This is a genomic window from Xanthomonas sp. DAR 80977 (assembly GCF_041240605.1).
Taxonomy (GTDB): Bacteria; Pseudomonadota; Gammaproteobacteria; order Xanthomonadales; family Xanthomonadaceae; genus Xanthomonas_A; species Xanthomonas_A bundabergensis.
The window spans coordinates 3,020,795-3,136,137 of record NZ_CP162487.1 but is presented as its reverse complement, the minus strand read 5'-3'; the positions used below and the strand labels follow the sequence as shown (position 1 = coordinate 3,136,137).

Below are 115,343 nucleotides of genomic sequence, written 5' to 3'. Positions count from 1 at the left end.
CCTGGTCTACCGCGGATTGAACATCGGCGCGGCCAAGCCCGACGCCGCGCAGCTGGCGCGGGTGCCGCACCATCTGCTGGACCTGCGCGATCCGTGGCAACCCTATTCGGCCGCCGAGTTCGCGGTGGACGCGCGCGCCGCGCTGGATGCGATCGTCGCCCGCGGCCGCCTGCCGATCCTGGCCGGCGGCACCGGGCTGTATTTCCAGGCGCTGCTGGAAGGCCTGGCGCCGATGCCGCCGGCCGATCCGCAGCTGCGCGCGGCGCTGGCCGCGCGCGCACAGGCCGAAGGCTGGGCGGCGCTGCACGCGCAGCTGCAGCGGGTCGATCCGCTGGCCGCGCGGCGGATCCGGCCCGGCGATGCGCAGCGCATCCAGCGCGCGCTGGAGGTGTTCGAGCTCAGCGGCCGCCCGATCAGCGCCTGGCAGGCGCAGCCCGCGCCGCCGCGGCTGCCGCTGCGGGTGCTCAAGCTGGTGCTGGCGCCGGCCGCGCGTGCCCTGCTGCACCGTCGCATCGAACTGCGCTTCGACGCGATGCTGGCGCAGGGCTTCCTCGACGAGGTGCGGGCGCTGCGCGCGCTGCCGGCGCTGCGCCAGGTGGCGCAGCCGCTGGAGCTGCCGGCGGTGCGCGCGGTCGGCTACCGCCAGGCCTGGGAACACCTGGACGGCGCCAGCGATGCGGCCACGTTCCGCGAGCGCGCCATCGCCGCCACCCGCCAGCTGGCCAAGCGCCAGCTGACCTGGCTGCGCGGGGAGCTGGACGCGCGCTGGTTCGACCCCGAATGCGACGGCGCACGCCTGGATGTGGCAGTGGCGGACTTTCTTGGCTGATTTGGCTACACGCCGCGCTGTGCTAGTGCCCGCGGTTGTGTAACATCGACGGTCCGGGCCACGGCAGGGGAGCTGCAGTGCCGTCCCGGGCACATAAAAACAATAAACGGGAGTGAAGCATGTCCAAGGGGCAATCCTTACAGGATCCTTTCCTGAACGCGCTGCGTCGCGAACGGGTGCCGGTGTCGGTGTACCTGGTCAACGGCATCAAGCTGCAGGGTACCATCGAGTCCTTCGACCAATTCGTGGTGCTGTTGCGCAACACCGTGAGCCAGATGGTCTACAAACACGCCATTTCCACCGTGGTGCCCGCGCGCAACGTGCGCGTCGGACCGGGCGGTGGCTATGTGCAGCAGAACGAGGGTGGTAGTGCGGGCGATGACGAAGCCGAGTAGGACGCTGTTGAAGACCGGAGCCGCGGGTGTTTGATCGTTCCCGCCGCGGCGAGCATGCACTGCTGATCCAGCCCTATGCCGGGGGACCGTTGGAGGACGACGTGCTGGAGGAGTTCGCCGACCTGGCGCGCTCCGCCGGCGCCAGCATCGCCGCCACGCTGACCGCGCGCATCGACAAGCCGAGTCCGTCGACGCTGATCGGCAGCGGCAAGCTGGAAGAGGTCAAGGCCGCGGCGGACGCCAGCGGCGCCGACCTGATCCTGGTCAACCATGCGCTCAGCCCGGGCCAGGAGCGCAACCTGGAGAAGTACCTGGAGCGGCGGGTGATCGACCGCACCGGGCTGATCCTGGACATCTTCGCGCAACGCGCGCGCAGCCACGAAGGCAAGCTGCAGGTCGAGCTGGCGCAGCTGCGGCACATGGCCACGCGGCTGGTGCGCGGCTGGACCCACCTGGAGCGCCAGCGCGGCGGTTCGATCGGCCTGCGCGGCCCCGGCGAAACCCAGCTGGAAACCGACCGCCGGCTGCTGCAGAAGCGGGTCGAGCAGCTGCAGAAGCGGCTGGAGAAGGTCGAGGTGCAGCACACCCAGATGCGCCGCGCGCGGGTGCGCAGCGAACTGCCGCGGATCGCGGTGGTCGGCTACACCAATGCCGGCAAGTCGACCCTGTTCAACGCGCTGACCGGTGCCGAGGCCTACGCCGCCGACCAGCTGTTCGCGACGCTGGATCCGACCGTGCGCCGCATCGCGCTGCCCGGCGGCAATGCGATGCTGGCCGACACCGTCGGCTTCGTGCGCAACCTGCCGCACGAACTGGTCGCCGCGTTCCGCTCGACCCTGTCCGAGGCGCGCGAGGCCGATTTCCTGCTGCACGTGGTCGATGCCGCCGACCCGTTGCGCGAGGAGCGCATCGCCCAGGTCGACGAGGTGCTGCACGCGGTCGGCGCCGGCGATCTGCCGCAGCTGCTGGTGTTCAACAAGATCGACCGCATCGAGGGCGCCGAGGTGCGCCACGATGCGCAGGACGGCGTGCCCGACGAGGCGCGCCGCGAGCGGGTCTGGATCTCGGCACGCGACGAACGCGGCCTTGACCTGCTGCAGGGCGTGATCGGCCAGCGCCTGGGGCTGCAGCACGTGCAGGGCAGCCTGCGCCTGCCGCCCAGCGCCGGCCGGCTGCGCTCGCAGCTGCACCAGTTGCAGGTGATCCGCGGCGAGCAGGCCGACGAGGACGGCTGGCTGCTGCAGGTGGACATCCCGATCACCGAGGCCGAACGCCTGGCCGCCAGCGCCGACGGCGCGCCGATCCGCGCGCTGCTGCCGCCGCGCGAGGAAGAGGAGTGGCAACGGCGCTAGCCGCCGCGTGCGGATGACGCTGTCGCCGACGTCGCCGGGATGCATCTTCGACTCAGGCGCTCGCAGCTTGCGCAGGTTCTGTAGGAGCGGCTTCAGCCGCGACCGGCACTGACGGTACGCCCCGTCGCGGCCGAAGCCACTCCTGCACGGCGCCCTCTGCATTGGCGAGCCGCTGTTCCTCTCCCGTGCATGACCGCGATAGCGATGGCGCAGGCATGCCGGCGCGCCTGCGCCTGACGTACCAGCGCCAGCCACCGACGCCACGATCGCCGAAGCCACGCATCGCGTCGCACCGCGCAAGCGCGACAGCCGTGGCGAATTGGGCTACAAAGCGCATTGGTTTCCCGAGCAGCGCCATGAACGTCCCCACCGATCCGCAACTCCTGCAGCTCGCCACTGCGCTCAGCGATCAGCTGCGCACCGCGCGCGAGCGCCTGGTCACCGCCGAGAGCTGCAGCGGCGGCTGGATCGCCAAGGCGATGACGGATATCTCCGGCTCCTCGGACTGGTTCGACTGCGGCATGGTCGCGTACAGCTACGAGGCCAAGCAGGCGCTGCTCGGCGTGCGTCCGCAGACCCTGGAGCACCACGGCGCGGTCAGCCGCGAGACGGTGATCGAGATGGTGTCCGGCGCCTTGGTCAATTCCGGCGCCAGCATCGCGGTGGCGGTGACCGGCATCGCCGGCCCCGGCGGCGGCTCCGCCGACAAGCCGGTCGGCACCGTGTGGGTGGGCTGGAAGCGGCGCGGCGGCTACGCCAGCGCGCAGTTGTTCCACTTCGACGGCGACCGCGACGCGGTGCGCCGGCAGACCGTCGCCGCGGCGTTGCACGGACTCGGCGCGCTGCTGTGAACGCCGGCGGACTCTAGGTGGCGACCGCGATGTGGGAGGCGCTGAGCACCGTTCGCGACCTGGGGCGATTGCAGGAAATCGCCTCGGTGCTGATCCGCTACGGCTTCGGCGACGTGGTCCGCCGCATCGGCATGGCCGACGTGCTGGAGCGCGCCGGGCGCCTGCTGCACTGGCACAACGCCGAGGAGATGCTGCGCATGTCGGCGCCGCAGCGGGTGCGGCGCGCGCTGCAGGATCTCGGCCCGACCTTCGTCAAGCTCGGCCAGGTGCTGGCCACGCGCGTGGACCTGCTGCCGCCGGACTGGATCGAGGAACTCAGCGAACTGCAGAACGCGGCGCCGGCGCTGCCCTACGAACAGATCCTGCCGCAACTGCTGGAGGCGCTGGGCGAGGCGCCATCGGCGATCTTCGCCCGGGTCGAGGAAATGCCGCTGGCCGCCGCCTCGCTGGCGCAGACCCACCGCGCCTGGCTGCACGACGGCACCGCGGTGGTGATGAAGGTGCGCCGCCCCGGCATCCGCGACGTGATCGAGGCCGACCTGCGGCTGCTGGCACGGCTGGCGGAGATCGTCGAGGCGCGCGCCGCCGACCTCAAGCGCTACCACCCGGCCGAGGTGGTGCACCAGTTCACCGTGTCGCTGCGGCGCGAACTGGATTTCGCCGGCGAATGCCGCAACGCCGAGCGCATCGCCGCCAATTTCCAGGGCCACGACGAGATCGTGATCCCGCGCGTGCACTGGCAGTGGACCTGCGAGACCCTCAACGTGCAGGACTTCGTCGACGGCATCGGCGGGCGCGATCTGGCCGGTGTGGATGCCGCCGGCCTGGACCGGCGCCAGCTGGCCCGCGTCGGCGCCGACATCGTGCTGAAGATGGTGCTCGAGGACGGCTGCTTCCACGCCGATCCGCACCCCGGCAACATCTTCTACCTGCCCGGCGAGCGCATCGCGGTGATCGATTTCGGCATGGTCGGGCGCATCTCCGAGCAGCGCCGCTACCAGGTCGTGCAATTGCTGCACGGGCTGGTCACGCAGGAGGCCGAGGCGGTCGCCGACGTGCTGCTGGAATGGACCGACGGCGATGCCGAGATCGACGAGGCGCGGCTGCAGCTGGAGATCGCCGGCTTCGTCGACCAGTACCGCGGCGTGCCGCTGAAGGAGCTGCGCGTCGGCGCGATGCTCGGCGACGTCACCGCGATCCTGCGCCAGCATGCGCTGGCGCTGCCGGCCGACCTGGCGCTGATGATCAAGACCTTCCTGACCCTGGAAGGGGTAGGGCGCCAGCTCGACCCGGACTTCGACATGGCCGGCGCCGCGGCGCCGTACCTGGAGCGGGTGATGCTGCAGCGCTTCGCCCCGCGCGCGATGGCCAAGCGCGGCCGCCGTACCGTGCTCGGCGCGCTGGAGCTGCTGGGCGACCTGCCGCGCGACACCCGCCGGCTGCTGCAGGCGGCGCGGCGCGGCCGCCTGCAGCTCAATGTCGAGACCACCTCGCTGAAGGGCTTCGGCGACCAGGTCAACCGCGCCGCCAACCGGCTGACCATGGGCATCGTCACCGCGGCGCTGATCATCGGCTCCTCGATCGTCATGAACAGCGTCGGCGGCGTCTCCAGCCGCTGGCTGCTGGCGATCGGCGTGGGCGGCTTCATCGGCGCGGCGCTGTCGGGGGTGTGGATCCTGATCTCGATCTGGCGCAGCGGCCGCTGAACGGAGCGGCGCGGCGCCGGCGGAGGAAGGCTGGGGCCGCGGACCACGCGACAGTTGCCCATTTCCGTTTTTAGTAGTATTACTACTAACCATGGAACTGACCGAAACCCAGCAAGCGATCCTCGACCTGATCGCCCAGCGTATCGAGCACGACGGCGCGCCGCCCTCGCAGACCGAGATCGCCCGCGCCTTCGGCTTCAAGGGCGTGCGCGCCGCGCAATACCACCTGGAAGCCCTGGAGCAGGCCGGCGCGATCCGCCGCGTGCCCGGCCAGGCGCGTGGCATCCGGCTGGTGAGCGGCGCCGCCGCACCGGCGCCGGCGCCGCAGGTCGACAGCGCCGACATCCTGCGCCTGCCGGTGCTGGGGCGGGTCGCCGCCGGCCTGCCGATCGGCGCGGACATCGGTTCGGACGATTTCGTGGTGCTGGACCGGGTGTTCTTCTCGCCGGCGCCGGACTACCTGCTGAAGGTGCAGGGCGACTCGATGCGCGACGAAGGCATCTTCGACGGCGACCTGATCGGCGTGCACCGCACCCGCGACGCCCGTTCCGGGCAGATCGTGGTGGCGCGGATCGACGAGGAGATCACGGTCAAGCTGCTGAAGATCGGCAAGGACCGCATTCGCCTGCTGCCGCGCAACCCCGACTACGCGCCGATCGAGGTCCTGCCCGATCAGGACTTCGCCATCGAAGGCCTGTACTGCGGGCTGCTGCGGCCCAATCGTTGAACGCCTTGCGCGAGCAAGGGATGCACTACACCGCCAGCCGGATTTTTCCGACCTGGCACATCGCCATTCGCCGCTGTCGTACACGGGCTCGGACGGATTATTTTTTCTTCGCCGCACACCGTCTCAGCCTGTGCGATACCTGGCCGCTAAATTGAACCTACCCCGCAAATCACCCTCACCTCCGAAGGACACCAAAATGGACGAGAACAAGAAGCGCGCGCTCGCCGCTGCCCTGAGCCAGATCGAGAAGCAGTTCGGCAAGGGCTCGGTGATGCGGATGGGCGATCGCATCATCGAAGCCGTCGAGGTGATTCCGACCGGCTCGCTGATGCTGGACATCGCGCTGGGCATCGGCGGCCTGCCGAAGGGCCGCGTGGTCGAGATCTATGGCCCGGAATCCTCGGGCAAGACCACCCTGACCCTGCAGGCCATCGCCGAGTGCCAGAAGAAGGGCGGCACCGCGGCGTTCATCGATGCCGAGCACGCGCTGGACCCGATCTATGCCGGCAAGCTCGGCGTCAACGTCGACGAACTGCTGCTGTCGCAGCCGGATACCGGCGAGCAGGCGCTGGAAATCGCCGACATGCTGGTGCGCTCGGGTTCGGTCGACATCGTGGTGGTCGACTCGGTCGCCGCGCTGACCCCGAAGGCCGAAATCGAAGGCGAGATGGGCGACCAGCTGCCGGGCCTGCAGGCCCGCCTGATGAGCCAGGCGCTGCGCAAGCTGACCGGCAACATCAAGCGCTCCAACACGCTGGTGGTGTTCATCAACCAGCTGCGCATGAAGATCGGCGTGATGATGCCGGGCCAGAGCCCGGAAGTGACCACCGGCGGCAACGCGTTGAAGTTCTATGCCTCGGTGCGCCTGGACATCCGCCGCATCGGCGCGATCAAGAAGGGCGACGAGATCATCGGCAACCAGACCAAGATCAAGGTGGTCAAGAACAAGCTGGCGCCGCCGTTCAAGCAGGTCATCACCGAGATCCTTTACGGCGAAGGCATCAGCCGCGAAGGCGAGCTGATCGACATGGGCGTGGAAGCCAAGCTGGTCGAGAAAGCCGGTGCCTGGTACAGCTACGGCAGCGAGCGCATCGGCCAGGGCAAGGACAATTCGCGCCAGTACCTGCGCGACAACCCGCAGGTGGCGGCGAAGCTGGAAAGCGAGCTGCGCGAGAAGTTCCAGCCCACGGAAATCGCGCCGAGCGCGGCCGAAGCCGAGGACGCCGACGCAGACGCCGAGGCGTGATGGTCTTCTGCCGGGGGAGCGGTGGAGTCAGTGCCGCTCGTCTCCCTCGGCAGTCTTGAGCAAGCCAGGAGGGCAGGTGCCAAGGACGGCACATTGATGATCGTGGCGGTGAGCCTGCATGGGTGACGACGAACAAGCACAGCAACCGCGCCGGCGCCGCCGGCAGCCGGAGCAGACGCCGCTGCAGAAGGCCTTGGGCCTGCTGGTGCGCCGCGAGCATTCACGCAAGGAACTGACCCGCAAATTGCGGGTACGCGGCGTGGAACCGGATGATGCCGCCGCCGCGGTGGAGCGCCTGGCGGGCGAGGGCTGGCAGGACGACGGTCGCTTCGCCGAACTGCTGGTGCGCAGCCGCGCCAATACCGGCTACGGACCCTTGCACATCCGCGCCGAACTGGGCACCCACGGCCTGGACAGCGAGGCCATCGCCACCGCGATGGCCGCATTCGAGGGCGATTGGACCGAAAACGCCCGCGATCTGGTGCGGCGGCGCTTCGGCGCGGCCGGCCCGGTGGACCTGCCACAGCGGCGCAAGGCCGCCGATCTGCTGGCGCGGCGCGGGTTCGACGGCGACAGCATCCGCGCGGCCACGCGTTACGAGCCGGAGGACTGAGCGGGCCGGGCCTGCTAACCTTGGCGGATTGTCTTGTCCGGTTTCCGCACGCCCTCATCTTGAGGGGGTACGCCCGGAAATCCGTCCGCTCGTCTATAGCCAGCCCATGAACGCACCCGCCAAATTCTCCACCTCCCAGATCCGCAGCGACTTCCTCGAGTTCTTCAACGGGAAGGGCCATACCATCGTTCCGTCGGCGCCGCTGGTGCCGGGCAACGATCCGACGCTGCTGTTCACCAATTCCGGCATGGTGCAGTTCAAGGACGTGTTCCTGGGTGCCGAGAAGCGCAGCTACGTGCGTGCGGCCGACGTGCAGCGCTGCCTGCGCGCCGGCGGCAAGCACAACGACCTGGATTCGGTCGGCTATACCGCCCGCCATCACACCTTCTTCGAGATGCTGGGGAACTGGTCGTTCGGCGACTACTTCAAGAAAGAGGCGATCGCCTGGGCCTGGGAACTGTTGACCCAGGTCTGGAAGCTGCCTGCGGAGCGCCTGCTGGTCACCGTCTACCACACCGACGAGCAGGCCTACGAACTGTGGCGCGACATGATCGGGGTGCCGCCGGAGCGGATCGTGCGCATCGGCGACAACAAGGGCGCGCCGTACGCCTCGGACAACTTCTGGCAGATGGCCGACACCGGTCCCTGCGGCCCGTGCACCGAGATCTTCTACGACCACGGCGCACATATCGCCGGCGGCCCCCCGGGCTCGCCGGACGAGGACGGCGACCGCTTCATCGAGATCTGGAACCTGGTGTTCATGCAGTTCGACCGGCAGCCCGACGGCACCCTGGTGCCATTGCCGGCGCCGTGCGTGGATACCGGCATGGGCCTGGAGCGCCTGGCCGCGATCCTGCAGCACGTGCACAGCAACTACGAGATCGACCTGTTCCAGACCCTGATCCGCCACGCCTCCGAGCTGACCGGCATGGCCGACCTGGAGAACAAGTCGCTGCGCGTGATCGCCGACCATATCCGCGCCTGCGCGTTCCTGATCGTCGACGGCGTGCTGCCGTCCAACGAAGGCCGCGGCTACGTGCTGCGCCGGATCATCCGCCGCGCCCTGCGCCATGGCTGGATGCTCGGCGTGCGCCAGCCGTTCTTCCACAAGATGGCGGCCACCCTGTCCGGGCTGATGGGCGAGGCCTATCCGGAACTGCCGGCCGCGCTGTCCACCGTGCAACGCGCGTTGCAGGCCGAAGAGGAGCGCTTTGCCGAGACCCTCGACGCCGGCATGAAGATCTTCGACGAGATCGCCGGCCGCGCCAGCGGCACGATCCCCGGCGCCGACGCGTTCCGCCTGTACGACACCTATGGCTTCCCGGTGGATCTCACCGCGGACATCGCCCGCGAGCGCGGCATGGACGTGGACATGGCCGGCTTCGAAAGCGCGATGGAGCGCCAGCGCGAGACCGCGCGCGCGGCCGGCAAGTTCGGTGGCGGCACCACGTTGCCGGCCGACCTGGTGGCGCAGCTCGTTCCCACGGTGTTCCTCGGCTACGACGCGCTGCAGGCCGATGGCCTGAAGGTGGTCGCGCTGTTGCGCGACGGACGCCCGGTCGAGTCGATCGAGACCGGCGATGCGGCGATCGTGCTGCTCGATCGCACGCCGTTCTACGCCGAATCCGGCGGCCAGGTCGGCGACCTGGGCCAGCTGGGCGCGGACGGCGTGCTGTTCGAGGTCGAGGAGACGCAGAAGTTCGCCGGCCAGTTCCACGGCCATGTCGGCCGCCTGCGCAGCGGCCGCCTGCAGGTCGGCGCCACGCTGTCGGCGCAGGTCGACAGCGCCCGCCGCGGCGCCACCATCCTCAACCATTCCGCCACGCACCTGCTGCATGCCGCGCTGCGCGAGGTGCTCGGCACCCATGTGCAGCAGAAGGGCTCGCTGGTCGCGCCGGACCGGCTGCGCTTCGACTTCTCGCACTTCCAGCCGCTGAGCGCCGAAGAGCTTGCCGTGGTCGAGCGCAAGGTCAACGCGCAGGTGCGCGCCAACCATGCGGTCGAAGTGCACCACATGGGCATGCAGGAAGCGCTGGATTTCGGCGCGATGGCGCTGTTCGGCGAGAAATACGGCGAACGCGTGCGCGTGCTGAAGATGGGCGACTATTCCACCGAACTGTGCGGCGGCACGCATGTGTCGCGTACCGGCGATATCGGCCTGTTCAAGATCACCAGCGAGGGCGGCGTGTCCGCCGGCGTGCGCCGCATCGAGGCGGTGACCGGGCAGGGCGCCCTGGACCATGTGGCGGCCGAAGAGGCCAAGCTGCGCGAGGCGGCCGAGCTGGTCGGCGGCAGCGCCAGCGACGTGGTCGACAAGATCCGCCAGCTGGGCGACAAGCACAAGCGCCTGGAACGCGAACTGGAGGCGCTGAAGGCCAAGCTGGCCTCCGGCGCCACCGCCGACCTGGCCGCCGCGGCGGTCGAGGTGGCCGGGGTGAAGGTACTCGCGGTGCGCCTGGAAGGCTTCGACGCCAAGGCCTTGCGCGAGGCGATGGACCGCCTGAAGCAGCAGTTGGGCGACAGCGTGATCGTGCTGGCCGGGGCCAGCGAGGGCAAGGCGGCCCTGGTCGCCGGGGTGAACGGAAGCCCAACGGGCCGGGTCAAGGCCGGGGAACTGTTGAGCCATATCGCCGGTCAGATCTCGGGCAAGGGCGGCGGCCGCCCGGACCTCGCCCAGGGTGGTGGCGAGGACGGGCCCGCCCTTGCCCTTGCGCTTGAAGGCGTGTCTGCCTGGGTCAAGCAACATCTCCCCTGAACACGAAGTCGCACCGCCTTGCTGGCAGGGCGCGGCTTCCCTTAACATCGATCTTCTTTTCCCTTTCGTTATGGGGCGCCCCGTGCCGGGACGCCGTACCGGTGGGAATCACCGGTTCCCTGGAGAATTTTAAAAATGTTGATCCTGACTCGCCGGGTAGGCGAAACCTTGATGATCGGCGATTCGGTCACCGTGACGGTGCTTGGGGTCAAGGGCAATCAAGTGCGCATCGGCATCACCGCACCCAAGGACGTCGCGGTGCACCGCGAAGAAATCTACCAGCGCATCCAGCGCGGCGACGAGCCCACCTCGCACGGTGGCGGTCACGGCGACCAATCTTCCGATTGATGCGCGGAAAGGGTTTACCTGAGACCCTACAAACCGGTATCCTTCGCGCCCGGTCGCGGAATATCCGCAGCGTCTAGATCCGGAGTGATGCCCGAGCGGCTGAAGGGGCTCCCCTGCTAAGGGAGTATAGGGTCAAAAGCTCTATCGAGGGTTCGAATCCCTCTCACTCCGCCAGTGTCAAGGAAACGCCCGCAAATCAACGATTTGCGGGCGTTTTTCTTTTTCACCACCTTGGACACTCGCTTGGACACTTCCATGCGAGTAGCGCACTACCTCACGCGCGGCGAGACCGGCCGCTACTACGTTCGTTTGCGCATTCCTGCGGATCTGCAGGCGCGCTTCGGGCGCAAGGTCGTCAAGCGCAGCACCGGCACGACGTGCGATCGCGCGGCGCTTGGCTACGCGTTGCTGATGCAGCAGCGCTATGCTCGAGCCTTCGCAGCCATCAGGAACGGCAGCATGGGATCGGAGCTGGATGAGCTCTTGAGGAGCCTGGAGGGCACGTCGTCCCTGGAGCTGATCCTCAAGGACGTGAAGCTGCCGGGCGGGGCCTCGTTCGGGCAGGTGGAGATCAACGACCAGAACGACTTGTCGTTGTTCCAGAAGCTGGCGGAGCAGCACGCGGTGCCCGTGCCGTCGTCTACACCGTTCCCGCCGCGCAGGGTCGTCAAGCCCATCGGTGAGGCTCGCCCTGTCGGCCTGACCCTCGCAGATGCGCGCGACAAGTATCTGGTCAGCATCCAGGGCAAGAACACCGCCAAGACCATCGTTCAGAAAACCCGGGCCCTGAAGGACCTGGAAGCCTTCGTGGCGAGCCAGCGCAAGGGCAAAGGCAAGCAGTCGGTGATGTTGAAGGAACTGACGCGGACCGACTTCTCAGAGTGGTTCCTGCACGAGACCGCGCAGAAGCGGGTCATCACCTACATCACCAACCGTTTCTCGGCCTGCGCGGATTTCATCAAGTGGGCGCAGACGGCCGGGCACTACCCGCAGGGCGACAACCCGGCTTCCGGGCACGCCTCCGTGCCCAAGCAGCTGAAGAAGCAGCGGGCGAAGAGCCATGGCTCGCAGGCCTTCACCCCGGATCAGGTCAAGCGCATCTTCGACCCGGAGAACTTCAAGCAGCTGAAGGGCGACGCGGCGCGGTGGCTCCCGCTCATCCTGCTCTACACCGGCGCGCGCTCCAATGAGGTGGCTAGGCTGGAACTGGAGGACTGCCGAGAGGAAGACGGCATCCCCATCTTCCACTTCACCTGGATGGGCGAGGACAAGAGCCTCAAGACCGATGCCAGCGATCGGAAGACACCCGTGCACCCGGACCTCATCAAGCTGGGCTTGTGGGAGCGCGTGGAGCGGCTCAAGGCCGCTGGCGAGACCAAGCTCTTCCCCGAGCTCAGCTTCGACGCCAAGAACGGCCCAGCTGGTCGCACCCAACACGCCTTCTCACGCTACCTGGTGAAGCTGGGCATCAAGGCGCGCGGTGGCGGCAGGGTGGGGCACCACAGCTTTCGGGACACCGTCATCGGCGCGCTGAAGGCGGCTGGGGTCCACCGGGAGATGCGGGAGGAATACACCGGGCATGAGCTGTCGGACCGGCAGGAGCATGCCCATGCGTATGAGACGGAGTTCAGTCCAAGGATGCTGGCCAAGGCTTGTCATCCGGCGCTGGTGTGGGTGGTGGACTGTAATTCTCTCGGGGATCGTTAAACTCAGGGTTGACTTATTGTAGCGAAGCACGAGATTTGGCTCCCGACGGCCCCGTAAGTTGCTTGGAGTTATGGTTGCGCCGCCACTGCTCTTCCCATGCAAATTTTTCGACCAACGCTTCGCGGGTCCGTGTAGATGAAGGCTAAGGCGGGCGGAGCGTAGTCGCACTGCGGTAGTCGGCCGCCTTCCATTTGCGAATCAATTCAGCAGCAGCAGCGGAGGGAAGGAGGGATCCCTAGTAGTTGTGCACCTCGGCAGTAGTTGGGAGAGCCGTGCGCCGGCCAAGGTTAATTCGCCGTTGGTCGGAATGCTGCGCGCAGCTTATAGCAGGCCGGGTTAAGTGTAGCTACCTTATCTCTGTGCCACGGTGGCACCATCAGGGGAATGCCATGAAAGGAATTAAGGCTATTGTTGCCGCGATTGCGCTCGGTCTTTTATCCGGTTGCACGCTCTTTAATACCAAGAACGGGCCAGTGGATGTGGGAAGAAATGCAGCCAGCGTGCCGATGGTTATTGCTTCTTTGCAACGGGCACTCGACGCGTCCGGCAATCATTCGGCATTTGATTCTGGGGAAGCTTACAAGTTCGCGGACGCCAAGTGCGCCGAGGAGACGAAGCGAGCTCAAGTGGATTATGACCTCAAATGCCCGCAACTTGTCAAAGAGGCTCGCCATGAGTGCAACAATGCTAGCGGACCAGCGGCGGTCGAGCTTTGCAGGGATTTCCTAACACGAGCGCATGCCCAGTGCGATGCTGGCGCGAGCACGCCGAAGATCTGCGCAGAGGTCAAGAGAATCGGGCCGCTTAGAATTAGGTCTGCCACATTTAGGTTTGCAGCGACCACGGTTCGGACTGCCGGTGCTGGAGCATCATTAAAGCTACTTTCAGCGAAGTATGCCAGGGTATATGAACGCGCAAGCTCTTACGAAATTGTCATGGTGCCTATGCCTGCGGCTGCGGATGTGGACCATGCTATTCCATACACAAGCGGTGACGATGGTCTATACCTTCAGCTGTCCAATGCTCTCACTGCCGTCCTTGACGCAGCAGTCCTTCCACAGGAGGCGGCAGCGGCGAGGGTGGCAGCGGCGGCCGAGGACGAGGGAATGAGCGCGGTTGCTCGGGCAGTTAAACAAGCGGCGGATAGGGCGGCCAAGATAAGTGGGCTGACTCCGGCCGTGATGCGAGTAACGGGGCCTAAAGGCGCTACGCCGGGTTTAATGGCCGATTTTCAGCCAAGCAAGAACCTTGCGCCTGCTCTGATGCTGAACAGCGCTAGATTCACCCTTGATTTGAACTACAGCACGGACTGGTCGGGTGAATTCACTTGGACATTATCGGCATTAAAGGTGGCGGATGGGACCGCTGGGGCGAGCTCAACGAACACCATAGGTAACACCTTGACGATTGAGTTCGAGCGTTAGTTTCGCTGGCAATTGGCGGCAGCTTGCCATCCAGTGTTGGGGTGGGCTGTTGGCAAAAAACTGCTCGACACTTCTGGAGTATCAGCGCCGGGTGAGAGGGTGCCTTCTATTCATCTTGGATGAAAAGGCAAGAGAATCAATGGAATGCCTGAAACGACACTGGGCCCTTAGGGCCCAGTGGTGGATTGGAGATGTCAGGCTGGACCTGCTTCTCTGTGACAGTAGTCGCAAAGAAAGGCCTGCCGGTCAGCTTTTGACGATGTCTCTCATGGCTGCTCACTCCATTGGTATGTAACAAAAGCGTTTCATGGCTAGTAGCAAATGTCAAGCCCTGGTGTGAAGACCAAAGCCTAAGCTTCATGCTGCCTGCTAAACGCGCGGCACCCAATCTATCAGAAACCCCTGCCCCGGGAAGAGTGCTCCATCTAATTCCCAGTGATAGATTCCCCCTTCTTCGTCGATCTGTTTGACTATCTCAGGGCGTGGGTGCAGGGTCATCGCACGAACAGAGAAGCTGCGATCTCTGTCATAGACCTGAACGGACATCTTATCAGTAGGAAGCATGCTGCAAATAGCCTCTTTGCCTGTTCTTGGGCTGATGCGAATGAACTCCACTACGCAGTCAATAATATCTTCAGGTTCGACGAGATGATCAAGTTTAATGCTCCACCACTGGTGCATCTCCGTTTTGTCTTGTTTTATGGCGTTTAATTCATCTCCGATTAATTCGGTGGTCCCTGCTTTGAATTTAGTTACTTTGTGTTCATCGCCTAATGATTTCATTACGTCAAAACCAACTGCCATTGGGTATGTTATGGCTGTTGAATTCATGTTTTTGATTTTGTATGAGTGCCTAAATACTATTTTTGCGTTGTTCGCGTCGTAGGGCTCCAGGCGTAAAACGTAAATGCTGTCCATTCTCAAGAAGTTGCTTCTAAGCATCTGCTCCTCGATGGCTTTAAAGAAATTGCTTGGTATATTTCTTTCGTATACAGTCTGAAATATTTTTTCATTGATTGCCTTTATTTGTGCTTCTCGTTGATCGGAGTGCGCAGAGTTGATTGTCTCGATGAGATCCCGTTTTTCTTTTTCGTGCCGTTTTCTGTTGAAGGCTTCAATCGAGAAGTTAATGATGACCGCCACCATGGCTGCGAGTCCGACTTCTTTCATGAATATGGCAACGACTTTGATTCCTGTTTCGGATATGGAGAAAATGTTGAAAATTGATAAAGGCTTATTGGTTGCTGCTAGTAATGCGTAGCACAGTAGAAAAATTGCCCCAGATGCCGCAATTACGCTATTGGTTGCCTTTGGGTTTTGGAGAGCTTTGGATAGTAGGGTGTCATCTGCTTGTTTTGTCATTGCTGGCGTCCATCTGTTTTGTATAATTTATTTGTGGATGTGTTTGATATGGTAAGTTGTTGAGCGCTATCTCCAGGAGGTTTGTCGCTTTGTTCGATGAACTAGTAAAATTTATTGCGTAAAGGTGGCTGCGTCGACCATGGACCTTGCGAGAGAAGCTTTTGTCTTTATCTTCGACCGTCACATCATCGGCGGCTTTTTTGGTGAAAGCTGCAGCTCTTAATCCATCTGTCTATTTTTGTAGACATCGCCCTTCCACAAAGCTGCGCCGTTAAGCACTTCTGTCTTGCCCTGGCATCGGCCTAGGTCATTGCGCCGTCGAAGCAAATGCGAAAGGTCTCCGTGGTCGAGGCCGTCTGGCTGCTCCAGACTCCGATTTCCACGACTCAGCAGAAAAGAGGGGCTTCTTGCTCAGCAGAATTCAGCGCCGCCCTGGTTTCCTAGCTGGCCCTGCGTTTGAATAGGCTAGGCCGCTTCCCGGCTCGGCTGTTAGGCGTATAGATGGGGAGCGATGCCGCTGACTTATGTGCTGTCCTGCCGTCGACGTTAGGCTTGATAGCAATCATCAAGGCGCCTTATCGGTCAAGACTTCCGAGCTCACGGAAGAAGTTGGACTCCTGTTTCGGCGCCCCATAGGGTTTGGGTGCTGAACCACTAGACGGCCGTCAGCGTGCCTATGGAGGGCTGATGGCCAACTCCTTTAAACTCTTGGCCTCCGGGATAAGACCCATGTTCCTAACAGGCGATGCGCTGAATGAGTAAGAAAACCCTGGAGTCGATCACCTCTGCCAAGGCCAAGATCGAAGAGGAACTCCGCAAGCTTGAAGAGCAGGAGCAGGCTCTTCGCCAAGAACAGGCCGCCGCCGCTGTCGCGGAAATAACGAGCCTGCTGAGCCAATACAGCGACTACTTCACCCCGAAGCAGAAGGCCGAGCTGGCGGTGGCCATTGGCGCCAGCAGCCCAGGCCGTGGCCGCAAGGCTGCTCCGACCCAGGCCAAGAAGGAAGTCGCCCCCAAGTATTGGTTGCCTCATACCCACGAGACCTGGAGCGGCCGGGGTCGTCCCCCGCGCGCCTTCACGGCATGGGAGGGCACCGCTGCCTACAAGCAGTGGAAGGCCAGTCACCCGGACGAGAAGTTTCCGAAGTATCCGGGCTGATCAGCAACGTGGATATGGGGTGTCCGATGGATTGGGATCCTCGGACCGCCCCTGAACTCGTCAGCGTGGGCAAGGCAACGCCGAGTAGGTCGATGCAGGGCCGCTTGGCGCTTGGTCGTCAGGCGGGGATCTCACAGGCTAAAAAATCCTACGCCTGTCTCAGAATTTGCAACAAAGACCGTTAAGATTGGCGCCGCCAAGGAGCTGGATGCTGCGGCTGCCGGCACCACAACTCAATCGAAGCTCAAGGATGACGCTATGTCGAACCCCCACGTTCGCCTCTGCCGCCGTATCGGCGTGGCCTGCCTGTTGCTGCTTGCCGGCGTGCTGGTTTCGCCGCTGACCTATGCGGCGCCACAGACGCAATACGGCCCGCCTTATACATCTGATTCCACCAGCGGTTCGCAGTCGTTTCCGACCGTAAGCGCTGCAATCCAGTTCATCATCGATGGCGCCATGCGGCTGTGCGATTCGGGGCCCAACGGATGTGTCGATCCACCTGTATTCACCGCGTCTTATAGCGACGGCTATACCGCTGCAAAGGTGTATCGCAACGGGTATTGGTGGGGCAATGTCTACGCCAACGACAAAATTTCAGGCCAGGGTCAACCGGTCAAGAACACCGGCAGCTGCAACACCATGTGCACTGGTGGGCTGGGTCAGGCCGGCGACAACACCGGCCCGCATGGCAGCAGTGGCAATGCCGCGCTGAAGCAAGGCGGTGCGCATCGGGGAAGTGCCTTTGAAGGCGATCCGATCAACACCGCTACCGGCAACATGTTCCGCCAGGACACCGACTACGACTCGCCGACTTGGCTGACCCTGCGCCGCTTCTACAACAGCAAGACCTTCGTGACCGCTGTGACGCTGGGTAACCAGTGGCGTCACTCTTTCGAGCGCAGGCTAGACCTGATGATCTCAGGTGTAGCAAACGGTGGAAGCCGGATCGATGTCCAGCGTCCCGATGGTGGTGTAGAGCGGTTTCGTCCCAGCAACGGCGTGTGGGCGCCCGACCCGGACATTGCCGACACGTTGACCGAGCGCCGCGACGGCGCTGGTGTGTTGCTCGGTTACTCCCTGGTAGTTGCCGCCACCCAACAGACGGAGATCTACGACGCCGCGGGATTGTTGCGCTCGGTCTTCGATCGCATGGGCCAAACGGTCTTGACGCTGACTTACAGCGATCCGCCGGTGGTGTCCGGCACCAAGACCCCGCCCAACCTGCTGCAGCAAGTCACCGACGCCGGCGGCCGCTCGCTGGGCTTCGCCTACGACAGCAACAATCGTCTGAGCACGGTCACCTTGCCCGATGGCGGCACGCTGACCTACGGCTATGACAGCACCGGCAACCTGACCTCCGTGCAGTATCCGGACGGCAAGACGCGCCAATACGTATATAACGAGCCGTCGCTCACCTCGAATGCGAACCTGCCGACCGCGCTGACCGGCGTCGTCGACGAGAAGGGCGTGCGCTTCGAAAGCACCGGCTATGCCAGCAATGGCAAAGCGATTTCCTCCAGCTTCGCCGGCAATGTCGATACGACGCAGGTGGCGTATTCCGCATCCACCTCCAACTGGGGCATTCCGGCGACGGTGACGTCCCCACTGGGAACCCAGGTCTACCTGAGCTATACCGATAGTGGTTACGGTGCTTTAAGGCCAACCGGCGCTGGCACGGCGTGCGGCGAACAATGCAACCAGCCGTGGAAGTCGCTGACCTACGATGCCAGCGGCTACCCGGCGTCGGTGACCGACTTCAAGGGCACGGTCACCAAGACGACCTATGCGGCGGGCGGCCTGCTGACCCAGCAGATCGATGCATCCGGCACCGCGCAGCAACGCACGACCAACACCACCTGGAACGCCAGTCTGCGCGTGCCGCTGACCCGCATCGTGCTCGACGCCGCTGGCGCCACGGCCGCCAAGTCGGCCGGGGCCTACAACGCACGCGGCCAGCAAACGGCGCGTTGCCAGGTGGATCCAGCCGTGTCCGCGGCCATGAGCTACAGCTGCGGCAGCGCGGCCAAGGCGCCGGCCGGCGTGCGCCAGTGGCTCACCAGTTACTGCGATACCGTCGATGGCACGCAGTGCCCGCAGATCGGCCTGGTGCTGAGCCAGGACGGCCCGCGCACCGACGTGGCCGATACCACCACCTACCGCTACTACCTGACCGCCGACGAATCCGGCTGCGCCAATGCCGGCGGCGCCTGCCATCGCGCCGGGGACCTGTATCAAGTGGTCGATGCGCTGGGCCGCGCCACCACCTATGTGGCCTACGACCGCAACGGCCGCCCGACGCGCACCCAGGACGCCAATGGCCTGATCCGCGACCTCGCCTACACCCCGCGCGGCTGGGCGGCATCGAGCACGTTGCGCGCGAATGCCGACGGCACGCCGTCGGACCAGGACCAGGCCACGCTCGTCGCCTACGATGCGGTCGGCAACGTCAGCAAGGTCACCGATCCGGACGGCACGGTCGTCACCTACGGCTACGACGCCGCGCACCGCCTGACCGACGTCACCGATGGCGCCGGCAACAGCATCCACTACACGCTGGACGCCTCCGGCAACCGGGCCAAGGAAGACACCAAGGACGCGTCCGGCACGCTCAAGCACACGCTGTCGCGGATCTACAACAAGCTCGGCCAGCTGGCGACCCAGGCCACCGCCGAGGCCGATCCCACCGACTTCAGCTACGACCTCAACGGCAACGTGCAGTTGGTCACCGACGCACTCAAGCGGAAGACGCAGACCGACTACGACCCGCTGGACCGGGTCAAGCAGACCCAGCAGGATGTCGGCGGCATCGCTGCGAAGACCCAGTTCGACTACGACGCGCTGGACCGCACCACCAAGGTTACGGACCCCAAGGGCCTGGCAACGAGCTACCAATACAACGGGTTTGGCGACGTGCTGAAACTGACCAGCCCCGACACCGGCGTGACCAGCTACACCTACAACAGCGCCGGTAACCTCGCGACCCAGACCGACGCGCGCGGCACCAAGACCAACTACGTCTTCGACGTGCTCGGCCGCCTGGCCAAGGCGACCTACGCCGACAAGGCGCTGATCGCGACCTACACCTACGATGCCAGCCAGAACGTGTGCGCGGCCGGGGAAACATTTGCGCTGGGGCGCTTGAGCAAGCTGCAGGACGGCAGTGGCACGACCCAGTATTGCTATGACCGGTTCGGACGCGTCGTGCGCAAGGTGCAGACCACCAACGGCAAGGCGTTCGCGCTGCGCTACGCCTACACCAAGGGCGGCCGCCTGAGCCGGGTGACGTATCCGGACGGCGCGGTAGTGGACTACGTGCGCAACGCGCTGGGGCAGGCGACGGAAGTGGGCGTCACGGTCGCAGGCGGCACCAGGCAGAAGCTACTCGGCGGCGCCACCTATTACCCGTTCGGCCCCAGCGCCGGCTGGTCCTACGGCAACGGCCGGCCGCTGCAGCGCGTGCTCGACCAGGACTACCGCCCGCTGGCGATCCAGGACAGCCGCAGCGACGGCCTCAACATCGGCTTCGCCTTCGACCCGGTCGGCAACCTCACAGCGCTGACTGCGCCGGGCAATACAGCGCCCGTGGTCAGCCTGGGCTACGACACCCTCAGCCGCCTGACCGCCTTCAAGGATGGTCCGACCGGCACGGTGATCGACGGCTACAGCTACGACGCCACCGGCAACCGGCTCAGCGCCCAAGTCAACGGCAGCACCCAGACCTACGGCTACCCGACCGACAGCCATCGCCTGGCGAGCGTGGCCGGCGCCGCGCGCAGCTACGACGCCGCGGGCAACACCACGGCCATCGACGGCACGGCACGCGAGTTCGCCTACGACGCGACCGGACGCCTGAGCCAGGCCAAGCGCAGCGGCACGCTGGCGATGGAGTATCGCTACAACGACCGCGGCGAACAGGTGCGCCGCTTCCTCGGCACGACCAACACCTACACGCTCTACGACGAAGCCGGCCACTGGCTGGGCGACTACGACAGCAACGGCAAGGCGCTCCAGCAAGCCATCTGGCTCGACGACCTGCCGGTGGGCGTGCTGGTCGGCACTGCCTTGAACTATGTGCAGCCTGACCATCTGGGTGCGCCGCGGACGGTCATCGACCCGGTGCGCGATGTGGCGATCTGGACCTGGGACATCAAGGGCGAGGCCTTCGGCAACACGCCCCCCGACCAGGATGCGGATCGCGATGGGACGGCGTTCGTGTTCGGGATGCGCTTCCCAGGGCAGCGCTACGATAGTGCGACGGGGCTCAATCAGAACTATTTCCGGGACTACGATACGGGCAGTGGGCGATATGGGCAGAGTGATCCATTGGGCCTGGGTGGTGGCATTAGCACGTATGCTTATGTCAATCTGAATCCTATCTATTCGGCAGATTTTTACGGACTGGAAGCACCAGGCTGGTGGTCTTTTCCCCCAGGTGAGCAGAGAGATAGGTGGCGTGAATCCCAGGAGCATGGGTATAAGGGTGATTTTAACTTACAGGCCGGCTTGGGAATTTCTTACGGTAATTTCGCAGTGGGAGGCGGTGGTGAAGGGGGATTTGTCGTCGATACGACTGGAAAAATGTGTTTGTATGTGAAAGGCTGCGGGACTTCTCCAGTGGCAGGTGGTTTCATTGGCGGCCTAGGTGGTACTGCGGGGGTTTCCTGTGGTACTGGTGGTTTATCAGAAGGCAGAAGTAAGTCAATGCAGCTGCAAGTGGGGGCGATGGAGGGTGCGGGAGCTAAAGGGTCCGTTGAGATGGCGCGTGATGGAAGCGTCTCGGCTGGGATTAACGCCGGCATAGGATCTCAGGTTTCCGGCGGACTTCAACAATGTGAGACAAGGATACTATGGTGCACAAAATAGACTGGAGAAGAATAAGGTCTGATAAAAATCTTATATCAGGTTTTTTAATATTCATCTTTGCGTATATTAGTCTTTTGCTTTGTTGGGCTGTAGAGTATTTTGCGGGATTTAGGGTCTACAGGCCGGTCATTGGTTTATTGTGCATCATCGCTTTTGTCGATGTTGCAGCACTTGCGTCATATTTGTTTGGGAATTATGTTGTAAAGAAGGATTGAGGCTTTATTTAATCCGTGTCCTTCTATAGGCATGGTCTCTGCGGGGTTTTCTGACGCCGTAACGGGCGCTCAACTGATCGTGTGTCCGAATTCCTCGTGTCAACCTGTCTCCGTCGTCAGGCCACTTCACCCACCATGGCTGGGGGACGGGGGCCAGAACCTCCACTCAAGCGCCGACGACCAAAGGCCTCGCATGCGAGGCCTTTGCTTTTTGTGCCTAAGGGCTCCTTGGCTAGGCAGGGATCTGTGTCAAAGCCAGTAGCCGACCTGCGGGGCGCCGTTCACTAGGGTGAGCGCTGCTGACGTAGAGTCATCGGCCGTAGGATTGGAAGGAAACGTCACGCCGCCAAACACGACGTTGGACTGCTTGCAGGCGAGGAAGAAGGGGTAGTAACGAGAATAGTCCATGGTGGCACCGTCGACGCCCGTGTGGCTGCCGACTTCCCCGCCGAGCACGTAGAAAGTTGGTGCACCCGAAATGTCAGCGCTCATTTCGTCCAAGAATTCCTCGCCCAGCAGGAAGGCATTGTCGCGATGTGCTCCATTCGCGTAGACGCCATTCCCATCGGCGTTCTGGCCCGTGGCGAATACGATAAGGCACGGCCCGGCGCCAACGCTCCCGAACACCGTCGCCGCCTCCAGCTCAATGCCTACCACCTCTTGGTCTTGCTCGAACTCGTCAGTGAACGCCACCTCACCGCGTTGAAGGATTGGATTGGCGCCGCTGATGATCCGCTTGATGGCGTTGTCCGCGGTGGTTTCCAGTGCCTGTCTAACTGCCAATGGCACGTCATCCAATGCGATGATGTCCTCGCCCTCCATGAAGTTGTCATCGATCGGATTGTAGGAGTAGCCCGTGTCCTGGTCGGTCCACAAGCCCTCATCGTCGTCGTATTGCCACATCGCTGCATTCCTCGAAGTTGTTGTTTGTTTAAAGCCAGCTCCCGAAGCGATTGGAGCGGCATCAGTCCTGGCGCGGGCCAGCCTTTCTGAAAACGCCATCGCGTCCCTCGCGTGAAAGCACTACAGGAAGGGGCAGGAATCCTTCACTCAGACGTCGACAACCAGGGGCCTCGAATGCGAGGCCTTTTGCTTTTTGCGTCTAGGGGAAGCTGGAAATGCCGTAACAAGGGCCGCCGTCCGGCACACATTTGTCTATCTTCGTAGACGTTTTGAGCGGCCATGGGGCTTGCGCTTGCGCACCCATCTGGCCAGCAGTAGCGTTTTGGCGACGCTTTCTCGTCAAGGAATGAACGATGAAAACCCTCTCCGGCGCATTGCTTGGATTGGCCGGGCTGGCAGCTGGCCTCTCTCCGGTCGCCAAGGCAGCAGACCAGGTGATGAACCCAGCCGACGTTATCGAGGGCATGGGGGAGCGCGTGCCGCCTGGCAAGAAAAACGTCAGCCTGTCGCCACTCTTCAAGGCTTACACCTTCGAGAAGGCCGGCCTCAAGTTCGTTCAAATCAACTCGCTGCAGGACGACGTCATCACGGTCATCGTCGTGACCCCGGGCGCCGAATCCCGCCTGCCAATTGGCTCGGCTGCGGCCCAGCCGCTACTCGTGCTCAAGGATGATCCGGCCAGCTGAGTTGGCGTCCTGAGGGCGCTATCCAGTGGGGTCGCCTACCTAGAGGCCCAGGCTTGCCTCTAGGTTGCTGCCTGGCCGCGGCAAGCCTGCCAAAAGAAAGCCCCAGGTGACCTGGGGCTTTGGAGGGAGTGTGTTGCGCCGGCGCGTGATCAGCTCAGGTCGCAGTTGCTCGGCAGCGCCCACGTCGAGCTCGGCAGCATGTTCTTCACCGTAGCCGATGCCGTGATGCCGACATTGCTGGCGCCGATGAGCTCTTCCAGATCGGCGATCGAGACGATGTAGTCGTCCAGGCTGCCCAAGCCGGTTTCGTTCGGGATGATCCAGCTGATGGCCTTCTCAGCACCGGTGCTCGGGTCAGTGGTGATGATCGTTTTCCAAAAGTATTCCGGTGTCCGGATGCCGTGGCTGGATAGGAAATAGTCGTTCGACGTGTCGCCGAAGACCACGCCGCCGTAGACCTTCACCGGCTTGATGTCGCGGTAGCACTCGGCCACGTTCTCGGCCTGCACCCAGATCCCCTGATTGAAGCCAGACACCTGCGGCACGATGTTGGACATCAGGTTGGCGCGAACGATGTAGGTCGCGTTGTAGTCCATGTGGTTGGACGTGACCAGGTGGCCGCGGTCGTAACCCGAGCGCACGCTGGCGTAGGACTTGGTGGAGGTCTGGCCGCCGCAGCCGCTGGGCAGTGTGGTGTCGAGGTTGAAGTCAGAAGGGCGAGCCGCGGAGCCGGTGTCCGCGTTGAGCGAGTATTCGTAGCGCGTGGCCGTGTGGGCGGTGCAGTCGTAGGTCAGGGTGTAGCCACCCTTGTTGAGGGTGACGACCTGGGCCTGGGCAGCAGCGCTGAACGTGGTGAGCAGGAATACGGCAAGGAAGATCCGGAATCGCATAGCGGCACATCTCCATGTGTTTTTTGGGGACGCACGAACCCCGCGGGCACGGAACGAGGCCGTTGCCTGTTGAAGGACGCGCGAGTTGACGGAGGTGAAGCAGACAGCGAGAGCTGGCTCGGTTGGCCAGTGTGGTGGGGGATACAGCCACCGCGCCCCTTTGCCACTGAGTGGCACGCGGTGATCACAGGTATCTAACAGAGCGCCGCCGGGGTCAACCGCGGATTGGCCAAGTTGTGACCAAGCTCCATGTGCTGGCGATTGTTAGGTAAATGCGTCGAGGTCGTAACATCCGTGAAGCAAACGCTTCTGCCTGACCAGCTTCTGCAGTTGCCACGGTCCTGTCGCTATCACAGCGGCATGCGAGGACGACAGCCGGCGAGAATTTCTACTTGGTCGTTAGCGAAGCTTCGCATCCAGGTATTGAAAAATCGTGCGTGCAGAATTGATGACCAGGCACGCCTCATCGCGCTCAAGCAGCTCATCGTTCGCGTGAGCCAAGCTTGCGTTGTTTCGAGCTGGATTGAGGCAATCCATGACATTGCTCAGGGACGTGAGCACTTTGGTCATGGTGTCGGGCTGTGGGCCAAGATCACTGAGGCGAGGGTGTTGTTGCCGCAACAACTTGAATAGATTTGTGATCGTTGCGCCGAGCGGAATCTCGATGCCCTGGGCTCTACAGACTGCTTTGAGGTAAGCGTGCATCGCGGTGTGCACGCGGTCTACCGCATGCGTTGGGCCACTCGTGCCGATCAATGTTGTCGCATCGGTCAAGGCGCGCTGCAACAGCTCGCTACTGATTTGCGGGCTGACGGCCTCTACCGATAGGCCGTCGGCGCAGCGCTTTGCCAGCGCGAGAAGCTTTTGATAAGCGGAGGTGGTCCGCTGGTGTTCGGTTCCCGGAGGATATTTTCTTGCTATCCCGCGCAAGATCGCTGCTTGTGTGAGCGCAGGTGCCGCCGTCAAGACCGCGATGAAGCGCTCGCGAGTCGTATTGCCAGGGAAAGCCTCTGGGTCAAGGTCCACGTCGCAGTAAGCGCTGTAGAACTCTTTGTGGGTCCGGTAGGTGAAATCGCCAAGGTAGCCGCCTTCCACGCCGATGTAGCTGGACACGACCCAGTAAATTTCGGTGCTCCGAAGCTCGCCCATATGCCCCCGCTGGCAGCTTGCCCCGGTATGGATTGCACGAGGCGTTGCGCGCATTATAGGGGTGGGCCGTTCGGGGCGGCGCACTTCGACCGCTGCATTTGGTTGGCACCTCCGCCCCTTTCCACAGAAGGGATTGCGATGGATCAGGTGTCAGTGCAAAGCACGGAAGAGACTTCCTCCCTTCGGGGAGGCGGAACGCTGAAGGACAAGATCGAGAGGGCCAGGCTTGAGCTCTTGGATTTGTCTACGCGCAATCGGCTTCTTCATACGCCGCGTAGCGGCCGTGCTCGCACCATTGAGGTCGTAAACGAACTCGCCAAGGCCATGTATCAAACCTTGGTCGTGGACGGCAAGCGCTTCACCTTCATTCCAGGCAAGCAAGACCCTTCCCTGCAAGGGCAAGATGAAGACTTGGATCTGAGCGATCTGCCATCTGAGTCTATTACCTATCTTGAAGAGGAGCTCGAAGACCCCACACTGGTTGAGCAGCCTGACTTTGAGTTGGACGAAGAAGGGCGCGTCCTGAGTCACTGGGATGCCAACCTGTCGACCAGGCTGACCTCGTCAGGGTTGCAGAAGCGCTTGCTGGATCTCTACACAGATTCCAGAACCCTACAAGAAGAGCAGGGCGTCAATGTTCTCTACCTTGCAGTTGGCTATCTAAAGTGGCGTGCTACGTCTACGCCGCAGACTGATCGCTATGCGCCATTGGTTCTAATCCCTGTCCAGCTCGAACGCAGCACGGCGGGTGAGAAGTTCCACCTGAAGTGGTCCGGGGATGACATCCAGGCGAACCTCTCTCTTCAGTTATTCTTGCAGCGCGAGTTTGGCTTGCGTCTGCCGAACATTGAGGAATTCGAAACCCTAGATATCGATGCGTATATCGGTTCTGTGAAGGAGATGGCGGAAGGACGCATCGGATGGGATGTCTGCCCCAATGATGCTGTTCTCGGCTTGTTCTCCTTCGCCAAGTTCATGATGTATCGCGACCTGGATCCGGCGGTGTGGGAGAGCTCTGGCGGCATGCAGGCGATTGCGTCTCTTCGTGGCGTGGTGACCGATGGGTTCCCCGGCGCAGAAATCACTAGCGAAGACGCAAACGTCGATGAAATCATCTCTATCGAGAAGATGCTTCACGTTGTCGACTGTGACTCGTCACAGGCACTTGTTGTCCATGACGTTCTGCAGGGCAACAGCATCCTGGTGCAAGGGCCACCGGGAACGGGCAAGTCTCAGACGATCGCAAACATCATCTCTGCCGCCATTGCTGAGAAGAAGAAGGTGCTCTTCGTTGCGGAGAAGATGGCCGCGTTGGAAGTCGTGAAGCGCCGCTTGGATCATGTCGGTGTCGGCGTGGCGTGCCTGGAACTGCACAGCAACAAAGCCAATAAGCGAACATTGCTGGAAGAGCTCCGTCAAACGCTCAGCCTTGGCGATCCCAAGCGGGAGAACACCAAACCCATCATTGAGCAGCTCACCGAGCGGCGTGACGCGCTTAACGCTCATGCTCATCGCATGCACTTGCCACTCCTTCCATCCGAGCTGACACCGTATCAAGTGTTTGGCCATCTGGTCGGACTGCGCCGGCAAGGGTTGACGACTCAGCGCTTTGTTTTAGACGGACCTTTGGAGTGGGCTCCGCACGACAAGGAGGTGAGGGACCTTGTGCTTCAGGAGTTGGTGCAGCGCATTGGAGAGATTGGCGTGCCGGCCGAGCATGCGTGGAGTGGGGTAGGGAATGATGCGCTGCTCCCCAATGAGCGGGATCGCTTGATTGAGCTGGTCGCTGCCTTGGCCGTTCGCTTGGAGCAATGGCGGGACGCTGCGAGCAGCCTCCACCAAGCGCTTGACCTGCCGTCGCCGGAACGCTTCGATGATGTCCGTAGCGCCGTGAGCCGGGCGCGTGCGCTGGTGGAGGCGCCTCGCATTGGCGCCAGCGCCTTGACTTCAGCGATTTGGGAAGAACCCGAGCGTATTGCCGCTCAGTGTGACGCATTGGAAGCCGCACAGCGTTCTCTTGCGGAGGCCATATCGTTGTCTGAGAAGCAGGCGCTGGATGTTGTTTGGGGTCCAACCCAGGAACGCTTGCAAGGCCTGTTGCCCTCATTCGTTCTTGGGCAGGAAGTAGCAGTCCTCGCAGCGATCAAAACCAAGCTGGAAGGCATCACGCCAGACCTGGGCCGTTTGAGTCAGCTCCTGTCTGAAAAGGAGCCGCTCACGTTGGATCTCGCGATGCGGCTGGTGGCCATCGCTGAGCGAGCAACCAGTGTCCCGGAACTCGATCGAGACGCGCTGGTGGCACACATATGGGATCGAGGCGTCGACGTTGTTGAAGAAACCGTCGTGGCCGTTGAGACCGTGCAACAGGCCAAGACCACGTTGGCCTCCACATTCCGTGAGTCGGCCTGGGGCAAAGACAGCGCTGAACTCGAAACAGCGCGAGGCCACTTGGCGACACGTGGTTCCAGCATCTTTCGGTTCTTCAGCGGCGATTGGCGGCGCTCGAATCAGTTGATTCGCTCCTTGCTTTCGTCACCCAAGCTTCCAGCCGAGGAAATGCTCGGCTCGTTGGACGTGCTTTTGGATGCTAAGTCGGCTCAGCGGAAGATTGCAGAGCGCGACGCACAAGGGCTGGAAGCTTTCGGCACCAACTGGCAGCGGGAGCGATCCGAGGCTTCTTTCCTGAGGGGAGTGGTCGCCTGGATGCGCACCCTGCGACCACTGGGGAGCGGCGTCCGAGAACGCTTGGCGGACATCGGGGATAAGGTGCTCGCCACCGAAATTGCCAGGCGCGTTAAGCCGATGCTGGAGGAAATCTCTCGGGAACTGTCGCCCATACACGAACAATTTCTGACAGCCAACCGGGACCCCTGGGCTGGGGAGGTCGTGGTCAAGCGCGTGCCTTTGACCTTGTTGGTAGAGAAAACGACGCTATGGCAGGACGCATATTCGCAGTCGCTCCTGCTCCAGGGTTCCTCTGAGATGACCGTTGAACGGGCGCTTTCAACCATCGATCGCATCCAAGAGGCTCAGGTTGCTCGTGCAGCTTTCGAGGCTATCGCCAATGAGGGCCAGGAAGCGTTTGGACTGCTTTGGCAGGGGCTGGCTTCCAAAGTGGGGGATCTGCGTGGGATTGCGGGCTGGATGCTGGCCAATACCGAGTTGCGCGCCTTGGCTGCAAGAACTGCCGAGCCGGAGGCGTTGCTTCGCGCGGGTGAAGCGTCCATCGAATCGGGAAGCCGCCTGTCGAGCGATCTCTTGGATCTTCTCGTCAGCCTTCAATTCGAGGGAAGTGCCGATGTCAGCCGGGATCCAAATCAGGCACCCCTCTCGGCTTTGGCAACCCAGCTTGCACGCTGGCGGGCGGACCCAGAAGGGCTACGGGCCTGGGGTGCCTATCTTGCGATTGCGAACGATGCTCGGAAGAAGGGGCTGGGCTCTATTGTCGATGAGCTCAGTCAGGGCGCCATGGATCCCAGCGACGCAAAGGGCACATTTGAGCTCGCCTACTACGAGGCTGTTCTTCAAGCCATGGTGCAACGAGACCGGTCGCTTGCAAACTTCGACGGCCAGCGACAATCCCAGGTAGTCGCTAACTTTGCGCAGCTGGACCTCGATCGCATGAACCTGGCCCGCTGGCAGGTGGTTAAGACCCATCACTCACAGATTCCACGCCAAGGGGGCGCCACTGGTCCAACGGCGGTGTTGATGGGCGAGATGGCCAGGAAAAAGGGCCACAAGCCCATTCGCCAACTTATGCAGCAGTGTGCGCCGGCAATTCAGGCGCTCAAGCCCGTCTTCATGATGAGCCCACTCTCCGTTGCTCAGTTCTTGCCTCCGGGAGCCTTGGATTTCGACATGTTGGTGATCGATGAGGCGAGTCAGGTCCAGCCGATCGATGCGCTCGGTGCGATTGCTCGCGCTAAGCAGCTCGTCATCGTGGGAGACGAGCGACAGCTGCCGCCAACCCGCTTCTTTGCGAAGGCCATGGGGGATGGAGCGGACACAGACAAAGACGAAGACGGTGCGCAGGCAGCGGACGTCGAGAGCATTCTCGGCCTTTGTAGGGCACGAGGGCTTCCAGAACGCATGTTGCGTTGGCACTACCGTAGTCGCCACCAATCTCTGATCGCGGTGTCGAACAGCCAGTTCTACAACAATCGTCTGTTCATTGTGCCGAGCCCTTACAACAGCGAGGCGGGTGTGGGGCTGCGCTTCCACCATCTCTCGGAAGCTGTCTACGACCGTGGCTTTACGCGCACCAATCCGAAGGAGGCCAAAGCGGTGGCTCAGGCGGCGTTGTTGCACGCTCAGACGACGCCTCAGTTGTCGCTCGGCATCGCGACTTTCTCGACACAGCAACGCCGAGCCATCTTCGACGAGCTAGAGGTTCTGCGCAGGCAGCATCCTGAGACGGAAGGGTTCTTTGCTGGTCATCCCTCCGAGCCGTTCTTCGTCAAGAGTCTTGAGAACATCCAGGGCGACGAACGCGATGTCATCTTCATCTCCATCGGCTATGGCCGTGACAGCCTCGGCCAGGTCACCATGAACTTTGGCCCAGTCAGCAAGGATGGCGGCGAGCGGCGTTTGAACGTGCTCATCAGCCGAGCGAAGTCCCGTTGTGAGGTGTTTTCATCCATCTCTGACGAGGACATCGACCCGGAGCGTGGCAAAGGGAAGGGCACGTTGGCTTTGAAGCTCTTCCTCCACTACGCCCGCACAGGTCGCTTACACACCGCCGTGGAAGCACGTGATGTGAAGCACAGCGTGTTCGAACAGGAAGTGGCTGCAGCACTGAGGTCTCGAGGGTATGACCTGCATACGGATGTAGGCATCGCAGGCTTCTTCGTTGACATCGCTGTGTCTGATTCTCAGCGCCCAGGCCGCTACGTCCTAGGTATCGAGTGCGACGGTCAGTCTTACCGGGATGCAAAGAGTGCGCGGGACCGCGACCGATTGAGGGAGAGCGTCCTTCGAGACAAGGGATGGCAGGTCTACCGGATCTGGAGTTCGGATTGGTTCCATCGGCCCGACGCAGAGCTGGAGAGGCTCATTGCCGCGATTGAGGCGGCCAAGGCGGAGCCTGATGCTTCCGACAAGGAGATTAGTCCTGTGCGTCGTGCTGTGCCCGTAGAGTTCGAGTCGGTGGAAAGAGGGGAGTTCGTAGAAATCGGGCTGGTTGGCGTGGAGTCGCTGCCTGCGGCTGATGCATACGTTGAGGCCGAATTTGCCGTCCCGAGCACCCAGTTTGAGCTGCACATGTGCCCGGCCGGAAAGATGGCGCAGTTGGTCACTCAGATTGTCGATGTAGAGGGGCCCATCCACAAAAGCGAGGTGGTGACTCGTCTACGCACGCTTTGGGGCTTGCAGCGTGCGGGGTCTCGTATCCAGCAAGCAGTTGATGAAGGCATCGCTTTGGCAGCGAGCCAAGGAACCGTCGGGCTTATCGATGGCGCCTTCCTGATTGTCCACGGCAGGGAGGTGAAGGTCCGCGATCGGAGCCAAGTATCTTCGCTGTCGTTGCGCCGTCCGGAGCTTTTGCCACCAGGCGAAGTGGATGTCGCCGTGGTCGGAATCGTCAGGGAGAACTTGGGCGCCAAGCCCGAAGAGCTGGTTCACTACGCGTCTCGCAAGCTCGGCTACAGGAGCACGAGTCCCCAGCTGCGGCGGCTCATTCTGGATCGGTGTGAGGCTCTGGTTGAAAAAGGGCTTCTCACACAGAAGCTCGATACGCTGTTCCTTCGCGAGTGAGCTCATTGCCCCACCTTGAGCGCTACCGTCGGCTAAGGGTGGGGCAGCGGGCGTGAGCCGTCGCTGCCCTTAGCCTAAGCTGTGCAGATGGGTCTTCAACTGGTCAGCTGCACCCACAGCACCAGCAACACCATCGGCAGCCCGCTCAGCAGAGAGAAAATCCAGAAGGCTCCCATCAACGCCAGCGGCGTCATGACCCACCACTGCCCAGCGGTGAACCCTTGGTCGCGCTGCCGAGCCGCGTAGGCGGCCTGCGGGTAACGACGCTCCGCTTTGCGCAGACCTCGCCGGGCCATCAGCGGCCCGACGATGAAGCCAAACGGCCCGAGCAGGAGCAGGGTCCACGAGAACCACCAGAAGAACCGGTTGTGGGGCGTCGTGACTTTCCTGGAGGCGACGCGTGGTGAGCCGTCCCCGCGGAACCCGCCCATAGCACCCGCCGGCGTGCCGGCCATCGGGTCAGGGTTGGTCGTCATTTCGCGTAGGCCCTCCAGGTGCCGTTGCTCTTGGCATAGCGCAAGTTCTTGCTCAGCGGGACAGGCACCTGCCGGCCCTCAATGTTGAGCACGGCCTGGCCGCGGGTATCGCAGCGGTAGCCGTCCGCGCCCTCCGCTTCCACGCAGCCGGTGAGTTCGAAGTTCTGGATGTCGGTGACCTGGCCGGCGCCACTCTGTTGAAGCAGCCTGACGAATGCTTCCTTGGCATCGTCGGCCGAAGGCTTGCCGCTGCAGCCGGTGAGGCCCAAGGCCATGGTCAACGCGACCAGGCCGATCCATGCTTTTTTCATGTCGTTCCTTTGCTGAGGGATGGGTAGGGTTGGCGGGGCGGGGGCCTTACTTGTCGCGGTTGCCGTCCGGCTTGAACCCCGCGATCCAGAGCCGGGTGTCCTTGAACGGCGTCAGCAGGCCGCTGGCGCCCGGGTGCAAGTCCGCGGTCTGGAGAAAGCCCGAGACCCAGGCAACGCGCAGGGCGACGTCGACGGCACGATCGGCGACGCCGGGCCGGCTCACGTTGACCACGAAGGGTTGGGCCGGCGGGGTGGGACCGGTGGACCGCTGCGCGCCCGTGTTGGGCTTGCTGGGCGGCACGTGAATGCCGTTGAGGGCGTCCCGGCCTTTCCAGATAGCCGACGTGTTGAGCTCGGCCGTCTCGCCCAGGTCGTCGGTCTCGGTCAGCGGGGCGTCGGCGCAGGCCCGGAAGGTCTCAAGGCTTGAAGCAGCGGGGCTGGTCCAGATACGCGCTTCCACCGTCCAGCAGGGCAGGGAAGCGCCCCACTCGGTGAAGGTCAACGCCACTCGGGGCCATTCCAGGCGGCCTGCCTGCGCGGCCTGGTGGTTGTCGCCCTTGAACAGCCCAGGCAGCTTCCCGGCGCCGCTGAGGGGCGCGTAGCTGGGACCACTGCCGCTACCGTCGTCCTGGGCGGTGGACTTGCCCGCCGCGTTCGGCTTCATGCCGACCATTTGCTTGCCGGCGTCCTTGAGGCTGCCGCCGAGCTGACGGAAGAAGCCAGGTTTCTGGTCTTGGGCGTCCTGTGCCTGGGCGGCGGTGGGAGCGACCAGCGTCAATGCCAGGAGCGCAGCGAACGCTCCTTGTCCTGCGTGCTTCATAGGAAAAGCCCCTGTAGACCGCCGGCCTGGCGGCATTTACGATAATCGCAGATGAGAAGCCCGCATCCAAGCGGCACACTGAGGGAATTCAGCTTTCGTGCAATCTTCTCGATGCCCAAACCCAAGACACCGGCCACGGTCTATGGCATGCGCCTGCGGAGTGCGCGGATGGCCATGGGCTGGACGCAGGCCGAGTTGGCCGAGCGCATTGGGATGGTCGACAACGTCTCTGGGGCGACGCGCATGAGCCGTTACGAGACGGGGCAGCACGATCCGGATCCAGCCACGGCGCAAGCCTTGGCGAAGGCATTGAACCTGCCTGTGGCCTACTTCCATGCCACCTCGGATGTTCTGGCAGACATCATTTTGCTGGTGTCGCGCTTGCCACTGGCGAAGCAAAAGGAGGCGTTGCAGCGTCTTAAGGAATTGACGGAGAAGCAAGGCGCGCAACGATGAAAAAGCTCGTTTGGCGTTTCCTCATTGCGGCTGCGTCAATGGGATCATTGATGTCCGGCTTCTTTTGGTTCTTGTCGGCTAGGATGCAGCGGCAGCTGATGGCGTCCGCGATGAGCGATCAAAAGTCCGTTCAAGATCTTCTGCTGCTCTCCGCGGACATGAACTACTGGGCCGCTCTTGGGGCGTTTTGCACGGGGATTGCTCTTGTTCTTTCAGCTCTATTCGAAGATTGAGGTCTGGTGGCAAATCTCCTTGACCGAGGTGCTGGCAGCCGCCGGCTTTAGCTTGTAATCCAATCCAGTGTTGCGTTATCGACATCGGGACACTGTCAAGGTTCAAGATGGCTTCCTCCCGCGCGAAATCTAGCGCGGATGCCACGCTTTTCAACGATCCATCTGGGTATCGTCTAAGACAGCTCGCCCCTATCGCTATCGACCGAAATCGTAGAGCAGTCGTGTTCGCTTACCTAAGGGGAAGCACTGGACTGGATGAGCACACCACGACGGCTTTGGCTCCTCGCGTCAGCGCGACATAGAGGTTCTGAGCGCTCATGGTCTCCGGCTCCAAGATGACGGCAACATCTGCCTCCAATCCCTTCAGCAGCAGCGTGCTTCCGACAGCCCGCTTGGCCATCGGAGAGCGAAGGTGACGGTTGCGTTCTCGGGCATGCAGTGCAGCAGCCGGGAACTCCCTTTCTCCCCGAATCGCAGATTCCATGGCCGATCGGCAGCAGTGAAGGATCTCCGGCCGGTAGACCCGAGTGTCAGGATGGTTGGCCAGAACGTTGATGAGCTGCAGGGCGCGCTCCAGCGTGCGGTCGGTTTCAAAGGAAAGTGCCGAGGCCTCAGGAATGGTGGGCGGATTCCTGGCCCGGCCGCTTTGCAGGATAGCTACTCGCGCAAGCAGGTTGGGCGCACCAACGCCAGTCATCATCTGGGCAGAGAACTCGGCGAGCTCCTGCAGCGCAGTCGCACTTTGGGGGTTGAAGCGTCGCGCAAACGCGACCAAATCCCGTAGGTCGACCGCTTCCACTGCCATGGCTCCGGGCGCCTGGCTGGTGAGTTGATGGCGCCCTCGCACGTTCATTGAGTCACCGATGATGAGCGCGGTCCCTTGGGTTCCCGGCGCGTTGGTCCTTGCTGCCATCATCCGCTGAACAGCCTCGTTGCCGGCGGTGAGCTGGATCCATGTCAGCTCTGGCGGGGCCGTGCGGAGATCAATGGTGCCGCCTGCCTCCAAGGCCGTGCGTGCGCCCAACAACCACCGTCCCAGCGGCTCCGTGCCGGCATTGCGCCAGCGCCAAGGGATTCCGAGTGCTCCGGAAGGCACGAAGAATGGCTGCACATCTGCGCGCCAATCCACCAGGCGATTGTTGCCAAATCCGAAGATGGCTTGCATGGGGTCGCCCAATACACACGTGGGCAACATCGACGCTAGGGCGCGGACCAAGGCGTGTTGGACGGTGTTGCAGTCCTGATACTCATCTACCCACAACCGGTCGTAGGTGGCGGTGACTGCCTGGAGCAGGTGGCCAGCGGTCAGGAGCGCGAGAGCGGCTTGCCGGATGGCCGGGTAGTCCGATGCAGCATTGTTCAGTTCAAGCAGGTTTGCTGGGTGGCCGCTGCGCGCAGGGAACTTACCGATGAGCCGCATGGCGAACCCGTCGATCGTTGACAGCCGGTAGGCCGCGCTAGGGATGTTCGCTTTCTTCAGGCGGGCGCGTAGGGCGGCCACTCCTGCATTGGTGTGGGTCAGGATCAGGACCGGCTTGCCTTCAGGCTTCCCCGCCAAGGAAGCGGTGATCAGCTCCGTCTTGCCGCATCCGGCAGGAGCGGTGATGGAGCCGCGCTGGATGGCCAGGAGGTCGATCTCAGGGAGCACGCATGAACCTCCATAACTGATCGATCACCGATTTGAACCCAGCTTCTGCATCTGCGTAGCCATGAGAAACGATATTCACGACAATGTCTTGGTAGGCTGTTAGCGATTTGAACCATCCGCTTCCGCGAATTCGTGAGGCTGCTCCCAGGAACTCTCGCGTTTCAGTTGAGTAGTTTGTTGCCGGTCTTTGCGCCTCAATGGCAGCCAGCGTCAATCGGCCGTTGGACCTGGTCTGGATGTGCTGATTCATCAGTTCTTCTCCGACCAACTCTTTAGCCTTGTTCAGGAGCGCATCAATGGACGTGTCGGGCAGATGGCGGAACAGCTCGTCTTCCAAGGCAAGCCCTGGTCGCCAGGTGACGAAATCTCCGAGATTTGAGGTGTAGTCCTCTGCCACTCCCGGCTTGGCGTCCTTGTCTGCGTCGATGAAGACCAAGACCCGGTAGCCCAGACCCATCAAGGCCGTTGCACGGGCAAAGGCATTGTCAGGGGAGCCACCTCCAGCATTGACGTAGGATCCCCCCAAGGCGAGGAACGATGTCCCGCCAGTCGCCACGGCCCACTGATCCAAGCCGCGGACAAAGCCCACTTCGCTGGCGCCTTCGCAAACGATGACCGACTTGGCCAGGAATGCCTCCGGATCCGTCCGCAGGGTGCTTTGGACCTCATCCGATGCTCCGGCTAACCAGACCCTGTGAAGCTCGGAATAGCGGCGAACAACGAAGAGTTGGTGACCCGACAACTCCCGCAGGGCAACTGGGGAGTGGGTTGTTAGGAACGCTTGGACTGGAGGGATGGTGTCCTTCGCTCCCAGCGAGTCCAGTAGCCGCATGAGACGGTGGGGCTCCAAGCCATATTCGACCTCGTCGACCAAAGCGATGGGGGCGGCTGTCGCGGCCGCGCGCTGCAGGCCAGCCACCAGCAAGCGTGAAGACCCGGTGCCCAGGGAGCGCAGGGGGACGCCCTGTTCGTCATGGAGAGCGATGGCGCCCTCGCTGATGGAAACGGCGTGGGCGTCCAGCAAGGCTTGGGGGGCTGCCCCGACTGACACGCCCAGACTTTGGGCGGTGATCTGCACGACACCCAGCGTTTTGGCCAGGTGCGGGGTGGCTTGGGTGCCAAAATTCGTGCGAGCTTCACGCCCAGCAGCGGCCAACTGCGCCCCCAACTCGGCCTTCTCTTCCGTCAATCGGTTCAGGACCGATCCCCGGCTCCACGACAGGTTGGAGGCCGCAAATTGCCCGATTCGTGCCGGAGCGATGGCGGCTCGCTCCTTCCAAGGCAAGCTTCGCTCGATGCCATCCCGGGTGGCGCGGTCGGAGAATAGGGTCCAAGTGGGCTCAAGGTCGGCGTTGACCAATAGCTGGAGCGTTAGGACGGTTTCCCAGCCGGCCTTTGGTTCGTCGTCAATCTTGCCCGTTGCTGGATCGAACCCGCGAAGGAAATCACCGTAGAGGTCGATGTCCATGAGCGAGGGCGGCAGTTCGCCTAACGTGATCTGTATGGAGAGGGGCACGGCAACGTTGAGGCCGTGGAAATCTGCGTCGCCGAAGGTCATCGAGCGCCGCGCCCCCAAGCAGAGATCGATGGCGTCCAGGACCGTGGACTTGCCGCTGTCCCCGGGGCCAATCAAGCAGTTGATGCCAGGAGAAGGAGCCCAGTCCAGCGATTGGATGGAGCGGAAGTTGCGGATGGCGATGTGGCGAATGCGAGGCATACCAGCTCCTTGGTGTGAGGTGTGATCAACAATCCGTGTAGGGCGTAGATTGATGCTGACCTCTGAACTCGCCCCTGAGGGCATGCTAGCTCTATACATCTCTGGAGGCCATCTACTTCAGGGTTGAAATTTCGCTCCCTTGCTTGGCAAACCCAGTGCACCTGCTAAGCATCTGTGGCGCGCCTGCGCAGTTTAATGGTTTCGTTTGATTCGAGCCCTTGTTTCTCCATGCTTGGCATAGCTCAACCAGGCTTGGCCAGATTCGCCTTTGACAATGCGGACTTTTTCTGAACCCGGAATAGTTTCCATTACATAGCCAGGCATTCTTATCTCGACTGGGATGTCTCCAATAACTTTCCCGGCCACTTCAAGAGCCCACTGTGTTTCGCAAAAGAATTCTCCCGATGCTTCCCTCCATCCGCGAGCTTCTTCGTTGATTGGAGATACTTCCATTGGACCAAGATTGACGGATTTCTGCTCTCCTCTTAGTAGCTCAAATACCAGGTCGATGTCTTGGAAGTCTTCTGGTGTGAAGATGTCTTCTTCCAATATATGAAATTCTGATTTTAGCGTCCTGGCGATCATGTGAAGCCGACTTAGACTTCTGATTCGCTGTAGCACTGGCAAAAGTCGCTCAACGGATTTTACGGCAGGTTTAAACTCTACTCGTCGACCATCGAGTTCCAATGCAAGGTGCAAGGAGTCTTCGTCTGCGACTTGCTCGGCCCAGCTGGCAAGTGGTGCAAGCTCATTAAATAAGCGCAACGGTTTACCTTTGGTAGAGGCTAACTTGATTCCAATGTTGAAGTTGGTCTTTAGCATGCCTCCTTCGGGAGTCAAACGAAGGAGCACATCGACAACGGAAGGGTTAAGCTCATTTGTAATGCCATATCCTTTAAGTCCGGAGAAGAGATGCACTGGCAATACCAACTCTTGGGCCAAAACTGAATACTCGGATCCTGGGCAGATGAAAATTAACCCTTGCTTGGATGGATTCTGCCTCATGGTCATCTTCCCTCCAGAAAGTGACAATGGTTGGATGAGGGTTGAAAGATTTTCTGGTGGTTTGATGTTGAAATCGCTCACGTCGAAGGAGCGGGGAAGGCCATATTCATAGGCCTCCCTTAAGCGCTCGATGTTCTCCGGATTTCTGATGGGCCGGAAAGAAAGATGAGCGGCGGGCTCTGGCTCTTCTATTTCTGTGCCTTGCTTTGCTTGCTGGATTGGAGATGATTTCTGTGCTGGGTGATCAATTTTCCTTGGATCTAGGTTGAACGGCCGGTCGCCTCGCTCTATGGAAAGAGGATCCTTCGTCTTAAGCAATGGCGTAACTACTGCTTGCAGGTATCGCTCGAAGCCTTCTCTGTCAGCCAATGTCTGCGCTGAGTTGAATGTAACTGTTCCCTTTCCGCTGCCCAGAAGAACATCTTGATGAGTAAGTGCCCAAGCTTGCGCGTGAACCCAATAGATTGTCCTGTTGGGGGCGACGCGTAAGATAAAAACAGGAAGGATATCTGCCGCATATTGGCGGAGTCTATTTTTTGCAACGAGTGCTTTTAGTTGTGCGCTGGAGACAATGGTTCCTTTCACCTGAACTAGAAATCGCACTCCTTGATAGGTGGCATAGTCAGGGGTGATGCAGAGGTCGTAACCGATGTCGATATGATCTTGGCCGACATTCCAGTCCCAAGAAGTAAACAAGTCTTCAGCGGCTAGCTCTGCACGCCGCCCCGTTTTTTGTGTCCGTGGAAAGTTCATGAGGTTCCTGCAACATTTCCCTGCCGGATTTTACCAAAATGATATTGCTCGGCAGCCTTGGCTGGGAGCTTCGGCAAGGCCTGTTGGAACGAGTGCATACCGATGCTTGGGTCGATCATGCTTGGCATGACAGGTTATCCATGAGAAGGCGATCCTATCCTCGCTGTTCCTGGACCCGCCTTCAAGCCGCGTAGGTTGGCGTGTTGTCGTTTAAGAGGGCTTTGCCGAACGCATCTGATCCGGGGGGCGGTTCTATGTGGCCCTCCGCCTACTCGCCGGACACTTGGACCTCGGTTTGGCCCTCAGGTGGGATTCTGGAACCCAGCTCAGGTCCCATGGTGACCAGCTCCTGACAGAGTGGGCGAACCTCATCTGGTGCGTAGGCACCGCATACGTGGCACATCCCAAAAGCGGCCATGGCTGACATGCGCGCTGCGTTGTCCAGCATGGTCAGGACAACGCTCGGATCGAAGTCGGCTTCCAAGGTCTGGCGGTGCCCATACATAGCCAGAGCGGCGCGGCCTCCATGGGTAAAAGAGTGATAGAGGTTCCACTCGTCCTGTGAGAATCGAGAGAAGAATTCGGTGCCCACAAACGGCGGTCGAGCGTCGATGACGGCGGCAACATCGGTCAGCTTGCCCCCTTGGAACTTGTCATTTTCAACAAGCTGCGAGGCTTGCTGGTCGGTCGCACACAGGGCAAACCACCACCCGCGTTGCAGGGTTTCATACATGGGGCGCACGAGAGCGAAGGCGCTCGGGATCAGATTTAAGTCCGGCTTTGAGGTCAAGGTGACGATAGAAAGGGCGTGCTGGAAAGAAAGCCCAAATTCCTGGTATCCGATGTGGTGCCGATCCGGTGCGTGCTCAGGTGGCATGGGGACCTGCTTTGCAATCTCCGCCACGCGAAGCTGAAGGGCTAGCACTTCCTCTGCGCGTTGTAGAATTTGTTCTTGAGGCATGGCAGCATCCTCCCAGAGCGCTGGAGGGAGAATAACCCAGCCGCCAAGATCGCAGCGGACGTTTCGCGGAGCAAGGTCCTGCAGGTGCCAGGCTTCGGCCCTGTGCTGGCAGACCTCAATCGCAGTCGTAGCGTTTAAAGTATGGGCGACAGTCAACCAAAAGAGGTTATGCAGTGAAGCCAACCAGCAATGCGGCCGGTAAAAAGCAGTCTCCCAAGCGGAAAATCTTTGTAGTGGATCGGACGCGCTATCTTCCTGATGGCTCTATTTGTCCGACTTCACCTTCTAAGCCATGGGCGGTTTTTGAGGACACGCAGCCCGTCACGCTTCTTGGTCAATACGTGGGGAGAGACGAAGCCTTTTCTCAAGCTCTGGTTTTCGAGAGCACACCGGCGCCACAGTAGGCTTAGATACCGCTTGAAGGGAAATGGCGTTCTTGGTCTTGCTGCTCAGTCGTCGAATGCCGTTTTAGGATTTCACGGTATCTATCGCCCGATAGCGGAACCCACGTGACATCTTGGTCCTTCCATAGGGGAGCGCTTGTCTGAAGACCGCGCCGCTCCATGTTCGCCTGCCAGAACTCAATGCAACGATTGGTCGCTTCGGTGGCCTGCTTTTCTGCTTCCTCAGGCGGAAGGCGTGATAGGCAGGCCAAGTAGGCGTTGTTCCAAAAATCTTCAATCTTCATGGCAGGGCTCGGAGTCGCTTTTGATTCGCTTTACTACCATCCACCCGGGGTTTGTCAATTGCCCCCAGCGGCCATAAGGCCAATGGCAGCACTCGCCTAGCCGGTCGTGCGCGCGGCGTTTTTGCCAAATTGGATCCTCTGATCGATGACGAAATTGAGCAACTCGTGATCAAAGAGGGGAAGGCCTCAGGTTGTATGGAAACTTCGTATCCCTAGGCCGTTGCACTCGGCAATGCGTCGCGATACGTTGGCCATTCCTAACAATTAGGGAGCGACAGTGATGAACATCCACGGATGGCTAGCAGCCCTGCTGACATGCGGCCTCGCCCTGAGCAGCCAAGCACACGCTGCTACGCCAAAGACGGTGAGCTACTACTCTGAGCACGGCGAAGAAAGGAAGGCCGTTCTGGCTCGTTGTCGCGACAACCCGGGCGAGCTTCGAGAGACACCGGATTGCGTCAACGCAGAAAGGGCGGATGCCAAAAAGGCCTTGGCTCGCCGTGGGCACTTGGACCTCAAGCCACTAACCGCTGAGGATCTTAAGAAGCCATGACGGTTGGGCGTTGCGTCTAAGCACCACGCCTACAAAATTACAGTAGGAACATGGATTCCCTGACGACCCCTGATGGCCGCTACCTCATTGTCCGTGGACGCCTCTGGCGCACCGCCAACCCAGCCTTGAGTGCCCAGGAACGCGATCGCCTGGTCCACGAGTTGATGGATGCGCGACGGGCCGTTAAGGCAGCGAAGGCGGCCTGCGCATCGGGAGATCTCGCCAAGGCGCGCCAAGCGGTGAATGCCGCCAAAGTTGGGCTTGGCGAACGAGGCCGGGTTTGGTGGACCGACGGCTCCAAAGACTTCAATCGACACTTGGTCCGCAACACTCCCTATGCGGAGTGGTTCGGCAATCACGCTGTTGAAGAAGACGATTGATTGGGAGTGCGACAAGGCAGGCGCACGGCACCGGGATAGCTTTATCCAGAGATTTTTTGAAGTGACCCATCCGATAGAGTGGGTGATAGTAATGCTTCACCATTGGGGAACAGTGGTTTGACTCTCGGGTGAGCACCTTGCGATGAGTCCAGCAGATCTCAGCTTTCTTGATGCGTTGCTCAAACGTTTGGCGCAGGGCTGGAAACGCGCCCTTTTTAATCCCGCGTGAGCGCACGTATCGCATGAACTTGCTTCTGAGCGACGCCGCGGTGTCACGTGCTGGTTCTTGCTGGATAGCAGGAAACAGCTGCTGTTCTTGCTTTTCACGGATGGATGCAACGTAGTCCAGAAAGCCAGCGTCTAGCAAGACTTGTGGCACGGGGATCGACCAGGCGCAACTGATCCGTCGACTCTGATGCCTGTAGGCATTGAGGTCTTGCGTGCGCTTGGCGGCGCGCCCCCAACCCACGATGCAAGTCACTCCGTGTTGCTCCACGAAGTCCTCGATCGAAAGGCGCAGCACCTCCGACGCTCGAAGTCCCATGTAGAGTCCGAGGAAGGGGGCCCAGAAAAGCAGCGGATCGGTTGCCCAGCGCTCGTAGCTTGAAGAGGCAAAGATCGTTGCAATCTCGCGGTCGGTAAACGTGCGGCCGCGGGGATGAGGGGTCTTAGGGCGGAAGTATAAGACAGCCAAATCGCTCGGCGAACGGGTTACCGCTTTGCCAGGTGGGCGTTGGCTGGGGCTAGGTGACAGGTCGGTGCTAGGAGTGCTGGTGATGCTCATGGTGGAACTCCGGAAAGGGTCGTGGGAATTGGAGAGGGACATGGGGCGCTGACGCTTGAGTCGGCTGTGGTGGTCGTTGGGTCTAGGCAAAGTCATGGATAGAACTTTTGCTTGTCCCGCAACCGTTCCTTGAACTGTCCCGCCTGATACTTCGGCAGCTCAACCGACGGCCGATACAGCTCCAATGCCCGGGCTTGCTTCACCCGGATCCGGTCCGGCCGCTTGTGTAGGTAGTAGTCCTGCAGGACCGGCACCTTCTTGCTCAGCGAATGTCCGGTGATGAGGGCGACCTCTTCCTGGGGCACGTCGCGGTGGTAGAGCTCGGTGGCGATCGTGTGGCGGAATGCATGGAAGCCGACTCCTTTCGGGAAGCCGAGATCCTTCAAGTAGCTGCTGAACTGGTTGAGTAGCCCCTGGCTGTAGCGCGCGTTCGTCTCCCCCGTCTTCTTGTTCACGCCGGCGGACAGGTTGGGAAATAGGCGGGGGTGGCCGCACGCCTTCATGTCTTCCAGGAAGTCGAGGAAGCCCGCATCCAGAACCGGTTGGGCCAGGGGAATGACCCGCACTGCGGAGTCGCCCTTGAGGCTCTGGCGGCTCCGCGTGCCAACCTTGCCGGCCAAGTCCTCGTCGATCGTCTTGCGGATGGAAATGCACCACATCCCGCGTTCTTGGATGATGTCCGCCACTTTGAGCTGGGCAACCTCGCCGACTCGGGCACCGGTGTAGAGCCCCAAGATCGGCCCCCACCAACGATGCGGCCATTTCTTGGCCCAGGGGATGAAGTTGCTTGGGTCGAAGATGCGCTGCAGTTCCTCGTCGCTGAAGAGGCGGTCGGGCTTGCTGGTGTCCTGGAGCAAGTCCTTCTTTATTTCGCGGAAGGGCTCCATCGGTGAGACGGGAATGGCCTTGGCTTTGACCAGCGTGCTGAAGAACGTGGCGAGGAAGCGGCGGTGCAGTTCCAGCGTCGCGGGCGCCGGTGGCTCGACCTTGATGGCTTGGCCGCGCACGATCAGGTCTTCGGCGGACAAGGACTTGAGCTCTGCGTCCGAAGCCGCGCCTGGGGGAGCCCAGCGGATGAGATCCCACAGGCGGTAGATGTGCTGGTGGTCGATGCGAGAAACCCGAATGTCGCCGCAGACGCGTTGCAGAAGGCCCAGCGTGCGGGCGGTGGCCTCGATGGTGCGCGGCCGCAGGTTGCGGCGGGTCATGTCGCGCAGGTAGTCAGCGATCTCTTCCGACAGCTGCCGGCCGGGCGTGGCTATGGGCAGAGGTTCTGGATATCGGGTGCCGTCCTTCCGGACTCGGATACGCTGCGTTTTCTCACAGGCGGCTTGGAGAAGCTCTTCCAGCCCGATGAGGGCCTCGCGTCCTCGAAGGCGCACGTTGTTGAACGTGACGCGGCCGACTCGGACGCTGCCAAACGTCAATTCGCCGAAGGGGTGGTCCTTGTATTTCTGTAGTTCATTGGTGAGGTCGTTTGCCATTGCTGTGCTTCCATCGGTAGATGGAAGCTTGATACGTCGGCCTCAAAATTCGTCAATCCAAAATCGGAGTTTTTCTGCGCCGCTAATCAACACCTCAGGCATTGCCGGATCGGGGTCAAATTAAGCCATGGCTGATGGCCCAACTTAACCTCATGAATTACTCTTGCTCGTATATGCGGCAAGGGTTTCAGACAGGCGAGGGTGGCTCTTCGTTGAGACTTTACTGTAGTGTTTAAAATTAATTGGTTAGCTAAAAAATAAAATAGGGCTGTTTTAAAATGAATGCCAGTTAAATGTTAGATAATATTTGTTAGTTTGATTTATTTTTTAAGCTAACTGGCTGTGCCGTGATGCACTTTTAGTTAGTTTTATTGTATTTTCTATTGGGCTTGCGATGACGCTATCCGTCATTCAATGACAGGGAAGGGAGTTGCGACGGTGGATCACTTCGAAGGCGTGGTGCTCGACTACCTCAGAGCGGACCGTGCGTTGTTCGTCAACAGCCAGTGCTGCATCCAGCTCAACGAGGGAGCCAATCCGGACACCAGCGGCCCGCATTGGTATTGCGACGCGGTGGCCGTGAGCTTCAAGGAACAGATGGCTTACCTGTGTGAGATCACCTATGCGGCCGGGGCATCGTCGCTCTTAGGCCGGCTGCGGTCTTGGGATGAGCATTGGGAAGGACTGAAGGTCGCCCTGGCGCGCGACAGTGGCGTGCCGGCAGCGTGGCCCCTCAGACCCTGGCTTTTCGTGCCGGAAGCACAAGCAGAGCGTCTGAAGGGCGGCCTCGCGTCGCTGCGCTCCCTGCCGAGTCCGCGAATCACCTTCCTTGAAGAAGTCGTGCCCTGGCGCTACCGGTCCTGGAACCGCGGTTCCTATGAGGATGCTCCAGGCCTATGAAGTCCAGTGGCATAGGCAGCTGACCCGCCATCTCCGTCGCCGGCTATGATTCCCGCATAGGGGAAGGAAGCCGATATGAGGATGATTCCAAACCGCCAGGCCCTGCTCGGCTGGGCTCTCTTGCTGCCAGCGTCAGCAGCCATGGCCTGCAGTTGCGTGATGTATGAAAGCTTGGACGACACTAAAGCCAGGGCCGCCGTGGCTGTCCAGGCGACCATGGTCTCCGTGCAAAGAAAGATCGCTCAGCACGGTGATGCGCCTTACTCGGAGCAAGAGGTGGTCCGTTGGCGTGTTGGGGAGTCCATGCGTGGCCCATTGGCCGCAGGCCAGGAATTCGAGACGCGGACAACGATTTCTCCGGCCGCCTATGGCGAGCAGGTGGTCGATGTCCAGCGAGCGCAAGCAACGCCTCCACCAAGAACGTGGTGGCTGTTCTTCCAGTGGATTCCCGAGAACGGAGCGCCTTGGTTTGTTGCCACGTGCTCAAGAAGCCAGCCCGTTGACGCAGTGGCCCCAGTGCCTGCGTCGTAGGATGACCTTGTTCTAGGTGAAGGGAAGGGCATCGCCTAACGGCCGCCCTGAAACTTGAAGCTGAAGCGAGCGGCGGATGCGGCGGTCACTCCAACGATGGGCACGGGGGTGGCGTCCACCAGCGTCAACGTGCCATCGGCAACTGGCACTGGGACTCCCAGCGAGAGGTCCACCTCCTTAGACCAGCTGCCACCGAGCACGGTCGCCCTGACGACCAGTCGGCCGGCCTGGATGCATTGAACGTCAGCTGGGCAACGGCTGTCTTCCATGACGCGGTCGGGACGCACCCTGGGGCCATCGACCGCGGCAATCTCTCCCAGCCGCACGGGGCCTTCGATGGGCTGGCTCGCGACCGGACCACCCGCCGCGCACCCGGCAAGCGATATGGCCATCATCGCTGCAAGTGGCTTCACTCTCATCCAAAAGGTCCGGACAGCTTTTCGTTGTTCGATTCGCATGGCTGGGGGCGGCTCCGAAGACGGCCTGAGTGTCCCACAGCTCTGCAATCCAAGGCTGAGACGCGCACCAGGGACTGCCGAACTTGAATGCTGTGGGCATGAGCACTCTCAGTGAGCGGACGCTCAAGACAGCAGCAAGCCAGCAGCCAGCAAAGCATGCCAGGACCATGGACAACGTTGCACGCACGCAGGACTCAAGTCCCCTTGGCTCTTCGATCGCCGGCATGGGAGTCGCACATCATTGCTCTCCACCAGCGCTGGGCCTCTTGAAGGGAATCCTAGCTTCGCTGTCCCGACCGCAAGGGCAGGCCTCCTCCACGTTGTTCCGGCCCTCCGCTGCGCGCCGCCAGCGGTGCTCACTCCCGGGTGCGGTCGAGCCTAACGCTTCGCCTGTCGGTTCCCACGAGGCGCACAACGCGCTGGTGGAGAAGAACCCGATGAAGCGCACCCAAGACCGGAAGGCCCAATACCAACTCCAGATGGACGAGGAGGGCATCTTGCTCGCAGCAGCCACCATCTTGGAGCAACGCCTCCAACGGCTGGGCCACATCCACAGCCCCGAGCAGGCAGGCAGCTACCTGGTCGCCCGCTGCGCCCACCTGCCTCACGAAGTCTTCGGCGTCGTCTTCCTCGACACCAAGCATCACATCTTGGCCACCGAGCATCTCTTCACCGGCACCGCCGACGCCTGCGAAGTCCACAACCGAGTCGTCGCACAGCGGGCTCTTGAGCTCAACGCCGTCGCCGTCATCCTCTTCCACAACCACCCTTCGGGTAATCCGGAGCCCAGCCAAGCCGACCGCCAAGTCACCGAGCACCTGAAGCAGGCGCTGGCGCTTCTCGACATCCGAGTCCTTGACCACCTGGTCATCGGCGGCCGGCAGCACGTCAGCCTGGCCAGCAGGGGGTGGGCATAGCCCACCCCTTCACCTACGCGGTCTGCTGAGGCTAGACTGCGAGAGTCAGGAGCACCACCTGAAGCAGGAGATGAGGGTGTTTTGCGCGGAACCTATTCAGTAGGATGAGGATGACAAACAGCCTGGTGTGGGGGCTGTGGCCACGGTTCTGCGCGATACGCGGGGCGGCGTAAATTCGGATAATCTGGTGAAATCAGCTATCTACTCAGCGGTGTAATCAAGGAGGATTGGATGGGTGTGCTGAACGTCTGTTGCTATCCAACAAAGCTGGCGCTTCATGCTGCCGATCATGCCTACATCGAGTGTGGAGGCGGGAGCTACGGTTGGGGATGTTGGGGAGGAAAAAGTGGCGGAACCACTGTTCGCTCCGCCCACGGCAGCACGAAACGCGCAGATGCAATAGGCGAGCCCGATGAGCGAGCAGGCGTCACTCACTACCTCATCAATGGGGTCTGCCACCAATCGGCTAACCGGATTCTCATGCCAGCACTTATCACTGCGAACGGAGTCCGCGGCCACCTTCTGTCGGTTTCTATCTTCGGCCTTTTCGGTCGCCCGTCAGCTGGGTTTGGCATGTTCAAAGCGCCTCTTTACACGCGAGCAGGGGTGTCTGGTGACTTAGATGTATGTCTATACCAAGGCATACAGACCTCCTCGCAGTCGCGAGCGTTTGCTGAGCGCAGTTTCATAGACGAAAGTGTCAGCCTGGCTCGAGAGATTTATCCCGAACTCGTGCTTGATACTGATTCCATTTTGAGCGTGAGTCAGCAGACAGCTGGGGAACCGTGGAGCAGCTCTGAAGCGGAGAGGGCTGCAAAATTCCAGATTGAAAGCTTCAAACTATTGGTTCGGCATCGTGCAATCGTCACTGGCAAGCGGTTTTCGCTTGCGCAATACCATGAGATGATGAAAATTCGGGAGCAGTTCGAGCTATCGCGGGAGGCAATTGAGCGAGAGTTCGTCGAAAGGGGACAGAGCGGCTGGTATGGGTTTGTTAGGAATTTTGATGAATTGACGCGAGAGTTCCAGGCAAGTCTTTCCACGATCTTGCCGGGTCAGGACTATGAGGCTCTACTTGACATTTCTTCCGATCACCGCATGGTGCTATCCGACCCAGATATCGTTGAAAGCATCTATGGACCAGCGTCAAGGCCAAGAGGACCCGGAAGCAGATCGCCCTGAATACGGGCGGCGATTGAGCCGCCAGGAATACGACCTGCGAGCGATATCGCTTCATGAAGCGCAGGCGCCGATTCCTGCGCGGGCTGACCGTGAAAAATTGAGGCGTGCTGAACTTGACTTGGCGGTTGACCACACGTTAGGAGTGGGCTTCCCTCAAGACCAGAGAGAGGTGCTGTGGAGAACTCAGCAGAAGTTGGATAGAAGTAACCTCGTTCGCCTAATTATTGGGTTGCTCGCGAACCCATTGGCGCCATCTCGATACCTGGTTAAAGCACAGGTAAGGGAGTTCTCGAAGGTTCTTGACCGACGGAGCGTCTGCGCTTTCCTCGGACTCAGTGAGAAGGACTACGAAAAGCTGATCTGACGCAAGAACATCTTTTAGGTGTGGGCCGCCGCTTGGCTGCGTGGTTTAGCACATGCCGAAGAGCTTGGGTAAGGACTAGATGGTGGCCGACGCTGTGCTGGAGAGCTCTCTCGCTGCTTGAACACTCTGCCGAAGCTAGACTGCCAAGGCAGATGCACTTTAAAGGAGCAAGAAATGAGAGCGTTTAACGTGCGCGGGATTGTTTGGGAGACCAACGGCAAGCGTCCTGGATTGCCGGCTGAAGCCGCGGTCGAATGCGAGAGCGAAGGGCACATTGCTGACGCGCTCAGCGATGCATACGGCTGGCTAGTGAGCACCTTCGTTGTCGTAGAGGAGACCGACGGCGACCACACCAGGAACGCAAGTCTGGTTTGAAGGATTTTCGACTTGGTCGGCGTCCCTTTGCCACTTCCGCTAGAGTGTCGGGCCCTGTTTGAACTGGCGCTCGCCACCCGAGCGAGCGCTTAGAGGAAGTCGTTGTTGATGGTGTTGAAGGGTCTGGTGGTTCTGCTGTTGGCTTTTTCTTCGGTTCCAGGCGTGGCCGCAGAGCTTGTCGGCCGCGCGACCGTCACGGACGGGGACACGCTCACCGTGGCCAAGCAGCGTATCCGTCTGTGGGGCATCGATGCTCCGGAAAGCGCCCAGCAGTGCATCACCAAAGACGGACGTGCTTGGCCCTGTGGCCGGCGGTCCGCCGCCGCGCTGGACGGCTATGTGTTGGACAAGACCGTTCGTTGCCAGCCCAAGGACACGGACCGCTATGGCCGGGTGGTCGCGGAGTGCTTCGTCCAGGGGCAATCCGTCAACCGATGGATGGTGCGCTCCGGTTGGGCGGTCGCGTATCGCCAATACGCGATGGCGTTCATCGCAGACGAAGCCGATGCGCGCCAGCAGCGGCGCAACCTCTGGCAAGGGCCTTTCCAGATGCCCGCAGACTACCGCCGCAGCAAGCGTGAGCAGACGGCGCGCCAAGAGCCAGTAGGCACGCAGCCAGTGCCAGGTGGATGCCGCATCAAGGGCAACATTTCCCGTCAGGGAAAGAAGATCTACCACGTGCCCGGGCAACGGGACTACGAGCGCACGAGCATCGACCTGAGCCGCGGCGAGCACATGTTCTGCAGCCCTGCGGATGCCCTGCGCGCGGGGTGGCAGCCGGCGAGGCGCTGACTTTGCACGCCGCGGTAGAGCGAGCCGCGAAGGGTTGGACATGATGTCTTTTTGTCTGCCCCAGCCGGCGATCGGGGCGGTAGACTCTGCCCGATTGAGCTGGAGACCATACCCAGGTGGACGGGACGCAACGCATGGATACAACGATGACCAATCAGCCCAAGCCGGGTGCCTTCTACATGTTCGTATCGGACATGGAGAGCAACAGGCAGCCCTGCGGGGTGAGGTTCGATAACCTCCGCCAGCTGCTATCGCCACCCCGATTGATCTTGCGTCCAGAAGAGGGGGGCTTTCCTTCAATGCTCGAACAACCGCAAATGACCTATGACCCTAGCGCAGGCCCCGAACCTCGTGATCTGGAGCCGGGGTTCGGCGGTTATTGGTTGGTGTCCGAGCGACTCCATGACGTCATGTGCTCGGTTGATCCCAGCGCATGCGCGTTCATCGAGGTGGATTACCGCTTGGCCGATGACATCAAGGGTCCGCGGCGCTTCCTGTGCGACGTGGTTCGAGAGTTGGATGCCTTGGACGAAGAGTCATCGCGGCTGAAGGTCAAGGTCGATGACGATTATGTGCGTGGGAAGTTCTATTCCCTGGGTGGGGGAGCCAGCCTTGCCTTCCGGCATGAGGTGTTGGGGGAGTCGCACGTGTTCCGGGTGCCATTCAACCCGTCCGTGTTCTGCGATCGGGAGTTCAAGGACGCAGTTCACGCTGCCGGGATACCTGACGACGCAGAAGTCAGCGGCATCTCCTTCATCGACGCATCGGATATCTGATTCCACCAGGCGACAAGGAAGGATCCTAGACCATGCCGGGCAAGCCCCTCTTTCAACCGCACCACGCCATCGAGCAGCAAGCGTTTACGCGTGACCCTCTATTGCAAGCGCTGGTGGACTCCGATCGGTTCAGTAAGGACGCGGCCACCAACCTGATCAATTTGCCCAACGACAAGGCACTTGCTCAAGCCATTGGGGTCACGCCGCACACGGGCCGCCCCATCAAGGAATATGGCCTCGGTTTGAAGGATGCCCTCGAGGACTTGGCTGCCACGAAGGACGGCCAGGCGGCGTTGAGGGCAGATCCGGACGCCTTGGATCGAGTGGCCCTCAAGGTTCAGCGATTGAGCGACACTGCGCAGGTGGCGCTCATCAATGGCGACCTGCGCACGAACATTGCGCTGGGGCAGACGATGGACCAAACGCGGGCTGTCACCCAGGCATTCTTCGGTGACCCGAACGGCTATGCCGTCCAAAACGCGACGCAGTTGGACGCATACGGCCAAGCCAGCGCCAATGCGCGCCAGTGGAGCGGGGTAACACACAACGAAGGCCGCATCGTTTCCACGTTGCAGCATTTCCACAGCTCTGGACAGCCGCTGCTGGGAGGCGGCAACCTCGATCTTCAGCGCCACGGCCTATCCCAGGCCATCTCCAGTGCTTACCACGACGGCCGCTTGACCATGTCGCCAGGCGGTGTGGCAGTGGTCGAGAACACCTTGGGCGAAGAAGCCGCACGCAACCTTCGTGTTCCCCGCGGTCAGCGTGGCGAAGTCGCCATGCAGTTGTTGATGGGCGAGGCGTCCGCCCGCGGCCTGACCCGTGCCGGCGGACTTCTGGCCACAGGCGCGGATGCCGTCATGACTGCCCGCACGGCCTCGGCGCTGATGGAGCAGGGCAACACCACCGCCGCGCAGTCGGAGGTCGATCACGCCATTGCACGCAACGCGGGTGGTTGGGCCGGCGGTGCGGCCACCGCGGCCGCGCTGGGCAGCAGCAGTGGGTTTGTGCCCGCGGCCCTGGTGGTGGGCGACGCTGTCTTGATGAGCAAGGCCTTCGACAAGGCCGTCGACCTCAAAGAGAACCGCGACATCTTCCACCAGACCGACAAGGCAGGGGTGGAGTGGCAGTTCAACGGGCGGGATTGGGAGCGCCAAGGCGCGTTCGACCGCGCGCCCGATGGACGCGACACCCCTACACAGGCGCCTGTGGGAGCCTGCTACATCAAGTCTCAGGAACTGGGCGCCATGGCGAATGCCAAGGCAGCCGAGTTTGCGCTGGGCAAAGCGCCCCCGCCGCAGGACCCGTTCAATTTGCCGGCCCAGCCTGGCGATCGGACCGGCTTGGACAACCAGAACTGGCAGCGCAATCCGACCACCGAGTCCTGGGAGCGTCAGGTCAAGACCGGCGTGACGGGCGGCAACGACCAGGGGGTCTACACACCGCAGACCGCTACCCCAGAGCAGGCGCAGCGCCTGAACCAGGAAGCCCTGGGGCGCATCGAGAACAACATTGCCACCGGCCGCGAGGCCATCGCCCAGGCCTACCTGGAGAGCCATGCCGCCCAGCGCGGGCAGGACTACGGGGTAGGGGTGCCGACCGCGGTGGAGAATGCTCGAGCCAAGCCGGACCAGGTGCAGGGACACGATGGCCAGACCTACCAGCGCACTGCTGAGGGACAGTGGGCAGGCAAAGACGGGGTGGCCGCCGGCAACCTGGCGGTGGAGCTGGAGCTCACCAATCAGATGCGCCAGCCCTCGCTGGAGCGCGCCCAGGAAACCCTGGCGACCATTGAGGCTCGCCCTGCGCCGACGCCGGCGCAGATGGAGCACAACGAGGTGCTGCACCGCTACCGGGCTGCCGGCATCGACCTCAACGCCCAGGAGAACAACCTGCAGGCCGTGGAGCTGGCGACCCAGCGGACGAAGGAGGCCGAAGGCCTGACTGGTCCGACGATGCAGCAGCTGAAGCCGAACGAGCAGGGACAATACGGCTACGACAGCCCGATTACCCACTATCAGGTCGGCCAAGACGGGGTGGCCCACCAGGTCGCGGTGACCACCTCCGAGGAGCTGCGCCAAGCCAAGGCCGAGCTGGGCCAGCCGGCCATGGCGCACGTGCCGACGCTTGGCGCGGTCTCCGTGTCAGCACCTGGACGCAGCAAAGAGCAGGAGGCCGAACCGGCGCAGGAGAAGGGGGCACAGGGTCCGATGCTGGCCGACAACCCCGCGCACCCCGACCACTCCACTTACCAGACCATCCATTCCTGGGTGCAAGGCACCGGGAACTGGAACGACGAGGAGAGTCGGAACGTCACCGCAGCGCTCTACAAGCAGCAAACCGAAGATCCGCTGGTGAAGCGAGTAGATAGGGTGACCGGCGTGCTGGGCAACGATGGGGCCCAGCACGTGCTGGCGGTCTACGCGCCGTTTGGCGACAAGCTGCCGATCTTCCACGCGCGGGTGGATGGCAGGGAGGCTGCCCAGCAGCCGGCAGAGCAGAACCTGCAGCAGGCGGAGGTTATCAAGCAGGACCAGGTGCGTCAGCAGGCATTGGAGCAGACCCAGCAGCAGACCCAGCGACAGGAGCAGGGGCCGCGGATGACAATGGGTGGTCCGTGACCATACGAACGGTCTTCCAACTGATAGAGCCGCACCGGAAGGCACTGCAGGAAGAACATCGCTTCTACGTGGAACAAGCGAAGAAGCGCTTGCTGTCGCAGTTTGGGAATATTTCAGAAGAAGCCGAAAGGGCCCAAGAAGAGCGTTGGCAAGCCGCAGATGAGTATTTTGATCCTGACTTCCACGACATGGGTGATGTAGCACAGGCTGCCTTTGATCACGGTGTGGAGTTCTTTCAGCTCCTATCCGATATGCACGAGCGCACCCGCCTAAGCGTCATTGCGGGTATGTATCACCACTGGGATAAGACGTGGCGCCATTTCCTTGCGCATGAGATGCGCTGGACCGTGGTGATAGGTCCACACACCCGTCGTGCGGTTGTTAGCATTGATGCGCAAGACCTCGAAAAGCTCCTTCTTGCATTGGGATTGAACGTTCGCTCGTTCCCGCACTTTGCGCGATTGGATGCCATGCGTCTGATTGTCAACGTCTACAAGCATGGAGAAGGCAAGGCGATGGACGATCTTCGATGCCTTTACCCTGAGTTTGTGCCGATGGAGGGTCCGTTTGAGTCGCGCTTCCCCGACGACAGCGACTTGGTAATTACTGACCAGAATGTGGATGAGTTCGCCGCTGCCATCGACGCATTTTGGCTTGCTCTTCCTTCAGAGCTAACCATTGACACCGAACAAGATTTGAATGTCCCAGGTCGTTTCAACGCGGCATTTCAGAAAGACCTGAAAGAGCGTGGGTCCTGAATTCAGCAGTAGCGCGGCGACCGCTGTCCCGCCTGGCGCGGTTTGCGTCACCGGTCAGGGAGCCAGTTCAGGTCCTTCGGCCAGTCGAAGCAGAACCAGAGCGACCGCAGTGGCGGCTTCTGCCCAATAGTCGTCTTCGGCGTAAGGATCGTCTTCCGTGTCCTCCTTCCCGCCGTGAAAGAGGTTGTTGCGGACTTGGCGCATGGCCTGAACCAGCGCCACCGCATCGTTGTCGTCCAATGGATTTGGCCTGAACCGGGCGACTTGTCGGCCGTTCTCCTCGACGACCTGTTGCCTCATGGGTCTCGTCTGCCGCTCTGAGAGCAGGCGCCACCGAGCCCAATCAGGAACCTGCATAGTGAAATCAACGTCCATCCGTCTGACGGTGGTCTCCACCCGACGCCATGCCACGTCCGGAACGACATGGCCGTTCGACGCTCGAAAATAGTCGCCTCGCCGCTTGAGTTGAAACTCGAGCCTGCCAAAGGCGTTCAGCAATGGATAAGCGACATCCTGACGAACCGGCATGGACTACCTCGTAATCACGTTCAACCGTAGAAAGCCAAGGACAGAGAGTGAAGGGGGGCGGATTCGCAAGAATTTTGAAGGTCTTTTTTGCTCAACGGGTGCAACGGAACCGAGATTCGCCTTCCGTGTCCCCTTGATGGCCTTGGACGTCCGGAGCTGTTTAGCGCTCTGGCTTATCATCAGAGCGTCCGCTAATGCAAGAAAATTTGTAGACAATTTATCTAAAAAAACAGCTAAGAATCAGAAAAGTCTGACCCCTTATTTGCGGTTCGGCTGTGGCGATTTGGTTCTGCGCACGGCATGATGGGGCGAGGGGAAGGAAGCTAGCACTGCCGAAGTGAGGTGACCCATGCCCCATCTTTCTAGCACAGGGGATATCCATGAGTTACACCGCCGAGATCAGCAGAACAAGCCCGACCGCCTTTCTCTTCCTCGTCGATCAGTCCGGCTCGATGCAGGACACGATGGGAAATGGAAAGTCAAAGGCCCAATTCGTGGCAGACGTGCTCAATCGGACCCTCGCCACCCTGATCACGCGATGCACCAAGTCCGAGGGCACCCGTGACTATTTTGAAGTCGGCGTGCTGGGTTACATGGGCAGCTCCGCAGAGAATGGGTTGACCGGCGGCCTCTCTTCAGCTGTGCTCCATCCCATCTCTCAGATCGAAGCCAACCCACTTCGCGTGGAAAATCGGACCAAGCGGGTGGACGATGGTGCTGGTGGCTTAGTCGACCAATCCATCAAGTTCCCGGTTTGGTTTGAAGCCCATGCGTCGGGCGGCACCCCCATGTGCACGGCCATCACGGCCGCGGCGGAGCAACTGGTGGCTTGGTGCGATGCGCACCCTGACAGCTATCCTCCGACCGTCTTGCATGTCACCGACGGCGAGTCGACAGATGGCGATCCGGAAGCGCTGGCAAAACAGCTTCAGCAGATCAGCACGAACGACGGCAACGTGCTGCTGTTCAATCTTCACGTCAGCACCAGCGGCAGCGATCCGGTCAAGTTCCCGACCTCTGATGCGGGTTTGGGTGACGCCTATGCCAAGCTGTTGTTTCGTATGTCTAGCGCCTTACCGCCACACTTGCAGAAGGTCGCGGAGGAGAAGGGCATCAAGGCCACGATGGAGTCCCGGGGGTTTGTGTTCAACGGTGAGATTACCGAGATCGTGGACTTCTTCGACATTGGAACCCGGGCTGCGCAGCTGCGCTGACTATGGCGCTGACCTTCCTCTTTCAGGGGACTGTGCCCAAGCACGTTGAGTCGCCTGACGACAACGAGGATGCCTATCTCACGGACCCAGAGCGGGGCCGGGTGGTGGTGTCCGATGGAGCATCCGAGTCGTTCGACGCTCGTAACTGGGCTCGGTTGCTCGTAGACCGGATGATGGAAGAAGAGCTGTCACCGGAGGCTGTAGCCAGTTGCTTGGAGGGCTACGAAGCCTTGCATGACGCTAGCTGCCTTTCTTGGTCCAAAGCAGCTGCCTACGAGCGCGGCAGCTTTGCGACGCTCCTTATCGCCCAAGACCATCCCGAACGGAACATGGTTCAGATCACTGCGGCGGGCGACAGCTTGGCGGTGTGGGTGGACGGCGATCAACTGCTGGCCTCTGCTCCGTATACCCATTCCGAGCAGTTCCAAGAGAAGCCCTTGCTTTTGGCGACTCGCCTCTCCTTGAACGCGGCGGGCGACGAGCAAGCCAGCACTTGGCAATGGGGTTACGAAGAGCAAGGTTACCGGTTGCTGCTGTGCATGACCGACGCATTGGGTGCTTGGCTCTTGGCCCATCAAGAAAAAGGCGACCAATCTGCACTGGAAGCGCTTTGTGGCATCCGAGAGGTTGAGGAGCTTGTGGAACTGGTGGATCGGGAGCGCGGTGCCGGACGCCTCCGACGCGATGACTCTACCTTGGTCATCGTTTCCGTTACCCGGTCTTAGTGGTATTTGATGATGGCTTACCCATCCTTGGAGCAATACAACGAGGCCCTTCAGTCACCGCAGTTTGTCCTGCAAGACCCAGAGTTGAAGCACGGAAAGCTGAAGACCACAGGCCTGGGACTGCCGTTGGCACTTTGTGGTGGGTTTGCGCTGACTTACACAGTGACAGTTGGCGCCAAAAAGTTCGCGCTGCGCTGCTTTCACAAAGAATCTCGCGAGCTAGAACGTCGTTATCAGGCGATCTCGGCTCGCCTGAAGCAGCTTAATAGCCCTTACTTCCTGCCGTTTGAGTTCAGCCCTAACGGTATTCGCATCCAGGGCAATGCGTATCCCATCGTCAAGATGGCTTGGGCTAGCGGGCGCACGCTGGCCGAGTTCCTCGAAGCCGAGCATCGCAACATCGCAGCGCTCCGGAAGTTGCGTAGCGCCTTAGCGGCTTTGGCCGCATTTCTTGAGCACAACAACCTTGCTCACGGCGACATTCAGCCGGAGAACGTCATGGTCAGTGCGGATGGTGCCACCGTCCAGCTGATTGACTACGATGGTATGTTCGTTGAGTCCCTCAACGGGGCTAAAGCAACAGAGCTGGGACAGCTAAATTTCCAGCATCCTCAGCGTTCAGCAGATAAATTCAGTCCCACGCTGGATCGATTTTCGTTCCTCACGCTGGACGTCGCACTTCAAGCGCTGATGGCTTCGCCGAAGATCTGGGCTACGTCCCGATCCGAGCCCAGCGCCGTAGTGTTTCGCCGCAACGATTTTATCAACCCCGGTGCATCCGCTGTGTTCCAAGAAGCGGTGGCCATTGCTGGACTCAAGTCACACGTTGAGAACCTGGGAAAGGTCGCAGCGGGCAGTTTTGCAGGCATTCCGTCACTGGCGGATTTCCTGCAAGGCAAGGGAATTCCGATTGGACCAATCACCATCCGTCCCAACAATACGGTGGTGGTTTATCAGGGGCCCTACGTGGTATGCGATGCCACCAACTATGCTCAGGTGCTGGGTATGGTGGGCAATCGCGTCGAGCTGGTTGGCAAGATCCATTCGGTGAAGAAGGGGTGGGCAAAGAACAAGAAGCCCTACGTCTTCGTCAATTTCTCCGATTGGAGAGGCCAAGCAGTCAAGTTGGCAATTTGGGTAGACGGCATGGATGCCATCAAGCCCCATGTCCCTGACACATCGTGGGTAGGGCGCTGGGTGTCCGTAGCGGGCTTGGTTGATCCTCCCTACAGCAATACTGGCTACACCCACCTATCCATCACTATCACCGCGCCGGGTCAGCTTCAGCAGTTACCCGAGAAGGACGCCAGGTTCCGGCTTGCAGTGGCTGGAAGACCAGTTGCTGGTGGTGTGCCGGCCAGCAACACCCGCAATAGCGACATCCTCGTCGATATGGGGGTTAAGGGATCTTCCGGAACAAAGTTACCGCCGCCTCAACCACGCGCGCCACCCCCTGTTCAAACACGCAACCAGCAACTTCTTACGGGGATGCAGCGTCAAACACCGCAGGTCTCTGCGCCTCCGCGACACACGCCTACACGTTCCTTGCCTCCACGTCCCTCGCCGCCGCCAGCACGCCCGGCATCTTCTTCCAAAAGTGGATGCCTCTCCCTGTTGATCCTGGGAGGCCTGTTGCTCCTGTGGCGACTTGTTGCGGGGTAGGTCGCTTTACAGAGAACCTTGTGCGGTGGTAGAGCGTGCTTCAGATCCTGGAGGATGGACACTCATGGCATTCGATTGGTCCCAGCTTCCCCTCGCCAATACCCCTTGGCGCATCCAGGTCGTGGCCGACATCCTCCCGATCCTGATTCGCCGAGCGAAGGAAGGCCGGCCTATCTTCTACGGCGAGTTGGCCGAGCAACTAGAGTCGGAGTTCGGGCACGAGCCAAAGGCTCGCAAGACGGTATACGGCCCAGCCATTGGCGCCGTTGGCCAGGCCATCGAACTACTCGGTCAGCAGCCCGAGTGGCGCGGGGAGCGTATTCCTCCGATCAACACCATCGTGGTGAGCAAGGACACCGGCTACCCCAGCACAGGGGCCGATGAAATTGCCTATTATTTCTTCGGGGACAACGGCGCCGGCATGGCCGCGGACCGGCTCTCTTACCTCGATGCCGCCATGAATGCGGTCTACCACTACGGCAAATGGGATCAGATCGCTGCGGCCCTGGGTGTGGCCCGGTTGGAACCCGCGGCCGGCGAAGTCCAGGCGGACCAGGGCGAGGTGCTGCCGCTACCACGAGTCCAGGCCGGCGGCGGCCCAGAGAGTGCCGAGCACCAGGCGCTGAAGCACTGGGTGCGGGAGCATCCCGAGGAATTGCTTGACTTTGGCACCTTCGAGCCTGGAAAAAACGAGGCGGTGTTGAGCAGTGGCGACCAGCTAGACGTGTTGTTCGACAATACTCGCCAGCGCTTGGCCGTGGAAGTGAAGACCAGTAAGTGCTCGGAGGATGAGCTGATGCGTGGCGTTTACCAGTGTGTGAAATACCGGGCCATCCTGCGCGCCGAGCAGTTGGCGAAACGCCAGATCCCCAACGGTGAGGCCGTGCTTGTGTGCCCAAGGGCACCCAGTAAGAAGACTAAGGCACTCATCAAACGATTAAACGTGAACTTTCACGGGGTGCCTGTGGATGCTGAAAAGCAAATTTTGAGGCAACGATGACGAACGTAGACACGCTGGAGAACCGCATCCGACAGATCGATGGGTTCATTCGGGCTCTGACTAGTGAGGCGCATTTCCTAGACGAGAGAGCATACTTGCTCAAGCCTTTGGTTCTCGATGAAGAGGTGAAGGCGGCGATGAAGACCAAGCTTGATAAGACCTCAGGTGCAGGTCTCTGGAACCACTTGACGCCTTTGCTTGGCCAAGATCTCATCCGCGAGTTGGCTCGATTGTTCCTTGATAAGGGGGACAAGACCGGCAGCCTCACCAACATTTGGCGCAAGCTGCAGGTGCCCGGTATGCGGGAGCACTACCGCACGAGCTATAGCGGCATGTTTGACTCCCTTCAGGATAGCCCCGCGGAATACATCGGCGAGGAGACCAGGGAGAAGTGGCGCCAGCGAGATCGTGACGAAAACATGGCCCAGTTCGATGAGAGATGGAGCGCGGTCAACCAAGCCATGAAGGAACTGGAGAGCGATCCGGTGACTATCAGCGTCAGGACTTTTCGAGACAAACACCATGCGCACTGGGAAATGCAGAAGCTGGGTGAAGAACCCAAGCCATTCGACATCAGCACTCTGCACCTGACATACCAAGGAATCTTTGATTTTGGCGACCGATGCCTGAAGCTCCTGGCGGAGCTCGGCCTCCTGCTGACCCATCACTCTTGGGATCCCAATCAGTTCTCTGATATCAGCTCAGAACAGGGGAGGGCCCTTTGGATGACACTGGCAAAATGATGCCTGCAGGACCTATCAATCGAAATTTCTGGCTTTCAAGGGGAAGATCACGCAATGACGAACTTCATCTTTGCCCGACGCGATTTGCAAAAGCGGATCGATCGTCTTAAGCGGGTCTTGTCCGAAGGCCAGATTGTGGAGATTGTAAACCGGCTGAACACGCCCGGTTGGAACCGGTTGCCTGCGATGTGGGAAATCGTCGTTTTGGATGCTTTCTCCCAAGAGGCTAAGCTTAGGCACGAGGTCCCGCTTCCAAGTGGCAGGAGGCCTGATCTTGAGTTGACATACTTTTCTCCGAACGGAGAGGTGTTGCTTGTTGTTGGAGATGTCTTAGCTGTCTCTGACAAGGGGCTGGATGAGCAAAATCCGGTGGATGTTCTATTTGAGAAGGTCCCCGAAATCGCGCGAAAGCATGGCGTCGACCCGGTAAAGCTAAGCTATAAGGTCGAAGGAGAACGTATTGGCCGCTATGGGGATGGCAGGATGCAACTGGCTCTTCCAAAACGCGGTGAGTTGATCGAACTTCTCCGCGCTGAAGTTGCCGCCTGGCTTCACGGCGTGCGCCAAGCGCCAGAAGAGCAGCACGTTTACAAGCCAGTAGACGAGAGCTTGAGGTTTTCGATTGCATATGATCCGAGTGCATCTTCCGTAACAGGCAGCTATCTAAGCTACGACGTTGCGGCTTCTCGGGAGAAGAATCCGCTTTATAAGGCGCTGAAGGCTAAAAAGGATCAGCTCATTGGCGCGCCAGAGCAGGCGCTTAAACTTTTGGTCGCTTGCGATGGTGACTCGGCCCTTTTGCACAATATTTCTTCCTCGTCACGGACACCCGGAACCTATAGTGCACTTCAAATCGTCGATCACTTCCTTTCGAAGCACTCTGGCATAGACGCTGTCGCCTTGATAAGCGTAGAGGAGCGTAGAACGGCCCTGGATCCAAAGACGTATCGGAAGCTAAGGTTCAACGTCAGTGTGAAGGGTAGGGAGCTGCCCGACGATAAATTTTCAAAGAACTATGCTCTTTTGGATGAGTTGATGCGCGGGGCTATGAAGCACTTTCCTGCGCCGCAGAAGGCGCCTTATAACGCAATTCGGAGATGCCTAGAGCCTGGCGTTGGTCACAGTCAAATGGGGGCGTATCAATTGACAGTAGAGGGTGGTAATGTGAGTAAAGTCAGTATTTCTTCGCGTGGTTTAATGGGTCTTATTTCTGGTGCCGTGACGCAAAATGAATTCATCATCGCGCATGAACGTCCAGGATCACCAAGCATAGCAAGCTATTTCTCCGATGCTTTGGCTCAAGGGAGGATGATTGTCGGGATAGAGATAGAAGAGATGGATGGCTTGGACGACGACTACTTCACGATTCATTTTGGCGATGCTGATGCGGCTATCTCACCATTCCGTGTTTGATATCGAAATAAATTCTAGCGAAGTCTGCTACGGATATTGGTTAAGCTGTTAGTTGAGGGCAGGCACGAACTGAATTTTGGGGTGCTCGATCGATGGTATTGGACAACCGTGAATGGGCATTGGTGATCTGGCTTGCCATTGCGCTGGTTTGGGTGCTTAGATATGCCAATAGCAGGCGTGCATTAAAGGCGTTGCTTGGCATTTTATTCAGGCGGAGCATTGTTTTTGTTTTGGCGCTCCTGTTCGCTTATGTCGCTTTTCTCGTTGTAACGCTTTGGCATTTAGGGTGGTGGGAGATTGGTAACCTCAAAACCACGCTTATTTGGACTTTCGGTTCGGCGTGTGTGGCAGTGTTCAACGTCAATAAAGTTGAGGGCGAAGCGAATTTCTTTCGTCGCGCGTTTGGGGAGGTAATGGGTGTTGCGGTGGTGGTGGACTTCCTGACCGCCGTCGATACTTTCGCTCTTTGGGTGGAAATGCTGATCTTTGGTAGCATGTTTTTTCTGGCTTCGATGAATGTGGTGAGTGCCAAAGATCCTTCTCTAAGGGTCGTGCATCGCGGGACAGTAGTCCTTCTGACTGCGCTTGGCCTCCTCATGCTTGGGAAGTCGATTTTTCATATCACAACTGATTTCAACGACTTCGCAAGTGTGAAGACGGTTCGCGAGTTCTTCTTGCCAATAATTCTGGGCTTATTGCTGTTGCCCTTCTTGTTTATGCTCAATGCTTACATGGTGGCTGAAAGTGCATTGGGCGTGTTCAAGCGTCAAAGTAAAGATTCCAAGCTTGCCCTCCATGCTGGCGTGAAGCTTCTTAGGCATATGGGGCTTGATATGCCTGGATGGAAGCAGTGGCAGCGTCATGTGGGTAGGTTTCCGCCGGTGAGCCTTGCCGAAGTGGATGAATCGGTTTTGGAAATCAAGAAGACTCGACGACGCCAGCGCAATCCTCATCGCGTCCAACCCGTGATTGGCTGGCTGCCAGACGCTGCTATAGGTTTCCTTGCCCAACAGGGCTTGCCAACTCGGCCCTACTATCGGGACTACGAGGATCAATGGCGCGCTGCATCAGCGATGGTCGAGCTAGGCTCGGGCATCATGCCTAACAATGTGGCTTACTACTTGGCGGGTGATGAGTTCACGGTCAAAGAGTTGAGGTTGAAACTCAATGTCAATCAGCCTGAGGACCGGGAGAGCGCGACCGAGGTTTTTGCTGCGCTACGCAATCATCTTCTAAGCAAAGCTCTCCCTTTTGCCTGCGCCCATGACCATCCCTTTGAGATTGAAGTTGGACGGACCATAACCTACGGCGGCCACCTAGTGAGCTTGAAATACTCTGAATGGTCAGGCGGGATCAAAGGAGGCTTTGATCTCACCTTTGTGATTGCGATACCTGAGAGCGATCAGGACGTTTAGTAGAGTTAACCGTGGGTTACTCTTTAGGACGAGATTGGCCCGAAGTAGCCTCTGCTGGAGACGAACAAACCGTCGCCAAACCAAAAATGGCGCTGCAAGGAAGACTGTTCGAATTGCTGGATGACAAGCAGCACCCCTTTTACGAGCATAGGAAAGCCGCATGAGAAGCCCGTGGCCCGCAAAGCGGAAAGCCAAGATCCCACCGCAGAAGAAAGCCATCGTGGCCGGACAACTCTTCCTCGACTTGGTGGAGGAGAAGATCGACCCACAAGCTATGGCGCGCCGCTTGCGCGAGGAAATAGGCCTTCAATGGACTTGGCTGTCTTGCATGCAATACCTATCGGGCAAGGAAGCGCTGGCGGTCTTTCAGGCCCTGCCGCCTGGGTGGGAGCAAGGAGGGCGTAATCGCCTGCAGATGCTGTCTGCCTCTTTGTTGGCGGCACACACCGTGGCAAACCTTCGTAGCGACGGGCGAGCGCTGTGTGCAAGTGACCTAGCTGCACGCCTGAAGGGTGTGGACTTCGCAGCTGAGCTGGAACGTCACGTGGCCGCAGGCCAGGTATGACCGAGCTCACGCTCACCGCACCCAGCTATGCCTTCCTGCAGTCCACCATGCCGTGCTGGAAGTGCAGTCAAGCCACGTCCGTCATCACCGTGTGGGTGCCGTCCTTCATTGATATCGGGGACATACAGAAGCCCGACGACGAGCCTGAGGTAGGCGGGACGTCGACGTTGCGCTACATCCATGCCCTGGACGATCAGGTGGCGGCACACGTGCGAGATGTGGCCCCGTGGCTCAAGCTCGGGCGCTCGGAGAGCGCTAACGCTATCTACTGGGCTAACCACTGCGGAATGTGTGCTGCCATCCAAGGCGATCACTTTGTGCTCGGCGTCAACGGCCCGTTCTTTCCGCAGACCCGTGCCCAAGCTGACGCACTTCATGTCATCCCTGGCCGTGGGTCGCTGGCGGCCAACTCCTCGGCCGCGCAGTCCGGCTGGATGAACTGGATCGCCGAGCGGATGCGGGGAGGGATCTAAGAATGTGGGAGTGGCGCCAGCGGCGTGCATGGGGAACCAAGAAGATGCGGCAAGAGCTAGAGGAGCGGTTCTTGAACTACGCTCGTGTCTTTCGGGGGAGGCGTGGGCTGAAGCACTTCCGAAATGCCACCGAACAATCGCCCAACCTCTACGTTTATTTCGCTAGGCGGCACGCCGGCTACATCCACGAGTGGGTGGTTGAAGGCACAACCGCGGTTGTCGGGCACTTTGCAGTGGTGAAAGAGCTGGAGTGGAAGGGGTTCGGCGAGCCGCTTCTGCGTGGCTTCGCTGAGGCAGCCCAACGCGAACTTGGGGTGCGACGATCGTCTTCCGAGTCCGCAGACACTCCTTGGCCTACGAAAAGCTGTTTTTGCAACTAGGAGCAGCCCCGACAGGACGCATTGTCGACAGCATCCCAGAGTGGGTGTGGACGCTGCGGTAAGCGCAACGCGTCGCAGCTATTGAGACATCGCTGGGGCATGGTAGGCGGCCTACCCTTAGAGCTGTTGTCATGGCCTTCGATGTTGAAAAGTTGAACCTGTTAGAGAAGGTCCGCGATTTTCGCTTTGCTCTGGCATTGTTGGCATTTGCTGCGCTTGCGGATGTGTTCCTGGTGTTGATGACGGGATCCAACCTGTGGGCCTTTGAGTGGAACGACATCGCCTCGCGCTCAGGTCCCTGGTTGTTGTTGGTCCTTGCTTACAGCGTGATGATGACCCTGGGCGCTGCGTTGATTTCTTCCTTCGCAATGGCCGTGCTGGAACTGTTTGTGCCCAAGATTCAGCACTGGATGGGGACCCCCGACACACCGCAAAACCCAGACCCGCTGCGTTACGTCCACCGGTGGGAAGCCGAGAAGGCGTTGGCTCAAATGAACGAGTCGGCCCGCCCGAAGGCGGTGGAGAAACAACTCGCGGAGCGCGCGATTGACGAGGGGAGGTGGCACGCCCTGGTGGGAGCGGGCTGGGTCGGTGTGGCGTTGGTTGCGTTGGACTGGAGCATGGCCGGCTCCGGCATCGCAGCCCTTGCACAATGGCATGCATGGACGCCTTGGCTGGTTTTAGCTATCCCCGCACTGCCGTGCGTCTACCATGCGTGGGTTGGGGTTCCCGGTCACGACTTCATTGAGTGGCCCCAGGTGGCGGAAGACCACTATCGAAAGAAGTCCGGTGCTTCCGTTGCTATGCCGACCTCATGAGCGCCAGCGTTCTAAAATGCATTCGCGGGACATGACTTGGCGCTGATGGCGATCAGGGATACTGCTGTGTGAGCGGAGTAGGTGTGTTCTCCGCGTCCATGATCCGTTGGCCAGGCTCGCCCCGGCCTTTGTCGCTATCAGTTCCGGTTGTAGCCGTAGTCACGGCTCATGAGGATTCTCTTCCAGTGCGACTCGCGCTGGTCGATCTCTCCAGGAGCGGATTGTGGTCACCGATTTGTTGAACCAGTGGGGGGCGTTCAGCGCGCATATGTCGGCTGGCGCGAAAGCAACGGCTAGGCCTTGGGTTTAGCCGCAGCTTCAGCTCGTTTATTGAACTCTTTGGTCCAGGCCAGCATGGCTTGAACGTCCGCCAGCAGTTCATCTGGTTCTGGAAGCCATGTTGGGGTGTCCATTGGCTGAGAGTGCTCGAACGCGGAATATTTGCTCATCATGTCATCGATGAGGGCGCAATCCTCCGGTGTGATTGCGTGCAATCGCTTGAGCTTGTTGAGGATTTTGATCTCGCGGCGGTAGCGGTTGACGATGCCGGAGCACAGGTCATCCTCAATAGAGCGCTCAACCAGGATGCGGAAGTTGCTGCACGCGGCCTTCAGCGCGAGTGTTTTCAGGGGCGCGTCTAGTTTTTTGAGCTCACCAATGCTGTTGACCATTTGGCCGAACCCGGACTGGGGCTTGAGTGAGAAAGTGTCGATGAGCGCCGGCATACCGGTGCTGCTGCCATCGCGCGCGATAGATTCTACCTTGACTTTGACCGGCGAGAGATCAAGCTTGGCCCGTTGCTCGGTTGCGTTCTGAAGAAGAACCATCAGCGACAGTCGGTGCGTGAAAACGATCACCTGGCGATACTCGGCCAAGTCCACCAGGCGTTTGGCGACCGCCTCTTCGTAACGTTGATCCAGCGAGGATATGGGATCGTCGAAGATCACCGGCATCCCTCGCTCAAGCCCCGTCGCGTCGGCTAGGAACGCGGCCAAGGCAACGATACGTTGCTCGCCTTCGCTCAGAATCTCACGATTCTTAACCGGGGCAGTTGCATCCTTCAGCTCGATGTAAAAGCTGAAGATGCCCTTTCCGGCGGCTCTATGCGTCATGCGCACCGGAAGCAAGTGGCCACCCAGTGCCTTGAGCTCCGCGTTGAAGCGATCGCAATAGCCCTTCGCCAACTCCAACTGGCCGATTTCGTTGCTTTTGGTGGTCAGCGGTCCGGTCAGCGTCGAGCGAACAGCCGCCTCCACCGTTGCCACGCGTTTGAGGCGAATGACCTCTGCCCAGACGGAGTCGCGTTGCTCTGCCAGCCATTGCCGAGCTTTGAGCTCTCGCAGGCGGGCTTCCTTCTGGGAGCGTCCCTTCGGGTCAAGCAATACCGCGAGCGCGTAGCGTTCCGCCGTTGTCGTCTTGACCTTCTGGTCAAGAGCGTTGGTCCACACGGACCACTCCACCGGCGGTGCGGCGGATGCCTCTGCCATGGCCTTCAGCCTGGCATGGATAGCCTTGAACAGCACTGTCGCCTGCTCGACGTCCAGACCGAGGACGTTGCACTGGGCTTGCCAAACAACATCAGTGAGAGGGCTCGGCAACGCCTTCTTCAGCGCTGCCAGGGAATCTTCCGCCGCCTTCGCCTCGGTCTGCAGCGTGTGGTTGAGGTGGCCCTCAAAGCTGGTCAGCCGTTCTTTGCCTTCGTCTCCCAGCGTTTGCTGGCAGAGGACACAGCGGGCCTCGTCTCCGACATGCGGGAAGGAATGACCATGGTAGGCCGGACCGATTGAATACGCCTTGGCGGCGTCCCATAGCGTCTGCCAAACGGCGTCTCCGACCCCCTTCAGCGGCAAACCATTGAGAAAAGCGGTTGCGTAGGCGGTTGCGGCTTGGCGTTTTTGCTCTGCGATGGTGCGGGCATCAATAAGCGCTTGGGCCCGTTCATTGCTCAGGTTCTCCTTCATTGCGGAGAAACCAGTGGCCAATTGCGACAGGCGCTCCAAGTCGCCTACCGCCTTGGCATGAGCGACTTCGGGATTGGCTTGAGCCAACGCTGATTCCAGTGCCAAGCGCTCTTCATTGATGGAAGAGGGGAAGGCGCAGGCCTTGTTGATGTCGTCCTCGGTTAGCTTTGCGTTGAGCTTGTTGAGAAGCGTGGTTGCACTGCTCGCTGCATGTTCCGCAGGCACGAGGGGGAGGCGGGTGGTTAGGCGGGCCGCACGGGCCTTCAGTCGATCGCCGACGGCGTCCGAAATCCGGATGAGCACGCCCACAAACCGCATCGCACGTGGAAGGTGGGTGGCGGTGGTCGCGGTGTCCCCCAGCTCCAGCGCGGTGGCCGAATCAAAGACGGGGACTGCGCTCAGCTTCGAATGGGGACCATTGGCCGCTTCCCAGGCGAGATCGGTGGACGTGGAACTGCCATCGGCTCCTTGGGTGGTGACCTTGATCAACGCAGAGGCTGCGGCGGGGCCTTGATGGAAGACGTTTGCGTGGATTGACCCTTTGGCTCGCGCACCACAGACGTGCTTCATCAGGCGCGCATAGCCGGATTTACCTGCGCCGTTAGGCCCGTAGACCACGGTCATTTGGCCCCGACTGAGATCCAGGACTGCGTTCTCGCCGATGGCGTTGACACCGCGGATGCTTGATACCGTATCGATGCGTAGGTCGGCCGCCGCTGCCGTTCCCAAGATCGTCCCGGGCACCAACGGAGGATGCTGGGTATCCAACGTGTTGGCCGCTTCTGCAAGGCAATGGGTCGTCAAAGCCTCAATCTCATCTTCCGTCGGCATGCGTCGGTTTTGAATCACGCCGGCAGCTGCCATGCGCAACCAACTGGCACGTCCATTCAACCAGTCTTCCAGCGTCGCGGGTGCAGCGGCCCCGGGTCCGTCCTTCCTCGCCATCGATCACATCCCCTGTGCATGGCGGTGAGCCAAGGTGGCACCCCGTCCCTTTGTTGAATAGTGACGTTGGTCACGTCATGGGGCAAGTAGGCGTTGGTCGTAGGCGAAAGGAAAGGTTCCAGGAGTGAGCGGTGAGCTCAGTCTGTTGAAGCAAGGCGTTGCTGCGCAGCAAGGATCGATTTCAGCTCACGGTTCAATACCGATTTGTCCCTCTGATGTGGGTCCCATCGCGGGATGCATCCGGACGGTGCCGCCAACCTCAGAAACAGCGGCCGGTCTTGCTCGTGGGAGGCTCCGGAATCGAAAGGATTCCCGTGCCTTTTAGCGAGAACCTCGGGCACCCGGAGCCGTTCGGAGTGCGGGCACAACACCGACGCTCAGCGACCGGCGGTAGACTTATATACGATGATGGTAGCTTGATGGGCAAGCCGAGCATTCCAAGGCGAGCGTTCAGAGGTGGCCGTAGTCCCGGTTGGAACAACCTCGTTGAATCCACGTGGTGATGTTGGCGCGGCAAAGGTCGTAGTCCTCACCGTCTACATTGGTCATTTCCGATGGTGGGGCTGACCACATTTTCTGGAGCACGTAGCGGGGTTCGATTCCCATGCGCACCAGGTAGCTGAACACCTGGCGATAGGGTTCGCTGTCCAATGGGATGGCTTGACCGTCAGTGGTGTATATCTGATGAAAGCCCAGTTTGGGGTAGGGGGACCAGTTCTGCCGTTCCACACCGGCCATGAAGACCAAGGGGCACGCGGAGTAGCAGTTACTGAAGAGGGTGGTGTGCAGTCCCTTGCTGCGGATGTAGGCACCTGCCTGCATCGCCTCGATGACGTATCCACCGCCGCTTCCCAGCGTTACGACCTCCACAGTGGGGTTTGCCTCGATGGCGTCTTGGATCTTCTTCGCAAAGCCCTCCTCGATATCGCCTAACACCTTCAGGGCGCGGCCTTCGTTCGTCACCACGTAGAAGGAGGATTTTCCTTCCTGCTTGATCAAGGTGCGGGACAAGCCTAGCTGTCCCGCGCAGTCGAGGTTCCAGGTGACAACGCGTTCGTCGTGCGCCATGCCCAGGATGTGCTTAGCCACACTAGCGAAGTTATAGAGGGAGTTGCTCATTATTCGCAGATCGGAGGCGTTCTCTGTCGTCTGCGTTTCGTAGTCTGGTTGGTAAGTGATTTCCACCGGCTTCACGACGGCGCCCTTGCCCAGCAGTTGTCCCAACACCCAGCACTTGTGCTCAGGGATATGGATCTCGTTGAACGCCGTGCCGGCGGAGGTGTGCCCGTCGATGGCCACACCTGCCTGGAACACCTTCGTGGCCAATGCATCCCTTTCTTCTATCAACTTCCGCAGCCTTGCGACTACGGCTGGATCGTCGGCGTGTGCCTTTGGTTCATTCGGTGCTGGAGCTGCGGTTTCCTTCGGAACTGGTGCTGGCTCGGGTTTGGCGACTGGTGCAGGAAGCGCTACCGGTGGCTCCGGAGTCGCAATGGGTGGAGGAGTGGGCGCATTGCATCCAGCGAGCATGGCCACGAGGGCCAAGCCAATGATCCGTTGTCTCATGGTGTTGTGTTCCCCTGTTGGGAAAAGGATACCGGAAGCCAGATCACCCGACGCTTTTAAAATGGAAACCCTTGCGGCACAAGGACTCTTCGAAATCTTTGGTGGAAGGGGATAAGTAATGAGGTCAAGCCTGCTCGGCTTCGACATTAACCAATAGGAGAACTTCCATGAGCAAATCACATCTAACGCTGTATCGAATGACCGCCGACCATACCGGCGAGCACTTCTACGTCCTATTCCTGGACGACAATCCCACGCTGCCACCGGTCCTGGGGCCGCTGGAGCCGGTTGAGGTTCCAGTGGCCCATCCCGTGTGGATGACCGAGGAAGAGCGCTGGCTGCACCGATGCAACCTAATGGACCGAGGGTGGACCGTGCTGGGGGCGGAGCACGCCTTCGCATGAGGAGAGGCGCCTTCGGGCCCCGTGCCCGCTTTGGCATCTGTCTTGACGCCCGCTCAGCCGTCGGTAGATCGCGATTGTCGTGGCGGCCTTGGTGCAAACTCGCGTGCATCAAAAAGGCCCCTTACGAGGGCCTTCATGGGGATCACTTCTTCCGGGTGTCGGCGTAGTAGGCTGCCGTGAAGTGTTCGCCAAGATGGTCCACAAATGTTTGCAGCAAGTGGCCGTGGTAGTAGGCGTAGACGATCTGCTGTTCCTCTTGGGTGCCCTTTTCTATCGATGTCATCGTAAAGGCCAGGTTCGGCTTCTCAGCCCCAGCGTTGACGTTTGCTTTGAACTCCAACTTATTCTTCCAGCGCTCGGAAGTATGGCCAAAGTTCTCGCCGACCTGTTCCCACGTCTTAATGCTGTCCTGGCCTTGCTTGGCCTTGAGCTTTGCCTTGAACTTCTGGAGCAGTTCGGCTGGGTCCTTGGTGTAGAACTTCAACATTCGATTTCTCCCTGTTCGACAGGACATCCCTGTCCCAAAAGGCAATGGGGTTGGTATTGGGAAACCCAAGCCAAGAGCAGTTCCAAGATGTCCAAAATGCTGGCTTCCGAGCGTCTCACCTCGCGAGACGGAGCAGGGCTAAAGTGAAACCATGGAGAACACCGTCCTATACGTGCCGGCTGCGAAGCGCTCCCATGATTTGGTTTGGGATCGGGACAGTGGCGAGTGCCTGACCTTGGATGCTTTCATGGATGGCCGGGACTACGGGGAAGTCGTTCGGGATGGGCGGCTGGCTGCTGAGTTGGAAGTGCTCGACGGCACCCCGCGGTTCACGTGCCCCCACTGCCAGGACGCCATGGGTGTGAGGTCCAAAGCCATCCGTGCCCGAAGCGAGTTCCGCTTCTACTTCGATCACCTCACGGCCCGCCATCGGGAAACGTGCACCGGTCGCAAGGGGCACTCGCCCCAAGCCATCGTGGCGCGCAAGTTCGGGTTGTGTAAGGAGGGCGCGCTACACAAGGCATTCAAGGAGTGGGTGCGTGAGAGCTTGGAAGCTGACCCGTCCTTCCAAAAGACCAAACTGGAAGAGCGGTGGTGGGACATCGAAGGCGTGAAGTGGCGCCAGCCCGACGTGCAGACGCAGCGGGACGGCCAGAAATGGGCCATTGAGATCCAGCTCTCCACGACGTTCGTGCACGTCATCGCCGAGCGGATGAGGCATTACCGGAAGAACGGGGGGCGCATGCTCTGGCTCTTCAAGGAGTTGAATCTGGAGCAGTTCCGGCTGTCCGAAGACGACCTGTTCTTCGCCAACAACCGCAACGCGTTTCGGGTCACCCCCGACACCGTGGCCCGCTCCCAACGCGAGGGTCGCTTCTACCTTGAAGGCGTTTGGTTGGAGCCGCGCCTGGAGAACGGCACGATCCGCGACGTGGAGGTGCGTCAGGAAATCCCGTTCGAAAAACTCATCTTTGACACCTGCAGCCGCGGTATCCCCCGGGCCTACGCCTTCGATTACGAACGGCATAGAGCCCAAGCAGAGACGGATCGGTTGGCTTGGCAGGAGGATCAAATCTGGGGCCTCCGCCGAGAGGCCTTCGAAACGTTCTACGTGGCCATGCTCCGAGGCGAGCTCGTCGACTACAAAGAACGGGATCGCCGATGGGGGGAGTTGCGCCGCTCATTTGCTCAAGTGGGAATCGCGCTGCCGCTCTATGCCAAAGGGAGCGGCGACTTGGAGCGCTTGTTGGTGATCGGCTACTCGATCAAGCACGGTCAGGGACGGCCCATTGGCATTGGCTTTGAGACGCTGGCCGAGTTAGGACACCATGCCCACAAGGTTTGGCCTAAAAGCCTATGGTTCTACCGCTGCATGCTTCGGGCGCATGGCCAGTTGAAGACTGTATTGCCGCAGGATCGGACCGCGAAGCTTCAAGGCAAAATGAAAAGCGTGCTCGCCAGCCTAGCCAAGGGCGAGAGCACGTTCGCGCCTGATCGATCCTGGGACGCGCTCTTGGTCCGCCTATTCCCCGAAGTCGCGCGCTTGTGGGTCGCAGAACCTGGGCAAGTGGCGAAGACCGCATTGACTACGACTAAGCAGGATCTGAGGACCGAGGAGAGTCCATCATGGAAGACAGCGCATCGTTGAAATTTGAAGACTGGCCAGACGCGGTGGCCTTTGTGCCCTACGTGGGCAGCCGGTATCTAGAGGGCTTTGGGGGGCGCCGTGTGCTGCTGTTGGGCGAATCCCACTACCGCGAAGACGGGTGGACCGGCGACCCCGCCCTCACTCGGCCTTTCACCCGTGACACGTTCGGGGACATGGAGACCTGTGAGCGGAAGGGTGGGGGGAAGTTCTTCGACGAGCTGGATCGTTTGCTGACGGGCAAGGGCACACTAGCGCTTTCCGATGCAGCGCAGGCTTGGAAGCGCGTCGCCTTCTGCAACCTGTCCCAGCGTTTCGCTGGCACCGCAGCAGGACATCGCCCGTCGGGCGATGACTTCAAGGACGGCGGGAAAGTTCTGGTAAGCGCCATTCTTCCGCTCCTCCAGCCAGAGGTGATCCTGGTGCTGGGGCGGACGGCGTGGCGCATGTTCGCGCACGGTGAGCCCACCGATCAGCCCGTCTTCCATGCACGCCATGTCAACTCAGAAGGGCGCCGGCGCCGCTACTTGGAGGAGCGGCATGTGTGGTCGCTTGATTACGGCAATGGTATGGCGTGGATGACTTGGGTTTACCACCCCTCGTGGAACGTGGATCGCTGGGAGGACCGGGCCGCAGCGTTGCGGCACCTGCTGGAGTGTCCACACCACGAGCCAATGGTATGACCGAAGATCCTTTAACAAGTGGGATTCAAGCCGTGCTGTCATCCGTTCGACAGCGGAGATCGCCCACAGCGCAAGACATTGCTCAAGAAGCAATGGAGGCCAGGGAAAGCTTAGAGACCAACATGGGGTGCATCTCGCGGATCGGCATCCCGACGGGCGGTGAGCGTCACCGGGTGTCCTTTCAGTTGCTGAGGGCATCGATGGACTACGGCCGCGCATTGCTCTTCTTGTTAGAAACCCATCCCATCGATCTGCCGGCCGTGGCGTTGGGGATGCATCGCTCGCAGATCGAGCAGTTCCTGCGAGCGGTGTTTGTCCAGTTCCTCGCCGACGAGGATCAGTTTCAAGACTTTCTTCAGGAAGACCGAGGGCCCCGGAAAAAGAATGAAAAAGGAAAGTGGGTGGCCATCTCATTGAAGGACTTGGCCGCCGATGTCGAAATAACTCTTGCACGGATAGGTCAGGACGAGGAGCCCCAAAAGCTGGCGCGCACCGTAAGCGATGTGTGGGATCCGCTTTGCGGGCTGGTCCATGGCGGAAAGGCAATCCGGGCTATGTATCAGGATCCTAATGGTCAGATCGGCGCCCACGTGCCGGCAGACATTTTGTTTCAGGCCACGGTCAATTCGGTGGCGACGACGAACCTCTGCGTCATCACCGCCCTGAGTGCAGTGGGGGTTGGGGCATGGGAAGACAGCGACTTGGTTGCCTGTGCTGCCACGGCCATGGCCCGCTACATGCGTCAACACATCGCCCGTATGGATCGGCTTGCCTTTGACACCTATTGATTGGAGAAAGGGCGTCTCAGGTGAGCGCTCGACGTCATGGGGCACCGATGCCTAGCCCGTGAATCCACTGCGGCCACCATTTTCCCTTCGCCAGCTGACGTTGCACCAATGTTCGGTAGTCGGTAGCTGAAGGCACAGGCGCAGACCGCTTGTGCCGGCGGTGGTTGCAAGCCGCGTGGGCAGCCACGACGTTGCTGACCACGTCTTTCCCGCCGTCTTGTCGAGCTACGAGATGCTCGGCCGTGCATCGGAACGGGCCAGCAGAGCGTGGTCGAAGGCCCAACTCGTGTGGAGAGGAATGCCACATCGGCAGGTCACAGTAGTAGCAGCGGCCGGACTGGGATTGGAAGGCGTTGGCGCGAAGGGATTTGAGGCGTTTGTCGGTCATGGTCGGCTCCGGAATCGAAAGATTCCCGCGCCCCCATTGGGTGGACCTCGGGCACCCGGAGCCGTTTGGCATGCGGGCACAACACCGACGCTCAGCGACCGGTAGCCATGTTTTAGCTCAACTCTCAGGCGGCTGCAACTCGAGGGCAGCGAGCAAGTGCTAACACTGAAGAGCCAGGTCAGTGCCTGATTTGGCTGTCTTCTGCGTCTGCCATTGTCAGCCGCAAGGTCCCGCGCGAGCGTGCTTGGTTGCGGACATCATGGTCATTGCGGCTTTCTACATAGCTCAACAGCGCGCCGACTAACTCAGCATCCTCCAGCGTTTCGGCACCGGCTAAAAACACAAGCTCTGCGACCTGCATGCGTCGCTTGGCTTCTTCGCGACGTTGCGTTTCCTTCGCCTTTACCGCTTGGCGCTGGCTCGCTAAAAGCTCGCGCGCTTGAAGCTGCGCTAGTCGTTCGGTGGCTCGATGGATTCGGTCGTGGTAGTGGTTTGTCGCGCTCATCTGATTTCTCCTCTGCTTGCTTACGAGTCAACCAAAGAAATGGCTCGCGTCAAGTTCATGCCGGCTCGAAAATTTGGACTCCCTCGGAATCGAAAGGATCTGAAAAACAAGGCTTAAAAGAAACAAGCAAGAGCGCACCTAGGCATCACTACGTGATGCGTGCGCAAAGGGCTTTGCCCCTTGAACCCCAAGCGCCAGCGGCGCTTGCGCAAATCCAAAGCCGAGGCATAAACGAGGCAACCCCACTGCTTCGGAGCCGCCGCCTCATGGCCATCTACCACGCCAACATCAAAACTTTCAGTCGCGCCAAAGGACATTCGTCCATTGCTGCGGCTGCCTACCGCGCTGGCCTGCTTCTCGAGGACGAGAAGGCAGGGCAGCGCCACGACTACCGCCGGCGGGACGGCGTGGTCGAAACGCGCTGCATCGCTCCCGAGGACGCGCCGGACTGGGCCGTCGTCCCGGCTCAGCTCTGGCCGGCGGCCGAGGCGGCCGAGCGGCGCAAAGACGCCACGGTCGCGCGCGAGTTCGAGTTCGCGTTGCCTCACGAACTCGACGATGCGCAGCGATCGGCGCTGGCCATGGAGGTCACCCGTGCCTTGGTGGCTCGCTACGGCTTCGCGGCCCAGGCCAGCATCCACAGCCCGGGCTCTAAAGACGGGCTGAACTGGCACGTCCACGTTCTGACCACGACGCGGCGCATCGGGCCGGACGGTTTTGTAGACAAAACGCGTGAGCTCGACGGCGGACCCTCAGGCAGGACAGAAGTGCAGTGGGTGCGCGAGTTGATCGCCACCACCATCAATGCCTACCTTGAGGCGGCTGGCCTAGGAATCCAGGTGGACCACCGCAGCCTTGAGGCTCAGGCCGGCGAGGCCCTGGCGCGCGGCGACCTGGTCGCCGCTGCCGTGCTCGCGCGAGAACCTACAAAACACGTGGGCAAGAACGCGACGGCCATCGCTCGCCGGGGCCAGGCCTCTGATCGCGCGGAGGCAAACCGCCAGGTCGAAGAGGCCAACGAAGAGACCTTCCAAAAACTCATCGCCGTGTTCGAAAACGAGGGACGCGCTGCAGAGGTGCCCGACGGCCACAGCCACGAACAGGCCCAACGGGAGATCCGCCGTCCTCCCGCCGTGCTGTCCCTGCCGCTGGGCCGCGGGGCAGGGCAGATAGAGATGTCCCGCAGCATGGAGGTCATCGCCCAAAGGCTGGGGCTGGTGGAGGAGAGCGGTCCTGGGGCGCCACGCCCAGAGCAGCTGTCCATTCCTGCGCTCGTTGCTGAGTTGAGCCAGGAATGGGGGGCGCTTCGCCAGGAGGGCGTGGCGCGGGCACTCCATGCCACCCGCCAGCTCTTGGCTTGGGCGGCCGAGCGCGCCGCGGCGTTCGCCGAGCACACCCGGTTCCGCACAGACCTGCTGGAGTTGGCCCGGCGGTTGCGCCGCTTCAAGGCCAGCCTGACCAGGTTCGGACGGCGCCTGCAGGCCGAGCAACGCGCCTCCAAGCTCCGCCATCTCGCGGAGCGGTCTTGGGAGGAGTTCACGGTCAACAATCCCCAGCCGGGCACGTCGTGGTCGGAGCAGGCCTGGAAGCAGCGGCGGGCATGGCGATTGAGCACCTTGGAAAAGCGGACGGCCGAGCTGGCGGAGGCTCGGGCTCGGGTCACCCCCGAGCAAAAAGCGTTCTGCGAGCAGGAGGCCGAAGAGTGTTGCCGCCATCTGGAGACCTGGAGCCAGGGGATGCTGGGGCGCTATCCCCTCGAGTTCGACCGACCGCTGGTCTTCGGCACCCAGGACGCTCAATCCGATGCGCTCTACGACCCGCCAGCCTTGGACCGTGCACCCAGCGGCCCCCGTCCACCGCGCCCACGCCTCCACTGAAACAACGGTGCCCCGCTTGCGGGGCACTTTGTTGTTGGGGCATCGGTGCGTATCAGTGGAGCGTCGGCTTCTTCTTGTTCGCCACGGGGTCGGGGGCCGCCTTGCGTCGGCGGTTCTTGCGCCACTCTTCGACGGACGGCATGTCGCGCACCACGATTGCCTCCCGGGTTCGGATGTCTTGCTGGCGCGGCGCTTGCGGTTGGGACGGCGACGCTAGCGTCGGGGCGGGCTTGGGCGGGGCGTGGTCATGCACCGGAGGCGCAGCGGAGCCGCCGCGGTATTGGCGCATCATTTCCGCGGCGACCTCCAGCGCGTGCCGGATGTCGTCGACACGATCCGGCAAGCGGCAGTGCCGCTCCTGGCAAAGGAGTCCGCTGACGAGGCGGCTGGCGATTTGAAGGGTGAGTTCGGATTGCATGGATGCTCCTTGGAGCCTGTGGAAGGAGCTTTCATCCAAGCACCAAGTCGCCAACCCGCAAGTGCAAATTTCAGAGGTATTTCACAAATATAAATAGGCGCCGCAAAGTTGGCTTTCCTATGTCCATGGATGCCTAGAAGGGGTCAGGAAACGGTCAAGAATCGGCATCGCCGGTGCGCCGGCGGTGGGCGATGTTGCTCCCGATCACGTGCCGTTGGTGGGCCTAGGCCGAGGGGATCCACATTGCATGCCGCCTCGGCTACGATCCCGAGCGCAGGACCATCCCTTGGACACAATTTGCGGGTGTCCAGGTGGGAAAAGACGATCGGCATCAATGGGTTAGAGGATTTTAAATTGTGTCCCTCTCACTCCGCCAGTGTCAAGGAAACGCCCGCAAATCAACGATTTGCGGGCGTTTTTCTTTTCCATTGCCGTGACCGCTCATGGGCACTCTTGCACGCGAGTAGCGCGCCATCTGATGCCGCGCGGCCGGTTGCTGCCAGGTTCGCTTTGCCGTATTGCTGCGACTTGCAGGCATGCTTCAGTCGCAAGCTCATCGAACGCGTCGCGGCCCGAGATGCGTCCTTGTGGCGATGGGCTGCTCGCCACTGCTGCTGCAGCGCGATGCCTGCTCAAGCTGCCGTAGCAATCGGCAGTCAGGGGATGTGGTAGAGCTGGACGAAACCTTGAATGGCGTCTGGGCCTTGATGGCTTGGAGGCGCAAGTCGGTCGTGCAACTTGCAGTGAAGAGCATTCACCGACGGATTGAGGCGTTGTTTCGGAACGTCGAATCCAGTGGCAACCGCCACGTTTCCCGGTTCGGCCGATGTGTGGCAATGCATTGGGGTGTTGGGGGCGGTCGCTCGCCCCCATGCCAAAGCCGTCGCCGCCGGGATCTATCGGACGCGTAGCTTCAGGCCTTTCTGGCGCGCGATCTCGACGACTGTCTGGCTCTCGCTGCCGGGCTCGAGAAGCATCTGGCCGGCATCCGGCCAGCGAAAGACTCGAGCCCGGCCTGCTTGCAAAGTACTCAGTGGCGGGCGTTGTCCCGCGCCTTGCCGACTTCGCTCTGGACCTTGCCGGCGCCCTTCTGCAGTTTGCCTTCGACTTCCTTCAACTTGTTGCCGGTGACCTTGCCGACGACTTCCTTGACGGTGCCCTTGACCTGGTTCTTGGCGCCTTCAGTGCGATTCTTATCCATCGTTGACTCCACGAGTAAGTTAGAGCCCTTGAGCGGGCATCTCCAAACTGCGCGTACGGTGGTATGGCACGAGTGAAGATTGGGCGCAGTCGGAAGTGCCGTTTAATCGCTGGAAAGTTTGGGTGCCGAGGCGATGCTTCGGTCCAGTTCTCACGTCGTCCAGGGGCGCAGCCGGCACTCGACGCCAGGGGCCATGGCGCTGCGCTGTTGTGCACCGGCCTTGGATCCCGGGATCGTGCGCCTCGACGTGTCCACAGGGGTACAGACAGCGCGAGCGGGTCGCTGCGCTGGTCGGAATGCTGGAAGCGTGGCCTTGCGATACGCCAGCCTTGGACAAGGCTGCCGATGACCCATTCCCCCGCGTTTTTCCTCGTCCTCGGATGTCCGATGCGAGCCGCCGGATGCGGCGTGCCGATGGTTCTGAAGGCTGGATTCGGTTGCGCTTGCGGAGGCCGCAGCATGCCGCATGCGACACCCGGCTGCCGGCTTGCGGCCTCCGGGTGACGCGTGTCGTCACCGAGGCTGCGGCGCCTGGCATTCGAACACGCTGACGCTGCGCGGCGGTGCCAGGAAATCGCTCGCGCCTGCCGGCATCGTGTCCACCTGCAAGGCCTCGTCGGTGGACAGCACCAGCTTCCAGTGCAGTTCCTCCTCGGAGTTGGGCAGGACGAAGTTCACGCCCTCGTGGTAGGCGTTGATGACGATGAGCAAGGTGTCGTCGTTGGCCAGTTCCTTGACCCCGGAGGTCTGCGCCTTGCCCTCCAGCAGCAGCCCGACTGCGCGCGCGCCGGCATCGGTCCAGTGCGCATCCTCCATTTCCGTGCCGCCGGGGTTGAGCCAGGTGAGATCGCGTACGCCGGCTTCCTCGTTGTACTGGCCGTTGAGGAAGCGGCCGCGGGTCAGGATCGGGTAGCGCTTGCGCAATGCGCTCAGCGCCTTCACGAAGTCGGTCAGCCGGCCTTCGGTCGGGTCGTTGTCCCAGTCGAGCCAGGTGATCTCGTTGTCCTGGCAATAGGTGTTGTTGTTGCCGCCCTGGGTCTGCGCGCGTTCGTCGCCGGCAAGCAGCATCGGCGTGCCTTGCGCCAGCAGCAGCGTGGCCAGCAGGTTCTTCATCTGCCGCTCGCGCAGCTGCAGGATCTCGGCGTTGTCGGTCGCGCCTTCCTCGCCGTAGTTGCAGGAGCCGTCGTTGGACGAGCCGTCGCGGTTGTCCTCGCCGTTGGCGTCGTTGTGCTTTTCGTTGTAGCTGACCAGGTCGCGCAGGGTGAAGCCGTCGTGCGCGGTGATGAAGTTGACCGAGGCCCACGGCCGGCGGCCGCGGCGATCGAACAGGTCGGCCGAGCCGGTGAAGCGGGTCGCGAACTCGGCGAGCATGCCGTCGTCGCCCTTCCAGAACGCGCGTGCGTTGTCGCGGAACTTGTCGTTCCACTCCGACCAGCCCGGCGGGAAATGGCCGACCTGGTAGCCGCCCGGGCCGCAGTCCCACGGCTCGGCGATCAGCTTCACTTCCGACAGCAATGGATCCTGGTTGCACGCATCCAGGAAGCCGCCGCGCTGGTCGAAGCCGGTGGGTTCGCGGCCGAGGATGGTGGCCAGGTCGAAGCGGAAGCCGTCCACGTGCATCTCGCCGGCCCAGTAGCGCAGCGAATCGTTGACCAACTGGATCACCCGCGAGTTGCTCAGGTTCAAGGTGTTGCCGGTGCCGGTATCGTTGATGTAGTAGCGCTTGTCCTCGGCCAGGCGGTAGTAGCTGGCGTTGTCGATGCCGCGGAACGACAGGGTGGGGCCGAGTTCGCTGCCCTCGGCGGTGTGGTTGTAGACCACGTCGAGGATGACTTCCAGGCCCTGGCGGTGCATGGCCTTGACCATGTCGCGGAACTCGTCGCGGTGGCCGCTGGCCAGGTAGCGCGACTTGATCGCGAAGAAGCCCAGGGTGTTGTAGCCCCAATAGTTGCGCAGGTCCTTGTCGAGCAGGTGCTGGTCGTCCAGGTAGGCATGCACCGGCAGCAGTTCCACCGCGCTGACGCCCAGCTCCTTGATGTAGCGCAGCACCGGTTCCTGGGCCAGTGCGGCGCAGGTCCCGCGCAGTTCCTGCGGCACCTGCGGATGGCGCATGCTGTAGCCGCGCACGTGCGTCTCGTAGATCAGCGTTTCGCTCCATGGCGTCAGCAGGCGGGCGTCGTCGCCCCAGTCGTAGGTGTCCTCGACGACCACGCACTTGGGCATGAACGGCGCGCTGTCGCGCTCGTCGAAACTGAGGTCGCCATCCGGGTGGCCGACGGTGTAGCCGTAGAGTTCGTCGGCCCAGATCAGGTCGCCCTCGATCTCGCGGGCGTAGGGGTCGAGCAGCAGCTTGTTGGGATTGAAGCGATGGCCTTCGCTCGGCGCATACGGGCCGTGCACGCGATAGCCGTAGCGCTGGCCCGGCGCCACGTCGGGCAGGTAGCCGTGCCAGATCTCGTTGGTGTACTCGGGCAGGTCCAGCCGCGTCTCGGTGCCGGCCTCGTCGAACAGGCACAGCTCCACGCGCGTGGCGTGCGCCGAGAACAGGGCGAAGTTGGTGCCCTGGCCGTCGAAGACGGCGCCGCGGGGGAAGGGGCGGCCCTGGCGGATGCGCGAGGGAGTGGCGTAGACGGCGCTGGTGGGGTGTCGCATCGGGGCAGGGCTCTTGGCCGGCATGCCGGCGTGTGGGGAAGAGCGCAAGCATTGACGCGGATGCCGTGCAGGACGCGTCATGGCATGTCGAGGGGCGCGTGAGGAATGGGCGCTGTGGCGCCCAGCCCGCACATGGCCATGCCTGGCGTTGCGATCGGTGCGGCCAGTGCCGCCACGGATGCGCGCTGCGCCGCGCGAACCCGCGGAACCCGCCATCGGGCGGGTTCTGCGGGCGCCGCCCGTGCTGCGGCAACGGCCGGCCGGTGTCGCGGCTCAGCGCGGCAGGTCGAACAGCAGGAATTCCGTGTCCTGCGCATCGGCGAAGCGCAGCTCTGCCTCGTCGACGATCTGCGCCGCGTCGCCGGCCTGCAGCGCCTGGCCGTTGACCGTCAGCGAACCGCGGATGACCTGCACGTAGGCGCCGCGCCCGGCGGCCAGCGGGTAGGCGATGCGCTCGTCGCCATCCAGGATCGACGCATAGATGCGCGCATCCTGGTGGATCGTCACCGCGCCATCCTCGCCCTGCGGCGCGGCGATCAGGCGCAGCTGGCCGCGCTTGGTCTCCGGTGCGAAGTGCTTTTCCTCGTAGCCCGGTTCGATCCCGGCGCGTTCCGGCAACAGCCAGATCTGCAGGAAGTGCACCGGTTCGCTGGCGGAGTGGTTGAATTCGCTGTGGGTGACCCCGGAACCGGCGCTCATGCGCTGCACGTCGCCGTAGCGCAGCACCGAACCGTTGCCCATGCTGTCCTTGTGCTCCAGCGCGCCGTCGAGCACGTAGGACAGGATCTCCATGTCGCGGTGCGCATGGGTGCCGAAGCCCTGGCCCGGCTTCACCCGGTCCTCGTTGATCACCCGCAGCGGCCCGAAGCCCATGTGGCGCGGGTCGTGGTAGTGGCCGAAGGAGAAGGTGTGGCGCGAGGACAGCCAGCCGTGTTCGGCACGGCCGCGGGTGTCGCTGGTGCGGATCTGCAGCATGGGAAGCTCCTGGTAGTGGCGGGATGTGCAAGTGGATCGATAGGCAGGACAGTCGCGATATCTGCTTGATTTCGTGGCTGCCTTGCGGTGAGGGCAAGTATCCGCGCTGTTCCCGGGTTTGAAAAACGGATAGATTCGGCACCTATCATCGAAAAATTCGAATGCTCAAGATCAGCCTCGACGCCCTGCAGATCATCGACGCCATCGACCGCCGCGGCTCGTTCTCGGCGGCCGGCAAGGCGCTGCACAAGGTGCCGTCCACGATTTCCTACACGGTGGCCAAGCTGGAGGAGGACCTGGGCGTGCAGCTGTTCGAGCGGCTGGGGCCGAAGGTGGCGCTCACCGCGGCCGGGGCCGAATTGCTGCGCGAGGGCCGGCATCTGCTGCGCGCGGCCGGAGACCTGGAGCTGCGCGTGCGCCGCGTCGCCTCCGGCTGGGAGACCGAGTTCGCGCTGGGGCTGGATTCGGTGTTCGCGCCGGACTGCCTGGCCGAGGACGTGGCCGCGTTCTATGCGGTCGCCGACCAGACCCGGCTGCGGATCCTGCAGGAGTCGCTGTCCGGCACCTGGGAGGCGCTGCTGGACCGGCGCGTGGACCTGCTGCTCGGCGCGGCCGGGGAGGGGCCCAGCGGCGGCGGCTATGTGGCCGAACCGTTCGGCACCTTGCCGTTCGTGTTCGTGGTCGCGCCAGGCCATCCGCTGGCGCAGGCCGCCGAGCCGCTCGGCCGCAGCCAGCTGGCCGAACATCGCGCGATCGCGGTCGCCGATTCGGCGCGGCGGCTGCTGCCGCGCACGGTCGGGCTGCTGTTCGGCCAGGATGCGCTGACCGTGCCGGACATGCGCAGCAAATACCGGCTGCAGCTGGCCGGGCTGGGCTTCGGCTTCCTGCCCGAGCCGTATGCGCGGGCGGCGCTGGCGCGCGGCGCGCTGGTGCGCAAGCGGGTCGAGGAGCCGAAGCCGGACGAGGTGTTCCAGCTGGCGTGGCGCAGCGGCGAGGAGGGCGCGGCGCTGGCCTGGTGGCGCGCGCGCATGCGCCGGCCCGGCGTGTTCGAGGCGTGGCTGGCGCGGTTGCAGGCGCGCCTGGACTGACGGCGTATCGGATGGGCGAGTCTGTTCTGCGGGTGATGCGCCGCCGCGCGCGCCGGCGCTCGATGCCGGGAGGATAATGGCGCATTCCTTCTTCCCCCGGGCGCAGGCATGGCCATGCAGGAACTGATCGCGCGTTACGGCCTGGGCCTGGTCTTCGTCAACGTGCTGGCCTTGTCGCTGGGCCTGCCGGTGCCGGCATTGCCGACCCTGATCCTGGTTGGTGCGACCTATGCGCTGCTCGACGGCGGCGCGGTGTGGAGCGGCCTGCTGGCGGCCTTGTCGGTGTCGATGGTGGCCAGCCTGATCGGCGACCTGGTCTGGTTCGGCGCCGGCCGCCGCTACGGCAACCGCACGCTGCAGTCGCTGTGCCGGCTGTCGCTGTCGCGCGACACCTGCATGAAGAAGACCGAGCGCTTCTACACCCGCTGGGGCGTACGCGTGCTGGCGGTGGCCAAGTTCGTGCCCGGCCTGTCGATGGTGTCGGTGCCGATGGCCGGGGCGATGCGGGTGCGGCCGGGCCAGTTCCTGCGCTACGACGCGCTGGGCGCGGCGTTGTGGGCCGGTTGCGGCCTGTTGTTGGGCCTGGCGTTCGCCGATCAGGTGCAGGACGTGCTGGACTGGCTGAGCCTGCTCGGCACGCGCGCGGTGCTGCTGCTGGCGGGCCTGCTCGCGCTCTACGTCGGCTATCGCGCCTGGCGCCGGCATGCGCTGCTGAAGTCGATGGAGACGCTGCGCATCGAGGTCGACGAGCTGTACGCCTTGATGCAGGGCGAGGCGACGCCGGTGCTGCTGGACATCCGCGCGCCGGGGTATCGCACGCTGGAGCCGTATGCGATTCCCGGTGCGCTGGAGGTGGACGATCGCCGCATCGACGCCATCGTCGCGGCGTTGCCGCGCGACCGCAAGATCGTCATCTACTGCGCCTGCCCGAACGAGGTGTCGGCCGCGGTGCTGGCCACGCGCCTGCGCCAGCATCACTACGAGGACGTGGTGCCGCTGCGTGGCGGGCTGGAGGCGTGGCGCGCGGCAGGCTACGCGGTGATCGAGCTGGGCGGCGACGCGGCGGCGCAGGCGCCGGGCATCGGCGGCAAGGTCGCCGCGTGAGGGCGTAGCGCACGCGCGCTTGCGTGGCCGGGCGCAAGGCAAAAAAAAACGACAAGCGCAGGCTTGTCGTTTTTCATCTGACTGGTGCGCCCGGAGAGATTCGAACTCCCGACCGCCTGGTTCGTAGCCAGGTACTCTATCCAACTGAGCTACGGGCGCGTTGTCAGGCGCGGGATTATTCCCGAGTTCTGCCGATTCGTCTACACCGGCGTGCGTCGCCGCGCAGAGTTCGCCGCGATGCCCGCTCGCAACGCGGCGCTCGCGGCGCCTGCAAGCGTTTGGCGAACGCGCAAAAAAAAAACGACAAACCGAGTTTGTCGTTTTTCATCTGACTGGTGCGCCCGGAGAGATTCGAACTCCCGACCGCCTGGTTCGTAGCCAGGTACTCTATCCAACTGAGCTACGGGCGCGTCGTCAGGAGCGGAATTATTACCGAGTCCCCCTGACCCGTCAATGCCCTTCGCAGAAAAAATTCACGCCGCCGCGCCGAGCAGGGCCTGCGCCACCGCCGCCGGCCGCTTCATCCAGGCGAAATGGTCGGCCGCGGTGCCCAGTCGCGCCGCATCCAGCGAACGCACGTCGAGCGTGCGCGGCGCCAGCTTGTGCAGCAGGGCGCGCAGCGAGGGTTCCGGCGCCATCCAGTCGTCCTGCAGCAGCACGCCATGGACCGGCACGGTCACCTGCGCCAGCAGCGCTTCCAGGTCAGCCGCCACGCCTGCCGCGGCATAGCGATTGCGCAGGCCCACCCGCGCCCAGTCCGCGATCAGGGAGCGCGCCTCGGTGCCGCCGAAGCCGAGCCGGCGTCCGTGCAGCACGCCCTGGCGCTGCGCCAGCCACGGCAGCAGGCGATACGCCAGCGGCAGCAGATGGCGCCGCGGCGCGCCGAAACAGCGCCAGTACGGGCTGCCGCTGGCGACCAGCCACAGTCCGGCGAACGCCTGCGGATGCAACGCGGCGTAGCAGCAGGCGAGTTGTCCGCCAAGGCTGTGGCCGCCGATGGTCGGCGGCAACGCGCTGTGGCGCTGCGCGAGCGCCGCATGGCTGGCCGGCAGGTCCTCGCACAGCAGCTGCCGATAGCCCCAGTCCTGGGTGCGCGACGCACGCAGCGAGCTGCTGCCGTTGCCGCGCCATTCGTGCAGGAACACGGCCACGCCCCGTGCGGCCAGCGCCTCGGCGAACGGCAGGTAGTGGCGCGCGGCCACGCCGAGCGCGGGCAGCCACAGCAGCGCCCGGCGCGGCGCCGCGGGGATGCGCGCCAGCACGGTCCAGCGATGGCCGTCGCCGGCGCTGGCCTGCAGCGCGTCGTCCGCCGGCACGGGCATGCTCATGCGTGGCGCGCGGCGCCGAAGTGGTCCAGCACCACCACGTCGCCGCGGCCGGGGCGGTAGCCGCCCTGCAGCGCGCGGGCGACATAGTCGATCGCCGCTTCGCAGGCCACCGGCAGCGCCAGGCCCTGGCACAGCTGCGCGGCGATCGCCGCGGCGAGGGTGCAGCCGGTGCCGTGCGCCTGCAGGTCCAGCCGCGCGTGGCTGAATTCGCTGCGGCTGACCCCGTCGTCGTAGCGGTCGATCACCCGATGGCCTTCGGCCAGATGGCCGCCCTTGAGCAGCACCGCCTGCGCGCCGGCCTCGAGCAGCGCGGCGGTGGCGTGCTCGGCGTCGTCGGCGTTCTCGATCGTGCGCCCCAGCAACAGCTGCGCTTCCGGTGCGTTCGGCGTGACCAGGGTCGCCAGCGGCAGCAGGCGGCGGCGCAGCGCATCCAGCGCGTCGTCCTCGAGCAGCTTGGCGCCGCTGGTGGCGACCATTACCGGGTCCAGCACCACGAACGGCGGGCGGTACTGTTCCAGCGCATCGGCGACCAGGTGGATCACCGCGGCATTGGCGAGCATGCCCAGCTTGACCGCGGCGATGTCGAAATCGGCGAAGCAGGCATCGATCTGCGCGCGCAGGAACGGCAGCGGCGGCACGTGCACGGCGCTGACCCCGCGGGTGTGCTGCGCGGTCAGCGCGGCCACCGCCGACAGGCCGTGCACGCGGTGCGCGGCGAAGGTCTTCAGATCGGCCTGGATGCCGGCGCCGCCGCCCGAATCGGTGCCGGCGATGCTCAGTGCGGAGACGACGGTGGGTTCGCTCATGCGCCGATTGTGCAGCGCCCGCGGCGGCTTGGCGACCGCGCGCTCAGCGTTCGTGGCGCCGGTAGTGGGCCTGCAGCGCATACGCGGTTCCGACCAGCCCGGTCAGCAGCGCCGGCGCCAGCAGCGCATCGAAGCCGACCTGGCGGTAGGCCCAGGCGCCGAGCACGCCGCCGAGCAGGAAGCCGCCGATGATCAGCAAGCTGAGGCGGATGCGCCGGCGCGGCAGCGGCAGGCCGCGCAGCGCCTGGCCCAGGCCGATGCCCAGGTCGGTGAACATGCCGGTCAGGTGGGTGGTGCGCACCACTGCGCCGCTGTAGGTGGTGGTCATCGCGTTCTGCAGGCCGCAGGCGGTGGCGGCGAACAGCGCGCCGAGGAGTTGTTGCTGCTTGAACGCCTGCATCGCCGCCAGCAGGAGCAATGCTTCCAAGGCAAGCGCCACGCCGTAGCGGCGGCCCAGGCGCAGGCGGCTGTCCTGCACCACGATGCCGCTGAGCACGGCGCCGCCGAGGAAGGCCAGCACCACGCCGACCAGGTTGCCGATCACCCGCATGTCGCCCTCGGCCAGCGCCGCGCCGAGCAGGGTGGTGGTGCCGGTCAGGTGGGTCACTGCCTGGTGCTCGAAGCCGAGATAGCCGACCACGTTGACCATGCCGGCGACGCAGGCCAACGCGCCGGCGAACGCCCAGGCCCAGCGCGGCAGTTCGAAGTTCATGCGCCGGCGCGGCGCCGGCGCGCGGCGCGCGACTGGCTGGACGGAGGCGGCCGGCGCATGCGTTGCGGCCTACTTCGCGCCGTTGACGGCGATCTCGGAGAAGCTGCCGCTGGCCGGATCGAACACCGCGCCCCAGAAGCCGCTGCCGCCGCCGCACACGCGCACCGCATCGATGCTGGGATCCAGGTCGCTGTCGTCGTGCGGCTTGAACGCGTTGACGTAGATCGCCTGCCTGCCGCGGTAGACGATGCCGACGTACTGGCGGTCGTCGCCGGCCGGATCGGCGATCGTGGGCTGCAATTGCGCCAGCCGCGTTTCCAGCTGCGCGACCTGCTCCACGGTCGGCACCCAGTAGCCGCTCACCGCGCCGTCGTGGCGCGCCGGGCTGTCGCGCGAACAGGTGTCGAGCACCTGCGCGGCGGTGCTGTTGCGGGTGACCACCCACGACTGCCCGGCCTTGATCGCGGTCGGTACGCTGGCCGGCCCGCGCGTGGTGGCGCACGCGCCGAGCAGGACCAGCGCCAGCGCGGCGCCACCGAGGCGTGCGCTGGCCGCGTTCACAGCACCTCCGAGGCGTAGTCGGCCAGGCGCGAACGCTCGCCGCGGCGCAGGGTGACGTGCGCGCTGTGCGGCCAGGCCTTGAACCGGTCCACCGCGTAGGTCAGGCCCGAGGTGGTCTCGGTCAGGTACGGCGTGTCGATCTGCTCGACGTTGCCCAGGCACACGATCTTGGTGCCGGGGCCGGCACGGGTGATCAGCGTCTTCATCTGCTTCGGGGTCAGGTTCTGCGCTTCGTCCAGGATCAGGTAGCGCGACAGGAAGGTACGCCCGCGCATGAAGTTCATCGAGCGGATCTTGATCCGGCTGGCGAGCAGGTCGTTGGTCGCCGCGCGGCCCCAGGCGCCGCCTTCCTGGTTGTGGGTGAGCACTTCCAGGTTGTCGGTCAGCGCGCCCATCCACGGCGTCATCTTCTCTTCCTCGGTGCCGGGCAGGAAGCCGATGTCCTCGCCGACGCTGACCGTGGCGCGGGTCATGATGATCTCGCGGTAGCGCTGCTGGTCCATGGTCTGCGCCAGGCCCGCCGCCAGCGCCAGCAGGGTCTTGCCGGTGCCGGCGGTGCCGAGCAGGGTGACGAAGTCGATCTCCGGGTCCATCAGCGCGTTGAGCGCGAAGTTCTGCTCGCGGTTGCGCGCGGCGATGCCCCACACCGCGTGCTGGCCGCTGCGGAAATCGTCGACCAGCGCCAGCGTCGCCTTGCGCTCGCCGCTGACCTTGACCACGCGCAGTTCCACTTCGTCGTCGCCGGGCAGGTACAGGTACTGGTTCGGGTACCAGTCCTCGTCGTCGGCCAGCGCGATCTCGTAGCAGGTGCGGCCCTTGTCGCTCCAGCTGCGCAGGTCCTGGTTGTGCTTCTGCCAGAAATCCTCCGGCAGCTCGATCGCGCCGGTGTACAGCAGGCTGAAATCGTCGAGCGCGCGGTCGTTCTCGTAATCCTCGGCGACCAGGCCGCTGATCGCCGCCTTGATCCGCAGGTTGATGTCCTTGGACACCAGGATCACCGGCGTTTCCGGGCCGTCCTCGCGCAGCGCCAGCACCGCGGCCAGGATCTTGTTGTCCGGCGCCACGGTGCCGAAGCTGCGCCCGGGCTCGACCGGGCGGGTCTGGAAGTACAGCCGGCCGATGCTGCCGCTGCTCTTGAGCTGGATGCCCTGCGGATGGCTGAGCGGGATGCCCGACTCGATCTGCTCGGCGCCGGCGCCCTCGATCAGCTCGTTGAGGAAACGGCTGACCTGGCGCGCGTTGCGGCTGACTTCGGACATGCCCTTCTTGGCGTTGTCCAGTTCCTCGATCACCTGCATCGGCAGGAACACGTCGTGTTCCTCGAACTTGAACAGCGCGGTCGGGTCGTGCATCAGCACGTTGGTATCCAGCACGTAGATGCGCTTGCCTCGGGTCATCGTGGATTCCTGGGAATGGGACAGGGAAAGACCATCACGGCCTGCGCGGGGCAGGGTGATGCGGCGTGCGGGAAGCGCGAATGATCACTGCTGGGCGGCGGCCTGCAGCGCGTCGAACACGGCCTGGGCGTGGCCGGGAACCTTGACCTTGCGCCAGCTGCGCAGCAGCCGGCCCGAGGGCGAGATCAGGAAGGTGCTGCGCTCGATGCCGAGCACCTGGCGGCCGTACATGTTCTTTTCCTTGATCACGTCGAACGCGCGGCACAGGGCCTCGTCGGCATCGCTGACCAGCGGGAAGCGGAAGCCCTGCTTGGCGCAGAAGTTGTCGTGCGACTTCAGCGAATCGCGCGAGACGCCGAGCACGGCGGCGTTGGCCTGCTCGAACTGCGGCAGCAGCGCGTTGAAGTCGATGCCCTCCGTGGTACAGCCGGGGGTGCTGTCCTTCGGGTAGAAATACAGCACCAGCCAGCGGCCGGCGTAATCGCCGAGCGTGGCGCTGGCGCCGCCGGACAACGCCAGCGGCAATGCCAGCGTGGTGCGGTCCAGGGTGTCGCCGTCCTTCATGGGGTGTCCTCCGCGTGCATCGCCATCATCTGCGTTCGAATGCGTCGATGTCCAGCGCGGCTCAGAACTTCATCGGGTCCATGATCGCGTCCAGGTTCAGGTGGTCGCAGAACTCGAGGAAATCGTCGCGCAGCGCGGCGATGTGCATGTTCGCCGGCACCCCGATGGTCACCTGCGCCGAGAACATCTCCGCGCCGGTCTGCATGGCGCGGTAGCGGGTGCTCTGCAGGTTCTCGATGGTGATGCCCTGGCGGTCGAAGAAATCCGCCAACTGGAACAGGATGCCCGGCTTGTCGGCGGCGATGACCTCGACGATGTAGGGCAGCAGGTTGGATTGCGCCTGCTTGGCGCCGGTGCGGTACCACACCAGCTTCATGCCTTCCTCGCGGTCGAGCCGGGTCAGCATGGCTTCGAGCTTGGCCACCGAGTCCCACGAGCCGGTCGCCAGCGCGGTCACCGACACGTCGCGGCCGACCGTGGCCAGGCGCGCATCGACGAGATTGCAGCCGCTGTCGGCGATGCGACGCGTCACCGGCAACAGCGGCGACTCCGGATGCGTCGTATAGGCGTTGATCAGGAGGTGGTTTTCGGTCGGCGCGGGCCGGGGCGTGGTGTCTGTCAAAGGGGCTTCCGGCATTGCGTAGGATTGCGTAAGGCTGAACGGCGTCCGGGCGGTCGCTCGGTGCAGTATGCAGCATACTTGCCCGCGCTTTCGGGCCGCAAGTAACATGCGGGACGAATCCCGTCCGTGCAGGCCGCACGCGGCCCTCTCTCTACACAGCGAGCACCAGGCATCTTGTCCCTCTCCGGCATCATCACCGCCCTGGCCACGCCCTTCCAGGGCAATGGCGACCTCGACCTCGACGCCTGGCAGCGGCTGCTCAAACGGCAGCTGGACGGCGGCGTACAGGGCGTGGTGGTGGCGGGATCGACCGGCGAGGCGGCCACGCTGCTGGACGAGGAATACGACCTGATCCTGCGCGAAGCGGCGCAGGCGATCGGCGGGCGCGTGCCGCTGCTGGCCGGCACCGGCCTGTCCGGCACCGCCAAGACGGTCGCGCTGACCCGCCGCGCCGCCGCCAACGGCGCGCAGTACGCGCTGGTGGTGACGCCGCCGTACGTGCGCCCGACCCAGGCCGGCCTGCTCGCGCACTACCTGCAGGTGGCCGAGCACGGCGGCCTGCCGGTGGTGCTGTACAACGTGCCCGGGCGCACCGGCTGCGACCTGCTGCCGGACACGGTGGCGCAGCTGGCGCAGCATCCGAACATCGTCGGGATCAAGGAAGCCAGCAGCGATCCGCAGCGCATCGCCGCGTTGCTGGCCTTGCGCAGCGACGGCTTCGCCGTGCTCAGCGGCGACGACGGCAGCGCCGCGCATGCCATGCTCGGCGGCTACGACGGGCTGATCTCGGTCGCCTCCAACGCCTTGCCGGCCGCCTACCGGCGCCTGTGCGACCTGGCGCGTGCGCGCCAGAGCGAGCCGGCGGAGGCCTGGGATGCGCGGCTGCAGCCGTTCCACGCCTTCTGCGGCATCGAATCCAACCCGATCCCGGTCAAGGCGCTGCTGCAGCGCGCCGGCATCGGCCAGGGCCTGCGGCTGCCGCTGCTGCCGCTGTCCGCGGCGCACCACGCCACGGCCGACCGTCTCGCCGCCGACGCAGCCGCGTTGGAAGAACTATCCAGCCGCGAAACGCTCGCGGCCTGACCCTCAGGAGATTTATCGATGCGTGCTTCCGTTCCCTACGTCCGCGTGCTGTCGGCCGCCGTGCTGGCGACCACCATGGTCGCGGCCACCAGCGGTTGCAGCTGGTTCCACAAGGGCAAGCCGCGCGGCGACTATGCGCTGGCCCCCGAGATGCGTCCGCTGGAAGTGCCGCCGGACCTGACCGCGCCGGATACCTCGGCGGCGATGAAGGTGCCGGCGCTGGCCTCGGCCACGCAGCATCCTGCCGCCAGCGGCGCGCCGGGCCAGGCCCCGGCGGCGTCGAACAGCGGCTTCGTGGTGCCGGGCGCGCGCGACCAGGTGTTCGCCCAGGTCGGCGACGCGCTGGGCGGCATCGAGGGCGTGACCATCGCCAGCCGCGCGCAGGTGCTGGGTTCCTACGACGTGAGCTACGAGGGCGGCAACTTCCTGATCCGCGTGGTCGCGGTGGATGCCGGGGTGTACGTGTCGGCGGTCGATCCGCGCGGCCTGCCGGCCAGCGGCGAGGCGCCGGTCAAGCTGATCGCGGCGCTGAAGGCCAAGCTCGGCCATTGAGCCGGCGTTGCCGGCCGGCGTTCGCGCCGGTCGTTGCGACGGGTGGAGACGGGCGCCGCAGGGCGCCCGTTTCGTTTTTGGGGCGAGCAGCAGGAGCCGCGGAGGCATCTGCCGGCGCCGGCTGGGTCGATTGTGGGAGCGGCTTCAGTCGCTCCCACACCGGGTCCGCGACTGAAAATCTATCGGTCGAAACGCTTCAACTTCGGTGGCGACAGGCGGTAAGACCCGTTTGGTATCGGCTTCGCGATTTGGCCGCGCGGTCAGCGGCGACGCGTTGGATGCGCTACTTCAGCAGCAGCGGCAGCTTGTTCGGCTTGCCGTCCCAGTCGGCGGCGTCGGGCAGCGGTTCCTGGCGCGTGGTCAGCACCGGCCAGGCCTTGGCCAGCTCCGCGTTGAGCGCGACGAAGCCTTCCTGGCCGGCCGGCACGTCGTCCTCGGGGTAGATCGCGTTGGCCGGGCACTCCGGCTCGCACAGGGTGCAGTCGATGCACTCGTCCGGATCGATCACCAGGAAGTTGGGGCCGGCGTGGAAGCAATCCACCGGGCACACTTCCACGCAGTCGGTGTATTTGCACTTGATGCAGTTTTCGGTGACGACAAAAGGCATGGCTCGATCCGGCGGTTAAGCGCGCAATTCTAAAGCAGTCGGCGCCGGCGCGTGGAGAATGCGCGCGGCCGGTGCCGCAGCCGACCCTGCCGGACCATTGCCGGGCAGTCGCGCGGGGTCAGTCGCCGATGCCGCCGTGGCGTTGCGCCAGGCGGTACAGGCCGCGCGCGGCAAGGTCTTCGGGGTGGTTGCGGACCTCGCTGCCCAGCGCGCGCAGCGCGTGCGCGTAGCGGTTCAGCAGGCCGCTGCCGCCGATCAGGTGCACGCGCGGCGCCAGCGGCAGGCGCGCGCGCAGTTCGTGGCCGATCAGCAGGCCGGACAGGTAGGACGGCGCGGCGGCCGCGCTCAGCCGCTCGAACAGGCCCAGGGCGCGCACGCCGAACAGATGATGCAGCAGGCCGCCGGGCGCGCCGCTGCGCTGCAGGCCGGCGTCGAAGCCGGCGGCGTCGAAATGGCCGTCGTCGGCGTCCATCAGCCGCGCCAGCAGGCTGTGCTGGCGCAGCAGCGCGTACAGCTCGCCGGTCATCATCGTCGCCAGGGCGGCGATGCGGCCGTGCTGCAGATCGACCCACTTGCTGTGGGTGCCGGGCAGGCACACGCTGTGGGCGCCGTCGGCGTCCGGCTCCTGGGCCAGGACGTCGAGCAGGCCGACCAGCTGGGTCTCCTCGCCGCGCATCACGTCCGGCACCGCCTCGGCGCTGCTGGCCACGCCGGGCACGAACCACAGCGTGCGTCCGGGCAGCGCCGGGTCCTGCAGCGGCTGCATCGCCGCGGCGAGCGCGGCGGCGTCGGCCGGGCATGGCGCGTAGGGCAGTTCGATCCAGCCGTTGCGGCTGCCGATCATGCCGCACAGCACCACGTCGCCGGGCCAGCCGTCGATCAGCGCCGCCAGGGTCGCGGCGAAACGGCCCTGGCAGGCGGTGATGCCCTGGTCGCTGCGGCGCTGCTCGAGCACGCGGCCATCGGCCGCGAGCCGGTAGCCGCGCAGGCTGCTGGTCCCCCAATCGATGGCGATCATGCGCTGGCGATGCGTCCTTCGGGCAGGCCGGCGATGCCGACCGCGGCGACGAACAGGCCGCCGGCCTGCGGGGTCCGCGCCAGTTCGTCGTCGGCGTGGTCCATGCGCGAGGTGCTCAGGTACAGCGTGCCGCCGTCGGCGCCGCCCAGGGCCGGGCAGGTGGGATGCTTGACCGGCAGCGCGACGCTGCGCTCGACGCTGCCGTCGGGCCGGTAGCGGACCACGCGCCAGGCGCGCCATTGCGCGTTCCACAGGTGGCCTTCGGCATCGACGATGGCGCCGTCGGGCTCGGCACCGGGGTGATCCACGTCCACGAACACGCGGCTGTTGGCGGTCTGTGCGTTGGCGGCGTCGTAGTCGCAGCACAGGATCTGCGGGCGCACCGAGTCGCAGTAGTACATGGTGCGGCCGTCGGCGCTGAAGCAGATCGCGTTGGGGATGGCCACGCCGGGCAGCGGCAGGCGGCGCAGGCCGTGGCGCGCGGACCACTGGTAGAAGCTGCCGACCGGCGCCTGGTCGGCGCGCTCGCTCATGGTGCCGAACACGAAGTTGCCGTGGCGGTCGGCGCGGCCGTCGTTGGCGCGGGTGTCGTCGCGCTCCGGCTCCAGCTCGGCCAGCTTGTGCAGCGGCAGTTCGGTCGCCCCGGCGGCGCTGGCGTCGGGATCGGCGACGTACACGCCCTTGGCCAGGGCCAGCAGCAGGCGGCCGTCGTCGAACAGGCCCAGGCAGCCGGGGCGGTCGGGCAGGGACCAGTGGCGGCTGGCGCCGCTGGCCGGGTCGTGCCGCCACAGCTGGCGCCCGTCGATGTCGACCCAGAACAGCGCCTGGCGGCGCTCGCACCACACCACGCCTTCGCCGTGGCTGCAGCGGCTGTCCACCGCCAGTTCGGCGGTATGGGCGGGGGGCGGGGGCAGGCTGCTCATTGACTCACCATTCGGCGATGCTGCCGTCGGCATGGCGCCAGACCGGGTTGTGCCAGTCGGGCGGGTTTTCGTTGGCGTGGCGCAGGCGCTCCTCGTCGATCTCCACGCCGAGGCCGGGCTTGGGCAGCGCGGCGATGCTGCCGGTGGCGTCGCAGGCGAAGTCTTCCTTGTTGATCACGTAGTCGAGCAGGTCGGCGCCTTCATTGTAGTGGATGCCGATGCTCTGTTCCTGCAGCACCGCGTTGTGCGAGACGAAATCGACCTGCAGGCAGGCCGCCAGCGCGACCGGGCCGAGCGGGCAGTGCGGGGCCAGGCCGACGTCGTAGGCGTCGGCCATGCTGGCGATCTTCAGGCATTCGGTGATGCCGCCGGCGTGCGACAGGTCCGGCTGCAGCAGCGACAGCCCGCCGGCCTGCAGCACCGGCTTGAAGTCGAAGCGCGAGAACATGCGTTCGCCGGCGGCCAGCGGGATCGGCGTGGAGGCGGCCAGGCGCGGATAGTATTCGGCCAGTTCCGGCAGCACCGGTTCCTCGACGAACAGCGGCTTGAACGGCTCCAGTTCGCGCAGCAGCACGCGCGCCATCGGCGCGGCGACGCGGCCGTGGAAATCGATGCCGAAGTCGATGCTGGTACCGAACGCCTCGCGGATCTGCGCGACCTTGGCCACCGCCGCATCCACCGCGCGCGGCCCGTCGATCAGCTTCATCTCCTCGGTGCCGTTGAACTTGAAGGTGTCGAAGCCCAGCTCGCGATAGCCCTGGATCTGCGCGATGGTCGCCGACGGGCGGTCGCCGCCGACCCAGCGGTAGGTCTTCATGCGGTCGCGCACCAGCCCGCCGAGCAGCTCGTACACCGGCACGCCCAGCGCCTTGCCCTTGATGTCCCACAGCGCCTGGTCGATGCCGGCGATGGCGCTCATCAGGATCGGCCCGCCGCGGTAGAAGCCGCTGCGGTACAGCAGTTGCCAGATGTCGTTGATCCGCGCCGGATCCTTGCCGATCAGGTAGCTGCTGAGTTCGTGCACCGCGGCGTCGACGCTGCGCGCGCGGCCTTCGATCACCGGTTCGCCCCAGCCGGTGATGCCTTCGTCGGTCTCGATCTTCAGGAACAGCCAGCGCGGCGCGGCGTGGTAGGTGGTGAGGCGAACGATCTTCATGCGTGGTCCAGGTAGGCTTGGCGGAAGGCGGCGGCCTGCGCCCGGGTCTGCGCGAGTGCCTGGCCGGGCCGGTACAGTTCGCCGCCGATGCCGGCGCCGATCGCGCCGGCGGCGAGGTAGTCGCGCAGGGTGTCGGTGCTGACGCCGCCGACCACGAACAGCGGAACCGTCGCCGGCAGCACCGCGCGCAGCGCGCGCAGGTGGCCGGGGCCGTAGGTGGCGGCGGGGAACAGCTTGAGCATCTGCGCGCCGGCGTCGAGCGCGTCGAAGGCCTCGGTGGCGGTGGCGAAGCCGGCCACTACCTGCAGGCCGCGCGCGACCGCGTGGCGGATCACCGGCGGGCGCGTGTTGGGGGTGACGATGAAGCGCGCGCCGAGGTCGGCCAGGGTGTCGACGTCGGCGATCTTCAGCACCGTGCCGCCGCCGATCCAGCAGCGCTGGCCGAACGCCTGCGCCGCCGCGCCGATGCTGTCGGCCCAGCGCGGCGAGTTGAGCGGGATCTCGATCGCGTCGTAGCCGGCCTCGGCCAGCGCGCCGACATGGTCCAGCGCGTCGTCGGGGGTGAGGCCGCGCAGGATCGCGATCAGGGGGAACTGGAACGGGGAGACGGCGGACATCGGCTTACCTGGCAACGGGCGTGGAGCGAAAGGCGTCCACCGCGACGTCGTCATCGCGCGGCCGCAGGGGGCGCGCGGGTGAGCGGCCGTCACGTTGGCGACGAGCGGGCGGGCGCCAGCGAGCGGTGCGTCGGCGGATCGTCCTGCTCATCGACGCTGGCGCGGCGCGCCGGCGCCTTCACGAGGCGGGTGTGGCGGTGGGACGGCGTCGCGGCCGGAGCCGCGACTGGTCGATAGCCTGCGCGCGTGAAGATATGCTCGGCAAATGAAATTTTAGACATATGCTATTCCGGTGGTGAATACGCATCTTCTTGCTCAGGACGCTTTCCGCTCATGACCGCTACCGCCAATCCCTGGTTCAACGCCGCGCGCCTGAAGACCCGGCATCTGTTGTTGCTGCTGCAGCTGCACGAGCACCGCTCGGTGCTGCGCGCGGCCGAGGCGGCGAGCATGACCCAGCCGGCCGCCTCCAAGCTGCTGGCGGAAATGGAGGACCTGCTCGGGGTCAAGTTGTTCGAGCGCCACGCGCGCGGGGTGGAGCCGACCTGGTACGGGCAGGTGCTGATCCGCCGCGCGCGCTCGGCGATGTCGGAGATCGGCCGCGCGCAGGAGGAGATCGCCGCGCTGCGCGAGGGGCGCATGGGCCAGGTCTCGATCGGCACCGTGGTCAATCCGGGCACCAACCTGGTGCCGCAGGCGATCGCCGAGGTCAAGCGCGAGTTCCCCGGCATCCTGGTGCGGGTGGAGATGGACTACAGCCGGCCGCTGGTGGCCAAGCTGCTGGACGGCCAGCTCGACATCGTGATCGGGCGCATCCTCGGCCCGTACGGCGGCGACGAGCTGGAGTTCGAGCCGCTGGCCGACGAACCGCATTCGGTGGTGGCGCGCGCCGGGCATCCGCTGTCGGCGCGCGCCGACCTGCGCCACGCCGACCTGGCGCGCTACGGCTGGGTGCTGCCGCCGGTGGACAGCGTGCTGCGCGCGCGCCTGGACGCGATGTTCATGGAGCACGGCGTGCCGACCCCGCAGAACGTCATCGAGACCTCGTCGCTGCCGGTGATGACCAGCCTGCTGCGCGGCAGCGACCTGCTGGCGGCGCTGCCGGCCGACGCGGTGGCGCCGTACGTGCAGGCCAAGCTGCTGACCGTGCTGCCGATCGCGCTGGGGGTGCGGATGGAGTCGTTCGGCATCATCCGCCGCCGCGACTACATGCTGCCGCCCGGCGCCGAACGCATCCTGCTGGCGCTGCGCAACGCGGCCAAGCGCCTGTATCCGGAACGTGCGCCGGGCTGAACAGTGGCGTGCGCTGGCGTTCGCCCGACCGGGGCGGGCAGGGCCGGCGGCGAGCGATGCATGCCGGGTCATGTTGGCACATGCCGGCACGGGCCTTGGATCGGTGTCGCCGCCTGGTAGCACGGGCGCTTGCGCGACGCGGCGGCCGGTCGCGCAGACGCCATTGCGCACGCGAATCTGCTAGTCGAAAAAAACATAGCTTGGCGTGAATATTTCATTTGCTTAACACGAAATTCACTTCTAGGCTCAGCCGATCGTGACCGATGCCGCGCCGCGTCGTCCCTAATATGACGCGCGCCGCCACGCCAGCGATACGGCAGCGGGCCATGGCGCGCCGCCGTCACAATCAGCAGGGCGGCGCTTAACGCGCGACCGCCACCCGTGTGTGTGTGCATGTCTCCTGGGAGGGAAGCATCATGTCATCGCGTCACTACCGTGGTCCGGCCTCGCCGACCGCAGCGGTTCGTAGTACCTGCGTTTTGCGTCGCTCGGCCATGGCGCTGAGCATCGGCCTGCTGCTGAGCGCGCAGGCGCTGGCACAGGACGCCGACGACGCCACCAAGAAGAAGAGCACCGACCCGGTGACCCAGCTCGAGGCGATCGAGGTCAAGGGCGTGCGCGCCAGCCTGATCAAGTCGCAGTCGATCAAGCACGATGCCGAGCAGATCGTCGACTCGGTCAGCGCCGAGGACATCGGCGCGCTGCCCGACCGCAGCGTCACCGAGACCCTGCAGCGGGTCAGCGGCGTGACCATCGACCACTTCATGGCGCGCAACGACCCCGACCATTTCTCCGCCGAAGGCAGCGGCGTGATGATCCGCGGCATGACCCAGGTGCGCGGCGAACTCAACGGCCGCGACAGCTTCAGCGCCGCCAGCGGCCGCGGGCTCAGCTTCGAGGACGTGCCGGCCGAACTGATGGCCGGCGTGGACGTGTACAAGAATCCTTCGGCCGAGATCATCGAAGGCGGCCTCGGCGGCACGGTCAACCTGCGCACGCGCATGCCGTTCGACCAGCCCGGCCGGGTGATCGGCTTCACCGCCGACGAGAACTACGGCGATTTCAGCAAGACCTACAAGCCGTCCGGCTCGTTCCTGTTCAGCGATCGCTGGGAGACCGGCGTCGGCGAGATGGGCCTGATGCTGGACGTGGCCTACTCGGAACTGGCCACCCGCAGCGACGGCATCCAGGTGGAACCGTTCGTGCGCCGCACCGATGCGGCGCTGCTGGCCGGCACCGATTTCGACAAGGTCTACGTGCCCGGCGGCGTCAACTGGCGGCAGCTGGACTTCGAGCGCAAGCGCAAGGGCGTGGCCGGGGCGTTCCAGTGGCGGCCCAGCGACGACACCGAAATCTACGTGCAGTACATGCGTTCCACCTACGACATGAACTGGCAGGAGCGCGCGGCGTTCTTCAACGACGACACCAACGCGATCAGCCCCGCCCCCGGCACCACCTTCACCTACGATGCCGACGGCCGTTTCGTCAGCGGCTCGCCGGTGTCCAGTTCCTGGCGCGGCAACGTCACCGGCAACGACGGCGTGCGCTTCTACACCGACAACCGCTACGCGCAGCAGAGCACCACCACCTCCGACCTGTCCGGCGGCTTCACCCACAAGCTCACCAGCAACCTCACCGTGCGCGGCGACATGCAGCTGGTGCAGTCGGAAAGCGATTCGCTGGACTTCACCCTGTTCAGTTCGGTCTACCTGCCGGGCCTGACCTTCGACCTGAGCGGCAAGTACCCGTCGGTGTCGATCGCCGACACCAGCTATACCTCCGACCCCTCCAATTACTTCTGGAGCGCGGCGATGGACCACCTGGCGAAGAACCGCGGCCGCGAGCTGGCCACGCGCTTCGACCTGGAATACACCTACGACGACAATCCGTGGCTGCGCACCTTCCGCGCCGGTATCCGCGGCACCTCGCGCACCCAGACCAACAAGAACTCCGGCTACAACTGGGGTGTGATCAGCGACAACTGGGCGACGATTCCCGGGACCAGCACCGGCCTGGCCGACCTGGCCAGCTACATGACCTCGTCCTCGCAGCTGTATTCGTACTCCAACCTGTTCCGCGGCAAGATCAGCGTGCCCAACAGCCTGTACTTCCCGAGCAACGCCGCGGTCAAGGACTATGCCGGCACCTCCAAGCTGATCGAGCAGATCGTGGCGCTGCGCGGCTGGGGCTGGGCGCCGGACGAGTACCAGTTGCAGGACACCAACCGCCAGTTCGAGCGCACCCAGGCCGCCTACGCGGTGCTGTACTTCGGCAACGACGATGCGCTGGGCGTGCCGGTGGACGGCAACGTCGGCGTGCGCATCGTGCAGACCAAGACCGAGGCCACCGGCTACGGCCAGTTCCCCGACCTGTCGGCCACCGCCGCCTCCGATGCGCTCAAGGCGCAGTACACCGGGCAGTTCTTCGCCAACAATGCGCAGGGCAGCTACACCAACGTGCTGCCGAGCTTCAACATGCGCTTCAAGTTCTCCGATGCGCTGCAGTGGCGCATCGCCGCGTCCAAGGCGATGGCGCGGCCGGACTACACCCAGCTGCAGCCGTACCTGCTGCTGGCGGCCACCACCGAGGAGGACGGCACCGTGTCCAAGTGGACCGGCACCGCGGGCAACCCGAACCTCAAGCCGATGAAGGCCAACCAGTACGACACCGCGCTGGAATGGTATTTCGATACCAGCGACATGATGTACCTGACCCTGTTCTACAAGAGCGTCAAGGACTACTTCTCCACCCAGACCACCACCGAGACCTACGGCGGCCAGGACTGGCTGGTGACGCGTCCGTACAACATGGCCAAGGGCCGCATCCGCGGTTTCGAATACGGCTACACGCAGTTCTTCGACTCGCTGCCGGGCTGGATGAGCGGCTTCGGCGTCAACGCCAACTTCACCTTCGTCGACAGCAGCGGCGGCGTCAATTCGGCGACCGATCCCTACAGCCAGACCACCGTCACCGGCGTGAGCCTGCCGCTGGAAGGCCTGTCGCGGCGCAGCTACAACCTCGCCGGCATCTACGAGAAGGGGCCGCTGTCGGTGCGCCTGGCCTACAACTGGCGTTCGCGCTACCTGCTGACCGCCAGCGACGTGGCGACCAAGCTGCCGACCTGGGCGGACGACTACGGCCAGCTCGATGCCTCGGTGTTCTATCGCTTCACCCCGCACCTGCAGCTCGGCGTCCAGGCCAACAACCTGACCAACACCGTGACCAAGGTGCTGATGGGGCCGACCTCCTACGCCGACGGCGAGGTCGACAACCACCTGTACACGCGCAGCTGGTTCGTCAACGACCGCCGCTATTCGCTGGTGCTGCGCGCCAACTGGTAAGCGGCATCCGCCACGGCGTTTCCCTCTGCCCGCATGCGCTGCGCATGCGGGCTCTTTTTATGGCCTGTCGCGCGGCGCCCGCGTCGCGCCGAAACGCGAGACGCCCGCGCAGCGGCGGTATGCGGCGATTCACCGGCGGACCGGTGTTTCGTATGTGGAAAACATATAGCTGACCGTGAATATTTCATTGGTTGGTCGTGTGACTGCCACCTATTCTCGATCCCGAGTCGTGATCGCCTTCGATCGCGTGCGCGCCGCGGCAATCCCGCTCGCGTCCGACTTGCGGCCAGCACCCCACATTCGACAGGTGCGGCCGGACAACTTAGAAACGGCGACGACAGCCTTTGGCACGATCGCCGAATCGTTGGTACATGTGTCCTGGGAGGGAAGCACCATGTCAGCGCCCCATAGCCATTGTCCGCATGCGCGGACCGTGGCGCTCCGTTCTACCCGTGTTTTTTCCGATCGCGGCGTGCGCCGTTCCGCCATGTTCCTGGCCGTCGCCGCGCTGCTCGCCGCGTCCGCCGCACAGGCCCAGCAAGCCGAGCCGGCCCCGCCCGCGCAGGCCGACGATGCCACCACGCAGCTGGACACGGTGCAGGTCAGCGGCACCCGCAGCAGCGTGACCAAGGCGCAGCTGGTCAAGCAGAATTCCGAGCAGATCGTCGACTCGATCGTGGCCGAGGACATCGGCAAGCTGCCCGACAACAACGTGGCCGAGGCGCTGCAGCGCATCTCCGGCATCCAGATCGCGCGCAATTACGGCGAAGGCAGCAGCATCGCCATCCGCGGCCTGACCCAGGTGCGCACAGAGCTCAACGGCCGCGACATCTTCACCGCCAACGACGGTCGCGGGCTCAGCTTCGAAGACGTGTCGGCGGAACTGCTGGCCGGCGTCAACGTGTACAAGAACCCTTCTGCCGATATGATCGAAGGCGGCCTGGGCGGCACCGTCGACCTGCGCACGCGCCTGCCGTTCGACTACGACGGGCGCAAGATCGCCGGCAGCGTGCAGTACAACCATTACGACCTGGCCGACGACGGCAAGCCGGCGTTCTCGGGCATGTTCAGCGACCGCTGGCAGACCGGCATCGGCGAGATCGGCCTGTTGCTGAACTATTCGCAGCAGACCAGCCCGTTCCGCCAGGACACGATCTCGATCGAACCCTGGTACACGCAGACCGACCTGCCGGGCTACGAAGGCCAGGAGATCTCGGTGCCGCACGGCGCCGGCATCAACACCACAGTCGGCGAGCGCAAGCGCAAGACCGGCGCGTTCGCGCTGCAATGGCGGCCGAACGACGACGTCGAGGTCACCGCGCAGGTCATGCGTTCGGACTACGACTTCAGCTGGCACGACTATTCGTTCTTCGCCTACAGCGGCGATGCGGCGATGCAGGGCGCGCGCGACATCGTGGTCAACGATCGCAACGAATTCGTCAGCGGTACGTTCCAGAACACGCCGGCCGACTCCAACACCAGCCTGACCGAGCGCCATTCGGTGACCACCGACTATTCGCTCGGTGCCAAGTGGACGGTCAACGAACGCCTGAACGTGAGTACCGACTTCCAGTACGTCGACGCCACCACCAAGGGCACGCGCTACATCGTCGCCACCGGCATGACCAGCACCCCGTTCTATAACCTCGACCTGAGCGGCGATCTGCCGCGGCTGTCGGTGACCGACGCCAGCGGCGCCGAAGGCTATCTTGCCGACCCGGCGAACTACGTCGGCTGGAAGTGGCACCTGGACAACAAGGACGACAACAAGGGCACCGAGTTCGCCTGGCGCTCGGACATGGACCTGGCGTTCGACGACGGCTTCGCCCGCAGCTTCAAGGCCGGCGTGCGCTATACCGACCGCAAAGCCGAGAACAAGGGCAACGTCTGGCGCTTCATGTGCTTGAACGGCTGTGCCGGTGCCGCATTCGCTGATTATCCGGACATCCAGCTGGTACAGAATCCGATCACCGATTTCTTCCGCGGCGACGGTTATGCATTCGGGCCGACGCTGACCGCGTCCGACGCGGCGGTGGGCAATTACGACAAGACCCTGGCCGCGTTCGGCGCCTCGCCGCTGCAATTCGCGCCGAACAACATCAACCAGCAGAACGAGAAGACCTACGCCGCCTACGGCGTGCTGCGCTTCGGCGTGGACAGCGGTTCGGTCCCGTTCGACGGCAACATCGGGATCCGCATCGTGCGCACCGAACTGTCCTCCAACGGCGTGCGTACCGCGACCGATGCCGAGGGCGGTGGCCTGCTGCCGGTGAACGCGCAGCAGACCTATACCGATGTGCTGCCCAGCCTCAACCTGCGCTGGTTCCTGCGCGACAACCTGCAGTGGCGTTTCGCCGCCTCGCGCGGCATTTCGCGGCCGACCTTCGACAAACTCAATCCCAACCTGAGCCTGAGTGCGGCCGACAGCGGCGGCGGCGTCACCACGCGTACCGGTTCGGCCGGCAACCCGGACCTGGAGCCGATGAAGGCCGACCAGTTCGACACCGCGCTGGAGTGGTATTTCGGCAAGGGCTCGATGGTGTACGGCACGCTGTTCTACAAGAAGGTCAACGGCTTCATCGCCAATGCCGTGTTCAACGAGGTCTACGACGGCCAGGTGTGGCAGATCACCCGCCCGGTCAATGGCGACAACGGCAAGATCAGGGGTGTGGAAGTGGGCTATACCCAGTTCTTCGACTTCCTGCCGGGCTGGCTGAGCGGCTTCGGCCTGCAGACCAACTACACCTATGTCGACAGCGAGGCACCGAGCCCGACCGCGACCGACACCAGTGGCCAGGCCCTGGTCGTGCCATTGGAGGGTCTGTCCAAGAACAGCTACAACATCATTCTCAGCTACGAGAAGTCGCGCTTCGCCGGCCGTGTCGCCTACAACTGGCGTAGCGACTGGCTGGTGACCACCGCCGGCAACGGCACCGACAACCTGCCGGTGTACAACAAGGGCTTCGGCCAGCTGGATGCGTCGTTGCGCTTCAACATCGACGATGTGTGGTCGGTGTCGGTGGACGGGGTCAATCTGTTGGATACCCGCAACGAGAGCTACCTGGGCTACGAATCGCGCTACCGCGACTTCGTCATCAACGACCGTCGCTATGGCCTGACCCTGCGCGCCAGCTTCTGAGGCGCGGCGCAGGCGCGGTCCCCCGTTCCGGCGCGCGCGGCGTCGCCGGAACGGGGGATTTCCTGCCGATGGCCTGGCCGTCGGCTGCAATCGGAGTGGAACGCACGATGCGGCAACAGCGTTTGCTGGGACCTGAGGCACTGCAACGCATGGTGCGGCGGCGGCTGGCCTGGCTGGCGCTGGCGCTGCTGTGGATCGCGGTGCCGGCGCTGGCCGCGCCGCCGGCGCCGTACCAGTTCCGCAGCGTCGCCATCGGCGGCGGCGGTTTCGTCAGCGGCCTGCTGTTCCATCCGGCGCAGCCGGGACTGCTGTATGCGCGGACCGATGTCGGCGGCGCCTACCGCTGGGACGCGGCGGCGTCGCGCTGGACCGCCTTGACCGACTGGCTCGGTGCGGACGACCAGAACCTGATGGGCATCGATGCGTTCGCGATCGATCCGCACGATCCGCAGGCGCTGTACCTGGCCGCTGGCACTTACCTGCATGAGCGCGCCGGCAACGCCGCGCTGCTGCGCTCGCACGACCAGGGGCGCAGCTTCGCGCGCACCGATCTGCCGTTCAAGCTGGGCGGCAACGAGCTGGGCCGCGGCAACGGCGAGCGGCTCGCGGTGGATCCCAACGACGGCCGCGTGCTGCTGCTCGGCTCGCGCGATGCCGGCCTGTGGCGCAGCGCCGACCGCGGTGCGCACTGGCAGCGGGTGGCGTCGTTTCCGGCGGTGGCCACGGGACCGTCGGCCAGCGCGGTGAACCACGCCGGACGCCGCCAGCAGGTGGGCATCGCCTTCGTGCTGTTCGACCCGGCCAGTGCCGCCGGCGGCGGCGCGTCGCAGCGCATCTACGTCGGCGTGTCCACCCGGGAGCAGAGCCTGTTCGTGTCCGTCGATGGCGGACGCAGCTGGCAGCCGGTGCCGGGACAGCCCACCGGGCTGCGTCCCAGCCACATGGTGCGCTCCAGTGCGGGCATCTACTACCTCAGCTACGGCGACGAACCGGGTCCGGACCTGATGGCCAATGGCGCGGTCTGGAAGTACGAACCGGCCGCGGCGCGCTGGACCGACATCACCCCGGTACCGCAGCCGCGCAGCGGGCCGGGCTTCGGCTGGGGCGCGGTGGCGGTGGACCCGCGGCAGCCGGACACGCTGATCGCCAGCACCTTCCGCCGCTACATGCCCGGCGACGACATCTACCGCAGCACCGATGGCGGGCGCAGCTGGGTGCCGCTGTTCCCGCGCTCGCGCTTCGCGCACGACGCCGCGCCGTGGACCGCGCAGGCCCGCCCGCACTGGATGGCGTCGCTGGCCATCGATCCGTTCGACAGCGATCGCGCGCTGTTCGTCACCGGCTACGGCATCTGGGCCTCGCGCAACCTGCGTGCGGTCGATGCGGGCCAGGGCGAGGTGCAGTGGTGGTTCGCCGACGCGGGGCTGGAGGAAACCGTGCCGCTGGACCTGCTCAGCCCGGCGCAGGGCGCGCCGTTGCTGAGTGCGCTCGGCGACATCGACGGCTTCCGCCACGACAGCCTGGAGCGCGCGCAATCGCAGTTCGCCGGGCCGCGGCTGACCAACGGCGAGAGCATCGATGCGGCCGGCCAGGCGCCGCAGCTGGTGGTGCGCAGCGGCACGCTGCGCGAGCGGCGCGACGGCGAGGTCCGGGCCGCCTGGTCGCGCGACGGCGGCGCCAGCTGGAGCGCCTTCGCCAGCGAGCCGCCGGTGGGCGAGGGCGCCGGGCATATCGCGATCAACGCCGACGGCAGCCGCGTGATCTGGTCGCCGCGCAACGGCGGCAGCGCCTGGGCCAGCGACGACTGGGGCCGGCACTGGCAACGCGTGGAAGGCGCCTCCGGCAGCCTGCTGATCGAGGCTGACCGGGTCGATGCGCAGCGTTGGTACGCCGTGGATGCATCCAGCGGCCGCTTCTATCTCAGCGAGGACGGCGGCCGCCGTTTCCGCGACGACGGCGTCGATGTCGGCGTGCCGGCAGGCGCCGAGCGCACCCGTCCGCAATTGCGCCCGGATCCGGCGCGCGCCGGCGTGGTCTACCTGGCCAGTCCCAGCCATGGGGTGATGCGCTGGCGCGACGGCAAGCTGCACGTGCTGTCGAAGGTGCAGGAAGCGCGCTCGCTTGGCCTGGGCCGCGCGCCGCGCGACGGTGTGCCACCGATGCTGTTCCTTGCCGGCACCGTGGACGGCGTCAGCGGGCTGTTCCGCTCCGAGGACGAAGGCCGCCGCTGGCAGCGCATCGACGACGACGCGCACCGCTTCGGCCGTCCCTACGCGGTCACCGGCGATCCGCGCGTGGTCGGCCGCGTCTATTTCGCCACCGGTGGCCGAGGCATCTTCTATGGCGATGCACCGTAGTCCGCGCGGCCAGCGCCGCGCACGTGTGGTTGCGCCCGTGTGTGCGGGCGCCGCGCGAGCGTCCCGGCCGCCGTGCGCGCTGGCGCCGGTGGCAACACCCAACGCAGGATCGATCCGATGAGCGCACGTCCTTCCCGTTGTCTGCACTGGCTGGCCGCATTGGCGCTGGCGGCGCTGCCTGCATCGGCCTGGGCGGAGTTGCAACTGCCGTTGCTGTTCGCCGACGGCGCGGTGCTGCAACGCGACGTGCCGATGCGGGTATGGGGCTGGGCCACGCCCGGCGCGCGCATCCAGGTGCGCCTGGACGGCGGCGCGGCGAGCGCGGTCGCCGCCGCCGACGGCCGCTGGCAGGCGCAGTTGCCGGCGCATGCGGCCGGCGGGCCGTACGTGCTGGAGGTGCAGGGCGACGGTGCGCGGCGCCGCATCGGCGATGTGCTGGTCGGCGACGTGTGGCTGGCCAGCGGCCAGTCCAACATGGAGTGGCCGCTGGCGCAGGCGCGCGACGGCGCGCGCGAAGTGGCCGCGGCGAACGATCCGCAGCTGCGCCATTTCAAGGTGCCCAAGTCGTGGTCTGTGCAACCCGAGGAACGCCTGGCCGGCGGCGCATGGACGCCGGCCACGCCGCAGGACGCCGGCGCCTTTTCCGCGGTCGGCTATTTCTTCGCGCGCGAGCTGCGCAAGAGTACCGGCGTGCCGATCGGCATCGTCGACAGCAGCTGGGGCGGCAGCGCGATCGAGGCGTGGATGGACGCCGATGCGCTGGGCATGGACGCGGCGCAGACCGGGCAACGCATCGCGGCGCTGCAGGCCAAGGATGCGCAGACCCTGGCCGCGGTGCGGCAGCGCATCGCGCGCTGGCCGGCGGTGCAGGACGGCGCCGCGCAATGGCGCGACGCCGACCTGGACGACGGCGACTGGGACCGCATCGCGGTCGACCGGAACTGGGAGGCGAGCGGCTACGACGGCATGGACGGCATCGCCTGGTACCGCAGCGCCTTCACCCTCAGCGCGCAGGAAGCGAAGGCCGGCATCACCCTGGGCGTCGGCCAGATCGACGACTCGGACGTCACCTACGTCAACGGCCAGGCGGTCGGGCAGACCGAAAATCGATGGAACCTGCCGCGCGTGTACCGCGTCCCCGCGACCGCATTGAAGGCCGGACGCAACAGCATCGCGGTGCAGGTGACCGATCTCAGCGGCGGTGGCGGCCTGCACGGCGAGGACAGCGAGCGCTTCGTGCAACTCGGCGACGGCACCAGGCGTCCGTTGCAGGACTGGAAATTCCGCCCGGCCAAGGTCAGCGTGTCGCTGGACGACGGCAGGAACCAGCAGCCGACCCTGCTGTACAACCGCATGATCCATCCCTTGCAGCCGTTCCCGGTCAAGGGCGTGATCTGGTACCAGGGCGAGAGCAATGCCTACGCCTACGGCGCGCTGCGCTACCGCGACCAGTTCGCGGCGCTGATCCGCAGCTGGCGCCAGGAGCGTGCGCAGCCGCAGCTGCCGTTCCTGTGGGTGCAACTGGCCAATTTCCAGGCCGGTTCCGACAAGGGCGAACTGAGCCCGTGGGCGCAGCTGCGCGAATCGCAGTCCAGGACCCTGGCGCTGCCGGCGACCGCGCAGGCGGTGACCATCGACATCGGCAATCCCGGCGACATCCACCCGACCAACAAGCAGGACGTCGGCCATCGCCTCGCGCTGGCCGCGCGGCACGTGGCCTATGGCGAACAGTTGGTCTACAGCGCGCCGGTGTTCGCGCAGGCCGAGTTCGGCCAGCATGCGGTGACGCTGCGCTTCGATCCGATGGGCAGCGCACTGGCGGTGCGCGGCGGCGCCGCGCAACTGCGCGGTTTCAGCGTGGCCGGCGCCGACCGGCGCTTCCATCCGGCACAGGCGCGCATCGACGGCGACCGGGTCGTGGTCGAGAGCGCGGAGGTGGCGCAGCCGCAGGCGGTGCGCTATGCCTGGAGCGAAAACCCGGCCGAGGCCAACTTGGTCAACCGCGAGCAGCTGCCCGTTTCCCCTTTCCGAACCGATACCTGGTGACACGGAGTCCTATCCGCATGCATTCCCGCGCTTTCCGCCCGTTTCCCGTCCGCCGCCACTGGCGCCCGCTGCTGGCCACGGCGCTCGCGCTCGGCCTGGCCGCGTGCGCGCAGGAGCCGGCGCCCACCGATGCCGGCACCGCCAAGCCTGCCGCCGCCACCCCCGCCGCGGGCCAGCCCGGCACTGCAACGGCTGCGGCGCCGATCCCGCAGCTGCTCAGCAAGGACGGCAAGCACACGTTGCTGGTCGATGGCGCGCCGTTCCTGATCCTCGGCGCGCAGGTCAACAATTCCAGCAACTACCCGGCGGCGCTGGACAAGGTGTGGCCGGCGATGCAGTTCCTCGGCCCCAATACCGTGCAGGTGCCGATCGCCTGGGAGCAGGTGGAGCCGGAGGAGGGCAAGTTCGATTTCTCCTTCGTCGACACGCTGCTGGCGCAGGCGCGCGAGCACAAGGTGCGGCTGGTGCTGCTGTGGTTCGGCACCTGGAAGAACAACGGCCCGGCCTATACGCCGCACTGGGTCAAGACCGACAACACGCGCTTCCCGCGGGTCATCACCCGCGACGGCAAGGCGCTCGGTTCGCTGTCGCCGCTGGCGCCGGCCACGCTGGACGCCGACCGCAAGGCCTTCGTCGCCTTCATGAAGCACCTCAAGCAGGCCGACCCGCAGCGCACCGTGCTGATGGTGCAGCCGGAGAACGAACCCGGCACCTACGGCAGCGTGCGCGATTTCTCGCCGCTGGCGCAGAAAGCTTTCGACGGACCGGTGCCCGAGGCGCTGCTGCAGAAACTGGGCAAGCCGCCGGGGACCTGGGCGCAGGTGTTCGGCGCCGACGCCGACGAGTTCTTCCATGCCTGGCACATCGGCCACTTCATCGACCAGGTGGCCGCGGCCGGCAAGGCCGAGTACCCGCTGCCGATGTACGTCAACGCGGCGCTGCGCGGCCCGTTCAATCCCGGCCAGCCCGGCCAGTACGCCAGCGGCGGCCCCACCGACAACGTGCTCGACGTATGGAAGGCGGCCGCGCCGCACATCGACCTGCTGGCGCCGGACATCTACCTGCCCGACTACACGCCGTACATCACCGTGCTCGATCGCTACGCGCGGCCGGACAACCCGCTGTTCGTCGCCGAGACCGGCAACCGCCCCGAATACGCGCGCTACCTGTACGCCGCGCTCGGCCACGACGGCATCGGCTGGTCGACCTTCGGCATCGACTACAGCGGCTATTCCAACTGGCCGCTGGGCGCCAAGAAAGTGGACGAGCCGACCATGGCCCCGTTCGCGCTCGGCTTCAAGTCGGTGAGCCTGGGCATGCGTGCGTTCGCCAAGGCCGCCGCGGAGGGCAAGCTGCACGGCACCGCCGAAGAACCGGGCCAGCCGGTGCAGGAGCTGCGCCTCAACGAACGCTGGAGCGCGACCATCACCTATGGCGTGCCGCAGTTCTGGTTCAAGGGCGAGCCGCCCGGCAACCCCGAGCCGAGCGGTGCGGCGCTGATCGCCGAACTGGGCCCGGACGAATTCCTGGTCACCGGCCACCACGTACGGGTGACCCTGCATCCGGCCAGCGAGGCGACCGCCAACATGGTCTACGACCGGGTCGAGGAAGGCTTCTACGATGGCGACCAATGGCGGTTCCAGCGCAACTGGAACGGCGATCAGACCGATTACGGGGTCAATTTCTCCGACATGCCGCAGTTGCTGAAGATCAAGCTGGCCACCTACTGACATCTCGGCGCCGCCGGCGTGCGGCGCCGTCATCCGTGACACAAGGGAGTGAACATGCACAACTCGAACCGTCCCGTCCGCCTGGCGCTGAAGCCGCTGCCGCGCCTGCTGGCCCTGTCGCTGGCGCTGCTCGCCGCCGGCGTCGATGCGCAGGAAGTGAAGAAGGACGCCGACGGCGTCACCGTGCACCCCAGCGCCAAGGGCGCCGCGGCGGTGCGGCTGCAGGTGGTGGACAGCGGCATCATCCGCGTCAGCGCCGATCCGGACGGCGATTTCAAGCGCACGCCGAGCCTGATGCGGGTGCCGGTGCAGGGCGACACCGCCTACCAGTTCGACGAGCAGGGCGACACGGTGCGGATCAAGACCGCCAAGGTCACCGCGCAGGTGTCCACGGTCGACGGCCATGTCAGTTTCGCCGATGCCGCCGGCAAGCCGCTGCTGGCGGAAGTGGCGGGCGGGCGCAGCTTCGCGCCGCTGAAGGTGGAAGGAAAATCCTACCTGAGCACGCGCCAGCGCTTCGCCTCGCCCGATGACGAGGCCTTCTACGGCTTCGGCCAGCACCAGCAGGGCTGGATGAACCAGAAGGGCCGCAACGTCGAGCTGCTGCAGAGCAATATCGACCTGGCGGTGCCGTACCTGGTGTCCAGCCGCAATTACGGCATCCTGTGGGACAACAACTCGATCACCCGCATGGGCGATCCTCGCGGCCTGCAGCCGCTGCCGGCGTCGCTGAAGCTGTACGACGCCAAGGGCAAGCCGGGCGCGCTGACCGCGCGCTATTCGGTCAACGGCAAGCAGGTGCTGGAGCGCCGCGAGAAGGAACTCAACTACCAGTACATCAAGGACCTGGCCAAGTACCCGGGCAAGGCCAAGCCCAGCGACAAGAGCCGCATGCAGGTCAGCTGGGAAGGCGAGATCGAGGCCAGGAGCGGCGGCGAGCACAGCTTCTCGCTGTACTCCAGCGAGTACGCCAAGCTGTGGGTCGACGGCAAGCTGGTGGTGGATCGCTGGCGCCAGAACTGGAATCCGTGGCACAACGAATTCGCGCTGCAGCTGCAGCCTGGCCAGCGCCACAAGATCAAGGTCGAGTGGGACCTGATCGACCCCAGCTACATCGCGCTGCTGCACCGCGACCCGCTGCCGGCGGCGGAGGCCAAGGACCTGTCGCTGTGGTCCGAGGCCGGGCAGATGATCGACTACTACTTCGTCGCCGGCGCCGACGCCGACCAGGTCATCGCCGGCTACCGCGAGCTGACCGGCAAGGCGGTGCTGCTGCCGAAGTGGGCCTACGGCTTCTGGCAGAGCCGCGAGCGCTACAAGAGCCAGGACGAACTGGTCGCCGCGCTGGCCGAGTACCGCAAGCGCAAGCTGCCGATCGACAACATCGTGCTCGACTGGTCGTACTGGCCGGAGAACGCGTGGGGTTCGCACGACTTCGACAAGACGCATTTCCCCGATCCGGACGGCATGGTCAAGTCGGTGCACGACATGCACGCGCAGATCATGATCTCGATCTGGCCCAAGTTCTATCCGACCACCGCCAACTACAAGGAACTCGACGCCGCCGGGCACATGTACAAGCGCAACGTCGAGGTCGGCGAGCTGGACTGGATCGGCAAGGGCTACACGAACTCGTTCTACGACCCGTACTCGGCCGACGCGCAGGCGATCTACTGGCGCCAGGTCAACGAGAAGCTCAACCGCAAGGGCTTCGATGCCTGGTGGATGGACGCCGACGAGCCGGACGTGCACTCCAACCTGGACATCGGCGAGCGCAAGGCGCGGACCACGCCGACCGCGCTGGGCCCGTCCACCGAGTTCTTCAATTCCTATCCGTTGCCGCACACCCATGGCGTCTACGCCGGCGACCGCGCCGCCGACGGCAAGCGCGTGTTCATCCTCTCGCGCAAGGGCTATGCCGGCACCCAGCGCAACGCGGTGGCGGTGTGGAGCGGCGACATCGTCTCGCGCTGGGACGACATGCGCGACCAGATCTCCGCCGGCGTCAACGTCTCCATGTCCGGCCTGCCGAACTGGACCTTCGACATCGGCGGTTTCGCGGTGGAGCAGCGCTACGAGAAGCAGGAGCCGGCGCACCAGCAGGAATGGCGCGAGCTCAACACGCGCTGGTTCCAGTTCGGCGCGTTCGTGCCGCTGTTCCGCTCGCACGGCCAGTTCCCGTTCCGCGAGATCTGGAACATCGCCCCGGAAGGCACGCCGTACTATTCGAGCATGGCGTACTACAGCCGCCTGCGCTATGCCCTGTTGCCGTACATCTACACGCTCGCCGGCGACACCTACCACCACGACGGGGTGATGATGCGCGGCCTGCCGATGGACTTCCCGCACGATCCCAAGGTCGCCGACATCAACGACGAGTATCTGTTCGGGCCGGCGTTCCTGGTCGCACCGGTGACCCGCTTCGGCGCCACCTCGCGCCAGGTCTACCTGCCGGCGGGAACCTCGTGGATCGACTTCAACAGCGGCAAGCGCTACGACGGCGGCCAGAGCATCGACGCCGCCGCGCCGCTGGAGCGCATGCCGCTGTTCGTGCGCGCCGGTGCCATCGTGCCGACCACCACCGTGCAGCAGTACGTGGACGAAGTGCCGAACGCGCCGCTGACCGTGGTCGTCTACACCGGCGCCGATGGCCAGTTCTCGCTGTACGAGGACGACGGCAAGGGCTATGGCTACGAGAAGGGCGAGTTCAGCCGCATTCCGCTGCGCTGGGACGAGGCCAAGGGCGTGCTGACCATCGGCGCGCGCGAAGGCGGCTGGCCGGGCATGCTGGCCAAGCGCACCATCAACGTGCGCTTCGTCGACGGACTGCGCGAGGAGACCGGCGCCCTGGAGCCCAAGGCCGACGCCAGCGTGCAGTACAGCGGCAAGAGCCTGAGCGTGGCGCGCAAGGCGGCCAAGGGCGCCAAGCGCAACAAGGCCAAGGCGAAGTAATGGCTGGGTTGCGCGGCTGTCCGGGCGGGGATCGTGGCGCAGCGCAGGCTGCGCCGCGGTGCGATCGCCGCACCAATGCCGTGTCCTCGTGCATCGCGTCGGTCGCGCAGCGGTCCGCGGCGGTGCCCGTCGCCTGTCGCGTGCAGTCGGCTGCGGGTGCGCTGCATCCGGGCGGATGCGCCGGATGAGCATCGCGCTGACCCGCCGCGAACTGTGCAAGGCGATCGGCGCCGGCCTGGTGGCCGGTCTGGCCGTGCCGGCCGCGGCCCGCGCCGCGTCCGCGCGTGCGCCGGTGGCGGCGCCGGCCGCCGATTCCGCCGCGCTGGTGCTGTGGTACCGGCGCCCGGCCACGCAATGGGTGGAGGCGCTGCCGGTCGGCAATGGCCGGCTCGGTGCGATGGTGTGGGGCGGCATCGCCCACGAACGCCTGCAGTTGAACGAAGACACGCTGTACGCCGGCCAGCCCTACGATGCGACCTCGCCGGAGGCGCTGGCGGCGCTGCCGCAGGTACGCGAACTGATCTTCGCCGGCCGCTACGCCGACGCCGAAGCGCTGGCCGACGCCAAGCTGCTGTCGCGCCCGCTCAAGCAGATGCCGTACCAGCCGCTGGCCGATCTGCTGCTCGACTACGACCGCGCCGACGGCATCGACGGCTATCGGCGCGAGCTGGACCTGGACACGGCAGTGGCCAGCACCCGCTTCGCTTCAGGCGGCGCCACCCATCTGCGCGAGGTATTCGTCTCGCCGACCGAGCAGTGCATCGTGGTGCGGCTGTCATGCGATAAGCCCGGCCGCATCTCGCTGCGCGTCGGCATCGACAGCCCGCAGGCGGGCGAGGTGACCGAGGAGCAGGGCGCGCTGCTGTTCGCCGGCCGCAATGCCGGTTTCGCCGGCATCGAGGGCGGGCTGCGCTTCGCCCTGCGCGTGCTGCCGCGGGCCACCGGCGGCAGCACCCGCGTCGAACGCGGGCGCATCCGCATCGACGGCGCCGACGAAGTCGTGTTGCTGCTGACCGCGGCCACCAGCTACCGGCGCTACGACGACGTCGGCGGCGATCCGCTCGCGCTCAGCGCCGCGCAGCTGCGCACCGCGGCGGCGCTGTCCTACGCGCAATTGCGCGAGCGGCACCTGGCCGAGCACCGGCGCCTGTTCCGCCGGGTCGCGATCGACCTGGGCGGCAGCGACGCCGCACAGCTGCCCACCGACGAACGCGTGCACCGCTACGCCGACGGCCACGATCCGGCGCTGGCCGCGCTCTACCACCAGTACGGCCGCTACCTGCTGATCAGCAGCTCGCGCCCGGGCAGCCAGCCGGCCAACCTGCAGGGCATCTGGAACGACCTGATGCAGCCGCCGTGGGAGAGCAAGTACACGGTCAACATCAACACCGAGATGAACTACTGGCCCAGCGAGGCCAACGCGCTGCACGAATGCGTGGAGCCGCTGGAGGCGATGCTGTTCGATCTCGCCCAGACCGGCGCGCGCACCGCACGGGCGATGTACGCCGCGCCGGGCTGGGTGGTGCACAACAACACCGACCTGTGGCGCCAGGCCGGGCCGATCGACGGCGCGCAGTGGAGCCTGTGGCCGCTGGGCGGGGTGTGGCTGCTGCAACAGCTGTGGGACCGCTGGGACTACGGCCGCGACCGCGCCTACCTGCAGCGCGTCTATCCGCTGTTCAAGGGCGCGGCCGAGTTCTTCGTCGCCACCCTGGTGCGCGATCCGCAGACCGGGGCGATGGTGACCAACCCGTCGCTGTCGCCGGAGAACCGGCATCCGTTCGGCGCCGCGCTGTGCGCCGGCCCGGCGATGGACGCGCAATTGTTGCGCGATCTTTTTGCGCAGTGCATCAAAATGGGCCGGTTGCTGGACGTGGATGCGGCCTTCGGCGCGCGCCTGGCCGAGCTGCGCGCGCAGCTGCCGCCGGACCGCATCGGCGGCGCCGGACAGCTGCAGGAGTGGCAGCAGGACTGGGACATGCAGGCGCCGGAAATCCACCATCGCCACGTCTCGCACCTGTACGCGCTGCATCCGTCCAGCCAGATCAACCTGCGCGACACCCCGGCGTTGGCCGCCGCGGCGCGGCGCTCGCTGCAGATCCGCGGTGATAGCGCTACCGGCTGGGGCATCGGCTGGCGCCTGAACCTGTGGGCGCGGCTGCACGACGGCGAGCACGCGCACCGTATCCTGGCGATGCTGCTGTCGCCCGAGCGCACCTACCCGAATCTGTTCGACGCGCATCCGCCGTTCCAGATCGATGGCAACTTCGGCGGCACCGCCGGCATCACCGAAATGCTGCTGCAGAGCTGGGGCGACAGCATCTGGCTGTTGCCGGCGCTGCCGCAGGCCTGGCCGCAGGGACAGGTGCGCGGTTTGCGCGTGCGCGGCGCGGCCGGCGTCGACCTGGCCTGGCGCGACGGTCGCCTGCAGCATGCGCGACTGAGCAGCGACCGCGGCGGGCACTACACTCTGGTCTATGGCGGGCAGACCCTGACCGCCGACCTTTCCCCTGGAGCGACGATGGAACTGGGTTTGCACAACGATCGGCTGGTGCGGCAATGAGTCTGTATATCGGCCTGGACGTCGGCACGCAGAGCGTCAAGCTGCTGGCCTACGATGCGCACAGCCGCCGCGTGGTCGCCACGCACGGCCATGCGCTGGAACTGATCAGCCGCGACGACGGCACCCGCGAGCAGCAGGCGCAGTGGTGGATCGACGGCATCGTCGCCTGCTTCGCCGCGCTGACCGCGGAGCAGCGCGCGCAGGTGCGCGCGATTTCGGTCTCCGGCCAGCAGCACGGCTTCGTGCCGGTGGATGCGCAGGGGCAGGTGACCGCGCCGGTCAAGCTGTGGTGCGACACCAGCACCCAGCGCGAGTGCGAGGAGATCATGCAGGCCGCCGGCGGCGAACAGCGTTGCGTGGAACTGGCCGGCAACCCGATCCTGGCCGGCTACACCGCCTCCAAGCTGCCGTGGACGCGCAAGCACCGCAGCGACGCCTACGCGGCGATGACCTCGGTGCTGCTGCCGCACGACTACGTCAACTTCTGGCTGACCGGCGAGCGCTACACCGAATTCGGCGACGCCTCCGGCAGCGGCTGGCTGGACGTGCGCACCCGGCAGTGGTCGGCACCGCTGCTGCAGGCGATCGACCCGCAGCGCGACCTGGCCGCGGCGCTGCCGCCGCTGGTGCCGACCGAGACCACCTTCGCCCTGTCCGCGGCCGCGGCGCAGACCTTGGGGCTGCCGCGCGAGGTGCGCGTGGCCACCGGCGGCGGCGACAACATGATGGCCGCGATCGGCACCGGCAACGTGGTGCCGGGGCGGCTGACGATGAGCCTGGGCACTTCCGGCACGCTGTTCGCGTATGCCGATCGGCCCGTGGTCGACGACGCCGCGCGCTGGGCCGCGTTCTGTTCGTCCAGCGGCGGCTGGCTGCCGCTGATCTGCACGATGAACTGCACCGTCGCCACCGAGACCATCTCGCGCCTGTTCGGGATCAAGACTGGGCAGGGCGAGGCCTTGCTCGAGGCCACCGCGCCGGGTGCCGGCGGCCTGGTGTTGCTGCCGTTCTTCAACGGCGAGCGCACCCCGAACCTGCCGGCCGCGCGCGGCTGCATGACCGGCATGGACCTGCACAACACCACCCCGGCGCATTTCTACCGCGCGGCGATGGAAGGCGCGACCTACAGCCTGCGCAACGGCTTCGACGCCTTCGTCGATGCCGGGCTGGCGTTCGACTCGATCTACGTCACCGGCGGCGGCAGCAAGAGCGCCGGCTGGCGGCAGCTGATCGCCGACCTGTTCGGGTTGCCGGTGCACGTGCCGGCGCAGGCCGAGGGCGCGGCCTTCGGCGCCGCGCTGCAGGCGCTGTGGGCCGACGGCCACGCGCAGGGCGACCGCGCCAGCCTGGCCGAGGTGGTGCTGCAGCACCAGCAGGACGACGCCGCGCTGTCGGCGCAGCCCGATCCGCAGCGCGGCGCGCAGTACCAGGCGCACTACCAGACCTTCCTCAAGCACCTGCACGCCATCGGCCCGCTCT

At 63.7% G+C, this 115,343-nt stretch carries 95 protein-coding genes and 3 tRNA genes (2 of these 98 running past the window's edge); 57 read left to right on the top strand and 41 right to left on the bottom strand.

All coding sequences use genetic code 11. The features are described 5' to 3' along the window. From miaA to AB3X10_RS13160, 13 genes are all read left to right on the top strand, one after another. On the top strand, nucleotides 1-829 hold the 3' portion of the coding sequence (miaA, locus tag AB3X10_RS13220) for a tRNA (adenosine(37)-N6)-dimethylallyltransferase MiaA (protein ID WP_369975521.1). 122 nt of this gene lie to the left of the window's left edge; only the last 829 of its 951 coding nucleotides appear in the window; its start codon lies off the left edge, out of view; it ends in the stop codon at nucleotides 827-829. 119 nt (nucleotides 830-948) lie between these two features. After that, complete coding sequence (gene hfq / locus AB3X10_RS13215) at nucleotides 949-1,224, top strand: RNA chaperone Hfq (protein WP_045727300.1); 276 nt, start codon at nucleotides 949-951, stop codon at nucleotides 1,222-1,224. A 26-nt stretch (nucleotides 1,225-1,250) separates the two neighbouring features. Continuing rightward, nucleotides 1,251-2,576 (top strand): ribosome rescue GTPase HflX, encoded by a 1,326-nt coding sequence (hflX, locus tag AB3X10_RS13210; protein WP_369975519.1) that lies wholly within the window; start codon nucleotides 1,251-1,253, stop codon nucleotides 2,574-2,576. A 356-nt stretch (nucleotides 2,577-2,932) separates the two neighbouring features. Continuing rightward, nucleotides 2,933-3,427: a CinA family protein gene (locus AB3X10_RS13205; protein WP_191826501.1), complete on the top strand. Its 495-nt coding sequence runs from the start codon at nucleotides 2,933-2,935 to the stop codon at nucleotides 3,425-3,427. Between the two features lie 29 nt (nucleotides 3,428-3,456). Continuing rightward, complete coding sequence (gene ubiB / locus AB3X10_RS13200; protein ID WP_369981817.1) at nucleotides 3,457-5,133, top strand: 2-polyprenylphenol 6-hydroxylase; 1,677 nt, start codon at nucleotides 3,457-3,459, stop codon at nucleotides 5,131-5,133. Nucleotides 5,134-5,224: 91 nt separating this feature from the next. Next, nucleotides 5,225-5,860 carry a transcriptional repressor LexA gene (lexA, locus tag AB3X10_RS13195; RefSeq protein ID WP_145700282.1) on the top strand — a complete coding sequence of 212 codons (636 nt, stop codon included), beginning with the start codon at nucleotides 5,225-5,227 and terminating at the stop codon, nucleotides 5,858-5,860. 196 nt (nucleotides 5,861-6,056) lie between these two features. Further along, on the top strand, nucleotides 6,057-7,106 hold the full coding sequence (gene recA, locus AB3X10_RS13190; RefSeq protein WP_145700280.1) for a recombinase RecA: 1,050 nt from the start codon (nucleotides 6,057-6,059) through the stop codon (nucleotides 7,104-7,106). A 118-nt stretch (nucleotides 7,107-7,224) separates the two neighbouring features. Next, on the top strand, nucleotides 7,225-7,719 hold the full coding sequence (gene recX / locus AB3X10_RS13185) for a recombination regulator RecX (protein ID WP_369975517.1): 495 nt from the start codon (nucleotides 7,225-7,227) through the stop codon (nucleotides 7,717-7,719). A 106-nt stretch (nucleotides 7,720-7,825) separates the two neighbouring features. Continuing rightward, a complete protein-coding gene (gene alaS / locus AB3X10_RS13180; protein ID WP_369975515.1) occupies nucleotides 7,826-10,474 on the top strand; it encodes an alanine--tRNA ligase in 2,649 nt (882 codons plus the stop codon). 135 nt (nucleotides 10,475-10,609) lie between these two features. After that, nucleotides 10,610-10,822, top strand: coding sequence for a carbon storage regulator CsrA (csrA, locus tag AB3X10_RS13175; RefSeq protein WP_145700275.1), 213 nt, complete (start codon nucleotides 10,610-10,612; stop codon nucleotides 10,820-10,822). A gap of 81 nt (nucleotides 10,823-10,903) precedes the next feature. Further along, a tRNA-Ser gene (locus AB3X10_RS13170) sits at nucleotides 10,904-10,996 on the top strand. A 69-nt stretch (nucleotides 10,997-11,065) separates the two neighbouring features. Further along, a complete protein-coding gene (locus AB3X10_RS13165; protein WP_369975513.1) occupies nucleotides 11,066-12,529 on the top strand; it encodes a DUF6538 domain-containing protein in 1,464 nt (487 codons plus the stop codon). Between the two features lie 389 nt (nucleotides 12,530-12,918). Continuing rightward, entirely contained in the window at nucleotides 12,919-13,953 is a 1,035-nt protein-coding gene (locus tag AB3X10_RS13160) for a hypothetical protein (protein ID WP_369975512.1), read from the top strand. Between the two features lie 369 nt (nucleotides 13,954-14,322). Here AB3X10_RS13160 and AB3X10_RS13155 read toward each other — a convergent pair whose 3' ends face one another. Beyond that, entirely contained in the window at nucleotides 14,323-15,315 is a 993-nt protein-coding gene (locus tag AB3X10_RS13155; RefSeq protein WP_369975511.1) for a hypothetical protein, read from the bottom strand. Between the two features lie 754 nt (nucleotides 15,316-16,069). On the opposite strand from AB3X10_RS13155, the gene AB3X10_RS13150 reads away from it, so the two are divergent. Next, nucleotides 16,070-16,474, top strand: a complete 405-nt coding sequence (locus tag AB3X10_RS13150; RefSeq protein ID WP_369975510.1) for an H-NS family nucleoid-associated regulatory protein — start codon at nucleotides 16,070-16,072, stop codon at nucleotides 16,472-16,474. Between the two features lie 258 nt (nucleotides 16,475-16,732). Next, nucleotides 16,733-21,337, top strand: a complete 4,605-nt coding sequence (locus tag AB3X10_RS13145; protein ID WP_369975509.1) for an RHS repeat-associated core domain-containing protein — start codon at nucleotides 16,733-16,735, stop codon at nucleotides 21,335-21,337. Between the two features lie 464 nt (nucleotides 21,338-21,801). On the opposite strand, the gene AB3X10_RS13140 is transcribed toward AB3X10_RS13145, so the two are convergent. Next, nucleotides 21,802-22,455 (bottom strand): hypothetical protein, encoded by a 654-nt coding sequence (locus AB3X10_RS13140; RefSeq protein WP_369975508.1) that lies wholly within the window; start codon nucleotides 22,453-22,455, stop codon nucleotides 21,802-21,804. Nucleotides 22,456-22,808: 353 nt separating this feature from the next. Here AB3X10_RS13140 and AB3X10_RS13135 point away from each other — a divergent pair, with 353 nt between their 5' ends. Further along, a complete protein-coding gene (locus tag AB3X10_RS13135; RefSeq protein ID WP_206228437.1) occupies nucleotides 22,809-23,141 on the top strand; it encodes a hypothetical protein in 333 nt (110 codons plus the stop codon). Between the two features lie 149 nt (nucleotides 23,142-23,290). Here AB3X10_RS13135 and AB3X10_RS13130 read toward each other — a convergent pair whose 3' ends face one another. Both AB3X10_RS13130 and AB3X10_RS13125 read right to left on the bottom strand, forming a co-directional pair. Then, nucleotides 23,291-24,031 carry a DNA/RNA non-specific endonuclease gene (locus AB3X10_RS13130; protein WP_369975507.1) on the bottom strand — a complete coding sequence of 247 codons (741 nt, stop codon included), beginning with the start codon at nucleotides 24,029-24,031 and terminating at the stop codon, nucleotides 23,291-23,293. 399 nt (nucleotides 24,032-24,430) lie between these two features. After that, nucleotides 24,431-25,144 (bottom strand): abortive infection family protein, encoded by a 714-nt coding sequence (locus AB3X10_RS13125; protein ID WP_369975506.1) that lies wholly within the window; start codon nucleotides 25,142-25,144, stop codon nucleotides 24,431-24,433. A 174-nt stretch (nucleotides 25,145-25,318) separates the two neighbouring features. Between AB3X10_RS13125 and AB3X10_RS13120 the strand changes: the two genes are divergently transcribed. After that, nucleotides 25,319-30,931 (top strand): DUF3320 domain-containing protein, encoded by a 5,613-nt coding sequence (locus AB3X10_RS13120; protein WP_369975504.1) that lies wholly within the window; start codon nucleotides 25,319-25,321, stop codon nucleotides 30,929-30,931. Between the two features lie 95 nt (nucleotides 30,932-31,026). Here the strand turns inward: AB3X10_RS13120 and AB3X10_RS13115 are convergent, their stop codons facing one another. Genes AB3X10_RS13115 through AB3X10_RS13105 form a run of 3 tightly spaced genes read right to left on the bottom strand, consistent with a single transcriptional unit; the run spans nucleotide 31,027 to nucleotide 32,538 of the window. Continuing rightward, nucleotides 31,027-31,407, bottom strand: coding sequence for a hypothetical protein (locus AB3X10_RS13115; RefSeq protein ID WP_369975503.1), 381 nt, complete (start codon nucleotides 31,405-31,407; stop codon nucleotides 31,027-31,029). Beyond that, a complete protein-coding gene (locus AB3X10_RS13110; RefSeq protein ID WP_369975501.1) occupies nucleotides 31,404-31,718 on the bottom strand; it encodes a hypothetical protein in 315 nt (104 codons plus the stop codon). Before AB3X10_RS13110 ends, AB3X10_RS13115 begins: the two co-directional genes overlap by 4 nt. Before the next feature lie 46 nt (nucleotides 31,719-31,764). Further along, a complete protein-coding gene (locus tag AB3X10_RS13105) occupies nucleotides 31,765-32,538 on the bottom strand; it encodes a hypothetical protein (protein ID WP_369975500.1) in 774 nt (257 codons plus the stop codon). A gap of 51 nt (nucleotides 32,539-32,589) precedes the next feature. Between AB3X10_RS13105 and AB3X10_RS13100 the strand changes: the two genes are divergently transcribed. Together AB3X10_RS13100 and AB3X10_RS13095 are read left to right on the top strand one after the other, a co-directional pair. Then, nucleotides 32,590-32,994 carry a helix-turn-helix domain-containing protein gene (locus AB3X10_RS13100; protein ID WP_369975499.1) on the top strand — a complete coding sequence of 135 codons (405 nt, stop codon included), beginning with the start codon at nucleotides 32,590-32,592 and terminating at the stop codon, nucleotides 32,992-32,994. Then, a complete protein-coding gene (locus tag AB3X10_RS13095) occupies nucleotides 32,991-33,227 on the top strand; it encodes a hypothetical protein (RefSeq protein WP_369975497.1) in 237 nt (78 codons plus the stop codon). Before AB3X10_RS13100 ends, AB3X10_RS13095 begins: the two co-directional genes overlap by 4 nt. A gap of 229 nt (nucleotides 33,228-33,456) precedes the next feature. On the opposite strand, the gene AB3X10_RS13090 is transcribed toward AB3X10_RS13095, so the two are convergent. The 6 genes from AB3X10_RS13090 to AB3X10_RS13065 form a co-directional block, all read right to left on the bottom strand. After that, nucleotides 33,457-34,875: a UvrD-helicase domain-containing protein gene (locus tag AB3X10_RS13090; RefSeq protein ID WP_369975496.1), complete on the bottom strand. Its 1,419-nt coding sequence runs from the start codon at nucleotides 34,873-34,875 to the stop codon at nucleotides 33,457-33,459. After that, the gene (locus tag AB3X10_RS13085) at nucleotides 34,865-36,592 is read right to left on the bottom strand and encodes an ATP-dependent nuclease (protein WP_369975495.1); all 1,728 of its coding nucleotides are present in this window, start codon (nucleotides 36,590-36,592) and stop codon (nucleotides 34,865-34,867) included. The genes AB3X10_RS13090 and AB3X10_RS13085 overlap by 11 nt, the downstream gene beginning before the upstream one ends. A 192-nt stretch (nucleotides 36,593-36,784) precedes the next feature. Next, a complete protein-coding gene (locus AB3X10_RS13080; protein ID WP_369975494.1) occupies nucleotides 36,785-38,350 on the bottom strand; it encodes a hypothetical protein in 1,566 nt (521 codons plus the stop codon). Continuing rightward, the gene (locus AB3X10_RS13075; protein ID WP_369975493.1) at nucleotides 38,347-38,478 is read right to left on the bottom strand and encodes a hypothetical protein; all 132 of its coding nucleotides are present in this window, start codon (nucleotides 38,476-38,478) and stop codon (nucleotides 38,347-38,349) included. The genes AB3X10_RS13080 and AB3X10_RS13075 overlap by 4 nt, the downstream gene beginning before the upstream one ends. A 140-nt stretch (nucleotides 38,479-38,618) precedes the next feature. Next, nucleotides 38,619-39,311 (bottom strand): DUF6988 family protein, encoded by a 693-nt coding sequence (locus AB3X10_RS13070; RefSeq protein WP_369975491.1) that lies wholly within the window; start codon nucleotides 39,309-39,311, stop codon nucleotides 38,619-38,621. 406 nt (nucleotides 39,312-39,717) lie between these two features. Next, complete coding sequence (locus AB3X10_RS13065; RefSeq protein ID WP_155604425.1) at nucleotides 39,718-39,999, bottom strand: hypothetical protein; 282 nt, start codon at nucleotides 39,997-39,999, stop codon at nucleotides 39,718-39,720. 280 nt (nucleotides 40,000-40,279) lie between these two features. Here AB3X10_RS13065 and AB3X10_RS13060 point away from each other — a divergent pair, with 280 nt between their 5' ends. Together AB3X10_RS13060 and AB3X10_RS13055 are read left to right on the top strand one after the other, a co-directional pair. Then, a complete protein-coding gene (locus AB3X10_RS13060; protein WP_369975489.1) occupies nucleotides 40,280-40,552 on the top strand; it encodes an EexN family lipoprotein in 273 nt (90 codons plus the stop codon). Between the two features lie 50 nt (nucleotides 40,553-40,602). Next, the gene (locus tag AB3X10_RS13055; protein ID WP_369975487.1) at nucleotides 40,603-40,932 is read left to right on the top strand and encodes a hypothetical protein; all 330 of its coding nucleotides are present in this window, start codon (nucleotides 40,603-40,605) and stop codon (nucleotides 40,930-40,932) included. On the opposite strand, the gene AB3X10_RS13050 is transcribed toward AB3X10_RS13055, so the two are convergent. Together AB3X10_RS13050 and AB3X10_RS13045 are read right to left on the bottom strand one after the other, a co-directional pair. Continuing rightward, a complete protein-coding gene (locus AB3X10_RS13050) occupies nucleotides 40,859-41,716 on the bottom strand; it encodes an integrase (protein ID WP_369975485.1) in 858 nt (285 codons plus the stop codon). The two genes, AB3X10_RS13055 and AB3X10_RS13050, sit on opposite strands and share 74 nt — an antisense overlap. A 92-nt stretch (nucleotides 41,717-41,808) precedes the next feature. Next, nucleotides 41,809-43,200: a tyrosine-type recombinase/integrase gene (locus AB3X10_RS13045; protein WP_369975484.1), complete on the bottom strand. Its 1,392-nt coding sequence runs from the start codon at nucleotides 43,198-43,200 to the stop codon at nucleotides 41,809-41,811. A 438-nt stretch (nucleotides 43,201-43,638) separates the two neighbouring features. Here AB3X10_RS13045 and AB3X10_RS13040 point away from each other — a divergent pair, with 438 nt between their 5' ends. Beyond that, nucleotides 43,639-44,100, top strand: a complete 462-nt coding sequence (locus tag AB3X10_RS13040) for a hypothetical protein (protein WP_369975483.1) — start codon at nucleotides 43,639-43,641, stop codon at nucleotides 44,098-44,100. Between the two features lie 566 nt (nucleotides 44,101-44,666). Here the strand turns inward: AB3X10_RS13040 and AB3X10_RS13035 are convergent. Then, a complete protein-coding gene (locus AB3X10_RS13035; protein ID WP_369981815.1) occupies nucleotides 44,667-45,050 on the bottom strand; it encodes a hypothetical protein in 384 nt (127 codons plus the stop codon). 476 nt (nucleotides 45,051-45,526) lie between these two features. Between AB3X10_RS13035 and AB3X10_RS13030 the strand changes: the two genes are divergently transcribed. From AB3X10_RS13030 to AB3X10_RS13000, 7 genes are all read left to right on the top strand, one after another. Continuing rightward, nucleotides 45,527-46,006 carry a JAB domain-containing protein gene (locus AB3X10_RS13030; protein ID WP_369975482.1) on the top strand — a complete coding sequence of 160 codons (480 nt, stop codon included), beginning with the start codon at nucleotides 45,527-45,529 and terminating at the stop codon, nucleotides 46,004-46,006. 231 nt (nucleotides 46,007-46,237) lie between these two features. Then, nucleotides 46,238-47,188: a hypothetical protein gene (locus AB3X10_RS13025; RefSeq protein WP_369975480.1), complete on the top strand. Its 951-nt coding sequence runs from the start codon at nucleotides 46,238-46,240 to the stop codon at nucleotides 47,186-47,188. Nucleotides 47,189-47,726: 538 nt separating this feature from the next. Then, nucleotides 47,727-47,927 carry a hypothetical protein gene (locus AB3X10_RS13020; RefSeq protein WP_369975479.1) on the top strand — a complete coding sequence of 67 codons (201 nt, stop codon included), beginning with the start codon at nucleotides 47,727-47,729 and terminating at the stop codon, nucleotides 47,925-47,927. A 108-nt stretch (nucleotides 47,928-48,035) separates the two neighbouring features. Beyond that, nucleotides 48,036-48,719 (top strand): thermonuclease family protein, encoded by a 684-nt coding sequence (locus tag AB3X10_RS13015; protein WP_369981813.1) that lies wholly within the window; start codon nucleotides 48,036-48,038, stop codon nucleotides 48,717-48,719. Nucleotides 48,720-48,853: 134 nt separating this feature from the next. Continuing rightward, complete coding sequence (locus AB3X10_RS13010) at nucleotides 48,854-49,495, top strand: DUF1629 domain-containing protein (protein ID WP_369975478.1); 642 nt, start codon at nucleotides 48,854-48,856, stop codon at nucleotides 49,493-49,495. 32 nt (nucleotides 49,496-49,527) lie between these two features. Beyond that, nucleotides 49,528-52,116, top strand: coding sequence for an XVIPCD domain-containing protein (locus AB3X10_RS13005; protein ID WP_369975476.1), 2,589 nt, complete (start codon nucleotides 49,528-49,530; stop codon nucleotides 52,114-52,116). After that, entirely contained in the window at nucleotides 52,113-52,874 is a 762-nt protein-coding gene (locus AB3X10_RS13000; protein ID WP_369975474.1) for a hypothetical protein, read from the top strand. The genes AB3X10_RS13005 and AB3X10_RS13000 overlap by 4 nt, the downstream gene beginning before the upstream one ends. 54 nt (nucleotides 52,875-52,928) lie before the next feature. Here AB3X10_RS13000 and AB3X10_RS12995 read toward each other — a convergent pair whose 3' ends face one another. Continuing rightward, a complete protein-coding gene (locus AB3X10_RS12995; protein ID WP_369975473.1) occupies nucleotides 52,929-53,402 on the bottom strand; it encodes a hypothetical protein in 474 nt (157 codons plus the stop codon). 380 nt (nucleotides 53,403-53,782) lie between these two features. Between AB3X10_RS12995 and AB3X10_RS12990 the strand changes: the two genes are divergently transcribed. The 10 genes from AB3X10_RS12990 (at nucleotide 53,783) to AB3X10_RS12945 (ending at nucleotide 63,810) form a co-directional block, all read left to right on the top strand. Then, nucleotides 53,783-54,616, top strand: a complete 834-nt coding sequence (locus tag AB3X10_RS12990) for a VWA domain-containing protein (RefSeq protein WP_369975471.1) — start codon at nucleotides 53,783-53,785, stop codon at nucleotides 54,614-54,616. A 2-nt stretch (nucleotides 54,617-54,618) separates the two neighbouring features. Beyond that, nucleotides 54,619-55,341, top strand: a complete 723-nt coding sequence (locus AB3X10_RS12985) for a hypothetical protein (RefSeq protein ID WP_369975469.1) — start codon at nucleotides 54,619-54,621, stop codon at nucleotides 55,339-55,341. 12 nt (nucleotides 55,342-55,353) lie between these two features. Then, on the top strand, nucleotides 55,354-57,003 hold the full coding sequence (locus AB3X10_RS12980) for a protein kinase family protein (protein ID WP_369975468.1): 1,650 nt from the start codon (nucleotides 55,354-55,356) through the stop codon (nucleotides 57,001-57,003). Between the two features lie 64 nt (nucleotides 57,004-57,067). After that, the gene (locus tag AB3X10_RS12975; protein ID WP_369975466.1) at nucleotides 57,068-58,003 is read left to right on the top strand and encodes a hypothetical protein; all 936 of its coding nucleotides are present in this window, start codon (nucleotides 57,068-57,070) and stop codon (nucleotides 58,001-58,003) included. Beyond that, complete coding sequence (locus AB3X10_RS12970; RefSeq protein WP_369975465.1) at nucleotides 58,000-58,746, top strand: hypothetical protein; 747 nt, start codon at nucleotides 58,000-58,002, stop codon at nucleotides 58,744-58,746. The genes AB3X10_RS12975 and AB3X10_RS12970 overlap by 4 nt, the downstream gene beginning before the upstream one ends. A 54-nt stretch (nucleotides 58,747-58,800) precedes the next feature. Then, nucleotides 58,801-60,159, top strand: coding sequence for a hypothetical protein (locus tag AB3X10_RS12965; protein WP_369975464.1), 1,359 nt, complete (start codon nucleotides 58,801-58,803; stop codon nucleotides 60,157-60,159). A 98-nt stretch (nucleotides 60,160-60,257) separates the two neighbouring features. Continuing rightward, nucleotides 60,258-61,574: a hypothetical protein gene (locus tag AB3X10_RS12960; RefSeq protein WP_369975462.1), complete on the top strand. Its 1,317-nt coding sequence runs from the start codon at nucleotides 60,258-60,260 to the stop codon at nucleotides 61,572-61,574. A gap of 160 nt (nucleotides 61,575-61,734) precedes the next feature. After that, nucleotides 61,735-62,139, top strand: coding sequence for a hypothetical protein (locus AB3X10_RS12955; RefSeq protein ID WP_369975460.1), 405 nt, complete (start codon nucleotides 61,735-61,737; stop codon nucleotides 62,137-62,139). Further along, nucleotides 62,136-62,612, top strand: a complete 477-nt coding sequence (locus AB3X10_RS12950; RefSeq protein WP_369975458.1) for a hypothetical protein — start codon at nucleotides 62,136-62,138, stop codon at nucleotides 62,610-62,612. The genes AB3X10_RS12955 and AB3X10_RS12950 overlap by 4 nt, the downstream gene beginning before the upstream one ends. A 511-nt stretch (nucleotides 62,613-63,123) precedes the next feature. Then, on the top strand, nucleotides 63,124-63,810 hold the full coding sequence (locus AB3X10_RS12945) for a hypothetical protein (protein WP_369975456.1): 687 nt from the start codon (nucleotides 63,124-63,126) through the stop codon (nucleotides 63,808-63,810). 293 nt (nucleotides 63,811-64,103) lie between these two features. On the opposite strand, the gene AB3X10_RS12940 is transcribed toward AB3X10_RS12945, so the two are convergent. Then, complete coding sequence (locus AB3X10_RS12940; protein ID WP_369975454.1) at nucleotides 64,104-66,716, bottom strand: AAA family ATPase; 2,613 nt, start codon at nucleotides 66,714-66,716, stop codon at nucleotides 64,104-64,106. A gap of 450 nt (nucleotides 66,717-67,166) precedes the next feature. Continuing rightward, entirely contained in the window at nucleotides 67,167-68,042 is an 876-nt protein-coding gene (locus AB3X10_RS12935) for a hypothetical protein (RefSeq protein ID WP_369975453.1), read from the bottom strand. Between the two features lie 407 nt (nucleotides 68,043-68,449). On the opposite strand from AB3X10_RS12935, the gene AB3X10_RS12930 reads away from it, so the two are divergent. After that, entirely contained in the window at nucleotides 68,450-68,686 is a 237-nt protein-coding gene (locus AB3X10_RS12930; protein WP_369975451.1) for a hypothetical protein, read from the top strand. 142 nt (nucleotides 68,687-68,828) lie between these two features. Here the strand turns inward: AB3X10_RS12930 and AB3X10_RS12925 are convergent, their stop codons facing one another. Further along, nucleotides 68,829-69,173 (bottom strand): hypothetical protein, encoded by a 345-nt coding sequence (locus AB3X10_RS12925; protein ID WP_369975450.1) that lies wholly within the window; start codon nucleotides 69,171-69,173, stop codon nucleotides 68,829-68,831. A 151-nt stretch (nucleotides 69,174-69,324) separates the two neighbouring features. Between AB3X10_RS12925 and AB3X10_RS12920 the strand changes: the two genes are divergently transcribed. From AB3X10_RS12920 to AB3X10_RS12910, 3 genes are read left to right on the top strand one after another with little or no spacing between them, the layout of a single operon-like run. Then, complete coding sequence (locus AB3X10_RS12920) at nucleotides 69,325-70,821, top strand: hypothetical protein (protein ID WP_369975448.1); 1,497 nt, start codon at nucleotides 69,325-69,327, stop codon at nucleotides 70,819-70,821. Next, the gene (locus tag AB3X10_RS12915; protein ID WP_369975446.1) at nucleotides 70,800-71,501 is read left to right on the top strand and encodes a hypothetical protein; all 702 of its coding nucleotides are present in this window, start codon (nucleotides 70,800-70,802) and stop codon (nucleotides 71,499-71,501) included. Before AB3X10_RS12920 ends, AB3X10_RS12915 begins: the two co-directional genes overlap by 22 nt. Further along, nucleotides 71,498-72,289, top strand: coding sequence for a DUF6988 family protein (locus tag AB3X10_RS12910; protein ID WP_369975445.1), 792 nt, complete (start codon nucleotides 71,498-71,500; stop codon nucleotides 72,287-72,289). Before AB3X10_RS12915 ends, AB3X10_RS12910 begins: the two co-directional genes overlap by 4 nt. Before the next feature lie 34 nt (nucleotides 72,290-72,323). On the opposite strand, the gene AB3X10_RS12905 is transcribed toward AB3X10_RS12910, so the two are convergent. Beyond that, nucleotides 72,324-72,596: an HNH endonuclease gene (locus AB3X10_RS12905; protein ID WP_369981812.1), complete on the bottom strand. Its 273-nt coding sequence runs from the start codon at nucleotides 72,594-72,596 to the stop codon at nucleotides 72,324-72,326. Nucleotides 72,597-72,855: 259 nt separating this feature from the next. Further along, complete coding sequence (gene traD / locus AB3X10_RS12900) at nucleotides 72,856-73,182, bottom strand: conjugal transfer protein TraD (protein ID WP_369975443.1); 327 nt, start codon at nucleotides 73,180-73,182, stop codon at nucleotides 72,856-72,858. A 266-nt stretch (nucleotides 73,183-73,448) separates the two neighbouring features. Here traD and AB3X10_RS12895 point away from each other — a divergent pair, with 266 nt between their 5' ends. Then, nucleotides 73,449-75,059, top strand: coding sequence for a MobA/MobL family protein (locus tag AB3X10_RS12895; protein WP_369975441.1), 1,611 nt, complete (start codon nucleotides 73,449-73,451; stop codon nucleotides 75,057-75,059). Between the two features lie 52 nt (nucleotides 75,060-75,111). On the opposite strand, the gene AB3X10_RS12890 is transcribed toward AB3X10_RS12895, so the two are convergent. The 4 genes from AB3X10_RS12890 to AB3X10_RS12875 form a co-directional block, all read right to left on the bottom strand. Beyond that, entirely contained in the window at nucleotides 75,112-75,477 is a 366-nt protein-coding gene (locus AB3X10_RS12890) for a hypothetical protein (RefSeq protein ID WP_369975440.1), read from the bottom strand. A gap of 1,030 nt (nucleotides 75,478-76,507) precedes the next feature. Continuing rightward, nucleotides 76,508-76,678: a CsbD family protein gene (locus AB3X10_RS12885; RefSeq protein WP_179564197.1), complete on the bottom strand. Its 171-nt coding sequence runs from the start codon at nucleotides 76,676-76,678 to the stop codon at nucleotides 76,508-76,510. A 513-nt stretch (nucleotides 76,679-77,191) separates the two neighbouring features. Continuing rightward, nucleotides 77,192-79,330: a glycogen debranching protein GlgX gene (glgX, locus tag AB3X10_RS12880; RefSeq protein WP_369975439.1), complete on the bottom strand. Its 2,139-nt coding sequence runs from the start codon at nucleotides 79,328-79,330 to the stop codon at nucleotides 77,192-77,194. Between the two features lie 273 nt (nucleotides 79,331-79,603). Further along, the gene (locus AB3X10_RS12875; RefSeq protein ID WP_369975437.1) at nucleotides 79,604-80,305 is read right to left on the bottom strand and encodes a pirin family protein; all 702 of its coding nucleotides are present in this window, start codon (nucleotides 80,303-80,305) and stop codon (nucleotides 79,604-79,606) included. Nucleotides 80,306-80,466: 161 nt separating this feature from the next. On the opposite strand from AB3X10_RS12875, the gene AB3X10_RS12870 reads away from it, so the two are divergent. Together AB3X10_RS12870 and AB3X10_RS12865 are read left to right on the top strand one after the other, a co-directional pair. Further along, entirely contained in the window at nucleotides 80,467-81,393 is a 927-nt protein-coding gene (locus AB3X10_RS12870; RefSeq protein WP_369975435.1) for a LysR substrate-binding domain-containing protein, read from the top strand. A 114-nt stretch (nucleotides 81,394-81,507) separates the two neighbouring features. Further along, nucleotides 81,508-82,497, top strand: a complete 990-nt coding sequence (locus tag AB3X10_RS12865) for a DedA family protein/thiosulfate sulfurtransferase GlpE (protein ID WP_369975433.1) — start codon at nucleotides 81,508-81,510, stop codon at nucleotides 82,495-82,497. An 82-nt stretch (nucleotides 82,498-82,579) separates the two neighbouring features. Here the strand turns inward: AB3X10_RS12865 and AB3X10_RS12860 are convergent. From AB3X10_RS12860 to AB3X10_RS12820, 9 genes are all read right to left on the bottom strand, one after another. Next, nucleotides 82,580-82,656 (bottom strand) — tRNA-Arg (locus AB3X10_RS12860). A 174-nt stretch (nucleotides 82,657-82,830) separates the two neighbouring features. Then, nucleotides 82,831-82,907, bottom strand: a tRNA-Arg gene (locus AB3X10_RS12855). Nucleotides 82,908-82,970: 63 nt separating this feature from the next. Then, nucleotides 82,971-83,825, bottom strand: a complete 855-nt coding sequence (locus AB3X10_RS12850; RefSeq protein ID WP_369975431.1) for an alpha/beta fold hydrolase — start codon at nucleotides 83,823-83,825, stop codon at nucleotides 82,971-82,973. Beyond that, nucleotides 83,822-84,631 carry a bifunctional hydroxymethylpyrimidine kinase/phosphomethylpyrimidine kinase gene (thiD, locus tag AB3X10_RS12845; protein WP_369975429.1) on the bottom strand — a complete coding sequence of 270 codons (810 nt, stop codon included), beginning with the start codon at nucleotides 84,629-84,631 and terminating at the stop codon, nucleotides 83,822-83,824. Before thiD ends, AB3X10_RS12850 begins: the two co-directional genes overlap by 4 nt. A 43-nt stretch (nucleotides 84,632-84,674) precedes the next feature. After that, the gene (locus AB3X10_RS12840) at nucleotides 84,675-85,343 is read right to left on the bottom strand and encodes a YoaK family protein (RefSeq protein ID WP_369975428.1); all 669 of its coding nucleotides are present in this window, start codon (nucleotides 85,341-85,343) and stop codon (nucleotides 84,675-84,677) included. Nucleotides 85,344-85,412: 69 nt separating this feature from the next. After that, nucleotides 85,413-85,904, bottom strand: coding sequence for a hypothetical protein (locus AB3X10_RS12835; protein ID WP_369975427.1), 492 nt, complete (start codon nucleotides 85,902-85,904; stop codon nucleotides 85,413-85,415). After that, nucleotides 85,901-87,301, bottom strand: a complete 1,401-nt coding sequence (locus AB3X10_RS12830; protein WP_145700264.1) for a PhoH family protein — start codon at nucleotides 87,299-87,301, stop codon at nucleotides 85,901-85,903. Before AB3X10_RS12830 ends, AB3X10_RS12835 begins: the two co-directional genes overlap by 4 nt. Before the next feature lie 84 nt (nucleotides 87,302-87,385). Beyond that, nucleotides 87,386-87,865 (bottom strand): peroxiredoxin, encoded by a 480-nt coding sequence (locus tag AB3X10_RS12825; RefSeq protein ID WP_009604221.1) that lies wholly within the window; start codon nucleotides 87,863-87,865, stop codon nucleotides 87,386-87,388. 61 nt (nucleotides 87,866-87,926) lie between these two features. Further along, entirely contained in the window at nucleotides 87,927-88,502 is a 576-nt protein-coding gene (locus AB3X10_RS12820) for a glycine cleavage system protein R (RefSeq protein ID WP_087943489.1), read from the bottom strand. 159 nt (nucleotides 88,503-88,661) lie between these two features. Between AB3X10_RS12820 and dapA the strand changes: the two genes are divergently transcribed. Together dapA and AB3X10_RS12810 are read left to right on the top strand one after the other, a co-directional pair. After that, on the top strand, nucleotides 88,662-89,570 hold the full coding sequence (gene dapA / locus AB3X10_RS12815) for a 4-hydroxy-tetrahydrodipicolinate synthase (RefSeq protein ID WP_369975426.1): 909 nt from the start codon (nucleotides 88,662-88,664) through the stop codon (nucleotides 89,568-89,570). An 18-nt stretch (nucleotides 89,571-89,588) separates the two neighbouring features. Then, nucleotides 89,589-90,122 (top strand): hypothetical protein, encoded by a 534-nt coding sequence (locus AB3X10_RS12810; protein ID WP_369975425.1) that lies wholly within the window; start codon nucleotides 89,589-89,591, stop codon nucleotides 90,120-90,122. 283 nt (nucleotides 90,123-90,405) lie between these two features. Here the strand turns inward: AB3X10_RS12810 and fdxA are convergent, their stop codons facing one another. The 6 genes from fdxA to AB3X10_RS12780 all read right to left on the bottom strand — a co-directional run bounded on the left by fdxA (nucleotide 90,406) and on the right by AB3X10_RS12780 (nucleotide 94,724). Next, nucleotides 90,406-90,729 (bottom strand): ferredoxin FdxA, encoded by a 324-nt coding sequence (fdxA, locus tag AB3X10_RS12805; RefSeq protein ID WP_046980845.1) that lies wholly within the window; start codon nucleotides 90,727-90,729, stop codon nucleotides 90,406-90,408. A 118-nt stretch (nucleotides 90,730-90,847) separates the two neighbouring features. Continuing rightward, nucleotides 90,848-91,747 (bottom strand): 2-dehydro-3-deoxygalactonokinase, encoded by a 900-nt coding sequence (locus tag AB3X10_RS12800; RefSeq protein WP_369975424.1) that lies wholly within the window; start codon nucleotides 91,745-91,747, stop codon nucleotides 90,848-90,850. Continuing rightward, the gene (locus AB3X10_RS12795) at nucleotides 91,744-92,670 is read right to left on the bottom strand and encodes an SMP-30/gluconolactonase/LRE family protein (protein ID WP_369975422.1); all 927 of its coding nucleotides are present in this window, start codon (nucleotides 92,668-92,670) and stop codon (nucleotides 91,744-91,746) included. Before AB3X10_RS12795 ends, AB3X10_RS12800 begins: the two co-directional genes overlap by 4 nt. Nucleotides 92,671-92,674: 4 nt before the next feature. Continuing rightward, entirely contained in the window at nucleotides 92,675-93,826 is a 1,152-nt protein-coding gene (dgoD, locus tag AB3X10_RS12790) for a galactonate dehydratase (protein WP_369975421.1), read from the bottom strand. Next, complete coding sequence (locus AB3X10_RS12785) at nucleotides 93,823-94,443, bottom strand: 2-dehydro-3-deoxy-6-phosphogalactonate aldolase (protein WP_369975420.1); 621 nt, start codon at nucleotides 94,441-94,443, stop codon at nucleotides 93,823-93,825. The genes dgoD and AB3X10_RS12785 overlap by 4 nt, the downstream gene beginning before the upstream one ends. Nucleotides 94,444-94,532: 89 nt before the next feature. Next, entirely contained in the window at nucleotides 94,533-94,724 is a 192-nt protein-coding gene (locus tag AB3X10_RS12780) for a hypothetical protein (RefSeq protein WP_369975419.1), read from the bottom strand. Nucleotides 94,725-94,776: 52 nt separating this feature from the next. Between AB3X10_RS12780 and AB3X10_RS12775 the strand changes: the two genes are divergently transcribed. The 9 genes from AB3X10_RS12775 to xylB form a co-directional block, all read left to right on the top strand. After that, nucleotides 94,777-95,736 (top strand): LysR substrate-binding domain-containing protein, encoded by a 960-nt coding sequence (locus tag AB3X10_RS12775; protein ID WP_145700250.1) that lies wholly within the window; start codon nucleotides 94,777-94,779, stop codon nucleotides 95,734-95,736. 494 nt (nucleotides 95,737-96,230) lie between these two features. Then, the gene (locus tag AB3X10_RS12770) at nucleotides 96,231-99,077 is read left to right on the top strand and encodes a TonB-dependent receptor (RefSeq protein ID WP_369975417.1); all 2,847 of its coding nucleotides are present in this window, start codon (nucleotides 96,231-96,233) and stop codon (nucleotides 99,075-99,077) included. Between the two features lie 394 nt (nucleotides 99,078-99,471). Beyond that, nucleotides 99,472-102,216, top strand: coding sequence for a TonB-dependent receptor (locus AB3X10_RS12765; protein ID WP_369975416.1), 2,745 nt, complete (start codon nucleotides 99,472-99,474; stop codon nucleotides 102,214-102,216). A 149-nt stretch (nucleotides 102,217-102,365) separates the two neighbouring features. Next, on the top strand, nucleotides 102,366-104,573 hold the full coding sequence (locus tag AB3X10_RS12760; RefSeq protein ID WP_369981810.1) for a WD40/YVTN/BNR-like repeat-containing protein: 2,208 nt from the start codon (nucleotides 102,366-102,368) through the stop codon (nucleotides 104,571-104,573). Nucleotides 104,574-104,690: 117 nt separating this feature from the next. Then, nucleotides 104,691-106,619 (top strand): sialate O-acetylesterase, encoded by a 1,929-nt coding sequence (locus tag AB3X10_RS12755; protein ID WP_369975414.1) that lies wholly within the window; start codon nucleotides 104,691-104,693, stop codon nucleotides 106,617-106,619. 11 nt (nucleotides 106,620-106,630) lie between these two features. Continuing rightward, the gene (locus AB3X10_RS12750; protein WP_369981808.1) at nucleotides 106,631-108,349 is read left to right on the top strand and encodes a DUF5597 domain-containing protein; all 1,719 of its coding nucleotides are present in this window, start codon (nucleotides 106,631-106,633) and stop codon (nucleotides 108,347-108,349) included. Nucleotides 108,350-108,403: 54 nt separating this feature from the next. Further along, complete coding sequence (locus AB3X10_RS12745; protein ID WP_369975412.1) at nucleotides 108,404-111,301, top strand: TIM-barrel domain-containing protein; 2,898 nt, start codon at nucleotides 108,404-108,406, stop codon at nucleotides 111,299-111,301. Between the two features lie 184 nt (nucleotides 111,302-111,485). Continuing rightward, nucleotides 111,486-113,864: a glycosyl hydrolase family 95 catalytic domain-containing protein gene (locus tag AB3X10_RS12740; RefSeq protein ID WP_369975411.1), complete on the top strand. Its 2,379-nt coding sequence runs from the start codon at nucleotides 111,486-111,488 to the stop codon at nucleotides 113,862-113,864. Further along, a protein-coding gene (gene xylB / locus AB3X10_RS12735) for a xylulokinase (protein WP_369975409.1) crosses the window boundary here: on the top strand, nucleotides 113,861-115,343 show its 5' portion. It continues 11 nt past the right edge of the window; the window shows 1,483 of its 1,494 coding nt (coding positions 1-1,483); the start codon lies at nucleotides 113,861-113,863; its stop codon lies off the right edge, out of view. Before AB3X10_RS12740 ends, xylB begins: the two co-directional genes overlap by 4 nt.

Bases quoted from the DNA above. Each gene is read 5' to 3' on its own strand.
- AB3X10_RS12885 (WP_179564197.1), bottom strand. From the start codon at position 76,678: ATGGATAAGAATCGCACTGAAGGCGCCAAGAACCAGGTCAAGGGCACC.
- AB3X10_RS13015 (WP_369981813.1), top strand. From the start codon at position 48,036: ATGGTGTTGAAGGGTCTGGTGGTTCTGCTGTTGGCTTTTTCTTCGGTT.
- AB3X10_RS12840 (WP_369975428.1), bottom strand. From the start codon at position 85,343: ATGAACTTCGAACTGCCGCGCTGGGCCTGGGCGTTCGCCGGCGCGTTG.
- AB3X10_RS12870 (WP_369975435.1), top strand. From the start codon at position 80,467: ATGCTCAAGATCAGCCTCGACGCCCTGCAGATCATCGACGCCATCGAC.
- AB3X10_RS13030 (WP_369975482.1), top strand. From the start codon at position 45,527: ATGAAGCGCACCCAAGACCGGAAGGCCCAATACCAACTCCAGATGGAC.
- AB3X10_RS13145 (WP_369975509.1), top strand. From the start codon at position 16,733: ATGTCGAACCCCCACGTTCGCCTCTGCCGCCGTATCGGCGTGGCCTGC.
- AB3X10_RS13105 (WP_369975500.1), bottom strand. From the start codon at position 32,538: ATGAAGCACGCAGGACAAGGAGCGTTCGCTGCGCTCCTGGCATTGACG.
- AB3X10_RS12780 (WP_369975419.1), bottom strand. From the start codon at position 94,724: ATGTCTAAAATTTCATTTGCCGAGCATATCTTCACGCGCGCAGGCTAT.
- AB3X10_RS12985 (WP_369975469.1), top strand. From the start codon at position 54,619: ATGGCGCTGACCTTCCTCTTTCAGGGGACTGTGCCCAAGCACGTTGAG.
- AB3X10_RS12995 (WP_369975473.1), bottom strand. From the start codon at position 53,402: ATGCCGGTTCGTCAGGATGTCGCTTATCCATTGCTGAACGCCTTTGGC.
- AB3X10_RS13155 (WP_369975511.1), bottom strand. From the start codon at position 15,315: ATGACAAAACAAGCAGATGACACCCTACTATCCAAAGCTCTCCAAAAC.
- AB3X10_RS12745 (WP_369975412.1), top strand. From the start codon at position 108,404: ATGCACAACTCGAACCGTCCCGTCCGCCTGGCGCTGAAGCCGCTGCCG.
- AB3X10_RS12755 (WP_369975414.1), top strand. From the start codon at position 104,691: ATGAGCGCACGTCCTTCCCGTTGTCTGCACTGGCTGGCCGCATTGGCG.
- AB3X10_RS12890 (WP_369975440.1), bottom strand. From the start codon at position 75,477: ATGCAATCCGAACTCACCCTTCAAATCGCCAGCCGCCTCGTCAGCGGA.
- AB3X10_RS13095 (WP_369975497.1), top strand. From the start codon at position 32,991: ATGAAAAAGCTCGTTTGGCGTTTCCTCATTGCGGCTGCGTCAATGGGA.
- AB3X10_RS13160 (WP_369975512.1), top strand. From the start codon at position 12,919: ATGAAAGGAATTAAGGCTATTGTTGCCGCGATTGCGCTCGGTCTTTTA.
- AB3X10_RS13130 (WP_369975507.1), bottom strand. From the start codon at position 24,031: ATGCGATTCCGGATCTTCCTTGCCGTATTCCTGCTCACCACGTTCAGC.
- traD (WP_369975443.1), bottom strand. From the start codon at position 73,182: ATGAGCGCGACAAACCACTACCACGACCGAATCCATCGAGCCACCGAA.
- AB3X10_RS12825 (WP_009604221.1), bottom strand. From the start codon at position 87,865: ATGAAGGACGGCGACACCCTGGACCGCACCACGCTGGCATTGCCGCTG.
- AB3X10_RS12930 (WP_369975451.1), top strand. From the start codon at position 68,450: ATGAGCAAATCACATCTAACGCTGTATCGAATGACCGCCGACCATACC.
- AB3X10_RS12940 (WP_369975454.1), bottom strand. From the start codon at position 66,716: ATGGCGAGGAAGGACGGACCCGGGGCCGCTGCACCCGCGACGCTGGAA.
- AB3X10_RS13110 (WP_369975501.1), bottom strand. From the start codon at position 31,718: ATGAAAAAAGCATGGATCGGCCTGGTCGCGTTGACCATGGCCTTGGGC.
- AB3X10_RS12785 (WP_369975420.1), bottom strand. From the start codon at position 94,443: ATGTCCGCCGTCTCCCCGTTCCAGTTCCCCCTGATCGCGATCCTGCGC.
- AB3X10_RS13135 (WP_206228437.1), top strand. From the start codon at position 22,809: ATGAAAACCCTCTCCGGCGCATTGCTTGGATTGGCCGGGCTGGCAGCT.
- ubiB (WP_369981817.1), top strand. From the start codon at position 3,457: ATGTGGGAGGCGCTGAGCACCGTTCGCGACCTGGGGCGATTGCAGGAA.
- AB3X10_RS13150 (WP_369975510.1), top strand. From the start codon at position 16,070: ATGAGTAAGAAAACCCTGGAGTCGATCACCTCTGCCAAGGCCAAGATC.
- AB3X10_RS13070 (WP_369975491.1), bottom strand. From the start codon at position 39,311: ATGCCTCAAGAACAAATTCTACAACGCGCAGAGGAAGTGCTAGCCCTT.
- AB3X10_RS12945 (WP_369975456.1), top strand. From the start codon at position 63,124: ATGGCCTTCGATGTTGAAAAGTTGAACCTGTTAGAGAAGGTCCGCGAT.
- AB3X10_RS13115 (WP_369975503.1), bottom strand. From the start codon at position 31,407: ATGACGACCAACCCTGACCCGATGGCCGGCACGCCGGCGGGTGCTATG.
- AB3X10_RS12975 (WP_369975466.1), top strand. From the start codon at position 57,068: ATGGCATTCGATTGGTCCCAGCTTCCCCTCGCCAATACCCCTTGGCGC.
- AB3X10_RS13120 (WP_369975504.1), top strand. From the start codon at position 25,319: ATGGATCAGGTGTCAGTGCAAAGCACGGAAGAGACTTCCTCCCTTCGG.
- AB3X10_RS12920 (WP_369975448.1), top strand. From the start codon at position 69,325: ATGGAGAACACCGTCCTATACGTGCCGGCTGCGAAGCGCTCCCATGAT.
- AB3X10_RS12765 (WP_369975416.1), top strand. From the start codon at position 99,472: ATGTCAGCGCCCCATAGCCATTGTCCGCATGCGCGGACCGTGGCGCTC.
- AB3X10_RS12895 (WP_369975441.1), top strand. From the start codon at position 73,449: ATGGCCATCTACCACGCCAACATCAAAACTTTCAGTCGCGCCAAAGGA.
- AB3X10_RS12990 (WP_369975471.1), top strand. From the start codon at position 53,783: ATGAGTTACACCGCCGAGATCAGCAGAACAAGCCCGACCGCCTTTCTC.
- AB3X10_RS12770 (WP_369975417.1), top strand. From the start codon at position 96,231: ATGGCGCTGAGCATCGGCCTGCTGCTGAGCGCGCAGGCGCTGGCACAG.
- AB3X10_RS13075 (WP_369975493.1), bottom strand. From the start codon at position 38,478: ATGCCAAGCATGATCGACCCAAGCATCGGTATGCACTCGTTCCAACAG.
- AB3X10_RS13140 (WP_369975508.1), bottom strand. From the start codon at position 22,455: ATGTGGCAATACGACGACGATGAGGGCTTGTGGACCGACCAGGACACG.
- AB3X10_RS12865 (WP_369975433.1), top strand. From the start codon at position 81,508: ATGCAGGAACTGATCGCGCGTTACGGCCTGGGCCTGGTCTTCGTCAAC.
- AB3X10_RS12980 (WP_369975468.1), top strand. From the start codon at position 55,354: ATGGCTTACCCATCCTTGGAGCAATACAACGAGGCCCTTCAGTCACCG.
- AB3X10_RS12850 (WP_369975431.1), bottom strand. From the start codon at position 83,825: ATGAGCATGCCCGTGCCGGCGGACGACGCGCTGCAGGCCAGCGCCGGC.
- thiD (WP_369975429.1), bottom strand. From the start codon at position 84,631: ATGAGCGAACCCACCGTCGTCTCCGCACTGAGCATCGCCGGCACCGAT.
- fdxA (WP_046980845.1), bottom strand. From the start codon at position 90,729: ATGCCTTTTGTCGTCACCGAAAACTGCATCAAGTGCAAATACACCGAC.
- AB3X10_RS12925 (WP_369975450.1), bottom strand. From the start codon at position 69,173: ATGTTGAAGTTCTACACCAAGGACCCAGCCGAACTGCTCCAGAAGTTC.
- AB3X10_RS12740 (WP_369975411.1), top strand. From the start codon at position 111,486: ATGAGCATCGCGCTGACCCGCCGCGAACTGTGCAAGGCGATCGGCGCC.
- AB3X10_RS12830 (WP_145700264.1), bottom strand. From the start codon at position 87,301: ATGACCCGAGGCAAGCGCATCTACGTGCTGGATACCAACGTGCTGATG.
- AB3X10_RS13085 (WP_369975495.1), bottom strand. From the start codon at position 36,592: ATGCCTCGCATTCGCCACATCGCCATCCGCAACTTCCGCTCCATCCAA.
- AB3X10_RS12800 (WP_369975424.1), bottom strand. From the start codon at position 91,747: ATGATCGCCATCGATTGGGGGACCAGCAGCCTGCGCGGCTACCGGCTC.
- dgoD (WP_369975421.1), bottom strand. From the start codon at position 93,826: ATGAAGATCGTTCGCCTCACCACCTACCACGCCGCGCCGCGCTGGCTG.
- AB3X10_RS12795 (WP_369975422.1), bottom strand. From the start codon at position 92,670: ATGAGCAGCCTGCCCCCGCCCCCCGCCCATACCGCCGAACTGGCGGTG.
- AB3X10_RS13080 (WP_369975494.1), bottom strand. From the start codon at position 38,350: ATGAACTTTCCACGGACACAAAAAACGGGGCGGCGTGCAGAGCTAGCC.
- AB3X10_RS13100 (WP_369975499.1), top strand. From the start codon at position 32,590: ATGAGAAGCCCGCATCCAAGCGGCACACTGAGGGAATTCAGCTTTCGT.
- alaS (WP_369975515.1), top strand. From the start codon at position 7,826: ATGAACGCACCCGCCAAATTCTCCACCTCCCAGATCCGCAGCGACTTC.
- AB3X10_RS12820 (WP_087943489.1), bottom strand. From the start codon at position 88,502: ATGCCGGAAGCCCCTTTGACAGACACCACGCCCCGGCCCGCGCCGACC.
- AB3X10_RS13205 (WP_191826501.1), top strand. From the start codon at position 2,933: ATGAACGTCCCCACCGATCCGCAACTCCTGCAGCTCGCCACTGCGCTC.
- AB3X10_RS12965 (WP_369975464.1), top strand. From the start codon at position 58,801: ATGACGAACTTCATCTTTGCCCGACGCGATTTGCAAAAGCGGATCGAT.
- AB3X10_RS13045 (WP_369975484.1), bottom strand. From the start codon at position 43,200: ATGGCAAACGACCTCACCAATGAACTACAGAAATACAAGGACCACCCC.
- recX (WP_369975517.1), top strand. From the start codon at position 7,225: ATGGGTGACGACGAACAAGCACAGCAACCGCGCCGGCGCCGCCGGCAG.
- AB3X10_RS12810 (WP_369975425.1), top strand. From the start codon at position 89,589: ATGCGTGCTTCCGTTCCCTACGTCCGCGTGCTGTCGGCCGCCGTGCTG.
- AB3X10_RS13055 (WP_369975487.1), top strand. From the start codon at position 40,603: ATGGATTCCCTGACGACCCCTGATGGCCGCTACCTCATTGTCCGTGGA.
- AB3X10_RS13010 (WP_369975478.1), top strand. From the start codon at position 48,854: ATGGATACAACGATGACCAATCAGCCCAAGCCGGGTGCCTTCTACATG.
- AB3X10_RS12955 (WP_369975460.1), top strand. From the start codon at position 61,735: ATGAGAAGCCCGTGGCCCGCAAAGCGGAAAGCCAAGATCCCACCGCAG.
- AB3X10_RS12760 (WP_369981810.1), top strand. From the start codon at position 102,366: ATGGTGCGGCGGCGGCTGGCCTGGCTGGCGCTGGCGCTGCTGTGGATC.
- AB3X10_RS12910 (WP_369975445.1), top strand. From the start codon at position 71,498: ATGACCGAAGATCCTTTAACAAGTGGGATTCAAGCCGTGCTGTCATCC.
- AB3X10_RS12775 (WP_145700250.1), top strand. From the start codon at position 94,777: ATGACCGCTACCGCCAATCCCTGGTTCAACGCCGCGCGCCTGAAGACC.
- AB3X10_RS13005 (WP_369975476.1), top strand. From the start codon at position 49,528: ATGCCGGGCAAGCCCCTCTTTCAACCGCACCACGCCATCGAGCAGCAA.
- AB3X10_RS12875 (WP_369975437.1), bottom strand. From the start codon at position 80,305: ATGCTGCAGATCCGCACCAGCGACACCCGCGGCCGTGCCGAACACGGC.
- AB3X10_RS13025 (WP_369975480.1), top strand. From the start codon at position 46,238: ATGGGTGTGCTGAACGTCTGTTGCTATCCAACAAAGCTGGCGCTTCAT.
- AB3X10_RS12905 (WP_369981812.1), bottom strand. From the start codon at position 72,596: ATGTGGCATTCCTCTCCACACGAGTTGGGCCTTCGACCACGCTCTGCT.
- AB3X10_RS12970 (WP_369975465.1), top strand. From the start codon at position 58,000: ATGACGAACGTAGACACGCTGGAGAACCGCATCCGACAGATCGATGGG.
- glgX (WP_369975439.1), bottom strand. From the start codon at position 79,330: ATGCGACACCCCACCAGCGCCGTCTACGCCACTCCCTCGCGCATCCGC.
- AB3X10_RS13020 (WP_369975479.1), top strand. From the start codon at position 47,727: ATGAGAGCGTTTAACGTGCGCGGGATTGTTTGGGAGACCAACGGCAAG.
- AB3X10_RS12950 (WP_369975458.1), top strand. From the start codon at position 62,136: ATGACCGAGCTCACGCTCACCGCACCCAGCTATGCCTTCCTGCAGTCC.
- csrA (WP_145700275.1), top strand. From the start codon at position 10,610: ATGTTGATCCTGACTCGCCGGGTAGGCGAAACCTTGATGATCGGCGAT.
- AB3X10_RS13050 (WP_369975485.1), bottom strand. From the start codon at position 41,716: ATGAGCATCACCAGCACTCCTAGCACCGACCTGTCACCTAGCCCCAGC.
- recA (WP_145700280.1), top strand. From the start codon at position 6,057: ATGGACGAGAACAAGAAGCGCGCGCTCGCCGCTGCCCTGAGCCAGATC.
- AB3X10_RS13035 (WP_369981815.1), bottom strand. From the start codon at position 45,050: ATGAGAGTGAAGCCACTTGCAGCGATGATGGCCATATCGCTTGCCGGG.
- AB3X10_RS12915 (WP_369975446.1), top strand. From the start codon at position 70,800: ATGGAAGACAGCGCATCGTTGAAATTTGAAGACTGGCCAGACGCGGTG.
- hfq (WP_045727300.1), top strand. From the start codon at position 949: ATGTCCAAGGGGCAATCCTTACAGGATCCTTTCCTGAACGCGCTGCGT.
- AB3X10_RS13065 (WP_155604425.1), bottom strand. From the start codon at position 39,999: ATGAAGATTGAAGATTTTTGGAACAACGCCTACTTGGCCTGCCTATCA.
- lexA (WP_145700282.1), top strand. From the start codon at position 5,225: ATGGAACTGACCGAAACCCAGCAAGCGATCCTCGACCTGATCGCCCAG.
- AB3X10_RS13060 (WP_369975489.1), top strand. From the start codon at position 40,280: ATGAACATCCACGGATGGCTAGCAGCCCTGCTGACATGCGGCCTCGCC.